The 115,343-nt window shown below is 47.4% G+C and carries 100 protein-coding genes and 3 tRNA genes (2 of these 103 only partly in view); 62 read left to right on the top strand and 41 right to left on the bottom strand.

What is annotated here, in order from left to right:
- The 3 genes in view from HMPREF9194_RS08585 to HMPREF9194_RS08575 are tightly spaced (at most 50 nt apart) and all read left to right on the top strand, a layout consistent with a single transcriptional unit that may run on beyond the window.
- Positions 1-479: the 3' portion of an ABC transporter permease gene (locus HMPREF9194_RS08585; RefSeq protein ID WP_016525979.1), read on the top strand. The gene continues 364 nt to the left of window position 1, outside the view; 479 of the gene's 843 nt are visible here — the last part of the coding sequence; the start codon falls outside the window, past its left edge; its stop codon occupies positions 477-479.
- Between the two features lie 50 nt (positions 480-529).
- The gene (locus HMPREF9194_RS08580) at positions 530-1,504 is read left to right on the top strand and encodes an ABC transporter ATP-binding protein (RefSeq protein ID WP_016525978.1); all 975 of its coding nucleotides are present in this window, start codon (positions 530-532) and stop codon (positions 1,502-1,504) included.
- A gap of 14 nt (positions 1,505-1,518) precedes the next feature.
- Positions 1,519-2,367, top strand: a complete 849-nt coding sequence (locus HMPREF9194_RS08575) for an ABC transporter permease (RefSeq protein WP_016525977.1) — start codon at positions 1,519-1,521, stop codon at positions 2,365-2,367.
- Between the two features lie 192 nt (positions 2,368-2,559).
- Here the strand turns inward: HMPREF9194_RS08575 and iolE are convergent, their stop codons facing one another.
- Positions 2,560-3,459, bottom strand: coding sequence for a myo-inosose-2 dehydratase (gene iolE / locus HMPREF9194_RS08565; RefSeq protein WP_016525976.1), 900 nt, complete (start codon positions 3,457-3,459; stop codon positions 2,560-2,562).
- Positions 3,460-3,907: 448 nt separating this feature from the next.
- Here iolE and HMPREF9194_RS12410 point away from each other — a divergent pair, with 448 nt between their 5' ends.
- The 24 genes from HMPREF9194_RS12410 to HMPREF9194_RS08445 all read left to right on the top strand — a co-directional run bounded on the left by HMPREF9194_RS12410 (position 3,908) and on the right by HMPREF9194_RS08445 (position 33,152).
- The gene (locus HMPREF9194_RS12410) at positions 3,908-5,467 is read left to right on the top strand and encodes a glycerophosphodiester phosphodiesterase family protein (protein WP_016525975.1); all 1,560 of its coding nucleotides are present in this window, start codon (positions 3,908-3,910) and stop codon (positions 5,465-5,467) included.
- Positions 5,468-5,495: 28 nt separating this feature from the next.
- Positions 5,496-6,326: a carbohydrate ABC transporter permease gene (locus HMPREF9194_RS08555; RefSeq protein WP_016525974.1), complete on the top strand. Its 831-nt coding sequence runs from the start codon at positions 5,496-5,498 to the stop codon at positions 6,324-6,326.
- Positions 6,327-6,374: 48 nt separating this feature from the next.
- Positions 6,375-7,619: an extracellular solute-binding protein gene (locus tag HMPREF9194_RS08550; protein ID WP_016525973.1), complete on the top strand. Its 1,245-nt coding sequence runs from the start codon at positions 6,375-6,377 to the stop codon at positions 7,617-7,619.
- A 3-nt stretch (positions 7,620-7,622) separates the two neighbouring features.
- Entirely contained in the window at positions 7,623-8,504 is an 882-nt protein-coding gene (locus HMPREF9194_RS08545) for a carbohydrate ABC transporter permease (protein ID WP_016525972.1), read from the top strand.
- 195 nt (positions 8,505-8,699) lie between these two features.
- A complete protein-coding gene (locus HMPREF9194_RS08540; protein ID WP_211209558.1) occupies positions 8,700-9,926 on the top strand; it encodes an ABC transporter substrate-binding protein in 1,227 nt (408 codons plus the stop codon).
- Positions 9,927-10,036: 110 nt separating this feature from the next.
- Positions 10,037-10,915, top strand: coding sequence for a carbohydrate ABC transporter permease (locus HMPREF9194_RS08535; protein WP_016525970.1), 879 nt, complete (start codon positions 10,037-10,039; stop codon positions 10,913-10,915).
- The gene (locus HMPREF9194_RS08530; protein WP_016525969.1) at positions 10,908-11,750 is read left to right on the top strand and encodes a carbohydrate ABC transporter permease; all 843 of its coding nucleotides are present in this window, start codon (positions 10,908-10,910) and stop codon (positions 11,748-11,750) included. Before HMPREF9194_RS08535 ends, HMPREF9194_RS08530 begins: the two co-directional genes overlap by 8 nt.
- 24 nt (positions 11,751-11,774) lie before the next feature.
- Positions 11,775-13,436 carry a DUF4091 domain-containing protein gene (locus HMPREF9194_RS08525; RefSeq protein ID WP_016525968.1) on the top strand — a complete coding sequence of 554 codons (1,662 nt, stop codon included), beginning with the start codon at positions 11,775-11,777 and terminating at the stop codon, positions 13,434-13,436.
- Positions 13,437-13,443: 7 nt separating this feature from the next.
- On the top strand, positions 13,444-15,339 hold the full coding sequence (locus HMPREF9194_RS11935) for a helix-turn-helix domain-containing protein (RefSeq protein WP_016525967.1): 1,896 nt from the start codon (positions 13,444-13,446) through the stop codon (positions 15,337-15,339).
- 202 nt (positions 15,340-15,541) lie between these two features.
- Positions 15,542-16,339, top strand: coding sequence for a 5-deoxy-glucuronate isomerase (locus HMPREF9194_RS08515; RefSeq protein WP_016525966.1), 798 nt, complete (start codon positions 15,542-15,544; stop codon positions 16,337-16,339).
- Between the two features lie 22 nt (positions 16,340-16,361).
- The gene (gene iolD / locus HMPREF9194_RS08510; protein WP_016525965.1) at positions 16,362-18,284 is read left to right on the top strand and encodes a 3D-(3,5/4)-trihydroxycyclohexane-1,2-dione acylhydrolase (decyclizing); all 1,923 of its coding nucleotides are present in this window, start codon (positions 16,362-16,364) and stop codon (positions 18,282-18,284) included.
- 36 nt (positions 18,285-18,320) lie between these two features.
- Complete coding sequence (gene iolG, locus HMPREF9194_RS08505) at positions 18,321-19,334, top strand: inositol 2-dehydrogenase (RefSeq protein WP_016525964.1); 1,014 nt, start codon at positions 18,321-18,323, stop codon at positions 19,332-19,334.
- A 131-nt stretch (positions 19,335-19,465) separates the two neighbouring features.
- Complete coding sequence (locus tag HMPREF9194_RS08500; protein ID WP_016525963.1) at positions 19,466-20,410, top strand: sugar ABC transporter substrate-binding protein; 945 nt, start codon at positions 19,466-19,468, stop codon at positions 20,408-20,410.
- Between the two features lie 128 nt (positions 20,411-20,538).
- Positions 20,539-22,059 carry a sugar ABC transporter ATP-binding protein gene (locus HMPREF9194_RS08495; RefSeq protein ID WP_016525962.1) on the top strand — a complete coding sequence of 507 codons (1,521 nt, stop codon included), beginning with the start codon at positions 20,539-20,541 and terminating at the stop codon, positions 22,057-22,059.
- A 15-nt stretch (positions 22,060-22,074) separates the two neighbouring features.
- On the top strand, positions 22,075-23,079 hold the full coding sequence (locus tag HMPREF9194_RS08490) for an ABC transporter permease (RefSeq protein ID WP_016525961.1): 1,005 nt from the start codon (positions 22,075-22,077) through the stop codon (positions 23,077-23,079).
- Positions 23,080-23,119: 40 nt separating this feature from the next.
- On the top strand, positions 23,120-24,133 hold the full coding sequence (locus HMPREF9194_RS08485; RefSeq protein ID WP_016525960.1) for a Gfo/Idh/MocA family protein: 1,014 nt from the start codon (positions 23,120-23,122) through the stop codon (positions 24,131-24,133).
- A gap of 35 nt (positions 24,134-24,168) precedes the next feature.
- A complete protein-coding gene (locus tag HMPREF9194_RS08480; protein WP_016525959.1) occupies positions 24,169-25,170 on the top strand; it encodes an endonuclease/exonuclease/phosphatase family protein in 1,002 nt (333 codons plus the stop codon).
- A 78-nt stretch (positions 25,171-25,248) separates the two neighbouring features.
- Positions 25,249-26,784, top strand: a complete 1,536-nt coding sequence (locus HMPREF9194_RS08475) for a sugar ABC transporter ATP-binding protein (protein ID WP_016525958.1) — start codon at positions 25,249-25,251, stop codon at positions 26,782-26,784.
- On the top strand, positions 26,777-27,742 hold the full coding sequence (locus tag HMPREF9194_RS08470) for an ABC transporter permease (protein ID WP_016525957.1): 966 nt from the start codon (positions 26,777-26,779) through the stop codon (positions 27,740-27,742). Before HMPREF9194_RS08475 ends, HMPREF9194_RS08470 begins: the two co-directional genes overlap by 8 nt.
- A gap of 128 nt (positions 27,743-27,870) precedes the next feature.
- Positions 27,871-28,752, top strand: a complete 882-nt coding sequence (locus HMPREF9194_RS08465; RefSeq protein ID WP_016525956.1) for an SH3 domain-containing protein — start codon at positions 27,871-27,873, stop codon at positions 28,750-28,752.
- A 174-nt stretch (positions 28,753-28,926) separates the two neighbouring features.
- Positions 28,927-30,132, top strand: a complete 1,206-nt coding sequence (locus tag HMPREF9194_RS08460; RefSeq protein ID WP_016525955.1) for an ATP-binding protein — start codon at positions 28,927-28,929, stop codon at positions 30,130-30,132.
- A gap of 27 nt (positions 30,133-30,159) precedes the next feature.
- Complete coding sequence (locus HMPREF9194_RS08455) at positions 30,160-31,008, top strand: hypothetical protein (protein ID WP_016525954.1); 849 nt, start codon at positions 30,160-30,162, stop codon at positions 31,006-31,008.
- A gap of 52 nt (positions 31,009-31,060) precedes the next feature.
- A complete protein-coding gene (locus tag HMPREF9194_RS08450) occupies positions 31,061-31,888 on the top strand; it encodes a hypothetical protein (RefSeq protein ID WP_016525953.1) in 828 nt (275 codons plus the stop codon).
- Between the two features lie 334 nt (positions 31,889-32,222).
- The gene (locus tag HMPREF9194_RS08445; protein ID WP_016525951.1) at positions 32,223-33,152 is read left to right on the top strand and encodes a sugar ABC transporter substrate-binding protein; all 930 of its coding nucleotides are present in this window, start codon (positions 32,223-32,225) and stop codon (positions 33,150-33,152) included.
- Between the two features lie 12 nt (positions 33,153-33,164).
- Here the strand turns inward: HMPREF9194_RS08445 and HMPREF9194_RS08440 are convergent, their stop codons facing one another.
- On the bottom strand, positions 33,165-33,935 hold the full coding sequence (locus HMPREF9194_RS08440) for a DeoR/GlpR family DNA-binding transcription regulator (protein ID WP_016525950.1): 771 nt from the start codon (positions 33,933-33,935) through the stop codon (positions 33,165-33,167).
- A gap of 239 nt (positions 33,936-34,174) precedes the next feature.
- Between HMPREF9194_RS08440 and HMPREF9194_RS08435 the strand changes: the two genes are divergently transcribed.
- From HMPREF9194_RS08435 to HMPREF9194_RS08410, 6 genes are read left to right on the top strand one after another with little or no spacing between them, the layout of a single operon-like run.
- Entirely contained in the window at positions 34,175-35,203 is a 1,029-nt protein-coding gene (locus HMPREF9194_RS08435) for a type II glyceraldehyde-3-phosphate dehydrogenase (protein WP_016525949.1), read from the top strand.
- A gap of 13 nt (positions 35,204-35,216) precedes the next feature.
- Positions 35,217-36,479, top strand: coding sequence for a phosphoglycerate kinase (locus HMPREF9194_RS08430; RefSeq protein WP_016525948.1), 1,263 nt, complete (start codon positions 35,217-35,219; stop codon positions 36,477-36,479).
- Between the two features lie 3 nt (positions 36,480-36,482).
- Positions 36,483-37,727: a nickel-dependent malate racemase, LarAH6 family gene (gene larAH6, locus HMPREF9194_RS08425; RefSeq protein ID WP_016525947.1), complete on the top strand. Its 1,245-nt coding sequence runs from the start codon at positions 36,483-36,485 to the stop codon at positions 37,725-37,727.
- Between the two features lie 8 nt (positions 37,728-37,735).
- On the top strand, positions 37,736-38,917 hold the full coding sequence (locus HMPREF9194_RS08420) for an NAD(P)-dependent malic enzyme (RefSeq protein WP_016525946.1): 1,182 nt from the start codon (positions 37,736-37,738) through the stop codon (positions 38,915-38,917).
- A gap of 11 nt (positions 38,918-38,928) precedes the next feature.
- Complete coding sequence (locus HMPREF9194_RS08415) at positions 38,929-39,768, top strand: transketolase (protein ID WP_016525945.1); 840 nt, start codon at positions 38,929-38,931, stop codon at positions 39,766-39,768.
- A gap of 36 nt (positions 39,769-39,804) precedes the next feature.
- On the top strand, positions 39,805-40,764 hold the full coding sequence (locus tag HMPREF9194_RS08410; RefSeq protein ID WP_016525944.1) for a transketolase family protein: 960 nt from the start codon (positions 39,805-39,807) through the stop codon (positions 40,762-40,764).
- Positions 40,765-40,841: 77 nt separating this feature from the next.
- Here HMPREF9194_RS08410 and HMPREF9194_RS08405 read toward each other — a convergent pair whose 3' ends face one another.
- The 6 genes from HMPREF9194_RS08405 to HMPREF9194_RS08380 form a co-directional block, all read right to left on the bottom strand.
- Positions 40,842-42,938, bottom strand: a complete 2,097-nt coding sequence (locus tag HMPREF9194_RS08405; protein ID WP_016525943.1) for a hypothetical protein — start codon at positions 42,936-42,938, stop codon at positions 40,842-40,844.
- Between the two features lie 9 nt (positions 42,939-42,947).
- Positions 42,948-43,754, bottom strand: coding sequence for a carbohydrate ABC transporter permease (locus tag HMPREF9194_RS08400; RefSeq protein WP_016525942.1), 807 nt, complete (start codon positions 43,752-43,754; stop codon positions 42,948-42,950).
- The gene (locus HMPREF9194_RS08395) at positions 43,751-44,620 is read right to left on the bottom strand and encodes a carbohydrate ABC transporter permease (protein WP_016525941.1); all 870 of its coding nucleotides are present in this window, start codon (positions 44,618-44,620) and stop codon (positions 43,751-43,753) included. The genes HMPREF9194_RS08400 and HMPREF9194_RS08395 overlap by 4 nt, the downstream gene beginning before the upstream one ends.
- A gap of 81 nt (positions 44,621-44,701) precedes the next feature.
- On the bottom strand, positions 44,702-45,979 hold the full coding sequence (locus HMPREF9194_RS08390) for an ABC transporter substrate-binding protein (protein ID WP_016525940.1): 1,278 nt from the start codon (positions 45,977-45,979) through the stop codon (positions 44,702-44,704).
- Positions 45,980-46,054: 75 nt separating this feature from the next.
- Positions 46,055-47,056 carry a LacI family DNA-binding transcriptional regulator gene (locus HMPREF9194_RS08385; protein ID WP_016525939.1) on the bottom strand — a complete coding sequence of 334 codons (1,002 nt, stop codon included), beginning with the start codon at positions 47,054-47,056 and terminating at the stop codon, positions 46,055-46,057.
- A 178-nt stretch (positions 47,057-47,234) separates the two neighbouring features.
- Positions 47,235-47,307 (bottom strand) — tRNA-Asn (locus HMPREF9194_RS08380).
- A 114-nt stretch (positions 47,308-47,421) separates the two neighbouring features.
- Here HMPREF9194_RS08380 and HMPREF9194_RS08375 point away from each other — a divergent pair.
- Both HMPREF9194_RS08375 and adhE read left to right on the top strand, forming a co-directional pair.
- Entirely contained in the window at positions 47,422-48,387 is a 966-nt protein-coding gene (locus HMPREF9194_RS08375; RefSeq protein WP_016525938.1) for a sugar phosphate isomerase/epimerase family protein, read from the top strand.
- A 160-nt stretch (positions 48,388-48,547) separates the two neighbouring features.
- Positions 48,548-51,187, top strand: coding sequence for a bifunctional acetaldehyde-CoA/alcohol dehydrogenase (gene adhE / locus HMPREF9194_RS08370; RefSeq protein WP_016525937.1), 2,640 nt, complete (start codon positions 48,548-48,550; stop codon positions 51,185-51,187).
- Between the two features lie 19 nt (positions 51,188-51,206).
- Here the strand turns inward: adhE and HMPREF9194_RS08365 are convergent, their stop codons facing one another.
- From HMPREF9194_RS08365 to ndk, 4 genes are all read right to left on the bottom strand, one after another.
- Positions 51,207-51,449: a helix-turn-helix domain-containing protein gene (locus tag HMPREF9194_RS08365; protein WP_016525936.1), complete on the bottom strand. Its 243-nt coding sequence runs from the start codon at positions 51,447-51,449 to the stop codon at positions 51,207-51,209.
- Between the two features lie 70 nt (positions 51,450-51,519).
- On the bottom strand, positions 51,520-52,875 hold the full coding sequence (ffh, locus tag HMPREF9194_RS08360; protein WP_016525935.1) for a signal recognition particle protein: 1,356 nt from the start codon (positions 52,873-52,875) through the stop codon (positions 51,520-51,522).
- A 3-nt stretch (positions 52,876-52,878) separates the two neighbouring features.
- The gene (locus tag HMPREF9194_RS08355; RefSeq protein ID WP_016525934.1) at positions 52,879-53,925 is read right to left on the bottom strand and encodes an NAD(P)H-dependent glycerol-3-phosphate dehydrogenase; all 1,047 of its coding nucleotides are present in this window, start codon (positions 53,923-53,925) and stop codon (positions 52,879-52,881) included.
- 2 nt (positions 53,926-53,927) lie between these two features.
- Positions 53,928-54,377: a nucleoside-diphosphate kinase gene (gene ndk, locus HMPREF9194_RS08350; protein WP_016525933.1), complete on the bottom strand. Its 450-nt coding sequence runs from the start codon at positions 54,375-54,377 to the stop codon at positions 53,928-53,930.
- 144 nt (positions 54,378-54,521) lie between these two features.
- Between ndk and HMPREF9194_RS08345 the strand changes: the two genes are divergently transcribed.
- Positions 54,522-55,217, top strand: coding sequence for a DUF3298 and DUF4163 domain-containing protein (locus HMPREF9194_RS08345; RefSeq protein ID WP_016525932.1), 696 nt, complete (start codon positions 54,522-54,524; stop codon positions 55,215-55,217).
- A gap of 125 nt (positions 55,218-55,342) precedes the next feature.
- Positions 55,343-55,861, top strand: coding sequence for a nitroreductase family protein (locus HMPREF9194_RS08340; protein WP_016525931.1), 519 nt, complete (start codon positions 55,343-55,345; stop codon positions 55,859-55,861).
- Positions 55,862-56,082: 221 nt separating this feature from the next.
- Here the strand turns inward: HMPREF9194_RS08340 and HMPREF9194_RS08335 are convergent, their stop codons facing one another.
- The 3 genes from HMPREF9194_RS08335 to lon all read right to left on the bottom strand — a co-directional run bounded on the left by HMPREF9194_RS08335 (position 56,083) and on the right by lon (position 60,981).
- On the bottom strand, positions 56,083-56,844 hold the full coding sequence (locus HMPREF9194_RS08335) for a pseudouridine synthase (protein WP_016525930.1): 762 nt from the start codon (positions 56,842-56,844) through the stop codon (positions 56,083-56,085).
- Positions 56,845-56,905: 61 nt separating this feature from the next.
- Entirely contained in the window at positions 56,906-58,264 is a 1,359-nt protein-coding gene (locus HMPREF9194_RS08330) for a citrate/2-methylcitrate synthase (RefSeq protein WP_016525929.1), read from the bottom strand.
- A 155-nt stretch (positions 58,265-58,419) separates the two neighbouring features.
- On the bottom strand, positions 58,420-60,981 hold the full coding sequence (lon, locus tag HMPREF9194_RS08325) for an endopeptidase La (RefSeq protein ID WP_016525928.1): 2,562 nt from the start codon (positions 60,979-60,981) through the stop codon (positions 58,420-58,422).
- Between the two features lie 246 nt (positions 60,982-61,227).
- On the opposite strand from lon, the gene HMPREF9194_RS08320 reads away from it, so the two are divergent.
- The 7 genes from HMPREF9194_RS08320 (at position 61,228) to HMPREF9194_RS08290 (ending at position 67,057) form a co-directional block, all read left to right on the top strand.
- Entirely contained in the window at positions 61,228-62,187 is a 960-nt protein-coding gene (locus HMPREF9194_RS08320) for an ATP-binding cassette domain-containing protein (protein WP_016525927.1), read from the top strand.
- Complete coding sequence (locus HMPREF9194_RS08315; protein WP_016525926.1) at positions 62,184-62,894, top strand: ABC transporter permease subunit; 711 nt, start codon at positions 62,184-62,186, stop codon at positions 62,892-62,894. The genes HMPREF9194_RS08320 and HMPREF9194_RS08315 overlap by 4 nt, the downstream gene beginning before the upstream one ends.
- Positions 62,894-64,966: a GldG family protein gene (locus HMPREF9194_RS08310; protein ID WP_016525925.1), complete on the top strand. Its 2,073-nt coding sequence runs from the start codon at positions 62,894-62,896 to the stop codon at positions 64,964-64,966. Before HMPREF9194_RS08315 ends, HMPREF9194_RS08310 begins: the two co-directional genes overlap by 1 nt.
- Positions 64,963-65,502 carry a DUF4340 domain-containing protein gene (locus tag HMPREF9194_RS08305; protein WP_016525924.1) on the top strand — a complete coding sequence of 180 codons (540 nt, stop codon included), beginning with the start codon at positions 64,963-64,965 and terminating at the stop codon, positions 65,500-65,502. Before HMPREF9194_RS08310 ends, HMPREF9194_RS08305 begins: the two co-directional genes overlap by 4 nt.
- 28 nt (positions 65,503-65,530) lie before the next feature.
- A complete protein-coding gene (locus tag HMPREF9194_RS08300; protein ID WP_016525923.1) occupies positions 65,531-66,229 on the top strand; it encodes a Bax inhibitor-1/YccA family protein in 699 nt (232 codons plus the stop codon).
- 230 nt (positions 66,230-66,459) lie between these two features.
- A complete protein-coding gene (locus tag HMPREF9194_RS08295) occupies positions 66,460-66,732 on the top strand; it encodes a hypothetical protein (RefSeq protein WP_040846837.1) in 273 nt (90 codons plus the stop codon).
- Positions 66,701-67,057, top strand: coding sequence for a helix-turn-helix domain-containing protein (locus HMPREF9194_RS08290; RefSeq protein WP_016525921.1), 357 nt, complete (start codon positions 66,701-66,703; stop codon positions 67,055-67,057). Before HMPREF9194_RS08295 ends, HMPREF9194_RS08290 begins: the two co-directional genes overlap by 32 nt.
- Here the strand turns inward: HMPREF9194_RS08290 and HMPREF9194_RS08285 are convergent.
- The gene (locus HMPREF9194_RS08285) at positions 67,050-67,892 is read right to left on the bottom strand and encodes a mechanosensitive ion channel family protein (protein ID WP_016525920.1); all 843 of its coding nucleotides are present in this window, start codon (positions 67,890-67,892) and stop codon (positions 67,050-67,052) included. The two genes, HMPREF9194_RS08290 and HMPREF9194_RS08285, sit on opposite strands and share 8 nt — an antisense overlap.
- A 123-nt stretch (positions 67,893-68,015) precedes the next feature.
- Here HMPREF9194_RS08285 and rpmB point away from each other — a divergent pair, with 123 nt between their 5' ends.
- A complete protein-coding gene (gene rpmB, locus HMPREF9194_RS08280) occupies positions 68,016-68,207 on the top strand; it encodes a 50S ribosomal protein L28 (RefSeq protein WP_016525919.1) in 192 nt (63 codons plus the stop codon).
- Between the two features lie 217 nt (positions 68,208-68,424).
- Here rpmB and HMPREF9194_RS08275 read toward each other — a convergent pair whose 3' ends face one another.
- The 10 genes from HMPREF9194_RS08275 to HMPREF9194_RS12125 form a co-directional block, all read right to left on the bottom strand.
- Entirely contained in the window at positions 68,425-68,871 is a 447-nt protein-coding gene (locus HMPREF9194_RS08275) for a Fur family transcriptional regulator (RefSeq protein WP_016525918.1), read from the bottom strand.
- A 61-nt stretch (positions 68,872-68,932) separates the two neighbouring features.
- Entirely contained in the window at positions 68,933-69,847 is a 915-nt protein-coding gene (locus HMPREF9194_RS08270) for an MBL fold metallo-hydrolase (RefSeq protein WP_016525917.1), read from the bottom strand.
- Positions 69,848-69,856: 9 nt separating this feature from the next.
- Positions 69,857-70,351: a deoxycytidylate deaminase gene (locus HMPREF9194_RS08265; protein ID WP_016525916.1), complete on the bottom strand. Its 495-nt coding sequence runs from the start codon at positions 70,349-70,351 to the stop codon at positions 69,857-69,859.
- Between the two features lie 20 nt (positions 70,352-70,371).
- Complete coding sequence (uvrB, locus tag HMPREF9194_RS08260; protein ID WP_016525915.1) at positions 70,372-72,360, bottom strand: excinuclease ABC subunit UvrB; 1,989 nt, start codon at positions 72,358-72,360, stop codon at positions 70,372-70,374.
- On the bottom strand, positions 72,360-73,643 hold the full coding sequence (locus tag HMPREF9194_RS08255) for a S1C family serine protease (protein WP_016525914.1): 1,284 nt from the start codon (positions 73,641-73,643) through the stop codon (positions 72,360-72,362). The genes uvrB and HMPREF9194_RS08255 overlap by 1 nt, the downstream gene beginning before the upstream one ends.
- A gap of 39 nt (positions 73,644-73,682) precedes the next feature.
- On the bottom strand, positions 73,683-74,168 hold the full coding sequence (locus tag HMPREF9194_RS08250; protein WP_016525913.1) for an arginine repressor: 486 nt from the start codon (positions 74,166-74,168) through the stop codon (positions 73,683-73,685).
- A gap of 123 nt (positions 74,169-74,291) precedes the next feature.
- On the bottom strand, positions 74,292-75,191 hold the full coding sequence (locus tag HMPREF9194_RS08245; RefSeq protein ID WP_016525912.1) for a CobW family GTP-binding protein: 900 nt from the start codon (positions 75,189-75,191) through the stop codon (positions 74,292-74,294).
- An 82-nt stretch (positions 75,192-75,273) separates the two neighbouring features.
- Positions 75,274-76,329 (bottom strand): NAD(P)-dependent alcohol dehydrogenase, encoded by a 1,056-nt coding sequence (locus HMPREF9194_RS08240; protein WP_016525911.1) that lies wholly within the window; start codon positions 76,327-76,329, stop codon positions 75,274-75,276.
- 191 nt (positions 76,330-76,520) lie between these two features.
- Positions 76,521-78,551 carry a DUF4139 domain-containing protein gene (locus HMPREF9194_RS08235; protein ID WP_425425517.1) on the bottom strand — a complete coding sequence of 677 codons (2,031 nt, stop codon included), beginning with the start codon at positions 78,549-78,551 and terminating at the stop codon, positions 76,521-76,523.
- A gap of 541 nt (positions 78,552-79,092) precedes the next feature.
- Positions 79,093-79,401: a helix-turn-helix domain-containing protein gene (locus HMPREF9194_RS12125; RefSeq protein WP_084663109.1), complete on the bottom strand. Its 309-nt coding sequence runs from the start codon at positions 79,399-79,401 to the stop codon at positions 79,093-79,095.
- Between the two features lie 112 nt (positions 79,402-79,513).
- On the opposite strand from HMPREF9194_RS12125, the gene HMPREF9194_RS08230 reads away from it, so the two are divergent.
- The 5 genes from HMPREF9194_RS08230 (at position 79,514) to HMPREF9194_RS08210 (ending at position 83,508) form a co-directional block, all read left to right on the top strand.
- A complete protein-coding gene (locus HMPREF9194_RS08230) occupies positions 79,514-80,602 on the top strand; it encodes a hypothetical protein (protein ID WP_016525909.1) in 1,089 nt (362 codons plus the stop codon).
- Positions 80,603-80,630: 28 nt separating this feature from the next.
- Positions 80,631-80,885 carry a TM2 domain-containing protein gene (locus HMPREF9194_RS08225; RefSeq protein WP_016525908.1) on the top strand — a complete coding sequence of 85 codons (255 nt, stop codon included), beginning with the start codon at positions 80,631-80,633 and terminating at the stop codon, positions 80,883-80,885.
- A gap of 322 nt (positions 80,886-81,207) precedes the next feature.
- A complete protein-coding gene (gene gltX, locus HMPREF9194_RS08220; protein ID WP_016525907.1) occupies positions 81,208-82,830 on the top strand; it encodes a glutamate--tRNA ligase in 1,623 nt (540 codons plus the stop codon).
- 121 nt (positions 82,831-82,951) lie between these two features.
- A complete protein-coding gene (locus tag HMPREF9194_RS08215) occupies positions 82,952-83,194 on the top strand; it encodes an AbrB/MazE/SpoVT family DNA-binding domain-containing protein (protein ID WP_016525906.1) in 243 nt (80 codons plus the stop codon).
- The gene (locus HMPREF9194_RS08210) at positions 83,182-83,508 is read left to right on the top strand and encodes a type II toxin-antitoxin system PemK/MazF family toxin (RefSeq protein WP_016525905.1); all 327 of its coding nucleotides are present in this window, start codon (positions 83,182-83,184) and stop codon (positions 83,506-83,508) included. Before HMPREF9194_RS08215 ends, HMPREF9194_RS08210 begins: the two co-directional genes overlap by 13 nt.
- A gap of 59 nt (positions 83,509-83,567) precedes the next feature.
- On the opposite strand, the gene HMPREF9194_RS08205 is transcribed toward HMPREF9194_RS08210, so the two are convergent.
- Positions 83,568-84,455, bottom strand: a complete 888-nt coding sequence (locus tag HMPREF9194_RS08205) for a DUF4349 domain-containing protein (RefSeq protein WP_016525904.1) — start codon at positions 84,453-84,455, stop codon at positions 83,568-83,570.
- 145 nt (positions 84,456-84,600) lie between these two features.
- Between HMPREF9194_RS08205 and HMPREF9194_RS08200 the strand changes: the two genes are divergently transcribed.
- Entirely contained in the window at positions 84,601-85,497 is an 897-nt protein-coding gene (locus HMPREF9194_RS08200; RefSeq protein WP_016525903.1) for a riboflavin kinase, read from the top strand.
- Positions 85,498-85,499: 2 nt separating this feature from the next.
- Here HMPREF9194_RS08200 and HMPREF9194_RS08195 read toward each other — a convergent pair whose 3' ends face one another.
- From HMPREF9194_RS08195 to HMPREF9194_RS08160, 8 genes are all read right to left on the bottom strand, one after another.
- Positions 85,500-86,291, bottom strand: a complete 792-nt coding sequence (locus tag HMPREF9194_RS08195) for a class II aldolase/adducin family protein (RefSeq protein WP_016525902.1) — start codon at positions 86,289-86,291, stop codon at positions 85,500-85,502.
- A 29-nt stretch (positions 86,292-86,320) separates the two neighbouring features.
- Positions 86,321-88,024: a ribulokinase gene (locus HMPREF9194_RS08190; RefSeq protein WP_016525901.1), complete on the bottom strand. Its 1,704-nt coding sequence runs from the start codon at positions 88,022-88,024 to the stop codon at positions 86,321-86,323.
- Between the two features lie 101 nt (positions 88,025-88,125).
- Complete coding sequence (locus HMPREF9194_RS08185) at positions 88,126-88,929, bottom strand: ABC transporter ATP-binding protein (protein WP_016525900.1); 804 nt, start codon at positions 88,927-88,929, stop codon at positions 88,126-88,128.
- The gene (locus HMPREF9194_RS08180) at positions 88,926-89,951 is read right to left on the bottom strand and encodes a FecCD family ABC transporter permease (protein WP_016525899.1); all 1,026 of its coding nucleotides are present in this window, start codon (positions 89,949-89,951) and stop codon (positions 88,926-88,928) included. The genes HMPREF9194_RS08185 and HMPREF9194_RS08180 overlap by 4 nt, the downstream gene beginning before the upstream one ends.
- A complete protein-coding gene (locus HMPREF9194_RS08175; RefSeq protein WP_016525898.1) occupies positions 89,948-91,063 on the bottom strand; it encodes an ABC transporter substrate-binding protein in 1,116 nt (371 codons plus the stop codon). Before HMPREF9194_RS08175 ends, HMPREF9194_RS08180 begins: the two co-directional genes overlap by 4 nt.
- Positions 91,064-91,128: 65 nt before the next feature.
- A complete protein-coding gene (locus tag HMPREF9194_RS08170; protein ID WP_016525897.1) occupies positions 91,129-92,343 on the bottom strand; it encodes a nitrogenase component 1 in 1,215 nt (404 codons plus the stop codon).
- Positions 92,340-93,596 carry a nitrogenase component 1 gene (locus HMPREF9194_RS08165; RefSeq protein WP_016525896.1) on the bottom strand — a complete coding sequence of 419 codons (1,257 nt, stop codon included), beginning with the start codon at positions 93,594-93,596 and terminating at the stop codon, positions 92,340-92,342. Before HMPREF9194_RS08165 ends, HMPREF9194_RS08170 begins: the two co-directional genes overlap by 4 nt.
- Positions 93,586-94,425, bottom strand: a complete 840-nt coding sequence (locus HMPREF9194_RS08160; protein ID WP_281166980.1) for a nucleotide-binding protein — start codon at positions 94,423-94,425, stop codon at positions 93,586-93,588. Before HMPREF9194_RS08160 ends, HMPREF9194_RS08165 begins: the two co-directional genes overlap by 11 nt.
- A 59-nt stretch (positions 94,426-94,484) precedes the next feature.
- Here HMPREF9194_RS08160 and HMPREF9194_RS08155 point away from each other — a divergent pair, with 59 nt between their 5' ends.
- On the top strand, positions 94,485-95,837 hold the full coding sequence (locus HMPREF9194_RS08155) for a glycine--tRNA ligase (RefSeq protein ID WP_016525894.1): 1,353 nt from the start codon (positions 94,485-94,487) through the stop codon (positions 95,835-95,837).
- A 10-nt stretch (positions 95,838-95,847) separates the two neighbouring features.
- Positions 95,848-96,669 (top strand): aldo/keto reductase, encoded by an 822-nt coding sequence (locus HMPREF9194_RS08150; RefSeq protein ID WP_016525893.1) that lies wholly within the window; start codon positions 95,848-95,850, stop codon positions 96,667-96,669.
- 73 nt (positions 96,670-96,742) lie between these two features.
- Here the strand turns inward: HMPREF9194_RS08150 and HMPREF9194_RS08145 are convergent, their stop codons facing one another.
- Complete coding sequence (locus tag HMPREF9194_RS08145) at positions 96,743-98,308, bottom strand: hypothetical protein (protein ID WP_016525892.1); 1,566 nt, start codon at positions 98,306-98,308, stop codon at positions 96,743-96,745.
- Between the two features lie 236 nt (positions 98,309-98,544).
- Here HMPREF9194_RS08145 and flcA point away from each other — a divergent pair, with 236 nt between their 5' ends.
- Both flcA and HMPREF9194_RS08135 read left to right on the top strand, forming a co-directional pair.
- Positions 98,545-101,625: a periplasmic flagellar collar protein FlcA gene (gene flcA, locus HMPREF9194_RS08140; RefSeq protein WP_016525891.1), complete on the top strand. Its 3,081-nt coding sequence runs from the start codon at positions 98,545-98,547 to the stop codon at positions 101,623-101,625.
- A gap of 3 nt (positions 101,626-101,628) precedes the next feature.
- Positions 101,629-102,255, top strand: a complete 627-nt coding sequence (locus tag HMPREF9194_RS08135) for a diacylglycerol/polyprenol kinase family protein (RefSeq protein WP_016525890.1) — start codon at positions 101,629-101,631, stop codon at positions 102,253-102,255.
- A gap of 1 nt (position 102,256) precedes the next feature.
- Here the strand turns inward: HMPREF9194_RS08135 and HMPREF9194_RS08130 are convergent, their stop codons facing one another.
- Positions 102,257-103,084, bottom strand: coding sequence for a hypothetical protein (locus tag HMPREF9194_RS08130; protein WP_016525889.1), 828 nt, complete (start codon positions 103,082-103,084; stop codon positions 102,257-102,259).
- 120 nt (positions 103,085-103,204) lie between these two features.
- On the opposite strand from HMPREF9194_RS08130, the gene HMPREF9194_RS08125 reads away from it, so the two are divergent.
- Positions 103,205-103,912 (top strand): DUF2259 domain-containing protein, encoded by a 708-nt coding sequence (locus HMPREF9194_RS08125; RefSeq protein ID WP_016525888.1) that lies wholly within the window; start codon positions 103,205-103,207, stop codon positions 103,910-103,912.
- An 87-nt stretch (positions 103,913-103,999) separates the two neighbouring features.
- Entirely contained in the window at positions 104,000-105,217 is a 1,218-nt protein-coding gene (locus HMPREF9194_RS08120; protein WP_016525887.1) for a lipoprotein TP_1001-related protein, read from the top strand.
- 85 nt (positions 105,218-105,302) lie between these two features.
- Here the strand turns inward: HMPREF9194_RS08120 and asnS are convergent, their stop codons facing one another.
- The 3 genes from asnS to rsgA all read right to left on the bottom strand — a co-directional run bounded on the left by asnS (position 105,303) and on the right by rsgA (position 110,274).
- Positions 105,303-106,751 carry an asparagine--tRNA ligase gene (asnS, locus tag HMPREF9194_RS08115; protein WP_016525886.1) on the bottom strand — a complete coding sequence of 483 codons (1,449 nt, stop codon included), beginning with the start codon at positions 106,749-106,751 and terminating at the stop codon, positions 105,303-105,305.
- A gap of 79 nt (positions 106,752-106,830) precedes the next feature.
- The gene (locus tag HMPREF9194_RS08110; protein WP_016525885.1) at positions 106,831-109,311 is read right to left on the bottom strand and encodes an endonuclease MutS2; all 2,481 of its coding nucleotides are present in this window, start codon (positions 109,309-109,311) and stop codon (positions 106,831-106,833) included.
- Positions 109,312-110,274 (bottom strand): ribosome small subunit-dependent GTPase A, encoded by a 963-nt coding sequence (gene rsgA / locus HMPREF9194_RS08105; protein WP_040846830.1) that lies wholly within the window; start codon positions 110,272-110,274, stop codon positions 109,312-109,314. It lies immediately after the preceding gene.
- A 94-nt stretch (positions 110,275-110,368) separates the two neighbouring features.
- Here rsgA and HMPREF9194_RS08100 point away from each other — a divergent pair, with 94 nt between their 5' ends.
- From HMPREF9194_RS08100 to HMPREF9194_RS08090, 3 genes are all read left to right on the top strand, one after another.
- Positions 110,369-110,773 (top strand): hemerythrin domain-containing protein, encoded by a 405-nt coding sequence (locus tag HMPREF9194_RS08100; protein WP_016525883.1) that lies wholly within the window; start codon positions 110,369-110,371, stop codon positions 110,771-110,773.
- 105 nt (positions 110,774-110,878) lie between these two features.
- A tRNA-Gln gene (locus HMPREF9194_RS08095) sits at positions 110,879-110,949 on the top strand.
- A 47-nt stretch (positions 110,950-110,996) separates the two neighbouring features.
- Positions 110,997-111,068 (top strand) — tRNA-Glu (locus HMPREF9194_RS08090).
- Positions 111,069-111,079: 11 nt separating this feature from the next.
- On the opposite strand, the gene HMPREF9194_RS08085 is transcribed toward HMPREF9194_RS08090, so the two are convergent.
- A complete protein-coding gene (locus HMPREF9194_RS08085; protein WP_016525882.1) occupies positions 111,080-113,467 on the bottom strand; it encodes a heavy metal translocating P-type ATPase in 2,388 nt (795 codons plus the stop codon).
- A gap of 136 nt (positions 113,468-113,603) precedes the next feature.
- Here HMPREF9194_RS08085 and HMPREF9194_RS08080 point away from each other — a divergent pair, with 136 nt between their 5' ends.
- Entirely contained in the window at positions 113,604-115,301 is a 1,698-nt protein-coding gene (locus HMPREF9194_RS08080; protein ID WP_016525881.1) for a DUF5312 family protein, read from the top strand.
- Positions 115,298-115,343, top strand: partial view of a purine nucleoside phosphorylase YfiH/LACC1 family protein gene (locus HMPREF9194_RS08075; protein ID WP_016525880.1) — the 5' end (the start) only. It continues 749 nt past the right edge of the window; only the first 46 of its 795 coding nucleotides appear in the window; it begins with the start codon at positions 115,298-115,300; its stop codon lies off the right edge, out of view. Before HMPREF9194_RS08080 ends, HMPREF9194_RS08075 begins: the two co-directional genes overlap by 4 nt.

Raw genomic sequence — 115,343 nt, 5'->3', positions numbered from 1 at the left:
TCCCCAAATTGGGAATTTATACATCCATAGGTATTTTGTTTTATAAATATAATTTGATGGGCACCCTTGCCGGCGTCGTCATCATTCACATGATCAATTCGATGATGTTTATGGTGTGGCTTCCCGCAAGTGCGTTCCGTTCCGTACACCGCCAGCAGGAAGAAGCTGCGCGCGATGTGGGTGCCGGTCCCTTGCGCACCTTTTTTTCGGTAACGCTTCCGATGGCTATGCCCGGCATCGCCGTCGCGACGTTGTATACTTTTTTGGGTTCCATGGAAGAAGCCCAGGGAACCATGCTCGTCGGCTTGGGGCGCATAAAAACCATGCCGGTCGAAATGTACGGTGTTATTCTCGATTACCCGGGACAAGCCGGAGCCGTTTTTGCGCTCATACTGATTGTTCCGTCTTTGGTGCTTATATTGGCAATGAGAAAATATATCGGACCTGCCGCTATTGCCGGCGGTTTTAAAATGAAATAAAAACGCGTTTTCAAAGTTGTCTTTAAAATGTTTACAATGCGAGGAAAAAGATGAATGAAAATAAAGAAAATCGGCCGGTAAAGCTTGAAATCCGGAATATGTCGAAGCTGTATAAAAACGGCGACGGGGTACAAAACATAAACTTGAGTATTTATGAGGGCGAAATCGTAACCATGCTCGGACCTTCCGGCTGCGGTAAAAGTACCATTTTGCGTACGATCGGCGGCTTTTTGGATGTAACTTCGGGCGATATTTTAATCGACAATAAATCGATTGTTGCGCTGCCGCCGGAAAAACGGCCGACGGCTATGGTCTTTCAAAGCTATAACTTGTGGACGCACATGACCATTTACGAAAATCTTGCCTTCGGCCTTAAGCTGCGTAAAATTCCGAAAGCGACGATTAAAACCGAAATCGAAAAATATTTGGAACTTGTATCCATGAGCGGCTGCGAAAAAAAATATCCGGGGCAGCTTTCCGGCGGCCAGCAACAGCGCATTGCGATTGCGCGTTCTTTGATGCTCAAGCCCGAAGTGCTTTTGCTCGACGAGCCTTTTTCGGCCCTTGATGCGAAAATCCGCCAGCAAATGCGCGAAGAGCTCAAAAAGATTCAATCGGAACTGGGCATTACGGTTGTGTTTGTTACGCACGACCAGGAAGAAGCGATGGGAATTTCACACCGCATCGTCGTTATGAATAAGGGCGTGTTCGAACAAATCGGTACCCCCACCGAAATTTACGACAAGCCCGCTTCGCGCTACGTTGCTTCGTTTATCGGCGATATGAACTTTTTGAATCACAACGGAAAAATTATCGCCGCCCGCCCGGAAGATATTACGATAAGCGAAAAAGCTTCGGATTTTTCCGGTACAATCCGCACGATTATGGTACTCGGCCACTACGAAGAAGTAACCGTGCAATGCGGAAATTCGATTGTGCGCTGTTTTGCGACGCGCGAACAGGCAAAAAATCTGGCGCCCGGACAACAGGTTCACTTGGGCTTAAACCGATATCACGAGTTTTAAAAAGGGGCGCGGTTATGAATAAAACGATTAAACAACGCTTGGTTGCATACGGTTTGGTGATGCCCGCGTTTTTAACGGTTATGGCGGTCGTTGCCCTTCCGATTATCGCTGCGGTACAAAAAAGTTTTACGCACCCGAAAACCGGAGAATTCACGTTTGAAAATTACCTGTTCTTTTTTACGACAAAACGCGAATTGACCAATTTGGGCTTTACCTTGTTCGTCGTTGTTATGACGGTGGTTATCGCGATTACGGTTGCCTATCTTTTGGCTCTGTTTTTGCGCTTTGTCGATTCGCCCTTTTCGCGCGCAATCGGCAGTTTGTATTTGCTTCCGCGATTCGTTCCCGGCCTTGTCGCCGTGTATGCGATGATTACGATTATCCGCGATTCCGGTCTTATAAACCGCATTTCGAACGTGTTCGGCGCGGACATTAAGCTCGGGCTTATGTACCATGCGGGCGGCATGATTCTTATGAACCTGTGGTTTAACATTCCCTTTGCCGCTCTTATGATTACCGCGGGTTTGAGCGCCGTTCCCGATTCGATAATCGAAAGCGCGCGCGACGTCGGTGCAAGTAAAATCCGCGTGTTCTTTTCGATGATTTTGCCCCTGTCGCTTAAAGACATTGTCGTTGCCGGAACCTTTGTGTTTATGTCAAATGTCGGCGCTTTTACGACGCCGTATTTGATGGGCGGCAACTTTCCGAAAATGCTCGGCATTTCGCTGTTCGATCAATTCAATAAGTATTTGCGCTACGAACGCGCGGCCGCACTTTCGGTCATTATGTTTTTGCTGTGTTCCGTGTCGGCAGGCGTGTACATTTATACGAACTTAAAAGAAAAGGCGTGGGAAAAGAATTAGCCGGAAAAGCAAAAGGGCATCCGGTTTGCCTTTTCCGCGGCAAACCGGACTTTGACGAGGCTGTCCAAAAACTTCAGTTTTTGGACAGTTTCCTTAATTGTAGATGCGATGTTTTCACTCGCTGTATTATCGCGAGTGAAAACTCGGCGACATATCGAAAAAAAACGCTAAAAGCGGTTTTTTCGATATGTCCTATATCTTTGCGTGTTCTTTTATAAAGGCGCGCGCCATTTTGGCGTATTTGAACGGATTCGCTTTTGCCGGATCCTGTTCGGCTTCCACCAAAATCCAACCTTCGTATTTGTTGTCGGCAAGCAGCTTGAATACCGTGTCGAAATCTATGCAGCCGTCGCCGGGAACGGTAAACGCGCCGTTTTTAACTGCGGTTAAAAAACTCCAGCCGTTGTCTTTTACCTGCTTGAGGACTTTCGGCCGAACGTCTTTTAAGTGTACGTGTCCGACGCGTCCTATGTGTTTTTTCAAAATGGCTGCCGGGTCTTCGCCTGCAAAAGTGAAGTGTCCCGTATCGTAGCACAGGTACACATAACGCGGGTCGGTTTGTTCCATCATGCGTTCCGTTTCGGTAAGGCTTTGCACAACCGTTCCCATATGGTGGTGATAGCACAGCTTAAAGCCCTTGTCCGTCGCAACCTTTCCCAGTTCGTTTAATCCCGTCGTAAAGGTTTTCCACTCCTCATCGTTCATCACGTGCTTTTTGTTTTGCAAAACGGGAACATCCATCTTACCCTGTATGCTGTAGCTTTGTTCGCTCACGTTTATGCGGTTTGCTTTTACCGCGCTTAAAAAATCCAATTCTTTTTTAAAAGAAGCGACATTTTCTTTCAGCGGTTTGGTCAGCAAAAAAGAACTGTACCAGCGGCTTGCAATGCGCATACCGCGCAAGTCGAGCGCTTCTTTTAAAACCGCCGGATCCGACGGATACTTGTTGCCGATTTCGCAGCCCGTAAAACCCGCCAAAGCCATTTCGCTTATAATTTGCTCAAAGGTATTTTCTTTGCCCAATTCCGGCATATCGTCATTGCACCAGCCGATCGGCGCAATACCCAAAAAAACCGCATCCTTTTTAAACATACTTCCTCCTAAAAAACTTTTGAAGCAAGTGTCAACTTGCGAAAAAGTTTTTTCGCGCTTTCGCAAACGAGAGTTGAGAAAGCGCAATAGATAACGAGTTTGCAACGCAAACTCGGCATAAAAAGTGCCGGCGCCATTTCAGACGGCGCTTTTTATCGCTCCTCCTAAAAAACTTTTGAAGCAAGTATAGAGCCTCGCGGCTCTGTTCTGTAAAGAACCGATTTACGCGCCCGCTCGCGCAGGCAGCGAATCAACTTGCGAAAAAGTTTTTCTTATTTACCACATCATAGAGCATAACGATAAAATTTGCAAGAAAATTCATAAGTGCACATATAATTACTCAAAATATAACCGATTTTTGAAAAACTCTTTAAAATATTTGACAGCGCCGAATTCTCATGTTATAGTTGAACAATATCGTTGAAGGATTTTCTAAAGGAAGAATGCTATGTCCGAAAAATTGATTTTATTGACGGCCCACAGCGGCTGTGAAAATACGGTACCGAATTCCGCCGAATATATACAAAAGGCGCTCGATCTGCCCTGCGACATTATCGAAATCGATGTGCGCAAAAGTGCGGACGGATTTTATCTTTCGCACGATGCGCCGCACGGAAAGTCCGCCGTAATGCTCGATGAAGCGCTCGAATTCTTGGGTAAAAAGCCTTCCGTCTGCGTCAACTTCGATTTAAAAGAAGATATTGTATGCTCGCTTGCCGAATATTTGGAACAAAAGAATTTTATGTACCGCGCGTTTTTCAGCGGTTCGGTTTCGCAGGAAAGTTTTTGCGCGCTTAAAAACGGCAAAGGTCGCGTCCTGTTCAATATAGACGGCGCTTCTTTAAAGTCCGGCGCCGATTCTTTTTTGCGCGATTTAAAACAAAAAATGCCTGGTTTAAAGGCGCTCAATTTATATTATAAAGACGCTTCGAAAGACCTTGTCGACGCTTGCCATACACAGGGGCTGAAGGTTTTTGTATGGACGGTTGACGGCGCAAACGACGTAAAACGTATGATCGATTTCGGCGTTGACGGCATAACGGCAAACCGCGTCATTCAAGCATCGGAATGTCTGTTGAGTGCGCGATCAAAGAAATTTGAAGGACTGTACGATATCGTGTGCATCGGTCCCGTGTCAAAAGACATTATGATCGACCACTTGGGCAACGAAGACCGTCTGCTCGGCGGCGCGATAATTCAATCGGGCTATGCCGCGTACGGTGCGGGTTTTAAAACGGCCGTGTGCACCAAATGCAACGATACGGACAGTTCAACGCTTGCCGAATTGGATAAGGCGCCCATGGACGTGTACCGTTTTTTCAGCGCCGATACGACTTCAATCCGCAATACCTATTTTACGGCGGACAAAGAACAGCGCACGTGCGATTTGATCAGCGAATCCGATCCCTTTTATGCCTGCGATATCTTAAAAGTTCCGGCGCGCATTTATCATTTTGCAGGTTTAACCACCGACGATTTTGACGATACGCTTTTTGTCGCCGCACTCGGCCACGGTAAAATCGCCGTCGATGCCCAGTGCCTGCTCCGGCGCCCGACAACCTCCGGCTCCATGGATTATGCCGATTGGAAAAATAAACGCACGTATTTATCCTATATAGATTATTTTAAAACCGACGCAAAAGAGGGCGAAATCCTGACCGGCTTATCCGATACGCGCAAGGCCGCCGCGCAGCTGTGCGATTGGGGCGCAAAAGAAGTACTCATTACGCACAATACCGAGGTTATCGTGCGCACGCGCGATTTTTTGTACAGCTGCCCGATAAAGGCGCGTTCCCTTGCCGGCCGCACCGGGCGGGGCGACACCTGCTTTGCGACCTATATCGCCGAGCGCAACACTTCTTCCATACCCGAAGCTTTACTGTTTGCAACCGCGCTCGTATCGCTTAAGATGGAAACAAAGGGCCCCTTCCGGGGAACGCGCGCCGATGTCCGCAAGTATATAGAAAACTTTTATACGGACGAGGACGTACGCTCCGTTTCCGTGTAAAAACGCGTTTTGGGAATAGGATGTTTTTATGAAATATAAAATAAGGCCTCTTAAAGCGTTGTTTCTTGCGATTGTGTTGCTTTGGACTTTGTTTCCCATCTATTGGATGCTGTCGCTTTCCATCCGCAGCAATGCCGAATTAACGGCAAAGCTTTCCATTCTGCCTCACTCTTTTACTTTCAGCCATTTTGTTTCGTTGTTCAAATTTAAGCATATAGGTAATTCGATCGTAAACAGTTTGCAGGTTGCTTTGGTTTCGCTTGCGATTGCGGTATGTGCCGGTGTTCCCTGCGCGTATATATTTTCGCGCGCACGTTTTGCTTTTCGTTTGAAAAAGACGGGGATTTTGTGGGTGCTTTTGCTCAGAGTTTTGCCGCCGATCGCTTTTGCCATTCCGCTGTACGTTATGATGAACCGTATCGGCTTGCTGGGGACGAAAATTCCCATAGTCTTATCGCATATACTTTTAAACATTCCTTTTATTATTTGGTACTTGGTAAGCTTTTTTGCGAACCAGCCGAAAGAATTGGAGGAAAGTGCGAAAATCGACGGTGCGGGAGAATGGACGGTTTTTTTGAAAATCATTTTACCGCTTATTCTTCCCGGCCTTGCAGCCGTACTGATTTTAACCTTTATGACTTCATGGAACGAATATCTGTACGGCGTTATTTTCGTACAAAAATCGGATCACTATACCGTCCCCCTTATATTGGCGACGTTAAACAGTGAACAGGAACTGGCGCAATGGGGAAACATAGCCGCAGGCGGCGTGCTTTCGGTTATTCCGGTGTCGCTTTTTGTGCTTTTTGCTCAAACGTATCTTATAAAAGGTTTGGCCGGCGGCGCCGTAAAAGGTTAAGCCTTACCGAACCGACAAACTTTTTTAATATATTTTTAGGAGGAGAAAATGAAAAAAGTAAAAATCGCTGCGGCCCTTGCGGTCTTTGTTGCCGGGATTGTATGTTTTTCGGGATGCAAGGGAAAGAATGAAAGCTCGGTATCTTCTACGGGAAAAATCGTTTTAACCGTTGCCGCGCGCGGCGGTACGCATACCGATGTTATCGAAGCCGTAAAGGGCGATTTCGAACAAAAAAATAATTGTACGGTAAACGTACTTGCTTTCAGCGCGGACGACTTAAAACAGCACGCCGCTTTGGATTCCATCAACACAAAAGGCGTATACGATTTGGTGATGATCGACGATCCGGTTATGCCCGAATTTACGGAAAACGGCGTTTTGCAGAATTTAACCGCAATGGGCTATAAAGACGATACGGACTTTGTGGAAAAATCTTTGGCTTTGGGAAAAAGCCCGTATGCGACAGGCGATACCTATGCGCTGCCTTTTACGGGAAACGTTCAGCTTTTCTTTTACAATGATTCCGTTTTAAAAGATGCGGGAATGCCGCTGCCGTCGTCGTGGGAAGATGTGCTGAAAACCGCAAAAAAAATAAAATCGGCGGGAAAAGCCGGTTATGTAATCCGCGGCCAGCAGGGAAATCCCATTGTATCCGATTTTTTGCCGGTTTTATGGGCTTACGGAGGCGATGTATTTGATGAAAACTGGAACGTTGTCGTAGATTCGCCCGAAGCAAAAAAAGCTTTAAAAATGTACTGTGATTTGTTTGCCGCCGGTGCCAATTATGAAAAGAACGATATTGTCGCTTCCGTTGCGAACGGTAATGCGGGTATGGCTTTGGGCTGGCCTTCGTGGTTTATTTCTTCGTCAAACGCTCAAGCTTCCTATGCCGCAATTCCCGATCGCGTATCCTCGTCTTCGGAAAAACACGCAACAGGTATGATCGGCAACTGGATGATGGGTATTACCGCAAACAGTACTCATAAAGAAACGGCTTTAAAACTTTTAACTTATTTAACAAGTGCGGAAGTGCAAAAGTCCGCAGTTGATAAGGGCGGCGTTCCTACACGTACAAGCGTTTTTACCGATTCCGCAATAACCGCAAAATATCCGTATTTCAGCGTTATTTACGAAGGCACCAATAATTCGGTCGTACGCCCGCGCACACCGAAATGGTCGTCCGTTGAAAATGCATTCGGCATAGAACTTTCGAATGTCGTTTCCGCAGGAAAGAGCATCGACGACGGTTTGGCTGCCGCAAAAAAAGCTATAGAAGAAATAATGGCAAAATAATATATGATAAAGACAAACAAATCTTTTATATATTCCATGATATTGCCTTCGGCGGTGCTGTTGACGGTACTCAGTATTTTTCCGCTGTTTTTTACGATAAAAAACAGCTTTACCGATTATTATCTGTTGTCGAAAACACGCTCGTCTTTTATAGGAGTGCGTAATTACGTCAATATTTTTAAAGACGCGTATTTTCAAAAATCGCTTTGGAATACCGTTAAGTTTACCGTACTTGCCGTCATCGCCGAAACGCTTTTCGGGCTTGTGCTGGCGCTTTTTGTAAACAGTTTGCGAAAAGGTCAGCACTTAGTCCGTACGCTTTTGCTGCTTCCCATGCTTGTGCCTACCGTTACGGCGGCCCTCATATGGCAGACGATGTTTTCAAATAACAACGGAATTATCAATCAGATGCTCGAGTTTGTCAAAATGTCTCCGGTAAACTGGCTTATGGATGTAAAGACGGCGTTTAATGCGATTCTTATTATAGATATTTGGCAGTATACGCCGCTTTCTTTTTTGCTCATTTATGCCGAACTGCAAACCGTTCCGCAGTCGCAGTATGAAGCCGCCGATATAGACGGGGCTTCATATTGGAATAAATTAATTCATATTATTCTTCCCGATATTTCAACGGGCATAGGTATGGTCGTTTTGCTGCGTACGATAGATACATTCAGATTGTTCGATAAAATCAATATCTTAACGCGGGGCGGGCCGGCAAATTCAACCGCAACAATCAGCCAGTATATTTATCAGTACGGTACAAAGAATTTGCAGATAGGTTATTCGGGCGCCGCTTCCGTTATAATGACCGCAGCGGTGCTTATTTTGGCAAGCACATATCTGATAAAAAGATTCAAAACGGACATAAAAGCGGTCGGATAAATTTTTAATAATTAACATTTTTTTAACTTTATAAATTATCTGAAAATCGAAAAAAATGATAATTTACAAATTCGAAAACGCGGATTAAAATCCTTTCATGACGTGTTCGAACATTACGTATCATTAACACATTGAAAAGGAGCGTGTACAATGAAAAAAACTTTATTAGCGGCTTTGTTATGTATATCAGTCGCAATGGCGTCATTTGCGTCGGGATCTTCCGACAGCGGTGCAAAACGGTCGGACGGGAAAAAACAATCGCTTTTGCTGTGGCTGCCTCCGCTTTCATCCGGTAAGTCGCTGGATATGCAATTTTGGACCGAGACCCTTAAACCTTGGGCGGATGCAAACAACTGTAACCTGACGATTGAAATTACTCCTTGGGGCGGATATGAAGAAAAATATCTTACCGGTTTTGCAGCCGGAGAAGGCCCCGATGTCGGCTACATGTATCTTGAAATATTTAACGATTTTATCGAAATGGGAACTTTGGCCGACATTGCTCCCTATTTTACACAAAAAGAAAAAGATAATTATATTTATTGGAAACAGGGAAATATGAAAGGCGCGCAATATGCATTGCCCTTTGTTGTCGGTAATCCTCGTGTTCCGTTTTTTAATACGGATATTCTCAAAAAAGCCGGTTGGAACACGCTGCCGCAAACATGGGACGAGCTGATTCAATGTGCGCTGGATGTAAAAAAACTTAATCTTCCCGGTGTTATGCCTATCGCTATGGAATGGGCGGATTCTTCCATCGGCGCTTTGAATAATATTTTTTATCCGTATTTGTGGCAGGCGGGCGGCGAAATTTACAATAAAGAAGGCAATAGAGTTGCGTTAATGGATAACGATGCGGCGGTCAGAGTTGCACAGTTCTTGCATGATTTACGTTTTAAATACGATGTACTTCCCAAAGAAAGTCTTTCGCTTAACACCAGTTCCGTGAGAACCTTGTTCACACAGGGAAAGATTGCGATTGCGAGTATGGATGCCAAATCTGCAAATGCTTTAAGACAATCCGGAGTAAACTGGACGTATCTTCCCAGTTTTAAGGATAAAACAAAAGCGATTTGGGTAGCTTCCGATGCGCTCATAATGAGTAAAGCGTGTAAGAATAAAGAATTGGCGGCTTCTCTTATGAAATTTATTACAAGCAAAGAAACGATGACGCTGTTCCACACACAAATTGCCGCATTCCCGGCTATTACGCGTGATGAAGGTTATAATGCCGATCCCGCTTTTAAAAGCTTGTTTGATAATGAAAGTAAATATTTCCGTACCCTTCCTGTTGCCGAAGGCGCTTTTAAAGTTATGGACAATCTCTTTAAGAATTTGCAGCTTATGATGCTCGGAGATATCAGTCCCGAAAAAGCCATATCAAATACGGTTGATTACAGTAAAAGCGTTATATCAAAGTAACTGTTAAAAAGTTGTAAGACGGGGCTGTCTTAAAAGCTTGTTTTAATAGAAGCTGCCCGACTATCGGGATTTTCGGGCAGCCCCGATTTTATTGTGTAAGGAAATACGGAATGAAAAAAAACACCGGATCGGATTTGGGATTTTGTCTGCTGTATATACTGCCCAGTTTTATATTACTGATGACTTTTTCGATTATTCCGATTTTAATGAATATTTTTTTAAGTTTTACGTCATATAACGTTATACAAAGGCCGCAGCCGGTTTGGTTTGATAACTATCTGCGTATGCTTAAGGATCCGTACATCGGCGCTTCATTTAAAAATACCGTTTTATTTACGCTTATTATTGTTCCCTGTCAAACGGTTATTTCCTTATTGCTTGCGGCTATCATTGCTGCAAATTTTAAAAAGACTTTCGGCAACTTTGTGCGCAGTGCGCTGTTTATTCCCGTTATCGCTTCATCGGTTCTTGTCGGTACGCTTTGGTCGTTGTTGCTTTCTTCGTACGGTCCGATAAACGAATTGCTGAAAATATTCGGATTGCCGGCCGTAAACTGGTTCGGTGGAAAGATTTCAAGCATTATCGGCATCAGTGCGGCAACAGTTTGGAAGCATATCGGTTATTTTCTTGTTATTTTTTACGCGGGAATCCTCGATATACCTGCGAGTTTGTATGAAGCCGCAAAGGTTGACGGAGCCAATCCGATACAGACTTTCTTTAATATTACGCTGCCCGGTTTATCGAAAATCACCTATTTGATTATTACGCTCGGTACAATATGGTCGTTTCAGATTTTCGATATGGTGTATACAATGACCGGCGGCGGGCCGGGATTATCTACCGTAACACTTGTATTGACGATCTATAATACGGCTTTTAAAGAATACAATATGGGATATGCAAGTGCAATCGCGTTGTTGATGTTTATATTGGTTGTAGTAATTCAAGCTGTGCAAAAAAAACTTTTAGCGGGCGGTAAAGATGAGTGATACAAATATAAAAACAAAAACAAAAATAAAAACGTATATTTTTAACTCCATTTTCGGAATAATACTTTTTGTGTTTTCCGTCTCGGCAATTTTTCCTTTTGCCTATATGATTTTGGTTTCATTTACGCAAAAAACGATGCTTAATTTTGATTTTAATGTACGCGAATTCAATCTGAGCAATTACGACTTGGTTTTTAAAAATTTTAATATCATCGTTAATTTACGCAACAGTTTTATTGTTACCGGTTGCGCCTGTTTTTTTAATGCACTTATCAGTTCTATGGCCGCATATGTGTTTGCAAAAAAGCAATTCAAAGGCCGTGATACGCTTTTTGCCCTATACATTGCGACCTTGATGATACCCGGACAGGTTACGCTGGTGCCCGTATTTCTTATTATGAAGTCCTTAGGATTATTAAATACCTACCCCGCATTGATTTTTCCTATCGTTAATGCGTTCGGCGTTTTTTTAGTAAGACAATTTATGCTAAGTATCCCGAACGATTTATTGGAAGCAGCCAGAATCGACGGTTGTTCCGAGCATAGAATCTTTTTTTTGTTGGTGCTGCCGCTGATAACAACCGTATTGGTTTCATTAACGATCTTTACCTTTATATCGAGCTGGAATGATTTTTTGTGGCCGCTGGTTATTGCGTCGAAACCGCATATGAAAACATTAACCTTGGCCATTGCGGCGTTAAAAGGCAGTTACACAACCAATTACGGTTTGGTTATGGCAGGTTCGACATTGGCATTTTTACCCCCGTTTATTTTATATCTTATATTGCAGAAGCGATTTGTCGAAGGGATTGCATTAAGCGGAATTAAAGCGTAAACTTGCCGAAAGAAGAGGAGAGATATGAGCGCATTTGAGTTTTTTTTAGCTTCTTCGCTTGAAAAAGTTTTTGCCGACTCGAGGCCGAAACCTTTGTACGATTATACTTTTAACGGGTTAATCGGCGATCGCATTGCGTTTCAATTGGTGTACTCCGTACACGGAAATCACGGAAGATCTCCTCTTCCGGAATTCGACGTTACGGTATCGGGTATTGATGTTCCTGTTCGTTTACGGGATGTCATATCGGTGCCTTCCCACTATCCGGTGACGGATAAGCGGGATAAAAACTATTTGCGAACAGCCCCCGGTTTGTATCCCGACCTGCTCGTTCCGTCTTCCGGGAAAATAAAACCCGTTTCCGATCAGTTCGGGAGCGTGTGGATCGACGTGGATTTATCTTCCGCAAAGGCCGGAAATTATCGGCTTTGTGTTGCCGTTCGTTCAGAGAGCAATACGTCTCTATCGAAAGAATTATATGCGGATCTTGAAGTAATAGACTGCGAGCTGCCCGGGCAAAAACTTATTCATACCGAATGGTTCCACACGGATTGTCTTGCCGACTTTTATGCAGTGCCGGTTTTTTCCGAAGCTCACTGGAAAATAATAGGCAATTTTATACACGCCGCGGCACACGATTGCGGAATCAATATGCTTTTAACGCCTATATTTACACCGCCTTTGGATACCGCCGTCGGCGGGGAACGAACAACGGTACAATTGGTATCCGTTACAAAGACCAAGGGCGTTTATTCATTTAATTTTACTTTATTGGAACGCTGGTGCAGGTTGTGCAAAAAAGAAGGAATTACCTATCTTGAAATTGCACACTTTTTTACGCAATGGGGTGCGGAATCGACGCCTAAAATAATGGCAAACGTGGACGGTGTTGAAACAAAACTGTTCGGCTGGCACACGGCTGCCGACTCGGCTGCATATAAAAAATTCTTAACCGCTTTTATTCCCGAACTTATACGGGTATTGCATGACGAAGGCTTCGATAAAAAACATATAATATTTCATGTATCGGATGAACCGCATGAACAGCATCTGCGTTCATATCTTAAAGCAAAAAAAATTATAATACCCCTGCTCAAGGGCTATACGGTTATGGATGCGCTTTCAAGCTATGATTTTTATAAAAAAGGAGTGGTTTCGCATCCGATTCCTTCAAATGATCATATTCAACCTTTTATAGATCACAAAGTTAAAGACTTGTGGGTGTATTATTGTGTTTCGCAAAGCGTTGACGTACCTAACAGATTTTTTTCCATGCCGAGTTCGCGGAACAGAATAATGGGCGTATTGTTGTATCTGTATAATATAAAAGGCTTTTTACATTGGGGTTTTAATTTTTACAATACGCAGTTTTCAAAAAAACACATTAACCCTTTTATTACTACCGATTGCGGTTTTGCCTTTCCTTCCGGCGATGCGTTTTTAGTGTATCCCGCACCGGACGGCAGCGCATATGCTTCGATCAGAAATGAAGTACAAATGGAAGCTTTTGCGGATTTGCGCGCGCTGCAAAAAGCGGAATCTCTTGCAGGGCGTTCAAAGGTATGCGACATAATTCATGAAGGACTCGATTATCCGATAACTTTTACCAAATATCCTTTGGAAAGCGAATATTTAACGCAATTACGTTATAAAATCAATACATGTATACGCTCATATACGGAATGAAGGGCGAATGCTTATACGAATCCCGAAAACAAGTCGGCAGTGGATAAAATCGATAATGCTCGTTGCGGCACTTGTTCTTTTCTTTTGTTCACTGGTGTCGGCTTTTATTTTATTTTCGTTAAAAGATACTTTACTTGCAAATGCGGTAAATACGGCGGAATTTACGAAGAGTACGATAGATACCGTTTTGTTGGAAATACAAAAATATGTTTTTGCCTTGGATTTACATCCGGTTAATATCCGTATGAAAAAAATTAAAAATACAAAAGAGAGATATTCTGAAGAATTGTATACGTTTACCAATCAATTGCAGGATTATAAAAATATCCATTCTGCGATAGGTAGTATTTATATTTGTTATCCGTACGCGAATTTGATTATCGGGAATTTAGGCTGTTTCCCCGTACAATCATATTGCATGTTGGAAAACGATTTTTTTGTGATGCATATTGATGAAAAGGCTTTTGTTGCGCAAAGCAACAGCGGTTTTATTGCAGTCGCCGCCGACGACAAATCGCAATTATATTATGTAAAATTATTATATTATCAAGGAGAAAAAACCGGTTATATCGTAATAAAATTACGTACGAATGAATTATTAAAAAATATAACTCAAAGCATATCTTCCGATGTAAACTATAAAGCATACGGTATTTTATTCGATAATCAATTAGTCGATTATACCGGTTCGGAGCACATAATACATGCGTTTGCCGACGGAAATTTTTTGCTTCGGAAACCTTTTTCCGATATTTTTATTGTATCGTCTTCCTTCTCTCCGAATCTTCGATATGTGTCCTTTTATTCATATAACGATATTTTCAGGCCGCTGTATGTACTTTTGAGTATATGCATAATATCGTTTTCGGTAATATGTCTTGCAGCTTTATCCCTTTCGTATTTTATCAGTCTTAAAAATCTAAAGCCGCTGAATCTTTTGTTAAAACAAATCGGCATAGATCCGCTTGCGGAAGAAGATACGATAAAAGCAATATCGCAAAAGATCAATAACTTAATGAATGAAAAAAATATACAAATGGCAAAATTGCAATCGCGACAGGATACCTTAAACGGTTTGTTTTTAGCACGCCTTATAGAAAAACCGTGTTCAAGCGAAGCGGAAGCTTTTTTGCTGGCGAGACAATACGATATTATGTTTGAGTTTCCTTTTTTTGTCGTATGTGTAATGGCGCTGAACGAAGGCGACCGGGCACAGTATGATAAAGAATTAATACGTTTTTTTAAAGAATATGACTATGAAGCGGCAGTCATTTGTAAGAATAATGCATATGTTATCCTATTAAACAGCGAACAATTTAAAACTTCTTCTTTTTTTTATACAATCATAAAGAAAGCCGCCGATATTTTTCCTAAAGACATACAATTTGCAGCCGGAATCGGTTTGTGTTATGATACGCTGAAAGATATTCCTGCAAGTTATAAAGAGGCGCTGGAGGCTTTGAATAATTCTTTACAGGTTTGCACCGACAATGTTTTTTGTTATAACCGAACCGAAACGGACAATGATCGATACGACGATTTTCAAAAGACTTTATCGGCACTTAAAAAGAACGAAACGGCGGGAATGCTTTTGGCGCAAAAGGCGAAAGAAATAATCGAACGGGATTTTAAAGATCCGCTGTTCGGGACATATCGTATTGCGGAAGAGTTGGGTATCAGTAACTCTTATCTTTCTACCGTGTTTAAAAATACCTATGCTATAGGTACCGTGCAATACATTACGCAGTTGCGCATAAGCGAGGCAAAGCAGTTGCTTTTTACAACGGATTCCGATGTAAAGGAAATAGCTTTGGCTGTCGGATTTTCAAGCGATATTTCGTTTATCAGAGTTTTCAAAAAATATGAATCGACTACGCCCGGAACTCTGCGAAAAAAGAAATAAATCCACAGTGCAGGTAAACTCTTTGTTCTTTTGTGGATAAGTTTTAGTATTTGTTGCCTGTGCATTAAAAATATTTATTGACATCGTTGTAAAGTCATGGTAGTTTGTATGTATCATAATAGTTATAAATTCAATTCGGCGAGACGGTAAATGGTGTGCGTTTTGCCGCTTTTTATGCGTATGCCGATATGCGGGAGGTTTTGTGTATATACAAAAAAATGCCGTAAAAGGATACAATTCTTATATCGATTCAAAAAAAGACGATTGCGGAACGATGATGGATGTGGGGCTTTTGATTTTGGATGCGGGAGAAAGCTTTGTTTTCCCCGGTACGGAATCGGAAGCGCTTTTTTTGCTGTTTTGCGGGAAAGTGCGCTTTAAATGGAACGGAATCGAGCGCGACTGCAGCCGCAAAAACGAATTTGAAGAAGACGGATGGTGCCTGCACGTATGCGCCGGAACCGAAGTTACGATTACCGCGCTCGCTCACAGCGAACTGTATGTGCAAAAAACGATAAATGAACGCAGCTTTGAATCGAGGCTCTATGCGCCTTCGGATGTGATTGTTCAGCATGCGGGAAACAAGGGCGAATTGATGGGCTGTATGCGGCGCGAAATAAAAACGTTTTTCGACTACGACAACGCGCCGTATTCGAACATGGTGCTCGGCGAAGTGCTGAATTTTCCCGGAAAGTGGTCGTCGTATCCGCCGCACCATCATCCCCAGCCGGAAGTGTATTTTCACCGCTTCGATAAACCGCAGGGCTTCGGCGTAAGTTTTGCAGGCGGAGAAATCTTCAAGTCGGCACACAACGGGCTCACCGTTATTACGAGCGGCTTCCATTCTCAGGGCGCGGCTCCCGGCTACGCGATGTGTTATGTATGGGGTATCCGGCATTTGGACGGCGATCCGTGGAAAAAAACGCGTATCGACGATAAAGAGCATGCATGGCTTTGGGAAAGCGATGCAAACGATCATATTTTTAAAGAACGACAATAAAGAGCAATAAAAGGAAGAAAAAATGGAAACGGTACGTTTGACGACGGCCCAAGCGCTGGTCAGGTTTTTGGAAAATCAGTATATACGCTGGGACGATAATGAACAGCCCTTTGTAAAAGGCGTTTTTTTGCTGCCCGGACACGGGAACGTTGTTGGTTTGGGTCAGGCATTGACTCAGGAAGCAAAGCGCCTTGAAGTGTATCAGGGTAAAAACGAGCAGGGGCAGGCCCATGTCGCGGTAGCCTTTGCAAAGCAACGCAAGCGCAAGCAGATTTTTGCCGTAACTTCTTCGGTCGGGCCGGGGGCAGCAAATATGATAACGGCCGCGGCGACGGCAACGGCGAACAATATTCCCGTTTTGCTTTTGCCCGGCGACGTCTATGCATGCCGCCAGCCGGATCCGGTTTTGCAGCAAATCGAGCAAACTCACGATTTGTCGCTTTCGACGAACGATGCGTTCCGCCCCGTGTGCAAATACTGGGACCGCATTGTGCGACCGGAACAGCTTATGTCCGCCATGCTCAACGCAATGCGCGTACTGACCGACCCTGCCGATACGGGGGCGGTGTGCATTGCTCTTCCGCAGGATACGGAGGGAGAAGCCTACGATTATCCGGTTTCGTTTTTTGAAAAACGCGTGCATTATCTTGCCCGCCGGCCTGCCGAAAAAGAGGCGTTGCAAAGGGCGGCCGATCTTATTAAAAAGGCAAAACGCCCCATGCTTATCTGCGGCGGCGGCGTACGCTATTCGGAAGCTCATGCCGAATTCGCTTCGTTTGCAAAAACATTCGGCATTCCCTTCGGCGAAACCCAAGCGGGTAAAAGCGCCGTCGTGTGGACAGATTTTTACAATTTGGGCGGTATCGGCGTTACGGGAACCGCGTGCGCAAACGAAATCGCCAAAACGGCCGACCTTGTAATCGGCGTGGGAACGCGCTATACCGATTTTACAACCTCGTCGAAATGGCTGTTTAACGAAAAAGCGCGTTTTATAAACATTACCGTATCTCCTTTCCAAGCGGCCAAGCTCGACGCCGTGCAGCTTATCGCCGACGCGAAAACCGCTCTTAAAGACTTAAAAAAACTGTTAAAGGGCTATAAAGCGAATTACGACGCCGACATTAAAAAGGCGAAAGACGCTTGGATAAAAGAACTTGAGCGTTTGGATTCGCTGCGCTTCGATTCGGACTATGTGCCGAATATAAACGATGCGAATGCGTCGTCGGCCGCCCGCTTTGCAAAGGACGTCGGCACGAGTTTAACGCAAACCCGCGCGCTCGGCCTTATCAATATGCTGACCGAAAAAAACGCCGTGGTTATCGGTTCCGCCGGAAGTCTTCCCGGCTGTATGCAGCGCATGTGGCGGCCGCGCGCAGTCGATACGTACAATATGGAATACGGTTATTCGTGCATGGGCTATGAAGTGTCGGGCGCTTTGGGTATTAAATTTGCCGAACCGGATAAAGAAGTGTATTCGATGGTCGGCGACGGAAGCTTTGTGATGCTGCATTCGGAATTGCTGACCGCAGTGCAGGAACATAAAAAAATTCACCTCTGCCTTTTCGACAACGCAAGCTTCGGCTGCATAAACAATTTGCAGACGGGGCAGGGAAACGAAACCCTGTGTACCGAACTGCGCTACCGCTCTTCGGACGGCAAACTGCGCGGCAAATTTTTGAATGTCGACTATGCCGCCATTGCCCGCGGTTACGGGGCGCGCGCATGGACGATACGTACCGAAGAAGAACTGAAAAAAGCTTTTGCGGAAGCGAAAAAAGTAAAAGACGTTCCGGTTCTCTTCGATATAAAAGTGCTTCCCAAATCGATGACTGACGGCTACGGTTCGTGGTGGCGTGTCGGATTTGCCGAAGTGTCCGATCGCAAAGCGAACAGGGATGCGTGCAAAGATCAGCTTGAACATATAAAAACCGCCCGTAAATATTAAAGCGGGCATTAATCGGAAAGTTTTTTGGAGGTATGGATGAAAAAACAATTAAAAATCGGCGTTATCGGAGCGGGCCGTATCGGAAAGCTGCACGCTTTCAATTTGGCGACGCGCGTTCCGGGCGCAAAGCTCACCGCCGTGTCCGATGTGGATAAAAAAAGCGCGGAAAAACTTGCCGCCGAATTGGGAATTCCGGCCGTTTACAGCGATTATAAAAAGCTGTTGGCGGATCCGGAAGTTGAAGCCGTATTTATCTGTTCGTCGACCGATACACATTCAAAGATTTCGGCGGCGGCGGCAAAAGCCGGCAAGCACATCTTTTGCGAAAAACCCATAGACCACAATATCGCAAAAATTAAATCCGTGCTCGACGCCGTTAAAGAAAGCGGAATAAAGTATCAAGTCGGTTTTAACCGCCGCTTCGACCGCAACTTCCGCCGCGTAAAAGAAGCCGTTAAAGCGGGTGAAGTGGGACAAGTGCGCATTATAAAAATCACCTCGCGCGACCCCGCGCCGCCTCCCGTCGAATACATAAAAGTTTCCGGCGGCATCTACGCCGATATGACGATCCACGACTTCGATATGATGCGCTATCTTTCCGGCAGCGAAGTTGTTGAAGTGAGCGCAGCCGGCACCTGTTTGGTCGATCCGGCTATCGGAAAGGCGGGCGATGTGGACACCTGCGTTATTACGCTGCGTTTTGCAAACGGCTGCCTGGGCGTTATCGATAACTGCCGCCAGTCGTCGTACGGCTACGATCAGCGCGTCGAAGTATTCGGCTCAAAAGGACAAATTATCGCCGACAACGAAACGGCAAACAATACCGTCGTGTACACCGATAAGGGCGTAAACCGCGAAAAACCGCTGCACTTTTTCCTGGAACGCTATAACGACGCCTATATTGCCGAAGCGAAGGAATTCGTCGAGGCTTGTTTGAAAAACACCGACACGCCCGTCGGCGCCTTCGACGGATTGCAGCCCGTTCTTATCGCTCTTGCCGCACAAAAATCGAGCGATAAAGGCGGCACACCCGTAAAGGTAGGAAAGTAAAAACGTAAGAAGGGAAGCGGCGGTAAGCGTCGCCGCCTCCCTTGCTGGATTGTTCTGCGTTATATTCGTCTTCGCAATTTCGGCGGAAACGAGTTGACGATAAAAACCGTTTCAAATTTAGGAGGAAATGAATGAAAAAACGTGTTATTACGGCATGTGCGGTATTTATTTTTGCCGCTTCGGTTTTTGCCGCAGGAGGAAAAGAATCGTCCGGGAAAAAAATTAAAATAGGTTATTGTATAAACAACTTCAACGATACTTTCCAAACCTATATTGTCGATGCGATTAAAGCATATTTAGCCGACAAACCCGAAGTTGAATTCCTTACTGCCGACGGACAGGAAGACGTTATTATTCAACAGGATCAAGTCAATTCGCTTATTACGAAAGGTGTTAATGCATTGATTGTCGTTCCCGTTGATACAAGCGCGATGGCACCGATTACGCGCGCTGCTGCCAACGCGGGGATCCCTCTGTGCTATGTAAATCGTAATCCCTATCCCGACGGGAAACTTCCGCCGAATGTATATTATGTCGGTTCTCAGGAAATTACCGCCGGTGAAATGCAAATAGAATATATCGGCAAAAAGATGAACGGGAAAGGCGGCGTTGCGATTTTACAGGGTATTTTAAGCAACGAAGGAGCATTGAAGCGCACGGAAGGAAATGAAAAAATTATTGCGCAAAAATTCCCCAACATAAAAATTCTTGCAAAAGAAACGGGTAAATGGCAGCGCGACCAAGGGATGGCTATTACCGAAAATTGGTTGACCGCTTACGGAAAATCTTTAAATGCGATTCTTTCCAATAACGACGAAATGGCGTTGGGAGCGGTACGCGTTCTTAAAGAAGTCGGCCGTACAGATGTATTGGTTATCGGTATTGACGGAATTCCCGATGCCCGTGCGGCAATCAAAGCCGGCGATTTAGCGGGATCCGTTTTGCAGGATTCAAAGGGGCAGGGCGAAGGTTCGATAACGACGGTATTAAAAGCGCTGAAAGGTGAAAAACCCGAAAGCGTTACGTGGATTCCTTTTAAATTGATTACCCCTGAAAACGTAAAAGAATTCGATTAATTGATAAAGTAAATATAACGGGGAGTTTCGATTAAACCGTGAAACTTCCCGTTTTCCCGTACCAGCGGGTTGGTTATAATTTTTTTTGCATAAAATTCAATCGAATACCGAACGTGGAGGAAACGAATATGAATACCGCCGATCCTTTACTGGAAGTAAAAAATATTACAAAAGTATTTCCCGGTGTTATAGCGTTGGAAGATGTCGGCATGGAAGTCCGCAGAGGCGAGGTTCATGCACTCATAGGCGAAAACGGAGCGGGAAAGTCAACCCTTATGAAATGCATTATCGGAATGTACAGACCGACAAAAGGCGAGATTTTTTTTGAAGGTAAAAAACGCGATATAGGTACGACAAAGCAAGCTTTGGATTTGGGAATTTCGATGATTCATCAGGAATTATCTCCTGTTTTGCATCGTCCTATAATGGAAAATATATGGCTGGGACGCGAACCGCTGAATAAATTCGGCTTTGTGGATCATAAAAAAATGTATGAAGATACGCTTGAATTGCTTTTATCGATCGACATGCAAGATGATCCTAAAACCTTAATGCGCGATTTAACCGTAGCAAAAATTCAAATGGTGGAAATCCTAAAAGCCGTATCGTATGATGCAAAGCTTATCATTATGGATGAACCGACTTCTTCTCTTACAAATCATGAAGTTGAAGATTTGTTTCAAGTTATCAGACGCTTAAAATCTCAAAACCGTTCGATTATCTATATTTCGCATAAAATGGACGAAATCTTTGAAATAGCCGACAGGGTTACGATCTTTAGGGACGGTAAGTATATAAAAACTGCGGATACATCCGGTATTTCGATGGATGAAATTATAAACCTTATGGTCGGCCGCGATGTTTCCGGTTTATTTCAAAAGCAAACGACCGAACCGGGACAGGTAATTTTGGAAGTTCAAAACCTTTCTTCCGGCAAAAAGTTTAAAGACGTATCGTTTACGCTTAAAAAAGGCGAAATACTGGGATTTGCCGGTTTGGTCGGTGCCGGGCGAACTGAAGTGGTTGAAACTTTGTTCGGTGTGCGGCCTAAAACAAGCGGAAGAATTCTGTTGAACGGCGAAGAAGTCCGTATCGGTAATGCCAGAGATGCAATCGGCCACAAAATGGCTTTGCTTACCGAAGAGAGGCGCGAAACCGGCATTTTTCCCGTTTTGTCCGTCGATTATAATATGGTCGTCGCCAATATGAAAAAGTATTTGCGCAAAAGCGGTTTTTTAAACTTTAAAATGGTTAAAGAAGATTGCGATAAATACGTGCGCGATATTAATATTAAAACGCCGAGTTTGAGTCAGCAAATACAGTTTTTAAGCGGCGGCAATCAACAAAAGGTATTGGTAGCGCGCTGGCTTTTAACATCGCCGGATATTCTTTTTATGGACGAGCCGACACGCGGTATCGATGTCGGAGCAAAAACGGAAATTTATAAATTGATTGAAAAACTTGCTCAAAGCGGTAAAAGTATCATTATGGTGTCTTCGGAGCTGCCCGAAATTATCGGGTTAAGCGACCGTATTGTCGTATTTCATGAAGGTTCCGTTACCGCAATCCTTGAACGTTCGGACGGGTTCACTCAGGAAAATATTATGACCTATGCGACCGGAGCTCAAAAACAGGAATCGGTTGCCTGATAAATGGAGGAAATTATGGCAGATCTGATAAAAAGAAGCGGGCAATCGTTTTCGTTTCGCGCAATGCTGAAAAAATACGGTATATTGTTCGTATTGCTTTTAATGGTTATTGTTATAAGTATTTTTAAACCGGAATTTTTAACGAGCCGCAATATATTCAATATTTTAAATCAAACCGCTATTTTCGGCATAATGGCCATAGGCTTGACCTTTGTTATTATTTCACGGGGAATAGACTTATCGGTCGGTTCGATTTTAGCCTTTGCCGCCGTTGTTGCGGCAAGTGTATCGCAGCTTCCCGATTCTGTCGGGAAAATGTTCCCCGATCTTCCTATGCTGCCGTTCCCTGTTGCATTTTTTTCCGCTCTTATTTTGGGCGGTTTGTGCGGTGCAGTCAGCGGATTTTTAATCGCTAAATTTCAAATACATGCCTTTATTGCGACCTTGGGCATGATGACGGTTGCGCGCGGGTTTGCGCTGATTTTCAGTTCGGGTAAACCGATCAGCAATATAAATCCGTTTTTTAATGTTATCGGCGGACGCCTTTGGGGAGTTATTCCCGTTCCCGTTGTCATTTATGCGGCGGTTATCGCCGTATCGGCGGTAATCTTAAACTATACGCGTTTCGGAAAAAGTGTTTTTGCAATCGGCTCGAACAGCACTGCGGCGGAAATTTCCGGTATAAACGTTAAGCGCAATTACGTTATAATTTATATGATTTCCGGTCTTTTGGCAGGGCTCGCTTCGATTGTATTTTTGGGGCGTACGGGCAGCGCCCATCCGGGGGCTGCAACCGGTTACGAATTGACCGCCATTGCCGCAACTACAATCGGAGGAACCAGCCAAACCGGCGGTATCGGAACGATTTGGGGTGCCGTTGCCGGCGCTCTTATTTTGGGCGTTATCAAAAACGGCATGACTTTATTGGGCGTTCACGCATATTGGCAGCAAGTTGTCGAGGGTGTCATCATTGTCGCGGCCGTTGTTTTCGATATGCGTAAAAATGCGCGTAAAGCATAAGACAGCGCTTTTTCTTAATCTTTTAGTGTGGAGGGATGGCATGAAGAAAATCCGTATCGGTTCCGTCGGATTGGGACGGTTGGGGCTTCAGCATGCAAAAAATATCGCATCGAAAATCTCCGGTGCCGAATTAACCGCATTGTGCGATGTGGATGAAAAAAAGTTAAAAGAAACGGCCGAAGCACTGCGTGTTTCTCATACGTTTACGCGATTTGAAGATATGGCGCGTTGCTCCGACTTGGATGCGATTGTCATTGTGTCTTCATCGGCCTTTCATCCCGAGCACATAGAAATAGCGCTTGATAACGGTAAGCATGTTTTTTCGGAAAAGCCCTTGGGCATAAATATCGAAGGCTGCAAACGGGCGGAAAAAGCCGTTGAACGCCATCCTGATAAGGTATGCATGATAGGTTTTATGCGCCGCTTTGATCCTTCGTACCTGTATGTAAAAGAAAAAATCGATAACGGAGAAATCGGCCGGCCGATTTTAGTGCGTTGTTACAGTCAGGATCCCGAAAAATGCATCGACGGCGCAATCGCCTTTGCTCCCGACAGCGGCGGACAGTTTTTGGATATGGCGGTGCATGACATAGATTTGGCGCGTTGGTTTACGAAAAGCGAACCGGTAAGTGCATGGGCAATAGGCGGCTGCTATGCACACCCCGAATTTGCACAATACAGGGACGGCGATAACGTCGGTTGTCTTTTAAAATTTCAAAACGATACCATGTGCTTTTTGTTCGCCGGACGTACCGCTCCGCACGGATATAATGTCGAAACCGAGATTATCGGTACGAAAGGAATTCTGCGGGTTGCGTCGGTGCCGCAAAAAAATCTTGTCGAAATTTTGGATAACGGCGGTGTGCGGCGCGAATGCAGTCAAAACTTTTTGGAACGTTTTGAAAACGCCTATGTGCGCGAATTGGAAGAATTCGTTTCCTGTATTGTCGAACATAAAAAGCCTTCCGTAACGGTTTACGACGGAACGCGTACTCTTGAAATTGCCGAAGGCTGCCGCAATTCTTTCCAATCGGGTGAATTATATCGTTTTTGAATGTACGATACTGAAATATTTTAGGAGATGTGCCGATGTCGGAATATGCAACCTGTAGCGACCATAATACTTCAATTCCGCCCTTGGATGAAGTTATAATCCGTAATCAAACATCACAAACAGTCCTTTCCGGAGATACGCTTCGGGCTGCGGTTTTCAACATCGAAAGAGGCTTCGGCTTGGAGCCGCTTTTAATCTATTTAAAAGAACATCCGCTTTTAAAAACGGCGGATGTCATCCTTGCCAACGAACTTGACTGGGGCATGAAGCGCACGAAAAACCGGAATATCGCCGCCTTAATCGCCGAAGCGACGAATCTCAATTATGCGTACGGTATCGAGTTTGTCGCATTGGACGGTGAAAAATCGGGAAACAAAGAGGCCTTGCACGGCAATGCGGTCTTTTCGTGCTTTCCGATTTTAAAAGCCGGTTTGCTCCGCCTTCCGCGCGTGTTCGATTGGCGCGAAAGCGATCAGCCGCGCCTCGGCGGCAGGAACGCCGTTTTTGCCGTTGTCGAATTCGCCGGCAGGCAAATCGGCCTTTCGAGCGTTCACCTTGAAAACCGTACGGTGCCTTCGGGCCGCCTCACACAAATGGAATGTTTTTTAAACGGCGTAAACGATTTTTTCGGTTCCATGCCGGTTATTCTCGGCGGCGACATGAATACGAACTGCATGAACGGCGCGGATAACGCCGAAGCGCTTATGCTTGCGCAAAATCAAAGCGAACAGCGGCGCCGCATAAAAGAGGTCGAGTCGATAGAGCCGCTTTTACACTATGCGCAGGAACGCGGCTTCGATTATAAAGGCTGTAATCTCATCGATAAAACGACGCGCCGCAAACCGATTAAAGGCGAAAAAGATTTGCTTCTTAATTTGGATTGGTTTTTTATGCGCGGCTTTACCGCTTCGAATCCGCAGGTGGTCACCACCGTTTTTGACGAAAAAGCTCTGGGGCCGCTTTCGCGCTATGCCGAATGGCAGGGAACGCAAATCTCGGATCACGATGCGGTCGTCGCCGATTTTCAATTGGCGTAAAAGACTAAAAATCGTAATTGTTTTATTTTCGTCTTTGTATTACACTGGGGCTGTAGTATCATATAAAGTGAGTGGCGTATGGAAAAAAGCAAGCATCCGCTTTTGCAGATGAAAAACATATCGAAGTCGTTCGGCGGCGTGAACGTTTTGCACAACGTATCTTTCAGTGCGCAAAAAGGCGAACTGCATGCGCTTGTCGGTGAAAACGGGGCGGGAAAATCCACGCTTATGAAAATCCTCATGGGCGTGCATACCGCCGATACGGGCGAAATTCTTTTGGACGGAAAAGAGATTCAAATTAAAAATCCCGCGCACGCTTTGTCGGCGGGCATTTCCATGATTCATCAGGAACTGAATCCCGTATTCGATATGAACGTTGCCGAAAATATTTTTCTCGGCAGAGAACCGACAAAGTACGCCATTCCTTTTCCGCGCATTGCGGATAAAAAACTCATGCACGAAAAAGCGTCGCGCATTTTACAGGATATGAATACGGGCATCGATTCGCACGAATTGATGCGGAATTTAACCGTAGCGCAAATTCAGCTGGTCGAAATCATCAAAGCGATAACTTTTAACGCCGGCATTATTATTATGGATGAACCGACTTCGGCCATAACGAGCGCCGAAGCGGATATTTTGTTTAAGCAAATCGATTCGCTCAAAAAAGCCGGCACGGCGATTATTTATATTTCGCACAAGATGGATGAAATATTCCGTTTGGCCGACACAATCACCGTTTTGCGCGACGGCAAGCTCATTTGTTCGGATGTGGCGAGCGCATTTGACGAAAACTCGCTGATTACGGCTATGGTCGGCCGCGAAATTTCGGACATTTATCCTAAAGAAGCGTGCGAAAAGCGGAACATCGCTTTAAGCGTGTGCAACCTTACCGTCGGCAAAAAGGTAAAAAATGTCGGCTTCGATTTGTATCAGGGAGAAGTACTCGGCATTGCCGGTTTGGTCGGCGCGGGCCGAAGCGAAACCGTTGAAGCCGTGTTCGGCATGAGAAAGCGTTCTGCCGGCGAAATCCGTGTCGGCTCACAGATTGCCGATATCCGTTCTCCTTCGGATGCGCTTTCGCATAAAATCGCGCTGATTACGGAAGACAGAAAATTAACCGGCCTCAATTTAAAATTTTCGGTAAAAGAAAATATCAGCATCGTGTCGCTTAAAAAATTGTTTAAAAAAGGCATTATTTCGTCCCGACTCGAACGCAAAACCGCCTTGGATACGATTAAAAAACTGAAAATAAAAACGCATTCGGAGAATATGCTTACCTCGTCGTTGAGCGGCGGCAATCAGCAAAAAATCGTTGTGGGAAAATGGCTTTTAAATGATCCGGACATTATTATTTTGGACGAACCGACGCGCGGAATCGATGTCGGGGCGAAACACGATATGTATGTGATTATTTCGGAATTGGCAAAAGAAGGGAAGGCTGTTTTGGTTATTTCGTCGGAATTGCCCGAAATAATGGGAATAAGCGACCGGATTATCGTTATGAACGGCGGGTGCATTACCGGCGAGCTTAAGCGACCGGAATTTTCTCAGGAAAAAATCATGTATTTGGCTGCAAAAAAAGGAAATGTACAGGGGAGTTCAAATGAATAAAAAATGGTCTTCCGGTTTAACACGGAACATGAGGGAATTCGGTATTATAATCGCTTTTATTATAATTTTGGTCGCGTTGATGATTATTTCGCCGTCGGCCTTTGCTTCTCCGCGCAACTTGGTCGGCATTGTGCGCCAAGCCGCAATCAACGGTATTTTAGCTTGCGGTATGATGTTCGTTATTATTTCGAACGGCATCGATTTGTCGGTAGGTTCGACCGTCGCCCTTGCCGGTGTTATGGCGGCGCATTTTGCTCATCCGGATTCGTATCCGCTCATCTTTCCCGTTGTGCTTGCCGTCGTTATCGGTACTGCCGTCGGAATGATAAACGGTTTGGGAGTCGCTTACGGGAATATTCCGCCTTTTATTATTACGCTTGCGACGATGACTGCCGTGCGCGGAACCGCGTTAATCGCAAGCGGCGGTTCTCCCGTTTACGGCCTTTCGGATTCGTTTAAAAATATTTCATCCGGCACAATCGGCAACACGATTATTCCCGTCCTTGCCGTATACTTTATATGCGTGCTGTGTTTAAGCGGCTTTATTCTTACGAAAACGGTTTTCGGGCGCAGAATATATGCCATCGGCGGCAACGAAAGCGCGGCCGCGGTTTCCGGCATAAACGTAAAGCGCATGCGGCTCATCATCTATTCGATTTCAGGCGCCCTTGCGGGCTTTGCGGGTCTTTTGCTTGCGTCGCGCACGTATCAGGGTTCTCCTACCGCGGGACAAAGCTACGAACTGGACGCGATCGCCGCCGTCATTATCGGCGGAATCAGTATGTCCGGGGGAAGCGGCAAATGGTACGGAACGCTCATCGGCGCCCTGCTTTTAGCCGTCCTTGCAAACGGCCTCGACATTTTGAACGTGTCGTCCAATTATCAAATGATTATAAAGGGCTGCATTATTACGCTTGCCGTCTTAGTCGATATCAATTCGAAAAAGAAACAGGCATAAGGCTTGCGTCGCAACGCAAAACGGCAGTTTACGGAGAAATATAAGGGTATCAAATGATACTTTAATGAAAGTGGAATCATATAATAGAGAACTGATAAGGAATCCGTTTAATCACAGGGAGAAATAAGATGAAACAAATATTTTTTTATTGTATGTTTATATGTTCCGCATTTTTATATGCACAGGAAAGTTTGGAAAAAATTTTAAAAGACAATATTGTTATGCCGATAGAGTATTGCCGGGTTTTGAAAGCAGGCAATAGGGATGAAATATTAAAAATTAATCCGAAAATCAGCGAATATACGCCATACGATTTTGCATTTGAGAGGGATTCTGCATGGTATGAAAGAGGTACCTATAGATTGTTAGAATTAACGGTTTTCAAAGAGGAGAAAACAGAGTTAAGGTTTGGATCAAATATGGTCTTAGAGGTTATACAAATAAAGGATTCAAATAATTTTTTAGTTAAACAAACAGATTATTCAAAAAGAGTGTTCGAAAAATCTATTCCGCGAATTATTGATCTTGCAAAATTGGCAAGCGAAGAGCCTTTTTTTATTACGTTTCAACGAGACGGTGATTATTTACGCATAAGTTCAAAACAAAAAGATTATTATCAGGAGTATTTTTTTGCAACGGAATATACTTACGACCAAATATGTTCATTGATTTTTTACGATATTGTAGACCCCTCCCTCGTTACTTGGCCCCGCCACGCCGACGGTTCTTGCGACTACGAAACGGTGGTGCGGCTGCAATCCGGTAAAGGTTACCGCGCTTCCGACAATCTGCGCCTGCGCTCAAGCGGCAGTAAGGCAGGCAAGCACGTCGTAACAATCGGCAAGGGTACGCAGGTAAAAGTGCTGAGCATAGGTGCCGAACAAACCTTAGACGGTATTATAAGCAACTGGGTGCAAGTGGAAGTGCAGGCAGGCGCAAAAGACAGGGACGGGAAAGCTATAGCTGCGGGGACAACGGGCTGGCTCTTTGGCGGGTACTTGACAGAATGATATTTCGATTATAAACGAAACCATATATACATTTCTTTATTTTATCGACTATAATCGAAGTATCGCTTGATTTTTGTGTTTGTTTCGACTATAATCGAAGTATGTAAAATCGGATAAGTAATGTAGAAGCTGTCGTCCGAAAGGTCGCGCTTTTATGTTGTTGGAGGTTCTTTTATGGATCGTATTATCAGACCGAAGTACATAACGCAGATTGTGCAATTTGTCGACAAGCCGGTTATTAAAGTGTTGACCGGTATGAGGCGGGTCGGAAAGTCCACGCTTTTAACGATAATAAAAGACGAAGTTTTAAAAAACATACCCGACAAAAATAAAATACACCTCAATTTCGAGTCGGCCGAACTTTTCGATATAACTACCGCAAAGGCTTTGCGCGCTTATTTGCAGCCTATAATTCAAAAAACAAAAAAGAAACTATATTTTTTCTTCGACGAAATACAAATGGTTACCGGTTGGGAAAAAGTCGTCAACAGTCTCAGCGTGGACACAAATTGCGACATTTACATAACGGGATCGAACTCAACGCTTATTTCGGGTGATCTTGCAACACTGCTTTCGGGGCGGTATACGGCGTTTGAAATTTATCCGTTTACCTTCGGCGAATTTGTGCAGGTTTTTAAAAATAAAAAAATATCCGAAGAAGCGCTGTTCGATAAATTCCTGCAGATCGGCGGAATGCCTTTTTTGCGCTATTTCGATTTGGACGCTTCTCCCTGTTTTAAATATTTAAACGATGTGTATAATACCGTATTGGTTAAAGACGTTTTGCAGTACAACAATATTCGGGATGTCGACGGTTTTAACCGCATTTTATCGTATGTGCTTGAGAACATCGGGCACACCTTTTCGGCAAACGGCATTAAAAATTATTTTAAAAACGAAAAACGGAATATTTCAATCGATACGATTTTAAATTATTTGGAATATTGCAAAAACGCTTTTATCATTAAAAAAGTTCCGCGCTATGATATGGCGGGCAAAAAAATCCTCAAAGTGGACGAAAAATATTACGTAACCGATCACGGATTCCGGCAGGCGCAGGGATTTTCCAATACAAAGGATATCGAGCGGACGCTGGAAAATATCGTGTTTATCGAACTTTCGTCGAGGGGTTACGAAGTAAAAATCGGAAAATTGAAAGACAGGGAAATCGATTTTATCGCGCAAAAAAACGACCGGATTTTTTATTATCAGGTCGCCTATATGTTGACCGATGAAAAAACGCGAGAGCGGGAATTCGGGGTGTATAAATCGATTGAAGATAATTTTCCGAAATACGTGCTGTCCATGGATCGCGTCGATTTCGGCAGGGACGGAGTCATTCACAAAAACATCGTCGATTTTTTATCGGAGACGGTATAGAGAAAAGGGGATGCGGAAAGGAAGGTTATGAAAAAGAAGTTTTTATCAATAATTATTCTTTTCTTGTTATTTTTTATTGAAGCACAATCTTATAAAAAAGAAATTCAAGAATTGATGCATAGCGGCGAAACGCTGGAATATACGAGGCCTTTAAAAGTTAATAATCAATTTTCAAACTATTATTTTGCTTATTTTACTAGCAGACATTGGGATTATACTTATAAAAGAAAAGGAATTACTTGTCCGATAGTAGTGAGAGAAAATAATAAATTTAAGATTGTAAACTCGATCTATCCTGATAAATACTTTTCAGAAGTGGAAGAGCTTACAATAAAAAATGAAAAAATAATTAATACAGCGTTTTTTTATAATTATGAAAATTCAAACTTTTATAAACAGTTTAATTCATATAAATTAGATGATTGTTTGATTTTTATAGTAGATATCGATAATGATGGAAATGAAGAAATTCTAAACTTCGGGCAGGCAGAAATAAACTCATCCAGCGGATTCGTGATAAGAAAATATATAGATAATAAATGGAAACGCGTATTTTCTGAGCCTTTTTTCGGTTTTTATGATTGGAATCCATCTATATTAACAGGGGAGCCAAATAATGAATCCATGTTTGATGATGAATGGTTCACCCCCAAGCCTTTCCCCTACGATTTTGTAGAATATAAGGGAAAAGTTGGTCTTAGAATCATCAGCTATGATCGACCGAAAGACTGGCCGACGCATTATCATGCTCAATTTTGGGCGTATGATGAAGAAACGCAAAAATACGAAATGCTGGAAGAAATTTGGGAAGCGGAAGAATACACGCCGCCTGAGGGACTAATTTTTGTACCTCCTATAAAGAGTTTCTCCGATTAATGAAATCAACAAATCAAGGATATGTTGTGATGGTATCTAAGGGAAAAAAAACATGAAAAAAAAATTATTATTATTTATTCACTGCATAATAATGTTAGCATTATTTTCAGAAGAACCATTGAATAACGATATTTCATTTCTTAAGAAGATTTCCATTTCCGACTCAAAATATTCATTTTATATTAAAGAAGAGAAAAACCATTATTACATAATAAAAAAATATAATAATATTAGTATAAAAACAACAACTACTAATCATTTTTCTTTCTCTATTTACAAGCAATTAATTGATGATGAGACTGTTTTCAATTACTTAGATCATGATGAACCACTTTTTCTAAAAAAAACCATTTTTTTTTCAAATTATTTGAATTCGAATTTACAAAAACAGTTAGAAAAATCCAGACTTCGTAATACATCCGCTTTTATTTTTGATATTAATAATGATAATGAAGATGAAGTCATTTACTTTGGTTATCCGTATACGAGTTCTAATCCTAGTGGATTGAGTATATATAAGTATATCAATAATGAGTGGAAAGAAATCTTTAATGAATGTTATTTCGGTTGGGATGATTTCTATTCAGATAAAAACTACTCAGTAGAAGAATGGTACAATCCCAAGCCCTTTCCTTACGATTTCGTAGAATATAAAGGAAAGATTGGTCTAAGAATTATTTGTTATGATCGACCGAAAGACTGGCCGACGCATTATCATGCTCAGTTTTGGGCGTATGACGAAGAAACGCAAAAATACGAAATGTTGGAAGAAATCCGGGAAGCGAAAGAATACACGCCGCCCGACGGACTGATTTTTGCAGGGGCAAAAGAAGATTTATTTACGGCAAAAATATCATCGCAGGGAGAAAATTGCAAATGAAAAGGATGAAAATGCGCGGATTTAAAATAAAACTTTTTACAATCGTTTTTATATTTTTTGCGATTCCTCTTTTTGCAACGGACATTCGTCAGGTACATTATGTATACATGAATTGACAGATGAATATATTTTGAACTGGAGAAATCCGGGCGGCAATACAAACCATCCCTATTTGGTTCAACTTTTCTATGTCTCTTCGGATATTTAGATGAATAATATGATACATCTTGCTGTTGCTGTTGCAATACGAAATAATAATGTATATTATAATAAAAGCATGATGAAAAGCCCCACCGAAAGGCTGCGGCTTTTTATACATTTATCAGGAGGTTGTATGAAAAAAAGAGGAATTGCTGCGGCTTTTTGTCTCGCGCTCGCTTTACTTTTGCTGAGCGGCTGTCAAAAAAAGAAGGCTGCGGCCGACGGGTATGCGCTGTTTATGACGCATATGTCGAACGCTTTTACGATTGAATTGTCCGACGCGGTTAAAGAAGAAGCCGCGCGTCAAAACGTAACACTGACCGTAAACGACGCGGGGCAGGATGTTGCAAAACAAATCAGTCAAATCGAAACGACGATTAACAGAGGCGTTAAGGGCATCGTTATAGAACCCGTTTCGGTCGACGGAATTATGCCTGCGGTCGATGCCGCAAAAAAAGCCGGCGTAACCGTCGTTATCGTCAACCAGCAAATAGCCGACCCGTCCGCGGCCGACTGCTATGTGGGCGTTTCGAACGAAGACGGCGGCGAAATGGAAATGAACCTTGCGGTTAAGGACATTAACGGAAAGGGAAACATCGCCCTGCTTTTAGGCCCGATGGGTTCGGATGCGCAAATCGGCCGCTCGGCGGGTTATAAAAAAGCGCTTGCTTCCTATCCCGACATAAAAGTCGTGTTCGAAAGTTCCGCCGAATGGGACACCGCACGCGCATTGTCGATGGTTGAAAACTGGCTCCAAGCCGGAAAAGGCATCAGCGCGATTGTGTCGCAAAACGACGGTATGGCCATGGGCGCTTTAAAAGCCGTGCAGGATGCCGGATTGCAGGATAAAATTTTCGTTTACGGATTGGATGCGACTCCCGATGCGCTCGCTTCCGTAAAAGAAGGCGGTTTGCGCGCGACGGTATCGCAAAGTACGGCCGCTCAAGGACGCGAAGCTTTAAAAGCCTGTGTCGAAATTGCGAACGGCAAACAGCTTCCTGCCGAAATTCTGGTCGACTTTACGCTGATTACTTCCGAAAATATTTTGGACTTTGTAAAATAATTTTGCAAACGTTTATACGGCTTTTGTACCTTCGTACAAAAGCCGTATATTGTTGCGCTCGATAACGCGCAGATACTCTTCGCCCGGCTTCTTATCCGTAATCACCGCGTATAAATCTTCAAAATGAAAAAACGAAATCGTGGATGAGAAATCGAACTTCGATTGGTCGGCCATCAAAATAATCTTTTTGCTGCACTGCATAACCTTGCGTTTTATTTCGGCTTCAAAATACGTTGTGTTTGTAAGACCGTGTTCAATGGAAACGCCGGTAGCCGCAATGAACACCTTGTTTATGCTGATTTTCGATAAAGCTTCAACGGTCGAAATTCCCACATACGAAGAAGTCGATTGATTGTACATACCGCCGAGCGCAATCACTTTTAACGACGGATACTTGGACGCTTCGTACATTGCCGTTAAACTGTGCGTTACGACAATAACGTTGTTTTTTTGCGCAATGCCGGGCAAAATATACGGCGTCGTGGAACCGGAATCCAAAAAGATCGAATCGCCGTCTTCAACAAAATCGGAGGCCATACGGCCGATCATCATTTTGGCTTCTTTGTTTTTTGCCGCCCGTATCGACATGGGCAGGGGAGCCGCTTCGTGCAAAGACGAAACGCCGCCGTACACTTTTTTTATTTGCCCGCGCGAGATCAATTCATTCAAATCTCTGCGGATCGTATTTATCGAAACACCGAAGCGTTCGGCCAAATCTTCCAAAGAAACCGTGCCCTTGTTAAGCACATATTCTTCAAGCGAATTCAATCGTTCCAAGCGCATAGCACATCCGTCCGTCAAGTAGTTTTGCCGAATGCCGGTTTTATCCGTCCGTTCGCAAACCGCCGCATTCTTTTATATTATATAACAGTTATATAATAACATCAGTATTTTGAGTTGTAAAGGTTCTTGTCGGAAAAGTGTTTTATTAATAAAAATATTGCAAAAATTTAACCAGTATGTTATAATAAATTGATAAATAATTATTCAGACTGACTGTTTTTTAGTAAAGGAGTGATAAAATGGAAAAAAAGATTAAAGTAGGTGTTGCCGGTTACGGTACTATCGGGCAGCGTTTGGCCGACGGTGTGCATTTGCAAAAGGATATGGAATTGGTCGGGGTTGCCGATTTGGCGCCCACGCTGTCCATCAGAGCGTTAAAAGAACGCGGAATGCCGTACGACCTTTATTTGGTGGACGGGGCCGACAAAAGCCGTTTCGATGCGCTTTCCATTCCCGTAAAAGGTACTTTTAAAGATTTAATCGGCAAGGTTGACATTATGCTCGATTCCGCACCCGGCGGCGTCGGCATTAAAAATAAAGAATTGTACGATAAAGCGGGCATAAAAGCCGTTTTCCAGGGCGGTGAAAAGAATTCGGTTGCCGACGTCTTTTTTCACGGTTATGCAAACTATAAGCTCGGAGTCGGCAAGCGCTACTTAAAGTTGACCAGCTGCAATACGACCGGCCTTATCCGCGCCGTCGATTGCCTTGACCGGGCATACGGCATAGAACGGGTCGCCATTACGATTATCCGGCGCGTAGCCGATCCGGGCGACTATCACCGGGGGTTAACGAACGCGTTGCAAATCGATAAAGCGCCTTCGCACCAAGCGGTCGACTTGATGACCATTATGCCGCACATTCAGGCGACGGGTATTTTGGTTCATACGCCCGTTACGCACGGCCACATCATTACGGTTGTCGCGACAGGAAAGAAAAAGATAACCAAAGAACAGGCGCTCGAAGCATTCCGCAAGCACCCGCGCATCCGCGTCGTTTCGATCGATGAAGGATTTTTAGGCAACGCGTCGCTGTTCAAATATGCGCGCGACTTGGGCAACCCGCGCGGCGATATGTATGAAATCGGTTTGTGGGAAGACAGCATTGTGGAAAGCGGCAACGATATTATGTTTGCAATCAATATTCCGCAGGAAAGCGTTACGATTCCCGAAACGATGGATGCGATCCGTGCCGCATGCAAAATGCAGGAAGACGGTGCAAAAGGCACGGCCCAAACGAACAAGTATTTGCGCATCGGCCGCAAATAAAACGGGAGAACATATGCGCTTCGGTATACATACGCTTGATGATTTTGACTTAAAAGGCAAAACCGTTTTATGCCGCATGGACATGAATCAGCCCGTCGACAAAGAAACGGGTACTTTAAAAAGCACTGCGCGCATAGAAGCGTGCATTCCCACTCTTAAAGAATTGTCCGAAAAGGGCGCAAAAACGGTTGTGCTGATTCATCAAGGCAGCGACATCGAATATAAGAATTTTTATACGGCGGAACCGCACGCACAGGTATTAAGAGATTTATCGGGGCTCCCGATCGATTTTATTCCCGATGTGTGCGGGCCGGCCGCTTTGGAAAAAATCCGCGCCCTTAAAGCCGGAAGCATTTTACTTTTGGACAATGTGCGTTTTTTGTCGGAAGAGCAAACGCTTTTTGAATTAAAACTGTGTTTAACCCATGAGCAGCAGGCGCAAACCCTGCTTGTGCGCAAATTGGCGCCGCTTGCCGATATCTACGTGTGCGATGCCTTTGCGGCGGCACACCGCGACCAGCCGTCTTTGTGCGGCTTCGAGCAAGTGCTGCCTTCGGCGATGGGACGCTTATTCGAAAAAGAATACTGCGTTATTTCCGAATTGCTGCAAAGTCCCGAAAAACCCTGTACCTTCGTATTGGGCGGAGCGAAGATTGCCGACGCGTTTTTAATGATGGAAAGCGTGCTTGAAAAAAAAGTGCCCGACCGCATATTGACCGGCGGCTTGGTTGCCAACATTATGCTTGCCGCCCGCGGAGATTCAATCGGTAAGGCGAGTATGGACTTTATCGAAAAATCGAACTACGGCGAATTCATACCGAAGGCGGCCGCCTTGTACAAAAAATATCGGGACTTTTTTGTGCTGCCTGTCGATGCGGCTTATACGGAAAACGGCAAACGCAAAGAAAGCGCGGCAGGTTCCATTCCCGACTCGGCGGCGATTACCGATATCGGCGCAAAGACCGCCGAATTGTACCAAAAAATCATACGCGAATCGAAAACGGTATTCGTAAACGGGCCGATGGGCGTGTTTGAAGAAAGCGAAACCGAAAAAGGCACAAAGGCCGTGTGGGACGCCCTCGGGGACACAAAGGCTTTTACCGTTGTCGGCGGCGGCGACAGCATTACCGCTACGACAAAATACGGCAAAACGGACGATATTTCGTATATCTGTACGGGCGGCGGCGCTTTAATACGGTTTTTAACGGGCGAAGAACTGCCGGTTGTCAAAGCGCTTCGCGAAGCGGCGGTAAAGTTCCCCGCATCCGCAAGGTGAATTATGAAAATTGAATTGGGTTTCGGCGATACAACGCAGATTCTGAACATTCCGGATGAAAACCTTTCGGAAGTGTTGGTACCGAATAATATCGAACATAGGATGAGCGCCGATGAAGCCGTAAAAAACGCGCTGGAACATCCTATTGCTTCCGCCCGTCTGCGCGACATTGTAAAGCCGGGCGAAAAAATCGCAATCATTACGAGCGATATAACCCGTCCCATGCCGACCTATGCCGTTATGCCTTTTTTACTCGACGAATTGTCGAGCGCGGGCGTAAGCGATAAAAACATAACGCTTGTGTTCGCGCTGGGAAGTCACCGCAAGCACAGCGATGCGGAAAAAATCAAACTTGCGGGCGAAGAAACGTTCCGGCGCATCGCGTGCGTCGACGGCGACACGGCCGATTGCGTTCATTTGGGAGTTACTTCGCGCGGAACGCCCGTCGATATTGTGCGCTGCGTTGCCGAAGCCGACCGTCGCATTTGTTTGGGCAACATAGAGTATCACTATTTTGCCGGCTATTCCGGCGGCGCAAAGGCGATTATGCCCGGCGTATCTACGCGCGATGCGATTCAGTCAAACCACCGCATGATGATCGAAAAAGAAGCGTGCGCCGGCAACTTGGACACCAATCCCCTCCGACAGGACATAGAAGAAGCGGCCCGCATGTGCGGCATCGACTTTATATTGAACGTTGTACTCGACGAACATAAAAAAATAATATATGCTGTAGCCGGCGATTCGGTAAAAGCGCATCGGCAGGGCTGCCGCTTTTTGGATACCCTGTACGGAAAGCGCATAAAACAAAAGGCCGACATCGTCGTTGTGTCGCAGGGCGGCGCGCCCAAAGACTTGAATTTGTACCAAACGCAAAAGGCTTTGGACAACGCAAAACATGCGGTAAAAGACGGCGGAATTATCGTGCTCGTCGGTTCATGCAAAGAAGGCTTGGGTGAAAAAGTTTTTGAAGAATGGATGACCGGTGCCGAAAAAAGCGCCGACCTTATTGCACGCATAAAAAAAGAATTCAGGCTGGGAGGCCACAAGGCTGCCGCCATCGCCCTCGTGCTTGAATATGCGGATATCTATTTGGTGTCCGACATGGAAGATGCGTTTGTAAAAAAATTGTTTTTTACGCCGTTCAAAACGGTGCAGGACGCCTTTAACGCGGCGCTCGAAAAAAAAGGAAAAAACGCTTCCGTATTGGTTATGCCTTACGGCGGCTCGACATTACCGAAATTATAGGAGGAATTATGGATTACGCACAGGAATCATTGCGCCGCCACGCACAGTGGAAGGGAAAGATTGAAATTACGGTAAAAGTTCCGGTCGGGACAAAAGAAGATTTGTCTTTGGCATATACGCCGGGAGTCGCTCAGCCTTGTTTGGAAATTCAAAAAGACGTAAACAAAAGCTACGATTTGACTCTTCGCCACAATTTGTGCCTCGTTGTAACCGACGGCACGGCCGTTTTGGGATTGGGTGATATCGGCCCCGAAGCCGGAATGCCCGTTATGGAAGGAAAGTGCGTTTTGTTTAAAGCTTTCGGCGGAGTGGACGCTTTTCCCTTATGCATAAAGAGCAAAGACGTCGACGAAATCGTCAATACGATTTATTTGATATCCGGCAGTTTCGGCGGCGTAAACTTGGAAGATATTGCGGCTCCGCGCTGTTTTGAAATCGAACGCAAATTAAAAGAAAAGTGCGACATCCCCATCTTCCACGACGACCAGCACGGCACCGCGGTCGTTACGCTTGCGGGTCTTTTAAACGCGATTAAGCTCGTCGGCAAAAAGAAAGAAAATGTGCGCATCGTTATAAACGGAGCCGGAGCCGCCGCCATATCGATAACAAAGTTGCTCCTTTCCTGCGGTTTTCCCAACGTTATTTTGTGCGACCGCCGCGGCGCCATTTACGAAGGACGCACCGACGGCATGAACTGGATAAAAGACGAAATGGCGAAAATCACCAATAAAGAAAAAAAGCACGGAACGCTTGCCGACGTTCTTGTCGGCGCCGACGTGTTTATCGGAGTCAGCGCTCCGGGCACTCTTACGGTAGACATGGTAAAAACGATGAATAAGGACGCGATCGTGTTTGCATGTGCGAACCCCGTTCCCGAAATTTTCCCCGACGATGCCAAAAAAGGCGGAGCCGCCGTCGTTGCAACCGGCCGCAGCGATTTCCCGAATCAAATCAACAACGTACTGGCCTTCCCCGGAATATTCCGCGGAACCTTCGACGTGCGCGCAAGCGACATCAACGACGAAATGAAAATTGCGGCCTCCTATGCTTTGGCTTCGCTCATTTCCGACAAAGAATTGAATCCCGACTATATTATTGCGGCGGCTTTCGATAAGCGCGTTGCCGATACCGTTGCTGCCGCCGTACGCGAAGCGGCTAAAAAAAGCGGTGTGGCGCGGATTAAAAATTGAGGAATTTCGGTATGCTTGATAAAAAACAAACGGAAAAACTGAAAAAATTCGCTTTGCAGATCCGCATAGGCGCAATAGAAGAATTTAAAGCGCGCGGCTTCGGCCATGTCGGCGGTTCGCTGAGCATCGCCGACGTGCTTGCGGTTTTGTACGGACAGGTTATGAATGTCGATCCTGCACAGCCGGCAAAGCCCGACCGGGATAAATTGGTGTGCTCGAAAGGGCATGCGGGGCCTGCCGTCTATGCCGCACTCGCTTTAAAAGGCTTTTTCCCGTACGAGGACTTGAAAACGCTCAATCAGCCTAAAACGAATTTGCCGAGCCACTGCGACCGCAAAAAAACCCCCGGCGTCGATATGACAACGGGCTCGTTGGGGCAGGGCACTTCTCTTGCAGCCGGCATGGCGCTCGGCGACAAGCTGAAGGGCCGCAAAAACAGAGTGTTTTTAATTGTCGGCGACGGCGAAAGCAACGAAGGTCAAGTATGGGAAGCGGCAATGTTCACCGCCGCAAAAAAACTTACCAATTTGGTATGGCTTATCGACTACAACAAAAAGCAGCTCGACGGCTTTACCGACGATGTGTTTCCGAATCCCGACTTGCTTGCAAAATTCAAAGCTTTCGGTTTTGATGCGGTGCAGATAAACGGCCACGATATCGGAGCCTTGTACGATGCGCTTACAAAAAAAGCGGGCGACAAACCGATAGCCGTTATTTTGGATACGGTTAAGGGCAAGGGAATAAAAGAAGCCGAAGAAGCCGCATCGAATCACAGCATGACGATGAACGCCGAAACGTACGACCGCTGGCTTGCGCAGCTGCACGATGAATTGGCTGCTTTTGCCGATTGACGAAGCATTGAATCAGATATTTTTACGGAGCAATATATGAACATTGTATATAACGGAGAACAGGACAGAGCGTTTAAAGATGTGCTGAGTAAGCTGATTCCGCATTTGGCCGAAGAAGATAAGGACGTCATTTATCTTGACGCCGATTTGATGAATACGATCGGAACGGCAAAGTGGGCGGCCGAACATCCGGAACGCGCGGTAAACTGCGGCATTGCCGAAGCCAATATGGCCGGCGTCGCATCGGGTTTATCGGCCGCAGGCTTTAAGCCGATTATGCATACTTTCGGGCCTTTTGCATCGCGCCGCTGTTTCGATCAAATCTTTTTGTCGGGCGCTTATGCCGGTAATTCGGTAACCGTTATCGGCACCGATCCGGGCGTATGCGCAACCTTTAACGGCGGCACTCACATGCCCTTTGAAGATATGGCGCTGTACCGGAGCATTCCCGGCAGTATGGTTTTCGACATTACGGACGCTTCCATGCTCGAAAGCGTGGTTGAACAGTGCAAAGACATTCACGGTATCAAGTACCTGCGCGTGGGAAGAAAAACATCCCCGAAAGTGTACGCCGATAAGCAAAAATTCCCGCTGGGAAAGGGCATCGTGCTTCGCGAAGGAACGGACATTACCCTCGTTTCCTGCGGTATAATGACCGCAAAGGCGCTGCAGGCTGCCGATATGCTTGCAAAGGAAAACATCTCGGCTGCCGTTATCGATATGTTTACGGTAAAGCCCCTCGATGCGGATTTGCTGGTTTCTTATGCGAAAAAGACGGGTGCCGTGCTTACCGCCGAAAACCACAACAAAATAGGCGGCTTGTACAGTGCCTGTGCGGATGCGCTTTCCAACAAGTGTCCCGTTCCGGTCGGCTATGTTGCGGTCGAAGACGAATTCGGCGAAGTAGGCCCGCAGGATTATTTGGAAGAACGCTTCGGCCTTACGTCGGCGCACATTGTGCAAACGGCGCGCGAAACCCTCAAGCGAAAAAAATAAAGCGGTAAAAGCACCGCAAAAATTAAAAGCCGCAAAGACAAGCTTTGCGGCTTTTTTTGACTTTACAAGCCGGCGAATTAAGATAGCCCCTTTTCGGGGAATTCCGCTTTTATGCTTAAATACGCGCCGAGCGTTAAAACGGGAACCCATGCAATGCATACGTCAAAAAAACCTTTTTGCCGATCGGCGCGGTCAAAGTAATCCCATGCCGTGTGGTTTATCTGTTCGGGCTGCCAGCCGGTAAATTCGGGCCCCTTTCCCAAAGGCGTTTTTTCGCATGAAATAAGTTGACGGCAGGCATTCATCATAAGGCGTGCGCTTGCATCGTAGAATGTACCGTCCGTTTCGCCTAAAATCTTTGCCAGCCGGAAAAAATCCCGCGCGATGTACATGCCGTAAAAATCGAGATGATGGTGCGCCGTTGAAACCGCTGTCATTCCGGCGGTTAGAAATTTCGCTTTTCCCAAAGGACTTGAAGGCAAAAAAGGAACGTCATAAAACCACGTCCATGTAAGTATAAAATGTGCGGCTTTTCGGGCGTTTTGCACATATTCTTTTTTGCCCGTATATTCGTATAAATCGAGGCTCATGCGCAAAAGGATAACCGCCGATTCTTTATCGCAGGCGTCGGCATCCAGCGTATCGCCGTAAAAATCGGCGTTTTCAATCAACGAACCGTAATATACGGCAGCCCGCGCAATCGCTTTGTCGATCGGCTCTTTCTCCGCCGAATCGCAATAGGGTACAAGCGCTATGAGCAGACACACAATATACGCACCGTTCGTTCCGTCTTTATTTACGACTTTTCCGCTTGCGGTCCACCACCGTCCGAAGCTGCCGTTTTTTAACTGACATTTGAGATAAAAAAAAGCGACGCGTTTTGCAAGCAGTATAAAATCTTCGCGTTTAACACCGCGCTTTAAAAGGCTTTCATACAACCGAAGATAGGCGAGCATCGCTTCCCCGTTGCAGCGGGCGTTTACCGAAGTGCCGTACGTTTTGTCTTCGGCAATACCCAAATAGCCGCCCCATTCGCCCGTTTTTAAATTGCGGTTGTCCCTGAAAATACCCGACATCGGCGGATTTTCCGCTTGTAAAAAAAAGGTGCCGATTTTTTCGGCTAAAGCGGGATTTCCGCTTTCCGAAAAAACAAAGGCGGCTTCTATGCTTTTTATTAAAAAGGAAGCTCCCGTAAATTCGTACACATCCTGAATGTCGCCGTTTCCCTTTCCCATTTTTATATACGCTTCGCACGGCCCCTTCTTTTCCGATAAAAAAAGCAAGTGCCGCTTTTTTAATTCAAACCACAAGGGCCAATCGAAAAAAGTTGCGGTTTTTTGTGCGAAAAATTTCTTCCGTGCGTATCCGGTATAAATTTGAATAAAGGCGCAATATGCATCGAAAACTTTGTTGTAATCGATGAAGCAATCGTCGTGTTTTGTGCCTGCCGTTTTTAACTCGGCGGTATTTGCGCCGGCTGTTTCGGCTTCGAAGTCGGCAAAATATATGAACCGGCTGCGTTTTATAACATAGGGCTTTTTTTCGGAACATTCGGGAATTTCCTCATAGCATTTTTCCCGCGCGGGAAAAACGGTTCGGGTTTTACCCTGATACGAAAAAGGAGCTTCCCGGCCGGGAAAATAAAAAGCGTATACGGCCTGTTTGCCTTTTATAAAAGAACTTACGAGGGCGCTTTTATATTTAAATTGTTTTAAAGGTTTATCCAGGCAGCACATGATAACCCGATTTTTTTCGGCAAGCACCGTACAGCCGGGAAGCGGCGTGCGGTCTTCATACAATACGAATTTTTGTTCAATACCGCCTTTAAAAAAACGTCCCGCCCCTTTTTCGTTTTTTTTAAAAAGCACCGAAGGAATAAAAAGTTCCGGCTCTTCGGCGGGAAAAGAAATAAAGCTCGATATATTCTTTTTGCCGCCCGAAGTAAAGATCCACGTATCGTCTATTTTAAAATAAGCGTCGCCGATGCGGTTTACGGCGGTTGATTGTACGCAGCCGGGAAAAAAAGTTTGAGCCGTATTGCCGCATAGCGCCGTTCCGGTACTTTTCCCCGCATACCCGGGAGAAGCGACGATATTTTTAATGTCGAATTTTTTTTTGCCGTCGGCATATACGCGTAAAGTTCCGGTTCCGGATTCCGTAATTTTAATTTCCATAGGATGCGTTCATCCTTTTATACCGGTTGTAACAAGTCCGGCGATTATCTGCTTGCGGAAAATCGCATAGAAGATAAACTGCGGAACGGAAGCAATAAAGGCTCCCGCCATAATCAGAGCATATTCGGTGCCGTGCGTTCCCTGAAAATTTGCGATTCCGACCGTTACCGGATATTTTACCGTTTCACTTATGACAATCAGCGGCCATAAAAAATCATTCCATGCGTTTATAAAGGCTATGATTAAAGTCGTTACGATTGCGGATTTCCCCAGCGGAACCATAATGAAAGTGAATATTTTAAAACGGTTTGCGCCGTCTATAAACGCCGCCTCTTCAAGGGCGGCCGGCACTCCTTCATAAAATTGTTTGATAATAAAAATTCCTACGGGAAAAACCAAACGGGGAAGCACGACGGCTGAAAGCGTATTTAAAAGGCCGTAGCCGTTAAACTGCAAATACAGCGGAATAATCAATACTTGGAAAGGAATCATCATGCTTGCCATAATACACCAAAACAGTATATTGCGGCCCTTAAAATGAATCCGTGCCAGAGCGTAGGCAATCGGTAAATCAAGCACAACCGTTCCGACCATCGTAAAAAACGATATAAGAAAAGAGTTTTTAAGCCAGGCAAAAATCTCGGTTGCAGAAAAAGCCTTTATATAATTGGCAAGCGTTAAACTTCCGCGCAACAAAGATTCGCCGCTTATAATTTGATTTTCCGTTTTCAAAGACGTCAGCACAAGCCAAAAAAGCGGAAAAAACCATGCAAGTAAAACGGCCGCCATAAGAAAAGTCAATATGTGTTTTTTCATACATCTTCCTTTGACAACAGCTTGTACTGTACTATCGAGATAATCATAATGATAAAAAATAAAACGTAGGCCATGGCGGACGAATAACCCATTTTAAAATATTTAAAACCGGTTTCATAAATATACTGTACCAATACGCGCGTTGAACCGTAGGGGCCGCCGCCGGTCATAACGTATACTTGTCCGAAAATATTAAACGATGCGATTATTTGCAAAATTAAGCACAAAACGGTTGTGGGACGTATGAGCGGTATGGTGATTTTAAAAATCGTTTGTCCGTAAGAGGCTCCGTCTATGCGTGCGGCTTCATAAATGTCCCACGAAATTTGTTTGATGCCGGCGGAAAAAAGTACCATATTAAACCCCGCCGTCCACCACAGGGTAGCTATGATTATTGACCACATTGCCGTATCCGACGATGTAAGCCAATTGACGGGTGTTTTGCCGAAAGAAATGATAATTCTGTTAAATAGTCCGTAGCTGCGCTGAAAAAGCCACGCCCATAAGGTGGCAATAACGGTTATTGAAAGAATATAGGGCAAAAAGAATACGTTCTCGGCCGTACCTTTAAGCGCCGAATGCGAGGTTACAAATAAAGCCATTAAAAAGCCGATGACGAGCAAAAGCGGAGTCGAAACAAGAACAAAAAATATGGTATGCCATAAGGACGTATAAAAAGTTTTGTCCGAAAACATCCGTATATAGTTATCGAATCCGATCCATTGGCGGCTTGATAAAATATCCCAGCGGAAAAAGCTGATAAAAAAACCGAATACGATCGGGAATACAAGAAAAATGATAAATGCCGCTACAAAGGGCAGGCAAAAAAGCACTCCGTCTCTGGTATCCGAATTTCCGGGTATCACTGTTGTCTCCAAAAAAGGCTGTCCAAAAGGCCGCAGCGTTTCGGACAGCCCGTCGAGCAAAGATTATACGAATCCGATTTCTCAGTACGTAGCCAATATTTCCGTTACTTTTTTATCCATTGCCTGAATCGCGTCGTTTGCGCTTTGGTTGTTCGCAACTGCGTATTCAAGCAAATCGGACAAATTGCCGTATACTTCTTCCCATGCGGGTGTATTCGGCGCGGGAATAACCGAGTCGGCGGCCGTTACGTAGCCGGGTCGGTACGGCATAGCCTTGAATTCCGGCTTATTGCGTACGGAAATCCGGGTGGGAATATGGCCTGCTTTTGCCCACATTTCTCCGTGTTCGGTCATCCACAAAATAAAGGTGAGCGCCGCTTTAACCTTTACGGGATCCATTTTCTTTTGTACGGGAATCGCCAAGGTGTGCGAACCTGCCCATGCGCCGGGTTTTCCCCAAAGAGCGGGGAAGGGAACCGCTTCAAAGTTAAGGCCTTTTTGCTGTTCAAATCCGCCGGTTGCCCACACGCCGTTGATATGGAAGGCGGCTTTGCCCGCTTTAAAATCGGCAACGGAAGAATCGTAATCATAGGCTTTGGGTACTACGCCGTATTTGTTTGCCAAATCGATTATATCCTGCACGACCTTTTTTCCCTGTGCGGTATTGAAAGCCGGTTTATTGCTTGCAACATCAATAACTTTTCCGCCGCCCTGTCCCATGCCGGAAATAAACATTCTGGTTAAGGTGTAGGCTTTGTATACCGCGGTAGTATTATCCAGCGCGATTCCGACTGCTCCGGTCGTATCCTGCACTTTTTTGGCGGCGGCTACCAGTTCGTCATAGGTTTGCGGAATTTTCGTAACGCCGGCTTTTGCGAGCAGGTCTTTGTTGCAGTACATAATCAGCGGGTGAACGTCCAAGGGCAGCGAATATTGTTTGCCGTTGAATTTGCATGCGTCGATTGCGGCTTTTACAAAGTCGTTTATCGGAGCGTTCATTTCTTTTAAGGCTTCATCGAGCGGATATAAAACGCCGCTTTTAACGTAGGGAAGCATACTGTCGCGGTGCAAAACCACTATATCGGGCGCGTTTTTGCTCGTTAAAGCGGTCGTAAGTTTCGTATAATAGTCCGTGAATTTAGCGGTATCGCTTTTTAAAGTTATATCGCTGTGCGTCCTGTTAAATTCGGCAACCATCGCGTCGAAAAATTCACCGTCTCCGCCGGTAAATAACGACCAAAAGGTAATTTCAACCGGCCCGTCTTTTGCCATTTCCTTTGTTCCCCCCGCAAACAATACGCTGACGGCGAGAACGAGTGCCGACAGCATTGCCGCCGACTTTTTCAAATGTTTTTTCATGCCTTCCTCCTGATAAATTTTTTATACCGCAATGCGGTTTTTAATTGTAAAAGCGATACTTTTACAACAGGCATCCTATTCATTCAGGGTCGACTCCCTGAACATCATACGGGTTTTTAAATATATTGTTTTATACGGCCGGTCTTTATTTTGCATGTGTGCTATCAATTCCAAAACCGCCTTTTCGCCCAAGCGGTTTTTCGGAACTTCAAGCGTGCTCAGCGCCGGAGTTAAAAATTGCGCGATTTGCAGATTATCGCAGCCGGCAACTTCAACGTCTTCGGGAACCCGTATCTTTTGCTCGTTTAAAGCGCGCAAAACGCCGGCGGCGACGAGATCGTTAAAACATATAACCGCCGTAAAAGAGGTGCCTTTTTTTACGGCTTTGCAAACAGCCTTGTAGCCGTCCTTAATATGACCGCCGCTTTTTATTATATAGGAGCGCTTAACCGGAATTTTATGCTTTATACACGCGCATACGTAACCGTACAGGCGGTCAAAGGTATTGCTGACTTGCGCGGGTCCGGTTATATACAGTATGTGTCGGTGTCCCTTTTTTATAAATCGCTCCGTTAAAACATATGTCGTACGCTCATCATCGAATATAATCGAATGCTCCTCCAAACCGAGTACCTTTCTGCCGGCGAAAAGGTAGGGATGCGGGAATTTTTCGTACAAGGCGGTAACCTGCTCGTCGTTGTATACGGGCATACTGATTAAGCCGTCAACTTGACGGGCTTGCAGGATTTTAAGGGCGGTGCACTCGTTTTCGGGGCTCTCTTCCGTATTCATCAGCAAAATGTGGTAACCGTGCTTTTTTGCGGTTTCTTCTATGCCTAAAATTATTTCGGCAAAAAAGGGATTTGAGGAATCCGCCGAAATAACGCCGATTGTTTTTGTTTCTTTGCGGCGCATACTGCCTGCAATATAGTTCGGAATATATTCCAGCTCTTCTGCGGCTTTTTTTATAATTTGAGTCGTTTTGGTGCTGATGTTTTTATCTCCCCGCAATACACGCGATACGGTATTCACCGAAAATCCCGTTTTTTGCGCTACCGAAGACAATGTTGTTCCCATAGGTTAACGTTAACCCGAATTTCGGACTTTGTCAAGCAAATTTTTACCGGAATTTTTACGAAACAAACTCAAAAAACACCATAGAACCAAAAAAGAACGCGGGCATAAAAAAAGCCGTCTCAGGGTCGCATTGGAACGATGTTAAGACAGCCTTTTCGATTTATAAAAAGTTTTATAGCTCCCCCGCGCAGGCTTGAACTGCGGACCCACAGATTAACAGTCTGTTGCTCTACCGGCTGAGCTACAGGGGAAAGTAAAAATACTCTACACTAAAAGGCCGATTGTGTCAATAGGCGATTGACAATTGTGAACAAGACGGATAATAATCCACCTGTCGAGTTTGCTTGAAGCAAAAAGGAGGCGGTATGGAACTCGCATTGGCAAGCGATTTCGGGATCTACGAATTATCGCCCGAATCGATGGACTGTCAACTGAAGAAACTGGCGGACGCCGGCTTTTCGCACGTTCACTGGTGCCATGATTGGGATTTTGAATATTTGTACTCGAAATGGGAAATTATACAAATTAAAGAGCTGCTTGAAAAATATCATCTGAAAGCCAAGGGCGTCCACGCATCCGAAGGAAATACGCGTTTTAGGATTATCGACGGTCAGCACCGTTTTTTAAATCGGCACCGATTACGCGATTCAAGAAAAGACATCACTTCTCCCTATGAATACAACCGCTTGTCGGGCATAGAGCTGGTTTTAAACCGAGTCGATTTGGCGCACGCGATCGGCGCGGAAGAAATCGTTTTGCACATGGTGCTTCCCTATGAAGATTTTGAAGCGGACGGCGCCTTTAAAGAACTGTATTGGAAGCAGGCTTTTAAATCCTTCGATGAAATGGAATCCTATTGCAGGGCAAAAAGAGTACGGATTGCGATTGAAAACATTATGTGTACTCCGAAGGAATATCAGTTTGAACAATTTGACCGGTTGTTCGACCGCTATTCTCCCGAATACATGGGAATATGCTTTGATTCCGGGCATTCGATTTTGGCATGCACGGACTGTAAACATGAATTCCTTGAAAGATATTACAGCAGATTGGTTGCCGTTCATTTGCATGACAATAAGTCCGTCGATATGTCGCTTTCGACCGATCGGGACGGCTCAATCCAGCAGTCGGACAGGCACATGCTTCCCTTTACGGGAGTTACCGATTGGGAACGTGTGTGCGAATTGATCGCCGCTTCTCCCTATAAACTTCCGTTAATACTGGAACTGATTATTCCGCATAAAACCCTTGAAGAAGAAACGGAAGGATTGAGAAAGGCTAAGGAAGCCGGAGAAAAATTAACGCGGATGGTGCTTGCTCACCGCCGCTGATCTTTTCCCTTTTGTCGATGCGGGCGGAATTATGCCGCGGTTTTTTTGCTTTTCTATAAAAATTTATAAAAAAATCCTTTTTCTCTTGACATCTTTTTCATAAGAATATATAAATATATATCGATATATAAATAGCTATATATCGGATCAGGAGGCTCAGATGATCGTAAAGACGACGGAAGATTTGTCCGCACTTATTGAGCGCGTTGTGGCGGCTCAAAAGAAATTTGCGGAATTCAGCCAAGATCAGGTTGATTTGATTTTCAGACATGCGGCGCAGGCTGCAAACGAAAACCGTATCGCATTGGCGAAGATGGCGGCCGAAGAAAGCGGCATGGGAATTTTTGAAGACAAGGTGATAAAAAACCACTTTGCCGCCGAATATATTTTCAATAAATATCTGCACGAGCGTACATGCGGCGTTATCGAGCACGACCCCGAAGCGGGCGTTTTGAAAATCGCCGAGCCGTTGGGCGTTATTGCCGGTATCGTTCCGACGACGAATCCCACGTCAACCGCTATTTTTAAAAGTTTGATTACGCTTAAAACGCGCAACGGAATTATCTTTTCTCCGCACCCGCGCGCCAAAAAGAGCACGATTGCCGCCGCAAAAATCATACGCGATATTGCGGTTTCCATCGGCGCTCCGGAGGATATTATCGGCTGGATAGACGAGCCGACGGTTGAGCTTTCGGCCGCCCTCATGCGTCACCCGAAAATTTCTTTGATTTTGGCAACGGGCGGGCCGGGCATGGTTCATGCCGCTTATTCTTCGGGAACTCCCGCGATCGGCGTCGGCTCGGGCAATACGCCGGCCGTTATCGACGAAAGCGCGCACATAAAAACGGCGGTCAGTTCCATTTTGCTGAGTAAAACCTTCGACAATGGCATGATTTGCGCGAGCGAACAATCGGTCATCGTCGTGGATTCGGTATATAAAAACGTTAAAGAAGAATTCTTAAAGCGCGGCGCGTACATTTTGAATTCCGCTGAAAAAACGAAGGTCGGCAATGTGATTATAAAAGACGGAAAGGTGAATCCCGCCATTGTGGGACAAAGCGCGCATACGATTGCCGAAATAGCGGGGGTAAAGGTTCCGGCCGACACAAAGGTGCTTATAGGCGAGGGGGCAAAGATTGAACGTGACGAGCCCTTTGCTCACGAAAAACTGTCGCCGGTTTTGGGCATGTTTAAGGCAAAAGATTTTGAAGACGCGTGCGACAAAGCGCAAAAGCAAATCGCTTTGGAAGGTATGGGGCATACGGCCGTTTTGTATACCGACCCGCAAAATCAAGACAGAATTGATATATACGGAAGCAAGATGACGACCGGGCGCGTGCTGGTAAATATGCCCGCGTCGCAGGGCGCCATCGGCGATATTTACAACTTCCGCCTCGAACCGTCTTTAACCCTCGGCTGCGGAAGCTGGGGCGGAAATGCCATCAGTGAAAACGTGGGGGTAAAACATCTTATGAATATTAAAACCGTTGCCGAACGCCGTGAAAACATGCTGTGGTTCCAAGTACCGCGCAAAATCTATTTTAAGCAAAATGCGGTAAGCGAAGGGCTGCGCGATTTAAGCGACAAAAAGCGCGCCTTTATCGTTACCGATAAATATCTGCATGAGTGCGGTATGGTAAATCAGCTGACGAGAACGCTGGATGCGATGCACATCGAGCACGAGATTTTTTCCGACGTTAAGCCCGACCCCGATTTGAGTACGATTTATAAGGGCGTAGACTTGATAAACTCGTTTAAGCCCGACATCATCATAGCTTTCGGCGGCGGAAGCCCGATGGATGCCGCAAAAATCATGCGCATGCTCTACGAGCAGCCGATGGTAAAATTCGGCGAATTGGCACTGCGTTTTATGGATATCAGAAAGCGCGTGTTTAAATTTCCCAAATTGGGAACCAAGGCCGTGCTGGTTGCCATACCTACGACAAGCGGCACCGGATCGGAAGTAACGCCCTTTGCGATCGTTACCGACGACAAAACCGGCATAAAGTACCCCATTGCCGATTACGAACTGACGCCCGATATGGCGATTATAGATCCGGACTTTGTTATGGGCTTACCGAAAGCGCTTACCGCGTATTCGGGGATCGACGCAATTGTTCATAACTTGGAAGCCTTTGTGTCCGTGCTTGCAACCGATTTTACGAACGGCCTTGCGCTTGAATCGCTGCGCCTGCTCTTTAAGTATTTGCCGGCGGCCTACACCGAGGGTGCGAAAAACCCGAAGGCGCGCGAAAAGGTGCACTATGCGGCAACTCTTGCCGGCATGGCCTTTGCAAACGCGTTCCTCGGCGTGTGCCATTCCATGGCGCACAAAATAGGCGCGCAGCATCATACGGCGCACGGTTTGGCGAACGCGCTGCTTATCAACGAAGTTATACGGTACAATGCGACCGAAGCGCCGCGCAAACAGGCGATCTTTCCGCAATACAAGTATCCGGTTGCGCTTGAGCGCTATGCGCGTGTTGCCGACCATTTAAAATTCGGCGGAAAAACCGACGAAGAAAAGATGGAAAAGCTCATCGAAAAAATCGAGGAAATAAAACGCATATGCGAGATTCCCGCGGATTTCCGCGCAACGGGAATTCCGGAAAAGGATTTTCTTGAACATGTGGACGACATGTCGGAAAAAGCGTTCGACGATCAGTGTACGACCGCGAACCCGCGCTATCCGCTCGTAAGCGAAATTCGGGAACTGTACTTAAAGTGCTATTACGGAAAGGATTACAAGCCGTCGAATCCCGAACTTGCAAGATCGGTCGGCATAAAATTGACGCGATAAAATCGGCGCACCGATCCGTTCAGCTTAAAGGAAGATCTTTTGCTTTTTCGCCGGCAGGTTTATTCGCGAATAAACCTGCCGGCTCTATGTTTAAAACGCGGCACACTTTTTCGATAAAACCTATCGACACGTTGCAGCTCATCGTTTCCACATGAGCTATAAAACTGGACGATACGCCGCATAATTCGGCAAGCGTGTTTTGCGTGAGGCCCGCATCTTTTCGATGTTTTTTTAAATTATACGCCAAAAGCTCTTGTACCATAATTACTTGTGCATAAATGCACCGCTTTTATAATAACATGTTTATTGAATAAAGTAAAGTTTTTTTGCCGTTAGAAATTTCCGCCGGAAAAGTGCTGCATCATTTTCGCCTGCATGCCCTTGTTTTTAGTCATCTTTTTCATCATGAGCCGCGTTTTTTCAAACTGCTTTATGAGCCGGTTTACTTCGGCGACCGAGGTGCCCGAACCGCGTGCAATGCGTTTGCGCCGCGACGGCCCGATAATCAAATGGTTTGCGCGCTCTTTTTTCGTCATCGAGCGGATTATGGCTTCCTGTATTTTAAGGCCGCCGGTATCGATATCCTGCTCGCGGATTTGTCCTGCAAGGCCGGGCATCATGTCCAAAAGCGATTCGATGGGCCCCATTTTTTTTACTTGCTGAAGCTGTTCGAGCATATCTTCGAGCGTAAACTCGTTTGAGGCGAGCTTTTTTTGCATGCGCTCGGCGGTTTGCAAGTCGATCGTTTCTTGAGCCTTTTCGACCAAAGAAACGACGTCGCCCATGCCGAGTATGCGCCCGGCAATCCGCTCGGGATGAAAAACTTCAAAGTCTTCGATTTTTTCGCCCGTGCCGATAAATAAAATGGGTTTGCCGGTTACGCTTTTGAGCGACAGGGCCGCGCCGCCGCGCGCATCCGAATCGAATTTGGTTAAAATAACGCCGGTTAAATTGAGCTTTTCGTCGAAGATTTTTGCGATATCGACGGCGTTTTGTCCGGTCATCGAATCGGCAACGAGCAGCACTTCATCCGGAGCGGCGGCTTTTTTAATGTCGGCGATTTCGTCCATCATCGCATCGTCAATCTGCATGCGTCCCGCGGTATCGATGATGACGGTATCAAAGCCGTTTTTCGCCGCAAAGGTTTTTGCATTTTTTGCGATGCGCACGGAATCTTTTGCCGTGCCCGGAAGCGGAATGTCCTCTTTGTAAACGGGGACGGAAGCCTTTTCGGCGGTGATGCACAACTGCTGGACGGCGGCCGGCCGCACAAGGTCGCAGGCGGCTAAAAGCGGATTGCGGCCTTCTTTTTTTAAGCGGGCGGCAAGCTTTACGGCCGAAGTCGTTTTACCGGAACCTTGAAGTCCCAAAAACAGGATCACCGATTGCGTGTCGGGGCCTTTTAAGTGCAAATCGGTTTTGGCATCTCCGAGCAGGGCGGTAATTTTATCGTGAACGATTTTTATAAATTGTTGGCCGGGATCCACCGCCCGCAGTACCTTTTCGCCCTTTGCTTCTTCAATCGTACTGTTTACAAAGCGGCGTACGACGCGCAAATTGACGTCGGCTTCGAGCAGGGCCATCTTTATCGATTCAACGGTTTCTTCGATATTTTTTTCGGTGATGACGGATTTTCCGCTTATGCTGCGGATAATGCCGCCGAAGGTATCGGTTAATTTTTCGAGCATCGGTTACCTCAGTAATTCTATAAGGAAGTCAAGGGGTTTTATTTCTTTATTCAATATGCGATACAAACCGTTACATATGGGCAGGCGGATATTTAAGCGCCGGCTTATTTCCTGCACGTATTTGCACGCGACGGCGCCTTCGGGAAGGTAGCCGATTTCGTTTATGCGCGCGATAAGGTTTTCCAAATCGGCGAATGGTTCCAAAATATTTTTAAGTATAATGTCTCGCCCGAAGCGGCGGTTGCGGCCGTAGTGCGAGCGGCAGGTTACTTCCAAGTCGCCGACCCCGGCGATCGACGTAAAGGTTTCGGCGTGGGTTGCGCCCATGGCAAAGCCGAGCGTTTGTATTTCGTTTAAGCCCGCGGCAAGAAGAAGCGATTCGGTGTTGTCGCCGAACAGACTCGATTGTTCGGCAATCGCGTCAAGGCAGCCGAATACGACGGCGATAATATTTTTTGCCGCTGCGCAAATCTGCACGCCGACAACATCCAAACTTGAAAAAACCATAAGACCGGGAACTTTAAGCAATTCTCTGAACCGAATGGAATTCTTGGGGTTTTCGCTCGCCGCGATAAGACCGGTCAATTTACCGGCAGCAACTTCTTCGGCATGGCTCGGCCCGGATATGTACACGAGATTTTTGTGGTAGGCAAAGGGCAAAACCGTTTCCAATACTTCGAGAATCAACTTTGCGCCGCCGTCGGTCGGAATAAAACCTTTTGTCAAAACGCCGATGCACGTCGAGCCGTTGACTATTGAAGGAAGATCGACAATCTGCGTAACCGTGCGCGCCAAATAAAGGGAAGGGGAAGCTAAAATCAAAAAATCTTTGTCGGATGCGGCTTGCTTTATATCGGACGTCGCTTTGAGTTTGCGCGACAGTTCAAAGTCCTTTAAATACCGCTCGTTTTTATGAACGGTATTTATGCCGTTTACGACATCTTCTTCGAGCGCCCATAATTCAACCTCATGGCCGCCTGCTGCCAGAATGTGGGCGAGGGCGGTTCCCCAAGCGCCGGCTCCGATAACGCCGATTGTCTTTGCAGCCATGCTTATATCCACTTATGCGCGTGTTCGTCCTGCCACGGGATTATTTCTTCCGGTTTAAAAAACAGGGAGGTTTCGCGCTCGCCGCTTTTCGGGCTGTCGGAAGCATGAATGATGTTTAAATCCGTGTGGATACAGTAATCGCCCCTGATGGTGCCCGGCAGCGCTTCGGCGGGATTTGTCGCGCCGACAAGTTTCCGCATAAGAGCAACGCAGTTGTCGCCTTCCCACACCATTGCAAGAACGGGAGCCGATGTAACATAGGTAACGAGATCCTTAAAAAAAGACTTTTTAATGTGCTCCGCGTAGTGCTGCTGGGCCAATTCCGGCGTTATTTTCATAAGTTTTACAGCCGTTAAATTAAGGCCCTTACGTTCAATTCGGTTTATGATTTCGCCGACAATACGCCGGTTCATTGCGCCCGGCTTTAACATTACAAAACAGCGTTCCGTCATTTTTTTTCCTCTAATTTCCATATAATTTCCATTATATTATAACCGTTTATACGGCATTGGGCAAGCGAAAACTGAAGATAAAGCGCATTGCCTAATTTGCAAAAAATCGGTATTATATAGGTACCATCATCTTAGGAGTTTACAATGAATAAATTATTTTCAGCATGCGCCGCCGTATGTTTGTCGGCGCTGTTCTTTTCCTGCGTTACGACACAGGGCAGCAAGGTTCTCAATGTAAAAGTCGTTCCGGAAGAAAAAAAGACCGAGCGCTTTTATTCTTCGATCGAAGTTCCGAGTTTTCCCGCACATCCGGCCTTGAATGCGCTTATACAAAAAATCAAAAATGAACGCTTTGCCGAATTCGACCTCGATTCTACCGAAAGCCATCGGATGGGCTCGAAAATGCCCCACTCTTTTTCGATGACGTGGGAAGCTGCCGAACTTTCGGATTCGCTCATCAGCATAAAAATCGAAACGTACCAGTATACGGGCGGAGCGAACGGCATAAATTATATTGACGTCGTCAACTGGCTCCCCGCCGAAAACAAACAGTTGTTCCCGGCCGATTTACCGGCGTATTTCGGGTTAAAATATACGCAGGAACAATGGCTCAACCTGCTTTCCCGCACGACGCGCGAAATTCTGGAAAATAAAATCAACAAAAAAAAGGACGCTTCTTTGTCCGAATTCATCACGGAAGGAACCAAACCCGTTGCCGACAATTTTAAAAACATAACGGTGTCGGGAAGCAAAATCACCGTGTGGTTCGACAAGTACCAGGCGGCTCCCGGCTCGGAAGGCATTCTTTCCGCAACGTTTAATCCCAAAGACGCGCGCTGAAGCGGACGTTTCCAAGTTTAAAGCCGGCACCGATTATTCCGCTTGTTAAGCGTAATCGGTGCTTTTTTTTCAAAAAACTTTTTCGACAGCTCAAGCTGTCTGCAAAAGTTTTTTAGGAGGAGCATATGGATTTTTTTGAAGCCGCGGAAAAACGGTTCAGTTTTCGCGGAACGTATGCCGATAAAAACGTTCCCGAAAAAGATATCCGCAGGATTTTGGACGCGGGCATACGCGCACCTTCAGGATGCAACGGGCAGACCACATCGTTTATTGTCATAACCGATAAGCACACGATCGAAAAGATTGCGGCGGTTATCGACAAACCCTGCGTGCATACAGCGCCCGTCATTATCGCGGTTTTGACCGAAAAAGTCGAAGTAATTCCGGGAAGGTCTTTCGAAATTGAAGATTACGGCGCTGCCGTGGAAAACATTCTTTTGGCGGCAACCGCGCTCGGATACGCATCGTTATGGCTTGACGGTTATACGCAAAGCGGAACGAATTCAGCCCGGCTCGCCGAGATTTTAGGCGTGCCGGCGAAACTGACCGTGCGCACGATACTCCCCGTCGGAGTTCCTTCCGAACAGGGAACGCAGCGTGAACGCAAAAGCTATGACGAGCGGGTACGGCGCGAACACTATTGAACGCCGTAGAACGCCGTTTATAAAAATAATGTAATTATTTTTATAAACCGTGTAACCTTTTTCTTATAGGGGCGTTTATTTTGTGTATTGCATGAGCTAACAAACAGCAATAAGCAGTAAGTACCGTTCGGAGGAACGCCAACAGCCTTCGAACAGGGTTTTCTGCATCCTCCTCTCCTTTTGCCCCTCCGTGAAAGTTTTTCGCGGAGGGGTTTTTTTGCTTACGCCTTTCCCAATTCTTTAAATAAGGTATTGCGTTCTTCTTCGGTCAGTTCGCGCCAACTTCCTTCTTCGAGCGCCGGATCCAACTGTAAGCTGCCGATTGAAAGGCGTTTCAAAAAAACGACCTTATTCCCGAGGGCGGCAAACATTCTTTTTACCTGATGGTATTTTCCTTCAAAAATCGTAAGCGTACAGGACGCATCTTTTTCGCCGAGCCATACAAGGCGGGCGCTTTGAGCCCTAAAGGCTGGCTCGCTTCCTTCAGGCGGCACGTCGATTCCCCGTTCAAAAGAACGTACATAGTCTTCCCTGTCGGCGGCCTCGTCGCGCAGCAAAACAAAGTAGGTTTTGGGAATGCGGCGCTTGGGCGAAATAATACGGTGCGTTACGTCGCCGTCGGTGGTGCAAAACACCAAACCTTCGGTATCCGCGTCAAGCCGGCCGGCAATGTGCAGCTCGCCGCCTAAAAACCGGCGATTCAGTTCTTTCGGTAAAAGCGAAAAAACCGACCGATAGGCGCCGTCGCGCGAAGAGCATAGGGTACCCTGCGGTTTGTTTATCATAAGATAGATGTGGGTTTTAACGCTTATTTTTTGACCTTCGACGCTTACGATGTCTTTTTCAGGATCGACGGCGGTATCGGGACGCGTACAAACGCTGCCGTTTACCTGCACTTTTAAAGCGCGCAGCAGTTTTTTTACGCCGCTTCGCGTGCCGAAGCCGTGGCGCGCAAGCAGTTTATCAAGACGCAGCGTAGACATAGATCCCTTCAGTCCGTCAAACCGTAAGCTGCCGATCCGTAATCGGTCAATCCGAAGTCCGTCAATTGCGGCGCGCCATAGGTATGTAGCTGCGCTCGCTCATAACGTTTTGATACGCCGGGCGGTATATGCGGCCGCCGGACACGACTTCTTCTATGCGGTGCGCCGACCATCCGGCAATACGGCTGACGGCAAAGATGGGCGTAAACAGTTCGCGGGGAATATTCAGCATGGAATACACAAAGCCCGAATAAAAGTCCACATTCGCGCAGATTTGCTTATCGCCGCCTTTTTCTTCTTCCAAAATTTTCGGAGCAAGCTTTTCGATGAGCCGGTACAAGCCGTATTCGTCCATGCAGCCCTTTTCGCGCGCAAGCTCTTCGGCTTTTTTGCTCAACAAAACCGCGCGCGGATCGGAAACGGTGTAGACGGCATGCCCCATACCGTAGACAAGGCCGCTGCCGTCTCCCGCCTTTTTTTGAATAATTTTGTGCAAGTATGCGGCGACTTCTTTTTCGGACGACCAGTCTTTAATGCGCTTTTTTATTTCGTCCATCATTTCCATAACTTTGCAGTTTGCGCCGCCGTGACGCCTTCCTTTCAGCGAACCGACCGCGGAGGCGACGGCCGAATAGGTGTCGGTATCGGCGGACGAAACGACGTGAATGCTCAAAGACGAGTTGTTTCCGCCTCCGTGTTCGGCGTGAAGAATCAGCGACAAATCCAAAAGCTCGGCTTCGAGTTTTGTGTATTCTTTTGACGGCCGGATAAGGCGTAAAAGATTTTCGCACGTCGATAATTCGGGCCGCGGATTGTGGATGTACATGCTTTTTCCGTCGTAGTAATGGCGTTTTGCCTGATACGCATAGGCGGCAAAGGTGGAAAAGCGCGCAATCAATTCGATGCACTGACGCAAATTGTTCGATGCGCTTCTGTCTTCCGCATTTTCATCGTAGGAATAAGAAGCAAGCACGCAGCGCGCAAGCTTATTCATAATATCGCCCGACGGGGCTTTCATAATCATGTCTTCGGCAAAGGTATCGGGCAAAGAACGGTTTGTTCCCAAAAGCAAACGGAATTCGTCCAGTTCCTTGCGCTCGGGCAATTCGCCGAACAGCAAAAGGTATACGGTTTGTTCAAAAGCGAACTCGTCGCAGCGTTCGGCGTCTTCGACCAAATCTTTAATATCGTAACCGCGGTAAATCAACTTTCCGGGAATGGCGGTCTTTTTCCCGTCAATCATTTCGTAACCGACAACATCGCCGACACGGGTAAGGCCGACAAGCACGCCGCGCCCGTCCGCATAGCGCAGTCCGCGCTTTACGTCGTATTTTTGATACAAATCCTGATCGATAACGCTGCGGGACTCGGCCAAAGCGGCAAGCCGCCGGAAAAAAGCCTGCTCGAAAACATCCGTCATGTTCACCCTCGCTGAAAAACGATTATACCCAAGAACAACGGGTTTTGCAAGGATACGAAAAAACTAAGCGGAGAAAATAAGCGGATAGATAAAGGGAAAAGGTCAATAAAAGTATAATTGAGTTTACAAACTTTTAAGACAGACCTTTTCAACCTTCAATTAAAACTTAAATCGAGTACTTCTTCAATATGCGTTACCGGATGAAAGGCAATGCCTTTTTTTACGTGTTCGGGAATATCGTCCAAATCGCGTACGTTTTGCTTGGGGATAATAACGTGCTTTATGCCGTTCCGGCGCGCCGCAACCGTTTTTTCCTTTAAGCCGCCGATCGGAAGCACTTGCCCCGTCAGCGAAAGCTCGCCGGTCATCGCAAGGTTTTTACGTATCGTTTTTCCTTTTAAAAGCGACAAAAGCACGACGACCATCGTAATGCCGGCCGAAGGTCCGTCTTTGGGCGTCGCGCCTTCGGGAATATGCATGTGGATCGTGTTCTTTTTAAAGTATTCGACGTCTTTTATGTTGTGCTTTTCGGCATACGCACGTACCCAGCTCATCGCGATGGCGGCCGATTCTTTCATAACGTCGCCCATTTGTCCGGTTAAATTGAAGCCTTCTTTTCCGGGAATGCTCAGCGCTTCCAAAAGCAGCGTGTCGCCGCCCATACTCGTCCACGCAAGCCCGATTGCCGTTCCGGGACGGTCGGCCTTTTTGCGGTTGTCCTCGTCGGTAAAAACCGGCTTGCCCAAATATTTTTCTATAAGCGTTTTGTCCGGTGTAAGCGGTTTTGCCAGCAGCTTATTCAATTCCTTTTGCGCTTCTTTTTCTTCGTCGCCGATAAGACGCTTAAGTTCTTTTTGCTTTTTAACCTTGCGCCCCGTATCGGGAACGTCCTTCGTTTCTTCCTTTGTTTTTTCGGCAGCCCGACGCTGTTCTTCGAGCCGCTTTTCCAAATCTTTTTGCGAAGCGTCTTTCAAAGCGTACACTTCGTCCATGAGCGAAGAAATCGCCGGTTCGGAAAGCAGTTCCGACACATATTTGCGGTGAATTTTATCCAGATTTTTTTCAAAATTACGTACTCCGGCTTCGCGCGCGTAGGAGTTTGCGATAAAAAGCAAATCGCTTTTTGAATAATGCACTTGATTTTTGGATAAACCGTTTTTCGCAAGACTTTTGGGAACCAAAAAGTCCTTTGCGATTTCGACCTTTTCCTGATCGATGTAGCCTGAAAGATGGATAATTTCGGCGCGGTCGCGCAAGGGTTCGGGAATTCCGTCCAAAGAGTTTGCCGTAAGCATAAACAAAATGTCCGAAATATCGAAGGGAATATCCAAATAATGATCGCGGAAGGCAACGTTTTGTTCCGGGTCGAGCACTTCCAAAAGCGCGCTCGACGGATCGCCCTGATAACTCGACCCCATTTTATCCACTTCGTCGATAACGAACACGGGCGCCTTCGTTTTAACGATTTTCAAACCCTGAATGATTTTTCCGGGCATGGCTCCGACATACGTGCGCCGGTGCCCTTTTATTTCGGCTTCGTCGCGCATACCGCCGACCGAAAAGCGGAAAAACGGCTTGTTCATCGCGCGCGCAATGGAACGGCAGACGCTGGTTTTTCCGACACCGGGCGGGCCTACCAAAAGCAGGATGGAGCCCTTGCTGTCGTTTTTTAATTTACGCACGGCCAAATATTCTATAATGCGTTTTTTAACGTCTTCAAGCCCGTAGTGATCCTCATCCAAAACCGCGCGCGCCTTAGTCATACTGTAGTTTTCGGGCACGGGTTCGTCCCACGGCAAATTGACAATCGTATCCAAGTAATTGCGCGTTACGATATATTCGCTCGAGTTGGGATCCATAAGCGAAAACTTTTCCAGCTCGCCGTTTACCGCTTCGGCGATTTCACCCGTAAAATTAAACTTTTCGATTTTTTCCTGAAATTTTTGGTACTCGGAACTTTTCGCATCGCCGGCCATTCCCAGCTCGTCTTTTATCGATTTTAATTCTTCGCGCAAAAAATATTCACGCTGATTTTTTTCGATGCGTTCGTTCAATTCGCTTTGAATCTTTTTTTGAATGCGCAGCAGTTCCTGCTCTTTTTTTATAAAAACCAAAACGGCTTCCATACGCTCGCGCACGTTTTGCATTTCGAGCACTTTTTGCTGATCGTCTTTTTCGATATTCAAAATGGAAGCGATAAAATCCGCTATCTTTCCCGGATGATCGATGTTCACCATATTAAGGCGCATTTCTTCGGAAAAAAGCGGATTGTTTTCGGAGATTTCCTTCATTTCGCTTATCAATGCGCGGGTCAGCGCCTTTACTTCAAACGTATCGTCTTCGTAATCATCGAGATATTCGGCAATAACGGCCATGGGATTTTTTTGATTGATCGCCTTTCGAATGCGGAAGCGCTTGATGGTCGAAATAAAAACGTTTACGCCGCCATCGGGCAAGTTGATTTTTTTTATAATGCGTGCCGCCGTTCCTACGCGGTGCAAATCCGAAACGGAAGGATTTTCGGCATCGTTTTTAAGCATGACGATTCCGATAAGTCCGTCTTCGGCGTAGGCGCTTTCGATAACCTTCGTATCTTCGGCCGAATTGATCATAAGCGGCGTAAAAATACCGGGAAAAATCGGGCGCCCCGAAAGCGGAATGATGCGCAGTTTGTTCGAAAGCGTTTGGTCCGCCGGCACAATGGTTTGATCTGCCATATTGAAAAACTCCTGTGAGGAATAAAGCTCTATATATAGAATATCTACATTTTTCGCCGAAAAGGCAAGCGCAGGGAAAAAGAAATACGCAACGGACAATGCGGCTCTTTACGAAAACGCAAAGAATTGTTACTTTTATAGAATACGATTATTTAGATATACAAACGTAAAATGAAAATGTAAAAGCGGGAAGCCGCCGGTCAACACTGCAAGCGGTTTCTGCCTTTCCTTTTTTTGGAGGATTTCATGATTGAACTGGCGCATGTATCCCGTTCATTCGGTTCTTTTAAAGCGGTAGACGACATCGGCTTTTCAATCCGTACCGGTGAAATCGTCGGGCTTTTGGGGCCGAACGGTGCGGGAAAAACGACTACGATGCGTATGATTACCGGCTTTCTCGATGCCGACGCGGGAACCGTTGCGATCGACGGGCGCGATATCCGCACGGACGAAATCGGCGCAAAGCGGAAAATCGGCTATATGCCCGAATCCGCACCGCTTTACGAGGATATGATTGTCGAAGATTATTTGAATTACATCGCGGCGATGCAAAACGTTCCGGCAAAGGAACGGGTGCCGTTTTTGTGTGAAGCATGCGGACTTTCCGAAGTAATGCATAAAAACATCGGTGAGCTTTCGCGCGGTTTCCGCCAAAGGGTAGGCTTGGCGCATGCGCTTATGAACGATCCTGAAATACTGATTCTCGACGAACCGACAAGCGGTTTGGACCCGAACCAAATCGGAGAAGTGCGCCGCCTCATAAAAGAATTGGGAAAAACGAGAACCGTCATTATTTCAACCCATATTTTAGGCGAAGTTGAAATGCTGTGCGACCGCGTGATTATTATTTCGCACGGCAAAATCGTTGCCGACAGTCCCACAACGGAGCTGCGCAGCCGCTATACGGCAGGCGCGGACATTTGCGTTGTCGTCGGCGGCGCATCGCAAAAGGCTTTGGTGGGCGCGCTTGAAAAACTGCCCGGCGCCGAAAAAGTTTCCGCCTTCGACGTACCCTATGCGGATATGGGATTTTCGAGCGGCGCTTCCGTGTGCGGTGCGCGCCTTTCGGTTAAAAGCGGCGAAGAACTTCGCCCCGCCGTTGCGAACTTGGCGGCCGAAAAGGGCTGGCAGCTGTACGAGCTTTCGCTGGAGCGCAACAGCCTTGAGGACGTATTCCGCACATTGACTACAGGAGGCGAAGCATGAATACGAAAGCGGTTATTGTAAAACGCGAACTGGGCGCCTATTTTACCGGAGCCGTCGGTTATATCGTTATCGGCCTGTTTTTGCTGATTTCGGGCTTTTTGTTTTTTAACGTATTCTTTTTGGAAAACCGCGCCGAACTGCGCCGTTTTTTTTCGACGCTGCCCGTTTTGTTCGCCTTTTTTATTCCGGCGGTAACGATGCGTCTTTTCGCTGAAGAGCGTAAAAGCGGCAGTTTGGAAACGCTCATGACGCTTCCCGTTTCTTCCGTCGATGTCGTTATGGGAAAGTTTTGGGCATCGCTCGCTTTTACCTCCGTTATGATTGCACCGACGCTCGTCTATGCGCTTACGGCTTCTCTTTTCGGTTCGCTTGACGCGGCCCCTGTCGTTTGCGGTTATCTGGGCGCCGTTTTTTTGGCGGCCGCCTTTTGTTCCGTCGGACTTTTCGCTTCGGCGTCGACCAAAAATCAAATAGTCGCCTTTTTTATCGGTTGGGCGCTGTGCATACTGCTTGCGTTAATCGATCAATTTTTGCTTTTTTTGCCGGCACGTCTTGCAAACTTTTTGGGCTATCTGTCGGCGGGAAGCCACTTTACGTCCGTGTCGCGCGGCATTGTCGACAGCCGCGACCTCGTTTATTTTGTGTCGCTGACGGCCGTCTTTTTAACGCTGACCGTTAAAACAATCGATTCCCGGAGGGCCGCATAATGAAAGCGTTTATACAATGGCTTAAAGGAAAGCAAAGCGATTTTTTGCTGTTTATTATTGCGTTGGTATTGCTGAATTTGGTGAGCGCGCGCTCTTTTTTCCGTTTGGATTTTACGTCGCCCAAATCGTATTCGCTGTCGCAGGCAAGCAGGCAGCTGGTGCGTACGCTTGAGCAGCCGCTTTCGGTAAAGGTCTTTTTTTCGTCGAACCTTCCTTCCCCGTACAACAGTACGGCGCAGTACATACGCGATTTATTGAGCGAATATGCGGGCGCTGCAAACAAAAACTTTTCGTGGGAAAGCTTCAATATGGACGATCCGGAAAATCAAGCTATGGCGCGCGACTACCGGCTCAATCAAGTTCAAATTCAGGAAGTAAAAGACAATGAAGTCGGTTTTAAAAACGTATGGATGGGTATTGCGTTGACCTACGCCGACCGCATAGAAACCCTGGACGGCATAACCTCTTCGGACGGGCTGGAATACAAGCTTACGATGAAGATGGCGCACATGATAAACGCGGTGAGCGCCCTTGCCGGTCTTAAAGGCAAGGCCGAATTGACGCTGTACTTGAGTTCCGAATTGGCCGATTTTAACATTCAGGGTTTTTCGTCGATTGAAGATTCGGTCGGCGCGGCTTTTAAAGCGGTCAACGAAAAGAACATGAACCGCATGGAATATCGCACGGTGCATCCCGCTAAAGACGAAGTTGAAAAAATCGGTACGCAGTACGGCTTGCCGCTTTTGCGTTGGACAAACAATAAAGACGGTTCGACCGGCAGCGCGCTTATCGGCCTTGTGCTTAGCTACGGCGATTCGTTCCGCATTATTCCCTTGGAAATGCAGTCGCTGTTCGGAACCTATATTATCGGCGGCTTGGATGACTTGGAGCAAAACCTTTCGGACAATTTAAGTTCCCTCGTTTCGCGCTCCGAAACAATCGGCTATACGGCGGGACACGGCGAACTGAGCTTGCAGGATTCGCAATCGGGAGCCGCAAATTTCGCTTCAAGCGCTTCGGATATGTACGTGTTTAAAGAGATCCGTACCGCCGAAGAAGCGATTCCTTCGAACATATCTACGCTGATTATAAACGGCCCGACGGAACGCTTTACCGACGAAGAACTGTATAAAATCGATCAGTTCGTTATGAAAGGCGGACGGCTTGCCGTTTTTATCGATCCGTACAAAGAAGAGCAAAACGAAATGGCGATGTATTACGGTATGCCGCCTTCTTACGTTAAAAACGAAACGGGTTTGGAAAAGCTTTTAAACGCCTACGGAATCGAAACGGCCGAAGGCTACGTTATGGATACCCAATGCTATACGTCGAATCAAGCCGGAAGCGGAAAGGTGAACTTTTATTACGCGCCGCTTATACATCAAAGCGGGTTGGCAAAAAAACAGCCGATAACCGCCAATCTTTCGTACGTATTGTTTTTGCAAAGCGGCGCCCTTTCGTTTACGGACGGCGTTCAAAACGATAAAGAAATCGACGCGAAAGTGCTTGCAAAAACGAGCGCAAAAAGCTGGATACAAACCGACATAAGCGTATTGTCGCCTTCGTATATTTTTCCGCCCGCTCAGGATAAGATGAGCGAACACAATCTTGCCGTTTTGGCCGAAGGTTCGTTCCGAAGCGCATTCGATTCTTCCGTTTCGGGCGGTTCACATGCGGAACAGGCGAACCGGAACGGGACTTTGAGCGCCGATGCGTACATTGCAAAGAGCGTGCAAAAAACGCGCATCTTTGCCGCCGGAACGTCCAAAATAACGAGCGGCGCTTTGATAATCGATACGGCCGGTTCTCAGCCCGTGGCTATGTTCGTCCGCAATGCGATCGACTATTTGACGGGCAACGAAGATTTGTGTTTTATGAGGACGAAGGGGCTTTCGCTCAGCGTGCTGAACAATGCGACCGCGTCTTCGGCGGCTTTTGCAAAAATCGTAAATCAGTATGTACTGCCGCTTTTGGTCGTTGCGGCAGGCTTTACAGGCCGGCTGCTCAGAAACCGCCGACGGCGAAAGATAAAAGAACGCTATGAGGCAAGCGCAAAGGATGAAACAAAATGAAAACACGTAAAATAATTTTGCTGTCGGCGATCGGCGTTTTGGCCGCGGTATACGCGCTGCAGCTTATCTATCAGGGTAAAAATAAGGTCCGCGACGATGTGTTAAAGCGTAAAGCCGACACAATACAGGTTGCTTATAAAAACGGTACGGGGTATACTTTGCGTAAAGACGCGGACACATGGCGTTTGGACGGCGGCGGCGAAGCCGATTCTTATGCCGCAGGCCGCATAAGCGACGCCGTGCAGACGGTAAAGATTTTGGGAAAAGTTTCCGCCGGAACCGACGCGCAGCGCTTCGGTCTCGACGATCAAACGGCGCTGACCGTAAGCGCGTCCGAAAACGGTTCCGTCATACGGACAATCCGCATCGGAAAGGCTGCCGGCACGGCCATGCAAACCTATATTTTGCTGGACGATTCCCAAGAAGTGCTGCTTGCTTCCGGGGATTTGAACGGCATATTCGGCAAAACCGAAGAAGAGTTGGCTGCAAAGAAAGCGGAGCCGAATGAATCGGGCGAAAATAGTGTAACGCGATAAAATCTTATTTCGGAAGGAAGGAAAGTTTATGGAACAAAACGTTCAAACAATCAGCTTAAAACAAGCGAACGAAAGCGTGCGCCGCAAATTCATGAACGGCGTGTACGGATGGATGATGCTTGCCCTCGCCGTAAGCGGCATTGCGGCATTTGTAACGGCGAATACTTCGCTCGTGCGCGTCATATACGGCAACCCGATTATACCGCTTGCCTTGGTTGTCGTGGAACTTATTCTTGTCGGCGTGCTGTCGCTGAGAATCCGCAGCATGAGTTTCGGTGCCGCAGTCGGAACATTTATCGCATATTCGCTTGTAAACGGTTTAACGCTTGCGTCGATATTTTTGGTTTACGCTTCGTCTTCCATCGCACAAGTGTTTTTTGTAAGCGCTTTAATGTTCGGCGGCATGAGCTTATACGGCATGAAAACCAAAAGCGATTTGCGTTCGGCCGGCCGCTATCTTTTTATGGCGCTTGTCGGCATTATCATCGCTTCTCTTGTCAACGTGTTTTTGCGTTCAAGCGGACTTGACTGGCTTATTTCGATTATCGCCGTCGTCGTGTTCACCGGCCTTACCGCGTACGACACGCAAAAACTGATGACGATTTCCGTGTATTCCGACGGAAGCGACAGTTTCAAAAAAGTAGCCGTTATCGGCGCCTTGCAGCTCTATCTCGATTTTATCAACATCTTTTTGTCCCTGCTCCGCCTCTTCGGCAAACGCCGCTGATAAAGTCCCTTTTGTTTTAAGCGCCGATTGATTCCGTCATCCGTCCGGTTATCCGCCGGATGGCGGGACCGTCGACGCAGCATAAAGTATTTGCAACGTATCCTTCCCTGCGAATATTTTAAAGATTGGACAGAAGCATATCAAAAATTACGATTAATCGGCCGGTCTGAATTTGAAGATTACAAAGGATGCCCTTGACGGATACTATCATATATGATAGTATCTGTGTTATGGAGAAGAAGTACAGTGTTGTACTTACAGCCAAAACAAAAAAGATGATAAGAAAAATGCCTGTGGAAATACAGGATGTTTTTACGCTGTTAGTTGAAGATATAAAACAAAACGGCGCAATTTTGAAAAATTGGCGAAACTTTTCCGCTCTCGGCAAAAATAAATATCATTGCCATTTAAAATATAACTGGGTGGCTTGTTGGATATGGGAAAAAGGAACCTTTATAGTGGAGATCTATTATGCAGGTAGTCGCGAAAACGCCCCCTATTGATGTTAAAATTGACGGCAAAGGAATCGAAGCTTTTATAAAAATTATTAAGCGCACTATTCCCGGCGTACAAATTATCGATGATGACATTCCGCAGGATATCGATGATTGGGATTATTACACGGAAATGAAAGCGCGCCTTACCCCTGCGAAAATACTTAAAATACGCCGCGAAAACGCGGGGCTAACGCAGGCGGCGCTTGCCGAAAAATGCGGTATAGCTTCTGCGAATATAGCGCTTATGGAAACCGGTAAAAGGAATATCGGCGTGCGGAGCGCTAAAAAAATAGCCCAAGCGCTCGAATGCCGCCCCGGAGATTTTATTTAATATCGTCTTCCATCTGTACGACCAGTTGATTGAACGGAATTTCTATGCCTTCTTTTTTCAATCGCTCGTCTATATCGATAAAGAGTGAATTGCGCGCGCTGCCGTAATCCTGAACGGAAGTCCATGCAAACAGCGCACAGGAAATACCCGAAGAATCAAAAGCCGTCCATAAAATTGAAGGTGCAGGGTCGGCGACGACAAAGCGATTCTTTTTTGCGGTGTCGATGAGTATCGTTTCGGCTCGCCGCAAATCGGTGTCGTAGGAAACCGACAGTTCCGTTTTTATTCTGCGAAACGGGAAGTGTGAATAATTGATGAGGTTTGCTTTGATTATCGTTTCGTTCGGAACGCGTACATATTGGCTGTCGAAGGTTTTTAAGGCGACCGAAAGCAAATTGATCGACTGCACGGTACCGATAATGTCCTCAATCTCGATAGTGTCGCCGATTTTAAAAGCGCGTTCCGTTATGACGAACAAACCCGAAATAACGTTCGATACCGATGTTTGCGCCGCAAAACCTATGGCGATACCGGCGATTCCGGCCGCACCGAGCAAACCGCTTACGTCTATGCCGAGCCGATGAAAAACGGTTAAAACGATGGTAACGAATGCACTGTAATCGATCGCCTTTTTAATTATGTGCTGCGTTTGCATCGACATCTTTTTAAAAAGAAATTTTTTTGAAAGCGCTTTAAGAATTTTAAAAAAAATGTAGATCAGTGCGAGCGTGCCTATAAACTGCAAAACGCCGAGCAGTTTCTCGGACGTCAATTCGATTTTAATGCCGCTGATTGAAGAAAGCAGCGCTTCTAAAGAAGTCGATAAATTGTTCATAAGCCGAAGTGTAGCACAGCGGCGCAAAAATTAAAAGTCTTGCATTGACTTTATTTTTTTCTTTCGTTATAATTAACACTCACAGTTTATAATTTGAAGAGTTTGGAAAACAGGTGGTTTTTTATGTCCAGAAGATGCGATATTTGCGGCAAAGGCTCTATGAGCGGAAACAAAGTGAGTAAATCATACAACCATGTGCGCCGCACGTGGAGACCGAATATTGTGGAAGTTAAAACCGAAATCGACGGTACAACCACAACTTTAAAACTTTGCACGCGCTGCCTCAGAAGCGGCTACATTACGAAAAAAGTATAATCATCGGTCGCATATTAAATTAAGGAATCTGTCCGAAAACTTCGGTTTTCGGACAGCCAAAAAAAGCGTTCGCAGCCTTTTCGGCAGGGCGCTTTTTTTTATTCGTGCGGAGGGTTTAATACCCCGGCGCTCTGCGCCGTAATAAAGGGTATCAAACCCGACTGCAACCACCTTATGAGAACAACAACCCCGATGCTCTGCGTCGGGGTTGTTGATTTTAAACGCGGGAACAATGTGCGCACAGTCCCCACATATACATTTCGATTTTTTGCGGAACGAAATGTTCGGGCAACGCCTTTAGCGCCGACTCTTTTGTTTTTTCCGTATCTTTTGAAAAGATGTCATATACGTTTCCGCATTTTGTGCATTTAAAATGCCAGTGGTCGCTTATGTCGGCATCGTAGCGCAGTTCGTCATTTTCGATCGCAATACTGCGTACCAAATGCTTTTTTTCGAGCAATTTCAGCGTGTTGTATACCGTCGTTTTGGACAGCGTCGGAATGGACGGCGCCAAGGCGAGGTATAAGGCGTCCGCGGTCGGGTGAATGTCGTTTTCAGCCAAATAGCGGTATACGGCAAGTCTTTGTATGGAAGGACGGATGCCGTTTTTACTTAACAGCTGCACGGTATCGATAGTTTTTACTTCGGGTGTTATTGTATTCATTTCAATTATGATATTACATCGGAAAACCGAGTATGTCAAGCGGAAATAAAAATGTATGCTTTCAGCAATATAGTGTAAGGCCGTCGAAGGCGGGCTCGATGCGCATGTCTTTGCGGTCAATATGCAAGTCGGCGCGATATTTTTTTATTTTGCGGATAATATCGCGGTGCGAATGCTCGTGGCATATGTGAGTGAACCACGTGTTTTTTGCGCCGATCTTTTTTGCGTACTCGAGGCTTTGCGAAAAACTCAAATGCGTAGGATGCGGCCTTTCACGGAGCGAATCGATGACCAAGTGTTCCGCACCGCGTATAAGGTTCAAGGATTCTTCGCCGATAAAGCTGCAATCGGTTATGTACGCAAAAAAGGCACCGCTTTTGTTCGGATTGTCGGAAGCGGTATCGCGTATTTTCCAGCCGCAGGTTTTGAGCGTGCCGTGCAAAAGCGGAACGCTTACGATTTTAAGACTGCCGATGCGAAGCGGATTATCGTCGGTAAAGCTTTCGGCGTCGAGCAGGTTCAGCATGGGCTTGTCGCCCGCGCCGGACTTCGGCAAAAAAATATAACTGAAACGTTCCCGTATGTCGCAAAGGGTATTTTTGTTTGAATATACCGGTAGGCTTTTGCGCTGATTTTCCGCTGCGGACGCGGTTTCCCCGTTATGCGCCGTTTCGGCTTGCATGTTGCGGCTGTGCGCGGGGTAGGAAAAAATGCGCAAATCGTCTATACCGTGCAAATGGTCGGCATGGCTGTGCGTCATCAAAACCGCGTCGACCTTATCCAACTTTGCGTTCAAAGCCTGCATTCTGAATTCGGGGCCGGTGTCTATAACGATTGACGTTCCGTCGTTCGCCCTTACGAAGACGCTCGCTCTCATACGCTTGTCTTTTGTGTCGGGCGAGCGGCACACCTTGCATGTGCAGGCTATAACGGGAATACCGTGGCTGGTTCCCGTTCCCGCAAGATATATTTTCATCTTTTTTGCCTATTGATTGTCGTATTTTTCGACGCTTTCATCCACATATTCGAGCGGTATGCCGGCCGTTTTGAACATTTGTTCGCTTTCTTCGCCCGCATGATATTTTTTTTCGCATACGATGCGCTTTATGCCGCAGTTTATGAGCATCATCGCGCAGGTTCTGCACGGGGTCATTTTACAGTAAACGGTCGCTCCGTCTATCGAAACGCCTCGGCGCGCCGCCTGGCAAATGGCGTTTTGTTCGGCGTGAACCGTGCGCACACAGTGCATGGTAACCGTTCCGTCTTCGTGCAGCATTTTTTTCATTTCGTGGCCGACATCGTCGCAGTGGGGCAATCCCGCAGGAGAACCTACGTAGCCGGTCGCCAAAATCTGATGATCTTTTGCGATGACGCAGCCGGATTTACCGCGGTCGCAGGTGGCGCGTTTTGCGATGGCACGGCACACTTCCATAAAATATTCGTCCCAGCTGGGGCGCTTTTCTTTTTGCATTCCGTTCATATTGCAACTCCCGTTTGTTATCAGGCAAATTGACGTTTTATTTCTTCGATTTCATCGCGGATAACGGCGGCTTCTTCGAACTCAAGCCGTTCGGCATGTTCGGCCATTTGTTTTTCCATAGCTTTTAAAAGCTTTTTGCGCTGGCCGGGAATGAACATGTTTGTCGCGGCTTTTATAACCGAAAGTTCGGTGTGTACGATTTCCTTTTTTTCTTCGTTTTGGCGCACCAAAATGTCGCCGACGGCTTTTGCAACGGTTTTCGGCGTTATGCCGTGTTCTTTGTTGTACGCTTCCTGAATGGAGCGGCGCCGCTTCGTTTCGTCCAAAGCTTCTTTCATCGCGTCGCTTACGCGGTCGGCATACATAACGACCATGCCGCTGCTGTTGCGCGCCGCCCGTCCGATAATCTGCACCAAACTGGTTGCCGAACGCAAAAAGCCGATTTTGTCGGCATCCAAAATCGCGATAAACGAAACTTCCGGCAAATCGATTCCTTCGCGCAGCAAATTGATGCCGACAAGCACGTCGAATTCGCCGGCGCGCAGCGCTTTAAGTATTTCGACGCGTTCGATCGTTTCGACTTCGGAGTGTATGTATTTTACTTTCAGGCGCAGTTCATCCAAATATTCGGTTAAATCTTCGGCCATTTTTTTGGTAAGCGTCAAAATAAGGGAACGCTCGTTGTTCGCAATGCGCCGCTTTACCTCTTTGTAAATGTCCTGCATTTGCCCTTCGCTCGGCCTGACTTCGACAATCGGGTCCAAAAGGCCGGTGGGCCTGATAAGCTGCTCGACGACGCGGCTGCTGCGCTTGATTTCTTCTTCGCGCGGAGTGGCGGATACGAAAAGCGTTTGGTTTAATTTTTTTTCGAATTCGGCAAATTTGAGCGGGCGATTGTCCAGCGCGCTCGGCAAGCGGAAGCCGAAGTTTATGAGGTTTGTTTTGCGGCTGCGGTCGCCTTCGTACATCGCTCCGATTTGCGACAGCGTAACGTGCGACTCGTCTATCATGCACAAAAAATCGTCGGGAAAATAATGCAAAAGCGTTGCGGGCGGCTGACCGCGCTCCCTTCCCGTAATGGGGCCGGAATAGTTTTCGATTCCGGGGCAATAGCCCATTTCGGCAAGCATTTCCAAATCGTAGGTGGTGCGCGTTTTTAAGCGTTCGGCTTCGAGCGTTTTTCCCTGCGAACGCAAAAATTCGACCTGTGTTTCCAATTCGGCTTTGATGCGGTCTTGAGCCGACAAGAGCATTTCCGGCGGCACGACAAAGTGCTTGGCGGGGTAGAGCATAAGCTCGTCCATATCTTCGCGGATTTCGCCGCTTATCGGATCGAAGCGCTTGATTTTGGAAACTTCTTCCCAGTCCAATTCTATGCGGTAGGCTTCGTGCATGTATGCGGGAAATATTTCCAACACGTCGCCGCGGATGCGGAAATTGCCGCGCTCGAATACCGCGTCGTTCCGGTCGTACTGCAGCGATACGAGTTTGCGCGCAAAGGTTTCGGGAGTTAAGCGTTCGCCTTTTTCGATGTGAATGCTCATTTCGCGGTAGATTTCGGGCATGCCCAAGCCGTAAATGCACGAAACGGTCGCCACGACGATAACGTCGCGCCGTTCTACGAGCGAATAAGTTGCGCTCAAACGCATGCGGTCTATTTCGTCGTTTATCGACGCGTCTTTTTCGATGTATAAATCGCGGGCGGGCACGTAGGCTTCCGGCTGGTAATAGTCGTAGTACGACACAAAATATTCGACCGCGTTATGCGGAAAAAATCCTTTGAATTCGCGGTACAGCTGAGCCGACAGGGTTTTGTTGTGGCTGATGATGAGGGTCGGGCGTTGCACGCGTTCGATGATTTTCGCCATTGTAAAGGTTTTGCCCGAACCGGTAACGCCTTTGAGCGTTTGAAAGCGCTCTCCGTTCAAAAAGCCCTGAGAAAGCTTTTCGATTGCCTGCGGCTGATCGCCTGAAGGTTCGAACGGAGATTCGACTTTAAAAGGCCGCACTATTGCGCCTCGCTTAAGGTGACGATTACGTTTTCGCTTTTTTTGCCGCGCTGAATGGTTACCGTTATCTTGTCGCCGGGTTTTTTACTTTCCAAAAGCGAATAATAATCGGCATAACCCGCTACGGCCGTTCCGTTTATTGCGGTAATCACATCGCCGCCGATGTAGAATACGACACGGTTCCTGCGGCCGCTTGCGTACTGCACCGCTTCGGTTCCGCCGCGCAAACCCGCTTTTTCGGCGTTGCCGCCCTTTGTCAATTCGGATATCAAAAGTCCCGAAGAAACCGAAAGCTTTGCATACGAGGCTATAGCCGGCGTAAGCTGTACAAGCACGGCGCCCGGATCAAGCACGCCGCGGCGCACCTTTCCGTATTGAATCAAATCGGACACAACCCGTTTTGCCGTGTTGACCGGAACGGCAAACCCGATGCCGGCGGAGCTTCCCGATGTGGAATAAATCATCGTGTTTATGCCGATCATGCGTCCCTGCGTGTCCAAAAGCGGCCCGCCGGAGTTTCCCGGATTTATCGCCGTATCGGTTTGAATCATATCGCGTATGATGTTGCCGGACGAAGACTGAATGGGGCGTCCCAAACCGGACACGATGCCGGTTGTCATTGTCCGCTCCAAACCGAAGGGGTTGCCGATCGCGATGAGTTTTTGCCCGACCTTCAGCGAATCGGAATTGCCGAACGCGATTGTTTTTAATTCGGTGCCGCGGTTCGGTTCGAATTTTAAAACGGCGATGTCGCTCGCACTGTCCTGGCCGACAACGGTTCCTTCGTGCTGGCTGCCGTCGGAAAGCGAAATGTAAATTTTGTATGCGTTTTCGATTACGTGCACGTTCGTAACGACATAGCCGCGCTTGTCGATGATGGAGCCGGATCCCGAACCGCCGTCCTGCGGAACCGGTTCCAAAAACCAGTTAACCGCCATAACCTGCGTGTTTATGTTTACGACGGCTTCGTTGCAGCGGTCGTAGACGGAAATATTTTGTACTTCGTCCTGCGTGTACGATGAAGTTTTATCGGCAATTAAAACGCCCGCGCTTTGTTCCGATGTTTGAAGTACAAAGGAATTTTCGTCTTCGGGGTTTGAAAGGCTTTGGTATGCCGAACCGTCGGCGGAAACGTTTTCCGCTCCGTTTTTTTTGCCTGAAATACCGGCGGTTAAATCGGGCAGCGCTTTGCCCGAAAAAAACAAAGCCGAGCCGATTAAAACACAGGCGCATGCCGTTAAAAACGCTGCAAAGAAAATATGGCGTTTGGTATACAGTTTCATACGTAAAGTATAGTAAAAAAAACGATAAATATCCAGCGCTTATGTGCGCACCTTATTCCGTTCCGGCAATTCGGGAATTTTTTCTTTTAAGTTTTGCAAAAAACGCTCGCCGCTTACGTTTTCTTCGAGGCACACGAAGATACAGTTATCGCCGGCAAGCGTACCCAAAACGCCTTCTACGGCAAGGCAGTCCAGCGCTTCGGCAACCGTATTCGAATGTCCCGAATGCGTTTTGATAACGACCGTATTGCCCGAATATCTGATTGACGTATAACCGCGCAAAAAGTCCTGACTGTATAAATGTTCCGTGCGCGTTTCGTCTTCGGGCGGCAGCGTGTAAATATAGCCTTTTTCACCGTCGGGGATTTTTCCCACTTTTAGTAACTTCAAATCGCGCGACAGCGTCGCCTGCGTTACTTCAAATCCTTCGTTTTGCAAAAGTTCGAGCAGGACGGTTTGCGATTCTATTTGCCGCGTTTTTATAAGATGTTTGACGGCTTCAAGCCGTGTCGAACGCTTTTTCACGGTTATCCTCGATTACATATTTATACACTCATAATGCATAAAGCTTTTTCTTTTGTCAAGGATAAAATATGCGGAAAATACAATCGACCGACATGGCAGCGCAGCCCAAGATAAATGCCGTGCTCAACTTTTTACGAAGAGGGTGTGTAAGGCGTTTTTGTCCAAGTCTTTACCGATGACGGTCATTTTCGCTTGAGCCATGGGAGTGCAGGTTTCTATGTTGTAGCGCTTGTCCACGATGTCGAATTTGGCCCATTGGCCGTTTATGGGAACAAAGCCTTTTACGCGGTATATGCGCCCGAAGCGGTCCGAAATCAGCACCGAAAGGTTGCCGATGAGCTCGTCAATCGAATCCATATTGATGCCGGTAAAACCGATTGTTTCCAAGTCGGGCGTATCGGAAAGATTTGCCTGTGTGCGCGCGTTTTTGCCGGCAAACGCATTTTTATGTATGTCCAGTAAATCGCTCCACCATTGCGCGTCGGCGGTGTCGTATGTTACAATGCGCGCATCGGGGTTTATCGCCGAAAGCGTTTTGACGGCCTTTTCCGTATCGGCCGCGCTCGAGTTTTCGGTTTTGGAAAGCACGATGTACGAAGCGTTTTTTATTTGGTCGGCGTAAAATTCGCCGAATGTTTTCAGGTATGAATCGACACAGTTTATATCGACGACGGTAACCGGTTTTAAAAGCCGGATGCGTTCATATTCTATTTTAAGCAGATTGGTAATGACGGAACTCAGGAGGCCGACTCCCGTCGGTTCGACGATCAAATAATCGGGATCCGCGCTGTTTGCGATGGTCAGTACGGACATCGCAAAATCCGATTTCAGCGAACAGCAAATACAGCCTTCCGTCAGTTCCCATACTTTTAAACGGTTTTGTTCCAAAAGGTTTCCGTCAATGCCCTGTTCGCCGTATTCGTTTTCCATAACGGCAAACTCTCTGCCCGATTTTTCCGCAAGTTTTTGAATAAAGGTTGTTTTGCCGGCGCCCAAAAAGCCCGATACGATCAGTATGTTCATATGTTGTAAGGAATTGAAGCGGGGAGCGGGACGAAAACGACCGTCCGGTATTTTTGTCCCGTGCTCTCCCTGCTTTGTATTTTTAGATAATAACGACCGGTTTAATCAAATCGGCGGGTTTATCTTTCATTAACATAAGCGCGTCTTCAACGTGTTTGAAGCCCTTGAATTTGTGCGTAATCAGTTTTGAAAGATCTAGTTTGCCGACCGAAACCAGGCTGCTCAATTTTTCCATCCGCAGTCTTCCGCCGGGCATCAGGCCGCCGTTAATCTGCTTGTGTCCCATACCGACACCCCATTCGACGCGCGGAATCTTGATGTAGGTACCTTCACCGAGATAGTTTACGTTGCCGATTTTTCCGCCCGCTTTTAAGCATTTTACGGCTTCGTCGAAGGTATCGACCGTACCGCCGGCGATAATGACTTTGTCGACGCCTTTGCCGTGCGTTAAGTCCAAAACCTGCTTGTCGATCGGGCCGTTTTTGTAGTTGATGATATCGGTCGCGCCGTAGAATTTTGCGGCTTCGACACAAGCGGGGCGGCTTCCGACCGCGTACAGTTTGGATGCACCGCGCAAGTTCGCACCGGCAACCGACATAAGTCCGACCGGTCCGATTCCGATAACCAATACGGAATCTCCGTACTGAACGTCGGCAAGTTCCGCTCCGTGGAATCCGGTGGGAACCATGTCCGACAACATCGGCGCATATTGGATTTCTACGCCGGCGGGTATGTGGGCGAGGTTTCCGTCCGCGTCGTTTACGTGGAAGAATTCGCCGAACACGCCGTCTTTGAAGTTCGAAAACTTCCAGCCTGCAAGCATGCCGCCGGAGTGCATCGAATAGCCGGCCTGAGCTTCAAGCGAGTTCCAGTCGGGAGTAATAGCGGGAACCAAAACCTTGTCTCCGGGCTTAAAATCCTTAACCAGCGTACCGACTTCTACGACTTCGCCGCAGCCTTCGTGGCCCAAAATCATGTTGTGCCGATCTCCGATTGCGCCTTCCCATACCGTGTGCACGTCGGACGTACACGGGCTGAGCGCCAGCGGCTTACAAATCGCGTCCATCGGACCGCATTTGGGTGTCTCTTTTTCGATCCAGCCGGTTTGGCCGATCTTGAGCATCGCAAATCCTTTCATACTAAAGCCTCCTTACGTATCTTTCAGTATACCGATAATATTATATCGTAAAAGCGTTCCTTTGGCAATACTTTATGCGAATTTATACGAGAAAAATATATCCGAATATTTTTTATCTATAAATTATTTACGGAAAAATCATGCTGCGCGAATGATCCACGCACAGCTCCGGCGCCCGGAATTGCGGTTCCCTATTCCGTCTTAATGTTCCGCACAAACCGTATAAAGTCCTCCTGCGCTTTGTTTGCTTTGTCGGCGGCTGCGGCGAGCTTTGTTTTTGACGCGTCCAGTTCGTTTTCAAGTTTTAAAAGCTTTGCCAAAAACTCTTTGCCTTCCGCGCTTTCGGTGCCGAGCGCTTCAAGATTTTTGCGCACGCGCTCCTGTTCTCTAACGAGTTCCGTTTGCCGGTTTTGCAAATCGGCGAGTACTTTTTGCGAAGCGAGAACTTTTTCTCTTTCTTTTATAATCGCTTCAAAGGCTTTTTTTACTTTTTCGGGCATTTCGGCATTCGTCGTATAAGCAACAAAGGATTCGGAACTCATATCGAGGATTTTCCGTGTTTCGCCGTACGTTCTGCTTTCTTCGATCTTCAACTCCGCGGTGCTTGCACCCGCGGTTTTCAGCTTAAAGCGGTATTTGCTTGCCGTCGTTTCTTCAAGGGCGGCCTTTGTCGCAAGGTCGAAGCCGCCTTTTTTTGCGTGTTCGATAATAAGCGTGCGCTCTTTTTTGTCGGTGTTTTTGACGCTGTATGTCGACGTTTGAATTTGCCGGTACGAAACGCTCAGAATGCCGCCCGCGATTTTTACGCTTTCAATATTCCGCAATACGCTTTCGGACTTTGTGCCGCTCACTTCGATGTCGTCGCCGTAGGCAATAAGGCGCTTTTCGTTTTCGCCCAAAAATTCCAAAAGAGCGTCTCCCGCGTATTCGCCGCCGTCAAACACGGTTACGGGGCCCGCGGGCAGTTTTAAGCCCGACGTGTTTTCGATGCGTATACAGAATTTCGGATGTACGCTTACACCGTACGGAATCGAAGAAAACGAAGAAAACACGGAAAACTTTTCGGCGGGCAGCGTCGAAAGTGTCAGCGGCATCATCATGCTTTTTTGCCGCCCGAGGCTTACGGGCTCTGCACTCGTAAAAGCGAACATTTGTCCCGCCGTACTTCCGGCCGGGTTCGGGCCTGCAAAATATGAAGGAACTTCTCCTTCAATGCCGGCCGTTTCTTCGGACTCTTCATTGTAATCGCCGTAAAAGGAAGAGGCTTCTTTGAGCATCATTTTGCGGCTTGAAAACGCTTGCGGTGCCGCCGCTTTTTCATACTGAACGTCCGTGTTTGCGGTTCCGGAAGCAAAGGTTTCCGCCCGGGCGCTTTGCGCAATCGCAAGCGGAAGTTCGGGGCGGTATGTGTAATACGGTGCGTACAGGTTTTGCCTAAAACCGACCGGGCGCCCCGTTGTAAGCGTCAGCTTAACATCGTTCCAATCCGAATCGGTCGAATTGTCGACGATTGCCCACGCTTGAAAAAGCGCTTTGTTTTTTCCCATGTCCAAGCGGTAGCTTGCCTTCCATACGGGCGCTTCCATAACATAAGAGATTTTTACGTTCCTGCTGCCCTGTGCGCCGATACGGATGCCGAGTTTACTCCGGTTTTTTGCCGATGCGTCGAGCATGAGATCAAGCGCCGTGTTTAAATCCTCGTTCCGTTTTTCGTCGACGAATTTAAAAGTTTGAATGTCCGAAAAGGGAATGACGTGTATGCCGTCATTTGCGGCGAGCGAAAGGGAAAAGCCGTCGCCGTTTTCGCGCGAAAGATTTTTATCGGCGCTTATGATTTTGCCGGTGATCTTATGCGGTGCAAAAACTTCGAGTTCGGCGCCTTTTTGCGATTTTAAAAGATCGTACAGCGTCGGCGCGGCCGAAGGATTTACTTTCAGGCTTTCCAGCGTTTTGCGCAGCGTATCTTCGCTTTGGTACTCTACGCTTACGGTTTTCGCCGCCGGATCGGTTACGACGAGGGATTTTAAAACATCGTTGATTTGTGCGGCCGTAAAAAGAAATTCGGCGTTGCCCGAACCGGAAAGCCTTCCTTCGTGTTCGTAACAGGCGACGCCCGAAGAATACAGCGTTACTTTTTTAAGCGGAAGGTCTTTTTCACCGAAGCTTTCCGAAGCTTGCTCACGCACTGCCTGCGCGCTGAGTACCGATGCTCCGCCGCTCATCGCCGTGCTGACAACCGCCGCGAAAAGCGCCGATATAACCGCAAAACGTATTTTTTTCATATTATTCCCCCGACTTATTTTTCCGATACGGCGGAAGCCCGGTTAAAAGTCCGCCTTATTCAGTATAGCAGTCGGACGCAAAAAAAGAAAGGAGCGGATGATAGAACGGATGAAAAAAGCGGAAAAGCCGAAAGTAACAAAAAAAATTTTATATTTTGCCTAGTTGGAAGAATTTAACAAAACGACACACCTCTATTCACGATAAAATCATAAGTAACGATTCTGTTGTAAGGCGAATGAGTGAAACTTATTATCTATCGGTGGAGAACAGGTAGAGACAAAAATACATCATTCCACAGTAAACAACGATACCTGCGCGCTTGTTGCATTTTATTATGATAGTCGGAACCGCTGTTATTTTGATGAAATCTCTATTTCGTTTATCCGTCTTCGTAAGCGTAACCAAATAATTTTTATTTGAAATGGCACTAATATAACATAATAACTGTTAGGTGTGGACGGCTGCAGACTACTTGTATTTCTACAAAATTGAATCTAAAAAATCTGCGAGTTTCTTCTGTTGGTCTCTTGTAAGACGATGCCAACGTTTAAGTATATCGATCTGTTCTTTTGTTAATTGTTCTGAAAAACATTCATCTTCAAGAAAAAATTGAGATAATGTAATCCCATAAGCACTACAAATATGCTCCAAAGATGAAATTGAGGGTATCAAATTCTTTCTGTACCACGATGAAATTGTTGACTGTGTAAGTTCTGCTCTTTCTGCAAGTTCGTATTCAGTCCAACCTCTTTCAAGTCGCATTTTAGTTATTCTTTTAAGTATATCCATAAAAATATATTACGAGTATACGTTATTTATACTTCAAATTTTCGTTGACTTTTAATAGGATAAGTCGTATAATTAAAAACGTATATTCGAATTATTTTATGGAGAAATAACTATGGGTATAGGTTTTGATGTTTTTAAGGCTAATATAGGTTGGAATCTTGCTGACAGTGTGATGGGGTCAATCTCAAATGCAGTAGAAAAAAATGCAGCTGAACAAGAAGCAAAAGCTCAAGCTGCAAAAATGGAACAAGATAAAAATGATATGTTAAAAACTCTTATCTTTATGGTTGGTAATAACATGTCACTGGACAGAAATGGTAAAAAATCTATTGCTGCTGTCCTCTCCACCATATATGATGAGAATATTTCTCTTTTTTCTATAGAGGAAAAAATTGATTCAGCCTATGCAGAAATAAAGACCGAAAGTCCGAAACAGTTTTTTTCAACTATAGCAGCAATCAACTCAGATAGAGAGCAGGTTTGTGCAATGTATCTTGTTACAATGTTTTTGTATATGGAATTGAGCGATGAAAGCATAGCTCTTCCTGCCCATGCATATAACCTTTCTTTGATAAAGCGTTTTTTTGCAATCAGCCGGACGGAACTTGCAAAATGTTATGCTGCTCTCGGAGAGAAACTCGGAAAAGATATAGATGACATTGCGGACATATTTGAAGAATTGACTTCGGAAGAGTCAATGAAGAAAATTGAAGCAGAGAATCCTACTCTTGTTTATGAAGAAACTGAGAAATATCTGCCTTCGTCAAACCCCAAAGGAGATATTGAAACAATTTATCATACATCGATTCACGAAGTGAACGGAGATGAAGAATTTAAGAAAAGATTCTTTTTGGCAGATAGTAATCCAAAAAAAATTTTTGCGGCTGTAAGTGCATATGCAAAAAATTGTAAAGGTGAAGAAATTATCGCAATGTACGATGATTCGTCGTTTCTCAATGGTAAAGTAGGTTTTTTGCTTTCAAATAAAAAATTATATATTTGCAATAGTTTTCAAAATCCGCAGGAAATTGAGTTAAGTTCAGTTAATGTAATATCTGCGCCACCTAAATCACTCAATCCATTCATAAAAGTAAATGATATTCAAATTAATACATCAATGCTTAATAAAAAAAAGACTGAGGTTATCTGTAATTTTTTGCAGAAAGCAATCCCGATTGCAATGCAAATAGAAGTGAAATAATTATACTGGCAAAAAAAGGAAGGATAAAATGATTATTACAGACGATAACGATGATTTAAAATCAGCAAAGAAGAAATCAACGGCAATTTTACTGTGCTTAATTTTTTTCGGAGCTTTTGGTTTACATAGGTTTTATGTTGGCAAAATAAAAACAGGTGGATTGATTCTTTTATTGAGTATAGCATCAGCTGGAGCGGTTGGTGTAATTTGGGGATTGTATGATTTGTTTACCCTTATTTTTACTGATAAGTTCACCGATGCTGATGGACTTCCGCTACGTTAATTTTAATAAGAAAACAATATCATACAAGATAGGATTGTAGGAGTAGAGTTTATAACATCGTATGGTGATAAAAGTGATTCTTGACTCATTTACATTGATGAAAGTCTTGCTTATGATGAAGATGATGAGGAAATTTTAGACAATAATTTTATAAATAATTATAATTATGGCAGAGAGGTTCTGTTTTATCAAGAAGATGATGATGCGTGATAACAAGATATATGTTTTGATATTGCAAAAAAACTTGATATTCCTATAAATCGGATTGACTAAAAACATAACGCCTTGCAAAAGCATATGAAAAATACTACAATACTCGATTATGGAAGTTAAGGTTCGTTATGCCCCGTCGCCGACGGGAATGCAGCACATAGGCGGTGTGAGAACCGCCCTTTTTAATTATCTTTTTGCCCGCTCGAAAGGCGGCAAATTCGTTTTGCGTATTGAAGACACCGACCGTACCCGCTACGGCGAAGAGTACGTTAAAAACCTCTACGATACCCTTGAATGGCTCGGAATCGACTGGGACGAGGGCGGGAGCAAGGGCGGCCCCTGCGGTCCGTATGTGCAGTCCGAACGCTTCGATTTATATAAAAAATATGCCGAAGAATTGGTAAAAAAAGGCGAAGCCTACTATTGTTTTTGCGACGAAGACAGACTGAACCGCATTCGCGCCATTCAAACAAAAAACAAAATGCCTCCCGGCTACGACCGCAATTGCCGCCACTTAACCGACGAAGAAGTGCAAGCGAATTTGGCAGCCGGCAAACCCTACGTTATCCGCTTAAAAGTTCCGCTTGAGGGCGTTACCCGTTTTCACGATGCGCTTTTGGGCGACATCGAATGGAAAAACGAAGACATCAGTCCCGATCCGGTATTGCTTAAAACCGACGGGTTTCCCACCTATCATTTGGCGAATATTGTCGACGATCATTTTATGAACATAACGCACGTTATGCGCGCTCAGGAATGGATTCCGTCGACGCCGCTTCACGTGCAAATGTACCGCGCCTTCGGCTGGGAGCCGCCGCAGTTTTGCCATTTGCCGATGGTAAACGGTGCCGACGGACAAAAGCTTTCCAAACGGCACGGTGCGACCAGTGTAAACGAATTCCGCGCACGCGGCTATATTCCCGAAGCGCTGGTTAATTACGTTGCCATGCTCGGCTGCTCCTACGAAGAAGGCCGCGATATTTTTCCGCTTAAAGATTTGGAAAAGCTGTTTAAAATGGAGCACTTGAATAAGGCCGGTGCGGTGTTCGATTATAAAAAATTGGAATGGTTTAACGGTCAATACATGCGCATGATGAGCGACGAAGAACTTTTTAAGCGCGTACTTCCGTTTATTACCGGAACCGGCGATGCGGCAATTCCCATTCAAGCTTCCGAAGAATTTCCCGCGCCGAAAGTCGGTCCCGAATATTCCGGGCTTGTGTTAGCCGATGACGGCACGCTCCATGTTGCGCAAAAAGAAATCGATGCGGGCGCTGACGCTTTAAGCGATGCGGATATAAGAAAAAAACTGATGGAAGTAATACCCCTTATAAAAGAGCGGCTGCATTTTTTAACCGAAGCTGCGGAGATGGTCGGTTTTTTGTTTAAAAAGATTGAAGCGCCGAATATCGACGATATAATCCCCAAACGCTTGGATGCCGCGCAAACGAAGGCGGTGCTTACCGAAGCGCTGAACTTTATCCGCGAACTGGATGAGCGCACGCGTACTGCAAAAAATGAACCGAATGAAGCCGCTTTCGACCACGAAGCGCAGGAAAATCTTGCGCGCTCCTATGCCGAAAAGCTCGGCGTAAAACTCGGCGATTTTATGATGCCCATCCGCATGGCGGTAACCGGCTCAAAGGTATCGCCGCCGCTTATCGGCTCCATTTTGATTTTAGGCGCCGATAAAGCGTGCACGCGCGTGCAAAACGCCCTGAAAAAATTTTAGCGGGAATTCCCTATTTCCCCTTGCCGTTTAATATGCGGAACAGTCATATAAAATTCAATTTGACTTTTTGCCGTTATTACAATATAATTACGGTATAGATCTTGTTTACGGAGGAGAATGTATGCTGGTGTCGGTTGTGACTATCGGTAATTCGCGCGGAATACGTTTTCCGAAGGTTGTGCTCGACCGTTTTTCCGTTAAAAATCAAATGGATATGGAAATCACCGATAAGGCAATTGTGCTTACTCCCGTGTCTGAGGAACCGCGGAAGGGCTGGGCGCAGGCGTTTGCCGATATGCACAAAAATCAGGATGATGTTTTGGAAGCGTTTCCCGACTCCGAGGCGTTTGAATGGGAATGGTAAGTCAGTACGAAGTGTATCTGGTTAACCTTGACCCGACAATTGCGCATGAAATTTACAAAACTCGTCCGTGCCTTATTATTTCTCCCGATGAAATGAACGCTGCAATACGCACGGTAATTATTGCGCCGATGACGACAAAATCGCATGCTTATCCTACGCGGGTTCCTGTGCAATTTGCCGGAAAAAAAGCTTGGATTGTTTTGGACCAAATAAGAACGGTTGATATCGTACGGCTTATAAAAAAGCTGGGTAAGATAAAAAGTACGCAAATAGCAAAAGTTAAAAGTATTATAAAAGAAATGCTTGTGGATTGATATTTGCAAAAATGCCGGTTGAGCGAATCGACGGACAACCGGCACGGTTTTAAAATTCCCTATTTCCCCTTGCCGTTTAATAGGCGGAACAGCTTCTTTAAAAGCCCGATTTTGCCGAACAGCAGCCAGTACAAGAGGGCGGCGATTCCGACAAGGGGCGCTCCGCAGATTATAATATAAAGCAGGACGGTAAGAAGGCCGGCGAAAAAATCGACAATATTCGACGCGAAGCGCCTGAATGCTTCGCCCATATCGGGCCATTCAAAACCGCCCGAAGAAGTCGCTCTGAAGGGCAGGTGATAGCTTATTTCGATTCGGGAATAGTCGATTTGCGAAGACAGCCGCTTCATTTTTCCTTCCATCGATTCGATGTCGCCGATGACGGAATTCAATTCATGCTCGATTTTCAGCATGTCTTCCATATTTTTTGCCTGCGAAAGATAGGTTTGCAGGCGGCTGCGCATAAGTTTGCGCGTTTCGAGGCGCGTTTGCAAATCGTAGTACCGCTCCGAAACGTCTTCGGCCGAAACGCTTTTCGATTCCAGCGTGCCGATGCTTCCGGCGGACTCCATTGCCTGTTCAAAACGCGCACTCGGAATGCGGACCGCCGCACTTCCGCTGTTTTCGTTGTTAAAGGACGATTCGACATAGCCGCCGTAAAGGGCGCACCATTTTGCAACGGCGATTTCGGTTTGCGCAATATCGCTCACTTTAAAATACAGGCTGCCGGTCTTTATCAATTTGCGCTCGCTTTGAGCCGTGTCCGCGGGAACTTGTTCTTCGTAGTTGTCGGCGCTCATTTTCATTTCCGCCGCGACGCGGGCGGAGCCGGCTTCATAGGCATCTTCGTACAAGGCGCTTTTTCCGCCGCAAGAAATAAAAACGGCGGCGGCGAGCAAAACCGCGGTTAAAGCTGCGGCGGTAAAAAACGGTTTGGTGTTCGGCATGGAGTTCTCCTTATTATAATTGTATGCGAATCGATTACGGCCAAGTATAACTGAAAAAGAGTTGATTGTACAATAAGTGAAGGACGGTGCGGTGAAAGCATTGATATAATTGCTCCGTTTCCGTTATGATGAACGGTAAACCGAAATGAAACACCTATATCAAATTGAAAAAACGGATAACGCATGTGTCGCGTTCGGGCGCTTTGACGGAATGCATAAGGGGCATCGGAGTCTCGTGCAAACGCTTGTGCGGGAGGCGAAAAAAAGAGGCCTGCCTTCCGTCCTTGTAAGCTTTGTGCCGAGCGAAGGGACTTTTGTCTATACGACCGAAGAAGAAAAGGCGCTGCTGCTGAAAAACTGCGGTCTTGACGTGTTGATTTCCTGCAACGAAAAAGAAAAGTCCGATCCGGCCGCTCTTATAAAAAAAACGGGAGCGTCCTGTATTGTGTGCGGCAAGTGTGCGGAAGACGAACATGAACAATGCGAGCCGCTGAATGCGCAGCCGGCCATCCGAAAAGCGGCGCAAGAGCTCGGCATTCCGATTGTGATGTGCGAAGAAGTTTGCGAAAACGGCGAAGCGATTTCCATGCCGATGCTGGATGCGGCCTTTGAACGGGGCGACTTCGATGCTTTTTCGCGTTTGTGCGGCCGACCGTATATGATGGTCGGTGAAGTGTTGCACGGTAAAGGGCTCGGCAGAACGGTCGGCATGCCCACGGCGAATCTGGGACTTGCGCCGAATAAAAAAAAGCCGCCCGAAGGCGTATACGCAACGCTTACGCGCATCGACGGCGAGGTTTTTAAGGGGCTGACAAATATAGGGCGACGTCCTTCCGTCGATAACGACACGAAAATCAGCACCGAAACTTTATTGCTCGATTTTTCGCGCGATATCTACGGCAAAAAAATAGAACTGTACGTGTGTGCATTTATCCGCAATGTAGTGAAACTGAACGGCCTTGTCGAGGTTCAAAAGCAAGTTCAAAAAGATATCGTCGCCGCGCGAACACTCCTGTCCGCTCGCAGTTTGCCGCCGCTATAATTTCAGCGGTTTTTTGAACCTTGTCCGTAATAAGCGTTTTTCCCGTGCTTTCTGTCGTAATGCTTTTGAATGACGTAGTCGGGAAGGGGAGCGAAGTCGGGATTGACCGTCATGCACACCCAGGCCATTTTGGCGATTTCTTCAAGGACGGCGGCGTTGTACACCGACTTTTCGGCGTCCGTTCCCCACGTAAACGGGCCGTGCCCGCCGAGTAAAATCATTTGGCATTCGGCGGGATTCAGCGCTTCGTCAAAGCAGGCGCCTTTCCCGGTGCAGCCGTGCAGTTTGTGCGGCAAAGCGACGGGGCAGGCGATTGACGGATTTTTAAGCGTTTCGATTATCAATAGGCCGGTTTCTTTTTCGTAGGCTGTCTGTACGGCTTTTTCGGAAAGATAGGGTGTGCAGGGAACCGGCCGAAAGCCGTGGTCGGCATGGGTGGTGCCCAAAAGCGGAATCGAACGGCACGCTTGCGCCCATGAGGTTGCATAGGGCGAATGCGTATGCGTTATGCCGCGGATTGCGCTGTGCGTTTGCAAAAAATAGCGGTACAATTGCGCGTGAGTCGGCGTGTCGGAAGACGGATTCAGCTTTCCGTCCGCAACCTTTCCGTCCAAATCGACAACGACGATGTCTTCGGCTTTTAACCGATCGTAGGGAACTCCCGACGGTTTAATCGCAAAAACCGCTTTATCCGGATCCAGCGCCGAAACGTTGCCCCACGTATAAATCGCCAAATTTCGCGCGGGAATTTCCATGTTCGCCCGCCAAGCCTGCTCTTTTAAGTCGGTGTACATAAGATTTCTCCTCGATTCTACCTGCCGATTTATGCGCCGGATTTTTCGCTTTTGAGCTGCTTTTCGGCAAAGGCGCCCAGCTGCAGATATTTTTTATACAATAAATCGTATACCGCGCTCATTTTCGGATTCGGCACGTACGTGCGATCGGTGCCCGGCGCCAATTTTTTTTGTGCGGCTTCCACGTTCGGATACAAACCCGCCGCCGTTGCGGCGAAAACGGCCGCCCCGATGGAAGGCGACAAGTCGCTTTCGGTTACCTGAATCTTGCGTTTTGTGATATCGGCCAAAATCTGCATGCCGACACTGCTTTTGCGCGCGACACCGCCGACGGCAATGATTTTTTCTATCTTAATGCCGTTTTTTTCGAAGCATTCGATAATTGCGCGTGAGCCGAAAGCGGTCGCTTCCAAAATCATGCGCATAAAAGCGGGCGCATCCGTTCCGAGCCTTATGCCGCTCATCCACGCGGTAAGGTTTTGGTTTGCATGCGGAGTACGCCGTCCGTTGATCCAGTCTAAGGCGACGGGAGAGGTTGCGCAAGGAGAAATGCAGGCGCAGGCTTTTTCCAATTCGGGAAGAATCTTTTTTTCGTAGGCGTCATATTCCGCTTCGGTCGGTTCGTGCCCGAGCAGGGCTTTGCCCGCGCCGTTTTTAAGCGGCCACAGCAATAAGTCGCGGAACCAGCGGTAGTAATCGCCGTAAGATGATTGTCCGGCTTCATAAGCGATTTTGCCGCCGATAACCGAACCGTCAACCTGTCCGCAAATGCCGGGAATGCATTTTTCTTTTGTTTTTGCCGCAGGCCCGATGATGATATCGCAAGTGGAAGTTCCCATGCTTTTGACCATAATCCCTTCGGAAACTCCGCCTCCCACGGCGCCTACGTGGGCATCATAACCGCCGATACAGACAAGAATCCCTTCTTTCAGTCCCAATTCGGCAGCCCATTCTTTTGTAAGCGTTCCCTGAATTTGTTCGGTTGTCCATGTTTTATCGCCCAAATGCGCTGCGATTTTCGCAAGTTTGGGATCGAGCCGTGATAAAAATTCGTTTGAAGGATAGCCGCCCCAGCTTTGGTGCCACATGCATTTATGTCCTGCGGCGCAGCGGCTGCGCTTTATTTTGTCCGGCGCGGCTTTTCCGCACAGTAAAGCGGTCATCCAATCGCAGTGTTCGACCGCGCAAAATGCGGCTTTTTTTACGTTTTTGTTTTTGCGCAGCGTGTGCAGCAGTTTTGACCAAAACCATTCGGAAGAATAGGTTCCGCCCGAAAAGCGCGTATAATCCGTTCCGCCCCAACTTTTGCACAGCGCGTTTATTTCGTCCGCTTCGGCGATTGCCGTGTGATCCTTCCACAAAATGAACATTGCATCCGGATCTTCGGCAAATTCCGGCAGCAAAGCAAGCGGCATACCGTTTTTGTCCGTGAGCGCGGGAGTGGAGCCTGTCGTGTCCATACAGACGGCGCAAATAAGCTCGACGGCTTTTTTGTTTTTCGATTGAGCTTCTTTTACGGCCGTTTTTACGGCTGCGGTAAAACTTTCTATATAATCGAGCGGGTGCTGACGGAAACGGTTTTCTTTCGGGTCGCAGTACAAGCCCTTTTTCCAGCGTTCAAAAAAGCGCACATCGGAGCCTTGCACGCTTCCGTCGGCGGCATCCAATACAACAACCCTCACGGAATCCGAACCGAAGTCGGCTCCCAACACAAAATGCTCGTTTTTATTCATACAACCCTCCGCAGCTTGAATTCGAATTACGTATATACTAAATCATAAGCGGAATAAAAGCAAGAAAGGGCCCGGATAAAAAAACTGCCAGTTTGCGTTTTTCAAACGGCCGCTTTTTGCAGTACGGCAACCGGAATAACGCAGGTGTATACCGATTGCTCTATGTCCACATCGCGTAAGCGCACTTTGACGTTAAAGGCGTCGATAAGGTTTTCTTCGCTGATAATCGAGCGGCTTGTTCCGTATAAGCATTCGCCGTTTTGTTTTAGAATAACCGCGCTGTCCGAAATTTGCAGCGCGTGGTCGGGGTAGTGGGTATTGACGATAACGCTTATATTTTTTGTGCGCGATAAATTTTTTATCGTATCCAAAACGGTCAGTTGATTTTTAAAGTCCAAATTCGATTCGGGCTCGTCCAAAATCAGTATCTTCGGTTCGGCCGCAAGCGCGCGCGCTATGAGCACCATTTGCAGTTCTCCGCCGCTCATTTCGTTGCATAATTTGTTTTGCAAAAAAGCGACGCCGATTTCTTCCATACAGGCAAGGGCCTTTTCGCGGTCTTCTTCCGTCGGCTGGCGGAAAAATCCCAAATGCGCCGAACGGCCGAACATAACCATTTCGAGCGCATTGTACGAAAAAGTCGATTGTTTTGCCTGCGGAACGTATGCGATATTGCTCCAAAAATCCTTAACGGAATATTCCCGTATGTCTTTTCCGTCGAGCAGCGTTCTGCCCTTGTTCCATTTGAGCAAGCCCATAACGCATTTTAAAAGCGTCGTTTTTCCGACCCCGTTCGGTCCGAGGACGGACAGCACTTCACCCTGATTCAATGTAAAGCCGATATCGTCTATGATATACCGTTTGGGATTGTATGAAAAATATCCGTGTTCAACTTGAAGAATCATGTGCGTATTCCTCCCGTCTTTTTTAAGAGAAAGATAAACAGCGGCGCGCCCAAGGCGGCCGTTAAAATCGAAACCGGAATTTCCGAGCTGATAAGGCTTCTTGCCGCGGTGTCGATTAAAATCATCAATACGGCGCCCAAGCCGATGCTTGCGGGAACGACATAGCTGTTGTTGTTTCCGAACAGCATTCTGGCAATATGCGGCACCAATAAGCCGACCCAGCCGACTTGTCCGCACATCGAAACCGCCGAAGCGGTAATAAGCGTCGAGGCGAACATGGTAATGAGCCGCACGGCTTTTACGTTTACGCCCAAAGAACGCGCTTCGTCTTCGCTGAAGCTTAAAATGTTCAGGCGCCAGCGCACGCTCCAGAGCAAAATCATGCCGATCGCTATAAAGGGCAGGCCGATTACGAGCGTGCCGTATTTTGCACTTGCCATGCTTCCCATGAGCCAAAAGGTGATTGCCGGCAATACTTCTTCGGTATCGGCAAGGTATTTTGCCAAGGAAACGGCTGCCTGAAACAGCGATGAAACGGCCATACCGGCCAAAATAATCATAATGATGCCGCTTTTTACGCCGTTTTTGCCGTTTGAATTACCGATGACGTAGGTTAAAAAAAGCGCGGCGATTCCCATCACCAATGCGAACAGCTGAACGAATAAGGCGTTCAGCGAAAAAAGCAGGGCAACAACCGCGCCGAACGAGGCGCCGGAAGCCACTCCCAAGGTATCGGGAGTGGCCAGCGGGTTGGAAAAAAGCGCTTGAAAGGACGCGCCCGCAATCGAAAGACCCGCTCCGACAAAGGCCGCAAGCAAGATACGCGGCAGCCTTATTTTAAACACAACCGAATACAGTTTCGGTTCGCTTATCATGCTGTCGCGGAAGTTGACGAGCACCGAAATCATTTTGCGCAAAGGCACATGGTACCGGCCGATGTTCAAGCACAGTAGAGCCGTCAGTATAAAGAGAACGGTCAGTATCAATAATCCGAGATAAAATTTTCGGCGCTCGTTTGTCATTTGTATTTACCGGCTTCCCGTGAAGGATTGTAAATCGTACGGATATCTTCATCGTCGATGTTCAGCTGATAAAATTTTTCGTAGAATTTTTTCGTTTCCGCATTCATGTCCAAATCTTTAAAAATTTCCGGCTGGTTGTGTTTTGCAAGCCATTGGAGTACCAGGGGAACTTCCGATGCGGGCGGGAACCAGCGGTACATACCCAGCGGAAATTTGTACACTTTTTTATTTTTTACCGCTTTTATTTGGCTCCAATCGTGGCCGGCAACTTTGTTTTCGATTAAGTCTTCGGGCATGCGCGGACTGAAGTTCGTAATATAGATAATATCCGGATCCCACTGTATAATCTGTTCCATGTTTACCGGGGCGACACCGCTTAAATCCTGAGCGACGTTCACCGCGCCCGTTGAAGTAAGCCAGTATTGACCGAAAAAGTTGCTGCCCGAAACGGTAAGCGCGCTGTCGTTGTAGTTGAATAAAATCATTGCGCGGGGCTTATCTTTTTCTTCGACCTTTGCCAAACGGGATTGAATGTCGTTGTACACTTGGCGGCCGTATTCGCCGATGCCGGCCGCTTTGTCTTCTTTGTCGAGCGTTTGTCCCAAAAGCTCAATCCATTTTTCGAACGTTACAATACAATCGTAGTTGAATTTACGCGCGCTGAATCCGACCGTACGGATGCCCGCGTCGCGCAATTGCTTGCTCAGTTCGGGACCCGCGCCGTGGAATACGACGTCCGGTTCCAAACTCAGCAGCGCTTCGATGTTCAAATCATTGCCGTTTGTAAATTCGGTCGAAAGGGTCGTTATGCGCGGAAAGGTTTTTTCGAGCAAAGAGCCGCGCGCCGCGGTCATGGATCCGGGCGGAATCCCGATCAGGCGGTCCGCCGAACCGTCAAATACGCACAGTACCGAAGGCAGCGGCAAAAGCTGATGGATAACGATTTTGTTTATTTTGTTCGGAATTTCAGCCGTTTCGCCGTTATGGTCGATGACCGTTCTGAAAGCCGGTTCGGCTTTTGCATTTTGTTTGCCCTTGCACGAAACGCTTACGCACAAAATTGCGGCGATTACCGCAACGGTCGAAGCCGTCAGTATAATCGATTTTTTCATACTTACTCCTCATTCATCATATTTTTTGAAAAATTGTAACGGTATATGCTCGAATCGGGCGGATTCTATTGCAGCGCCCGGTTCACTTGTTCGCCTACCGTTTGTAAAAACGCATTACCTCCTTCGCCTATAAAATACGGTGCGTCTTTTCTATGGAATTTGCTCGAAACGCCGAAATGCGGCACTTCGATAAAAGCCTTTTGTTCGCTCTTTTTTAAAAGATTTTTAAAAAACGGGTCTCCGATAACCGCTTTAAATTCCGCTTTGTTTATGTGCGCTTTTATTTCCGATTCGTCGCGTAAAGCCGTATCGCCTGTTTGCGCCGCTTCTTTGCGAAAGCCGAATATTGTGCCGACGCATATACCGTCGATTCCGTACCGGCGCTTGAGGGCGCAGCGCAGCGAATTGCAAAAAATCTGTTCGCCGAGGCACAGTACGCTCGCCGGTTCGCTTTCCGTCCGTCCGGTTTCCGCGCCCCACACGCAATTTTCCTTTCGGCTGCAAACGTCTTCGAGTTTTTGCACAAAAAGAGCGCATTCGGCTTCACCGATCGGATAGCCTGCAATGTAGGGCATGCCGCTTTTTTTATACAGGTAGTCGGCAATCGAAAGGCCCGCTTGCGATACGGCGATATTTGCCTGCGCGCGGCTCAGCATTTTTACGTTTTGCGCCGTCAGCTTTTCCGTTGCGCAAAAATTCACGGTAAAGCCGGCTTGAGTCAAAAGTCTTTTTAAACTTTCGATATTTTCGCTGCGCACAAAGTCTATCGGGTTTGCGCCGATTATGTTTACGCGTTTTTCCGATGCGGGTGAGCCGCCGTTTTTTTCGCCGTCAAAGTCGGCAAATTTATCGATTAGTTCCTTCCATGCCGAAAAAATGCCCTTGTCGTAATAGGCGGTTCCCGTCGTTTCGATCCCGATTGCGGGAAGGCCCGATTCGGCTTCCAGTTCTTTGGCAAGGCCTTTTAAGTCGGTGCCGATAAGCATGGGAACGGGCGTTCCGATGAGCGCGAGCAGTTCGGGTTTAAGACTTTTTGCGGCGGCAATCACCTTGTCGATTAAAACCTTGTCGTTGCCCAAAACGGCGTCTATTTCGCGCAAGCCGGAGCAAAAAATATTGCGTTCCGAATTATACCAGCGCGGCTCGTCGTAGCCGGTATAATTGCCCGTGCAGCCGGCCGCATCGTGCATGGCGGTAAGCGCGTTAAAATCGAACATAACCGAAGCCGCCCCCGAATAATCGGGCGAAAAGGGCGGAAGCCAAATACTCAAGTTTTTCATATGACCAGTCCGTACTCCTTTATCATGCGTTCCAAATCGGCTTTTTCGTCGAGGGCGCTTACCATCATATCCATAAGCCGGCGAACTCCGTCGTAGCCGAAAAGCCCGTCGTCGTTTACCCAATTCACAACGTATTCCGAAGCGGAAATATAGCCCGATTGGAATCCGAGCGCCAAACTGTCCGGCATACGTTTATCGAACTTTAAAATGTCCGGATGCTGGGGCTGCAGGATTTCGATCTCCGGGTGGGCCGAAGTTACGTCGGCGTAAGCCTGCTTATCCAAAGCGATGCACTGTTCGGCAAAAATCCGCACAACGTTGAATCCGAAGTTCAGTAAAACCTTGCTTAATGCAAACGGCGTTTTCGTACACGAATCGTCAACGATAACGGGCATCGAACCGATTTTTTCTTTTGCGCGTTTTACCGCTTGCAGGGCTTTTTCTTTGTACGGGGCAAAGTCAAACGGAATTTCGGTAATGCCGAAAAAAGCCGCAATTCTTTTATATTGATTTTCGATTTCGTCCATGTCGTACGTAACGAATTCCTGCAGATACGGAATTTGAGCCTTTTTTTTCATATTTTCGCACGCGAGCTTTCCCGCAGGCGAAATCAAAAGGTTCAGCTTACTTTGTTCCATTTTCTTGTAATCGTTAAAATCTTTTGTTTCGCTTATGTGAATGACGCGCTCGATTCCGATGCTTTTAAAAAACGCGTACAGTTCGCAGGTTTTTTCGAGGTCCGCAAAACAGCCGACCAAATTGACGGTATTGAGTTTGTGCGGATTGTATTCGAGCAAGCTGTACATTGCATCGAGCGCGGTTATTATCGGCGGACGTTTGCCGTCGAGCGAAATGGGGTTCATGTGCGCAAAAACGAAACGGACGTCGGGGTGCGCGATTTCCAATTCATCGACAATCGCCTGATGGTTTGTGCCCAAAAGGTCGTCTATGCAGCTTACGACAATCATAAGAACTTTAGGCTTTGTGTCCAAAGCGCCGAGCAATTCGCCGCACGCCTGCACAATCAAATCGTCATAGCCGTTGACGATGTCGCTTTGGTCTACGTACAAATACGACAACCGCTCTTTTACATGCTGCTGGTAGGCCCCCAAAGCGCCGTGGCGTCCGCAAGCGGCGGGGCACACAAAAAGCTGATGCGATTCGGGAAGCTGCATACAGATTCTGACCAAACCCCAGCCGCCCGTTGCGGGCGAAGTATAGTGCAGCGTATTTTCAAAATGATTACAGCACATCTTCGGTAACCTTCAAAACAACGGCGCTTAAATCGTCGTATTCTTTTCCCATAACCGAATCGGGAAAGGCTTCGGCAACGGTTTTTCCCAGTTTTTCGGCATCCTGAACCGTAGGACTTCGCGGCATTGTTTTTAAAATAACCGTGTTCATTTCTTTTGCCGCGCGCTGCACGATATCGTCTTCATTTTCTATATTGCGCTTGTTTAAAATAAGACCCGCGCATCGTGCGTATCCCCTGCTCGAAAAATTCTGTATTGCGCGCAAAATATTGTCCGCCGCATACAGCGACATCATTTCGCCCGAGGTTACGATAAGCACGTCGCGCGCATAACCTTCGCGTATGGGCATCGCAAAACCGCCGCATACGACGTCGCCCAAAACGTCGTACAAAACGATATCGGGCTTGTACGTTTCGTACGCGCCCAACTCTTCGAGCGTATCGAAGGCCGTAATAATACCGCGACCCGCACAGCCGATGCCCGGCGTGGGGCCGCCGGATTCCACGCACAGCACGCCGTTAAAACCTTTAAACACGATGTCGTCAAGCGTAATGTTTTTACGCTCTTTTAACAGATCCAGCACGGTGGGAATCTTTTTCCCGCCCATGAGGTTGCGTGTCGAATCGGCTTTGGGGTCGCAGCCGATTTGCATAATCTTATACCCTTTTTTGCTTAACGCAGCCGACAGATTTGAAACCGTAGTTGATTTTCCGATGCCGCCTTTTCCGTATACTGCGATCTTCCGCACATTCATGCTCCTGAAAATTAGTTGTATATAACTTTTTCGCAACAATATAACGCATTGAACGGTCTGTGTCAACAATGCCATACTGTACATGCACGCGTTGTCTGTGGTATACTCGATTTCAAACCTTTACAGGAGTTTTTATGGAAGATCATGCGATTTCGATGGAAAAGATAGTCAGTTTGTGCAAACGGCGCGGCTTTGTGTTTCAGTCGTCCGAGATTTACGGCGGACAAGCCGGCGCATGGGATTACGGGCCCTTGGGTGTCGAGCTGAAAAAAAATATACAAAATGCGTGGTGGAAAGAAATGACCCAGCTGCACGACAATATCGTCGGGCTCGACGCGGCGATTCTTATGCACCCGCGCGTGTGGGAAGCGTCCGGCCACGTGGCGAACTTTTCCGATCCGCTGGTCGACTGCAAAAAATGCAAAATGCGCTACCGCGCCGACACTATGGATCAAAAAGCGCTCGCCGAAAAAAAATGCCCGGCTTGCGGCGGCGAATTAACCGAACCGCGCGAATTCAACCTGATGTTTAAAACGCACATCGGGCCTGCCGAAGATACGGCGAGCATCGTATACCTGCGCCCCGAAACCGCCCAAGGTATTTACGTCAACTATAAAAATATCATTCAGTCGAATCGCATGAAAATTCCGTTCGGCATCGCCCAAGTCGGCAAAGCATTCCGCAACGAAATCGTAACCAAAAACTTTATCTTCCGCACCTGCGAATTCGAGCAGATGGAAATGCAGTTTTTCGTAAAGCCCGGCGACGACGATAAATTCTTTGAATATTGGCGGAATCAACGGTGGGAATTTTATAAAAAATACGGCGTGCGCACGGAAAAACTGCGCTGGTACCATCACGAAAAACTCGCCCACTACGCAAAAGACGCGTATGACATTGAATACGAGTTTCCGATGGGCTTTCAGGAATTGGAAGGCGTTCATAACCGAACCGATTTCGACTTAAAGCGCCATACCGAATTTTCGGGCAAGGATATGCAGTACATCGATCAGGATAACGGCAACGAACGTTACATTCCCTATATTATCGAAACGTCGGCCGGCCTTACGCGCAACGTGTTGATGTTTTTGTGCGATTCGTACGAAGAAGAAAAAGTTGCCGACAAGGGTAACGACGACGATTGGAGAACCGTCCTGCACTTTCATCCGAAAATTGCGCCGATTACCGTTGCCGTTTTGCCGCTTATGAAAAAAGACGGTTTGGCCGAAATCGCTCAGGAAATTCGCGACGAATTAAAAGAAGATTTCGTTACCGACTACGATCAAGCCGGCGCCATCGGCAAACGCTATCGCCGTCAGGATGAAGCCGGAACGCCCTTTTGCGTTACGGTCGATTACGACACCAAAGAAGACAACAGCGTAACGCTGCGTTTCCGCGATTCGATGGAACAAGTGCGCGTGCCCCGCGCCGCTTTGGCCGATCGCCTGCGTACGGAAATAAAAAACTATTCGCGCAAAGGGCGCTGACCGGTTCGTTATGGAATTCATTCGTTTGGGAAAAACGGATCTTATGGTAAGCCGCTCCGCGCTGGACACGGACGCGCTGTTTTCCGCCGTGCAAAGCGGAGAATCTTCGCCCGAAGATTTTGCGGACTTTATGCATGTTGCCTACGAAAACGGCATCAATTTTTTTTCGGTGAGCGCGATGCACGGCTTTGCGGCCGGCACGGGACAGTCCAATGCCGCCGAACCGCCTGAAGCTTTTTCAAAACTGAGCGCTTTGCTTAATGAAATCCGAAAAAGCGTTAAACTTGCGTTTATAAGTGAGGCGGCAACGGGGCCGGAACTGGAAAACGACGTCCGGCGCGCCCTTGATTTTTGGCGCATCGATTATTTCGACTTGTGCCGCATACGCGATCCGGGCTTTGTTCCTTCGGCCGGAAGCGGCTTGTGCGAAAGTTTAAAAAAACTGCACGAAAACGGTACGATTCTTCACACCGGTTTTGTGTCGGACAACTGTGCGCGCATAAAAGAAGCCGTTGCAGGCGGTTTATACGAAGCCGTGCAATTCCCGTATAATTTTTTGGCGGGCGAACAGGAAGTTTTGTGTGCCGATTTTTGCGCCGAACACGACATCGGCTTTATTGCCGAAAAACCGCTTGCGCGCGGCCTTATAAAAAACGTTCCGCTCGCTTTCGGCTTTTTCCGCCGCAGCGAAAACGCCGTTCCTTTATGGAGAATCAAAACAAAAGAAGAACTGCAGCGCATTGTGTACTTCGAAAAAAATCCGCCCGTTATAGATGAACAGTTTTTAAAAGACCTCGACGAAGAAAAAAAACGTTTATCGGAAGCCGGATAAAAAACAAGCCCGAAGCGGCGTGCTCCGGGCTCGTTTTTTTAATTAAGCGCAGTTGTGCTGCGCCGCTTTGTGTTTAGTTTTTCTTTGCGGCGCCTGATTTTGCGCCGGCAGCTGCCGGTGCTTTAGCGGGGGCGCCCTTTCCTTTAGGGACTCCCAGCGGAATAAACACTTGCGCGGTGAAGTTCCTGATGTCCGTTAATTGACCGTTTAACTCTACATCGAGCCGGACGCCGCCTGCAAATTCAAAGGTGAGTCCGACAACATGGGTTTCCGAGAAAACAGGCTCGCGTACCTCTATTGTTCTTGCACCCGTTTTAGAGGCTTGTTCGGCGTATTGAATATTCGTTCTGAACAGTGCTGCAGGCGTTACGCCGAGTACAAAACCGCATATCCACTTATCGGGCTTTATCGTAATGCCCATAGGCACCGAAACACTCGACAGTAATTGGTGTGCGCTCTTCCATTGTTTGGGAACAGCGTTATCTTCGGGAGAGGGACCCCCAACTCTTTTTTGAAGCCATGCCTCGGGATCTTTTATATTACCGTTTGCATCGAATTCTGTGTTGAGAGCGCCGTTGTATCCGAGCCGTACCTCCGGCCGGATTTTAAAAACAATGCTTTCGGCAGGGTGAAAGTTAAACAAACGTCCGCCTTCCACCGCAATACCGCCGCCCGTTGCCAGTTTATAGGTTGATTTTACATTATCAAGCCCCGCAATACCCGTAACTTTTTGTTCATAGCTTTGTCCCGCGATACCGAAATTAAAGTCGCCGCCTAAAAGCCAGCGGTCTTCGCTGCTGTCCTGCACGGGAAGGCTTACGAGGTACGATGCGCCCAGCTTGGTATATGCTCCCATATCGGTAATTTTTCTTTCTTGTTTGGAAACGACAGTGGTTTTATACGACCCGTTTCTTTCGGTTATATGGCTGTTTAAAAAAACACGTGCGCCGTGTTCTATCTCACCCGTTTTGAACGCGACCGGCACGCCAATTTCAAAATTATGTTCGCTTTCGGGAAGAACAAGCGCCGGATTTACAATGTTGGCGGGGTTGGGGTTAAAATTCCACAGTTCGGTAACACCGGGGGTGGCACCGCCTTTTGTTTGTGTTTTCATAAAATGGTCGGGAGTTAAATTACTGAAATCGCTGTACAGGAAAAACTGACCGCCGACTACGATATTATTGGCTCCGCCCACCTTGGTTAAAAACTGCAGATTTGTTGTATATTTTTGAAAAAAGAACAAGCCTAAGGGCGTGGTTGTAATCGTTGCACCGCCTACCGTTTGTTTGGTGCTTCCTGCACGAGCAAAAGTTCCTTCCGCTCCCCAGTCGCCGAACACGGACCAGGGGCGTTCTTCCGACGGGCGGTAGTAGCCGAACATAACGTTACGTATAGCGGGAACAGCGTTAAGCCTTTCTTTCCGCGGGTTGCCTAAACCGCCGTACAAAAACTGCTGACCGTAGGTTCCGAAATCCGGATTTACCGTAAATTGCTTATCGAATTCGTTTTCGAACAAGCCGGCCGTTTTGTCGCTCAGCAGCGATGATGCGGGTCCCGTATAACCGGTTGCCTGCGCAAAAGATACAACCGCTGCGGTTAACAGCGCCGCGGTAACCAAAAGTTTTTTTGACAATTTCATTACACATCTCCTTTGTTAAAATGAAACTAACAACTCCGTAAATCGTATATCCATATCTATAATTTGTCAAGATTTATCGCGGCATGCAGGGATTGGTCATGCAGGGGACGGTATGATTGTATTGCGCAATAAAGAGCGTACACAAAAACGCCGATAATATCAAAGGCGGAAAACGGTCGAGTTGTCGGATCCGCCCCTTGTTATTATCACGCGTTGTGGAGTAAAATTACACAAAGATGCCCGGAATAAATCAGCTGAAGCAATTCGATAACGACATACTCCCTATAGGCGATGAGCCGGAGATACGGCGCAAAAACGGCACAACCATGCCCGAATTTGCCGTGCCCGAAAATCTTCCCGAAGGCGACGATTCTCTCGACTTTGAATTCGGCCTTCCGCAGCGCGAAGAAGAAGCCGGCGAAAATGCTTCGGGGGACGAAGGTGCATCCGATGCCGCCCGAGACAAGACCGAATCGGATGCCGGCGAAATTCGGGAAGAAAGCGCTACGCTGCCGGAACAGCCGCCCATCCCTTCCATGGAAGATCTGGATCCCGATATCGCGGCCTTTTTGGCCGGAACCGCTCCGAGTCCCGCTCCTTCTTCACGGCAAAAATCCGGTGAACCGGCATCTTCGGCCGTTGCCGCCGATGCCGGCGGCGAAGAGGTACTTCCGGCGGCGGACACCGCGTTGTCAAGCGGCTTCGACCTTGACGATCTTGGCGATCTCGACAATCTGGACGACCTCGATATGGATTCGTCCTTTCTTTCGTCTTCCGCGCCCGCTTCAAAACCGCAAGATACGGACTTTGCGCCTGCCGACTTGACGGCGCAAACGGAATCGCCCGCCGAGTCTGCAAAACCCGCCGATCTTACGCCGCAGGATAAATCGTCCGACGAGGCCGAACCGGCAAACGATTCTTCCGCTTCCGATGAAGGCTTCAATTTAAATGCCGACTTGCCCGCCGAACTGAACGAGGGCTTTAACTTAAACGCCGATTTGCCTGATGAATTAAACGAAGACCTTTCTCATGAAAGCGATTTGTCGGGCACCGATTTTGCATCGGCCGCAAAAGATTTCGACTTGGACGAAGATATCGATTTCGACGGTCGGGAAGCGGACGATTTGCCGGCCGTTTCCGATTCGGATGCGCCCGAAGAAAGCGGTCCCGGTTTCGGAGCCGACGATACCGATTTGGACAGCTTTGAGATCCCCGGTTTTTCGGATACGGCCGCACCTACTTCTTCCACTCAGATTTTCGGCGCCGCAAAGAAAAAGGGCTCGCAAACCGAAGAGGATTTCGACCGCACGTATTTGAGCGAACAGGAATATAAACGGTTCCGCGAAAATCTGCATACATATCCGCTGAACGTGCGCATCGCCGTCGAGCAGCTTATTGCAAAGAACGAGTTTACCGATGCGGCCGTAATGGAAGTTTTGTTCAAAGTTATAAAGAAGGTTTCCGCGCGTCAGCTTGCTTCGCATTTGGAAAAAATGCTCGATATTTCAATCAGCGTTCCTTTGAACTTCGAACGGAGAACGGCCGAGCAATACGCACTCTATAAAACGTCGCTGGAATATCAGCTGAAAAACCGGATTATCCCCATTGCGATAGCCGCGCTCGTTTTGGGCGGTTTTCTTTACATATTCGGGTATTTTTTCTATACGTTTATGTACCGCCCCTTAAAAGCCGAATCGCTGTATCGGGCGGGTTACAATCTTATCGCGCAGGAACTGTACGCCCAATCGGAAACGAATTTCAACAAAGCGCTTACCTATAAAGTAAAAAAGAAATGGTTTTTCAAGTATGCGCGCGCGTACCGCGAAAAGCGCCAATATGAGCGGGCCGCGGTTATGTATGAGCAGTTGGTTAAGCGCTTTAAATTCGATAAAGAAGGCGCGCTTGAATACGCGCATATGGAAGCCGACGATTTGGCCGATTACGAGCGCGCAGCCGTGATTGTCCGGCGTTTTATATTGGATTATCATATAAACGATAAAGACGCAATGCTGTATTTAGGCGATATTTATCTTGATTGGGCGGGTACGGACGGAAGCGATGTTGAAAAAGCCGAACGATTCGAGCAGGCGCGCTTGCAGTATTCGACGCTTATGAGCCTGTACGGATCGAACGATATGTATTTATCGCGCATGCTCCGCTATTTTATCCGTACCGACAATTTGCGCGAGGTTTTGCCGCTTAAAACGTATTTTACATCGACAAAGAAAACCGCATTGAAAGCGCAGGATTTAATCGATTTGGGCGGCTATCTTTTGGAAAAACAATACGGCTATCTTCCGCCTGCGGACGAATACCTTCGCGGCTACATCGATAACGTAAAAAGAATTCTTGAACGGGGCATAAAGGCCGACCCGACTATTCCCGAAGGTCATTACAATTTGGGCCGCTACTTTGTGCGCACGGGCGATACCGAGCAGGCAAAAACGGCTTTAATCAACGCGCTTGCGATGTTCGACGCCGCTAAAAAACAAAGCCGTGAGCGCACTTTAAAACACATCGACACCTACCGCCTGCTCGGCGAACGCTACATTGCCGAACAGGAATATTTGCTCGCCGAAAAGCAATACGCCGAAGGCATCAGTTTGTTCGAACAGCGAAGAGAATATACGGGTCTTACAAGCGATAAAAACGTCGGTAAACTGTATGCCGACATGGCCGACATCGACTATTTTATTTCGGGCGACATTCAGACGGCGTTCCGCAATTACAAGTCCGCAGTCGAAAACGGATACGACACGCCTTCGGTGCGCTACCGTATCGGCTTTGTGCAATACACCGACGGAAAGTATGCCGAAGCGCTCGGCTCTTTTATAAAGACCGCTTCGGAAGATGCTTCGAACCGCAATTTGCTCTTGGCTTTGGGGAACGTTCTTTCGATACGCGGCGATCAGGCGGCTGCCCGCGGCTATTACGAGCGGCTCATCCGCATTTTGGATTCCGACCGGGAACGCTTCGACATTTTGTTCCCGCAAGTGAGAGAAGATCAGTACGCGCTCGTCGATTTGTATTTAAAGGCTTCGAATAATTTGGGTGTAACGCTTTCGCGTCTTGCCGCTCAAACCGGCAGCAGTTCGCTGCAAGCGCAAGCCATCGCGCAATTCGCCGAATCCGTGCGCGCATGGGACGCGCTCACGCGCAATCAAAAAACGATGGTTCGGCTTGAAGGCAGCAATTTGGCCGCGCAAAACATTAAATATATTACGTACCCGCAGCGCTCTTTTGAGCCGGCAATTTACGCCGCGATTCCTCCGGTTTTATACGGCGAAACCGGTCTTAAACAATATTCTTTGGAGTAACATATGCCGAAATTCGACGGCGGCGAAAACGGCGTTTTGGCGCGCAAATATACGAATTATAAAATTAAAGAACTGGTCAGAAAATCCATTCACTTGTGCGCGGCACTCGTTCCTTTTCTTTTGTCGGTTGCCCGCGTTCCCGTTTTATGCGCATTGGGCGCCGTGCTGATTTTTTACTGCGTCGCCGAATTTTTGCGTATGAAGGGCATTTCGGTTTTTATCGTATCGGCGATAACCGAAACCGCTTCGCGCAAGCGCGACGAAAACCGCTTTGTGCTCGGCCCCGTGTCTTTGGCGCTCGGCGTGCTTATAACGGCGCTTTTGTTCCGGCCGGATGCGGCTGCCGTCGGTATTTACGCGCTTGCCTTCGGCGACGGTTTGGCAAGCCTTGCCGGAAAATTGTTCGGCATAACGGTTATTCCGCACACGGCGGGGAAAACGGTTGTCGGGAGCCTCACGTGTTTTACCGCAATTTTTTTATCGGCATGGGCGGTGTGTAAGCATACCTTTGCCGCCCTCGTCATTGCTTTTTGCGGCATGTGTATAGAACTTTTGCCGCTGAAAGATTTTGACAATTTGATTATACCGATTGCGCTTGCCGCCGTCGCTCAGTTTTTATTCGGCATATGATTTATTTCCACATATAATAACGGTGCATGTTTTTTAAAAAGCGCACGCTTCCCGCGCCGAGCAGGAGGGCGCCGGGAAGCAGCAGCGCGAAATTCGTACAGCGCGAAAGCAGCATATAGCCGCAGCATACGGCAAAAAAATCGACGGCGGCTTTTTTGTAGTCGTTCGATTCCGTACTTTTTGCCGACAACAGAAAAATCAAAAACGTACACAGCGTAAAGGCGGCTCTGATTGCGTCGAACAAGCCTTTAAAGCCGTAACTTACGGTTACGTAGTTTTCGAACACCGTCGTATTCAACGGCATGATGATCGAAAACATAAACGATATGATGAGCACAAAGCCCAAATACTTGTCCGATTCGCGCGATTCCGCACCTGCGGCAAAGGCGCCCTGTACGATAATCGTCAGCAGTATTTCGATTTGGCCGAAAAAGGATACTTGCCCGATCAGGCGCAGAAAACCCGAATAGCCGGCCGTCAAACCGAAAAGCGGAAGACACAGCTTAAACGATTCGCATAACACGCCGATAAGAAACGCGGAAAAAAACAGCACTTCAAGGCTTTGGGTTTTTTCAAAATTAAAATAGACGGCAAAACCCGCGGCGGGTACAAACAGCGAAAACAGCACCAAAGAAAAAAAAGCCGCGATGTAATTCGGCGTTAAAAACAAACGGAAAAAGCCGCTCGTTTCGGGCAGTGAAAATAAAGATTGTATGGCCGGAATCTTTTTGATAAAGGCGTACAAAAAAGCGGCGGCAAAAACGGCTGCGCATACGGCGCTTGCAATCGAAAAGACCAAAAGCAGTTTGTTCCGTGTATTCAGTGTCATGAGCTAAGCATAGCGGTATAACAAATTTATGTAAAGCCGTTTATTTAAAAAACCGATAATATGAACGTGAACTTTGCAAAATTCATCATTCATACGGGAGCGAGAAAAAGAGGGGATACTATGGCAAAACGGATTACAATAACGGCTGTGTTTTTAAGCTTTTGCGTATTGCTTGCCGCAGGCGACGCCGCAGCCTTTGTCGATTTGGGCTTTTCGAAAGACGGGCGCATCTATATGTTCGCCCAACACGGCAGCATCGACAAAACGTGGCGCGGTTTTGCCGAAATCTACAGTGTCGATATCGAAAAAAACGATTATATGGACGGCGGCTGCTTTAAAATTGCGCCTTCCGTAAAAACCGAAGGAGTCAACGGCAGCGCGCTGTACGAACGCCTTCTTGAACAAAATGCCGCTTACATAAAAAAACTTTCTCCCGTTCCCGCCGATTTGGCGCACACGCTCTACGTAAAGGCCAAGGCCAAAGAGCCGCTTGAACAAATCGTCTTTACCGACTTTGAAGGATCGTCGAAGGACAATCCCGTAACGTTTTCCGTTCGTCTCATTCCGTGGTTTTCGGGAAAAACCGCTTCGTCAAAATCTTCGTTTTTTATCAGCGTGGAACGCACGGATAAAAACGGCAAAGCGCTTTCAAAACAGGTTGCCGGAAATCCCGACATAAAGCGTACCGGCGTAACCGACTATACCGTCGAAAAAATCATGCGCTCAAGCGACGGGAAAAACCTCATCTTTGTCATCGAAAAAAGAATGACCGGCGATGCGGGGCTTTCCGTGCGCTATATGGTCGAAGCTTTGAAGATCGCCGACTGACGTTTTTTCCGTATTTTTCGATAAAAACCGCATAAAAAACACCGGCTGCGCCTCTAATATATACGAAGTATACAAGGAGGACAGCCTATGTCGAATAAAAATCGTTTAAACCGTTTTTGCAAAGTACCGTTTTCTCTTGCAGCCGGCCTTTTGCTGAGCGCCGTATCTTTGGCATCGGTCGCCGCGTCCTGCCGCTTTGAAGACGGCCGTTTTACCGTGCTGACGGGAAGTTATACGCCGCCCGTGCTCGAATCGTTTACGCTCACCGGCGAAAGCTCGGCCGTGCTGTGTTTTTCGCGGAAGGTGGAATTCACCCTGCTCGAATACGCGCGCGCCGTTCCGGGCGAAGAGAATCAAGTGCAATTCCGCGCCGTGCACTTCGGCGATGCATTGAACACAGCGGCCGACAGCACCGATTCTCCGGCCGACGGTGCCGAGGTTTCCGCTTCCGATTCGGCCGATCCCGAAAAAGCGTATTACCGTTTAATCTTTCCCGAACCTGCCCGTATCGGTTCGGAATATCTTTTGCGCGGCGCCGTAAAAGATACGGGGAAAAACACGCTTGAGTTCAGCTTAGCCTTTATCGGCTACAATGAACGCGTGAGCGCCGCAGTCTTTTCCGAAGCGGGCCCCGTCCACTCCCTTTCGTCAAAAAATCCCGAAAAAGCAAAGGCCGAATTTATCGAGCTGTATATTTTGGAAGACGGCAACATAGGCGGTATGGTTATTCAAAGCGCTCACGACGGCGAGCTTGCCGACTTTGTGCTGCCGGCCGCCGAAGTAAAGGCGGGCGACTACCTTACCGTGCACTTGCGCGTTCTCGGCGAAAAAGCCGTCAGCGAAACGGGGACCGACCTTGCCCTTTCCTCGACGGTCTATTCTTGGCCGGAAAGTTGCGACATATGGAACGAAAAGGCGGACAACACAAAGACGCGATTGGGTACCGACGATGTGCTTTTACTGCGCGAACGGCAAGGCGGAAAGCTTGTCGATGCGCTCTTGTACAGTCCTTCCGATAAAAGCGCATGGTCGAAAGACCTTATGAACGCGTACGCGCGCGAAGCCTTTGAAAGCGGCATTTGGCTCGGCGGAACGCTTCCTTCCTGCGCACTGCGAAGCGACGGCGTAACGGCCGTGCGCACCTTAAGCCGCTTGAACGTGCGGCAAATTGCCGCGCGCTTTGCACAAGGAGAGCGAGCTCCCTTTGCCGTTTCGAGCGACGACTGGAAAGTGCTGAGCGGCAAAAACGGCGAAAAAGCGAGCCCCGGCCGCCCAAACGTATTCGCACCTGCAACCGGTAAATGAGATTATATCCGCAGCGAATCGCTAAAAGCCGCAGTTTGTAGCGGTAACCGTGAAAACCGTCAAAGAATTGTGAAAAATTCTTGCGTTAAAATTCCGCCGACTTGGGGGTGCGGGGGAAAGGAATGACGTCGCGCAGGTTTGCCATGCCGGTTACATAGCGCAAAAGACGTTCAAAGCCCAAGCCGAATCCCGAATGAACGACGGTTCCGTATCGGCGCAAGTCCAAGTACCACCGATAGTCTTCGGGATTTAAGCTCAATTCCTTTATGCGCGACAACAGCGCGTCGTAGTTTTCTTCACGCTGCGAGCCGCCGATAATTTCGCCGATGCCGGGAACCAGCACGTCGACCGCGCGCACGGTTTTGCCGTCGGCATTCAATTTCATATAAAAGGCTTTGATGTCTTTCGGGTAATCGTACACCATAACCGGTTTGTTGAACAGCTGTTCGGTTAAAAAGCGCTCGTGTTCGGTTTGCAAATCGCAGCCCCAAAACGCTTTAAACTCGAAGCGGTCGTTGTTTTTTTCAAGCTCTTTAACGGCATCGGTATAGCTTATGCGCTTAAAGTCCGACGAAGCAACTTTTGTAAGTGTGTCGATAAGTCCTTTTTGAATGCGCTCGTTGAAAAACGCCATATCTTCGGTACACTTGGTAAGCGCCCAATTAAGCAAATATTTTATAAAATCTTCCGCCAAGTCCATGTCGTCGTCGAGGTCGAAAAAGGCCATTTCCGGCTCTATCATCCAAAATTCGGCCAAGTGGCGCGGCGTGTTCGAGTTTTCCGCACGGAAAGTGGGGCCGAAAGTGTAGACGCGCGAAAGGGCGGTTGCCCACGCTTCGGCTTCCAGTTGACCGGACACCGTTAAGTTTGCGCTTTTGCCGAAAAAATCCTTGGTGTAATCGACGAGTTCGGCGGCTTTTTCGGCCTTCATGCCCTTTGCGCCGGCGATGATGCCGTTTTCGGCAATCTTTTTTAAATCGAGCGTGGTTACTTGGAACATTTCGCCCGCGCCTTCGGCATCGCTTGCCGTGATAATCGGCGTGTGTACGTAATTAAAACCGCGCTCTTGAAAAAACGTGTGAACGGCGAAAGCCATTTGGTTGCGCATGCGCCCCACCGCGCCGAACGCGTTGGTGCGCGGCCTCAAGTGGGCGATTTCGCGCAGGAATTCAAAACTGTGGCCTTTTTTTTGTAAGGGGTAGGTTTCCGCACTCGCTTCTCCGAGCACGTCTATGCGCTCGAGCGCAACTTCAACCGCCTGCCCCGAAGCGGGGGAGGGGATGAGTTTTCCCGAAGCGTGAACCGAAGCTCCGGTCGTTATTTTTTTCAGTTCATTTTCTATGAGAGCCGAATCGGTTTGCGCCGCTTTTTCTCTGTCGAAGGTCAACTGAATCGACGCAAAGCACGAACCGTCGTTCACTTCGATAAAGCACAGATTTTTCGAATCGCGCTTGGTACGCACCCAGCCGTATATGTCTACGGTTCTTCCGTCCGGTTTTGAAACAAGGATATCTTTAATCAATGTATGCTGCATAGCATAGTCATATCATCTTTTGCGCTTTTCTTCAAGACGACTGCGACAGGCGGTTGAGCGGTGTATACGAGGCTGTGTATCAGCCCAAGCGCACGTAAGTTTTGCCGGTGCCGCCGTCTTCGGGCGGGGCAAAGTAAAAGTCCTGCACGCAGCCGTACGAAGACAGCAGACGGTGTACGCCCTCCTGCAAAATGCCGTCGCCCTTGCCGTGTATGACGGAAAACTCGTGCAAGCCCTGCAGCGTGCATAAGTCGATTTGCCGCTCAAGCGCTTTGAGTGCGTCTTCCAAATGCATGCCCAAGAGGCGCAGTTCGTAGACGGCCCGGTCGGCCTGAGCGGACGCGGCGCCGGATGTGCCTTCCATTTCGACCGAAAACGAGGGGGCGGCGGGCGCTGTGCGCGCGCTTTTGAGCGGACTCGGTGCGGGGGCGAGGTCGGCTTCTTTGCAGTTTATTTTCATTGAACCGGTTTGCACGATCCAGCCGCCTTTTTTCGCTTTGCCGACAATCATGCCGCGTATTTTTGACGGACCGGCGAACACGTCGGCACCGACGAAAAAGGCGTTTGCCGCCGCGCCGTTTTGTGCGGCGTTTTGCCCTGTCGAACCGTGCCGGTTGCGCGCATCTTCAAGCGCGTTTTTGACTTCTTGCGTATTTTTGCGTTCGGCGTCCAAACTTTCTTCGAGGCCTTCGATAAAGCGCTTTACCTCTCGGGTTTTTTCGCGCGTCAATTCGCCTTCGCGCAAACTGCGCACAAGGTTTTCGAGCATTTTGCGGTTTTCCGATACAAAGCGTTCGTTTTTTGTTAAAGCGCTTTCGCGCAGTTCTATGTCTTTTTCATGCAGGCGGAGTTCCCGTGCCGCAAGCCTGTGTTCTTTTTCGGCAAGCGCGCGTTCTTTACGGCGGAATGCTTCTTCGGCGCGTTCGGCTTCGGCGTATTTTGCACTCAAGCCCTTTATGAGAACGGAAATATCCGTTTGGCGGTTTTCCAAATACGCCGATGCCTCTTCGATGATTTTGTGCGGGAGGCCGCTTTTTTGCGCAATGCTTAAAGCGCGGCTTTCGCCCGGAACCCCCATGAGCACGCGGTAGGTCGGGCGCAGGGTTTGTTCGTTGAATTCGACCGAAGCGTTCATGCAGCGCTCGTGCGTGTACCCGTAATTTTTAAGCAAACCCTGATGGGTCGTTACGAGTACAAAGGCGTTTTTGCGGATAAGTTCGTCGAGCACGGCCATCGCGACGGCTCCTCCTTCCTGCGGGTCGGTGCCGCTTCCCAATTCATCCAACACAATCAGGCTCCCGTCGTCCGCGCTTTCGATCATTTCGCCGATGTTTTTCATATGCGCGCTGAATGTCGATAATGATTGGTCGATGTTTTGCTCGTCGCCGATGTCGGCAAAGAAGGAGGTAAAAAACGGCAGCCGTGTTCCCTGTTCGGCCGGGACGGGAAGGCCGCTTTGGTTTAACAGGGCGAACAGGGCGATTGTTTTTACGGTAACGGTTTTCCCGCCGGTATTGGCTCCGGTTATGATAAGCACGCGTACCTGAGGCCGGAATTCCACATCGACGGGAACGGCCTTGTCTTTTAAAAGCGGGTGGCGCGCGCCCCTTATGCAAAGCGGATGCTCTTCGTCGACGTTTTCGGCAAAGACGCAGCGGTTTTCGGCGCCCCATAAGGCTGCCGCGCGGCTCAAGTCCAATTCGGCCATGCCTTCCGAAGCTTTTTCAAAATCTCCTGCAAACGCGTGCAGCTCGTCGCTCAGAGAAGTTAAAATGCGCCTGATTTCCTGTTCGAGCCGGAATTCTTCGCGGATGAGATCGTTGTTTTTTTGAACGACGTCGTAGGGTTCTATGTACAGCGTTTGTCCCGTTTGCGACAGCTCGTGCACAATGCCTTTTATTTTTCCGCGGTAGTCTGCTTTGAGTGCCAGCACTTGCCTTCCGCCGCGTAAAACGGGCAGGGTGGATTGCAGCGCGTTTTGGAACCGCTCGCCGCTCGTATAACTTTTTATCAAATGATCGATGCTTTTGCGTATCGATTGAATCGAAGATTTTACTTCCTGCAATTCGCTTATGTTGCGCAGTGCGCCGGACGAATCTATAATGCGGAATATTTTTGCGGACGCTTCTTTTAAATCGGGAAGATTTTGTGCCGCCTCGCGTAAAGTGTGGATGCCGGCAAAAAGTCCGGTTTGCGTATCTTCAAGCTGCGCACCTGCGCTCTCCGATGAATCCGAATCGAAAAAGCGCTTTACGCCTAAGGCCGAGCGGCAAAACAAACCGAGCGCATGGATGTCTTCAAGCGATAAAACCGTATGCGGCGTTTTGAGCCGGATTAAAATATTTTTAACCGGCGGCCATGAAGCGAAAAAGGAAGCTTGTCCCGCGGCGATAAGCTTGCTCCATTCTTCCGCAAGCGCTTTTGCCTTATCCGCTTTGTTTTTATCGGTAAAGGGGATACGTTCGGCAAAGCGTTCTTTGCCCTCTTCGCTTATGCAATGCGAGGCGGCGCTTTCACATATGCGCAGATAATCGAGCCGGTCGAGCGTTTTTGCGTTCATTCAGTCTGCCCAGCTTCCCGTCAGCAGTTCTTTGCGTATGCGCAGCCAGCTTTCGTAGCGCTCTTCGCTTATAACGCCCGCGTGAACGGCTTCGAGTATTTTGCAGCCGCTTTCGCTTATGTGGCTGCACGACATGCCGAAACTGCATTTTCCTATAAGCGGGCGCATTTCGCGGAAATACAGGGCGAGGTTTTCCGGTTCTATATCGTGAAGGACAAAACGGCGCACGCCCGGCGTATCGATAAGGGACGTATACACGTTTTGCCTTCCGCCCGTCAGCGAGTTTTTTATATGCACGCGTAAAAGAACGCCTTTTGTCGTTGTGTGCGTGCCGCGCCCGTATTTTTCGGACAGTCCGCCGGTTTTAAGCGCATATGAAGCGTCAAGGGCGTTTATCAAGCTCGATTTGCCTACGCCCGACTGTCCGATTAAAACGCATTGCTTTTCTTCGATCAGTTCGGCAAGTTCGACCAAGCCTTCGCCCGTGCGCGCGGAAACCGTTACGACGCGGTAGGAAAGTCCTTCCCAATCGGAAAGGCGCATGTGCAAGTCCGGCGATTCGGCAGAAGGCAAGTCCCATTTGTTGCATACGATAACCGCTTCTATGCCGGCTTGCTCGGCTTGGGCAAGGGCGCGGTCTATAAAACGCGGACGGAAGGGCGGTTCGTCGGGCGTTGTGACGCAGAGGAGTAAATCCACGTTCGCGGCTAAAAGCTGCGGCGCGCGGCCTTTAACGTTCCATCTCATAAAGCCGTTTTTGCGCGGAACCAAAGCCGATATTCTGCCCGTATCGCGGTTCAATTCGTCCTCTTCTATTTCGAGCACGTCGCCCGGACACAGCGGGTTGTAAAATCCCTCTTCGGTTTTGAGTTTTTTTCCTTTAATCGAGCAGCGGCGCAGGATGCCGTCTTCGCAGTTTACGTCGAACGAATTATTCGAGCCGCTTATCAAAATTCCGCGCATAGGCAAAGTGTGTATGATAATGTGCCGCTTTGTCAAGGCTTGACAGCGGCGTTCTCTGTTCATAGAATATCCCATTCGACAAAACGGAGATTATATGCAACTGAATTTTTATACATCAAAACACGCTGTCATCGAACAGCTTTTAAACGCAATAGAGGGAACCGTTTCCCCGGGAATTTCGGAAAAAAACGCAGGCATTGTTTTTACCGTGCTGACAAAGCTTGCTTCGGCGGTAAGATCGCACCTTGCTTCGGAGGATACGTATCTGTACCCCGATTTGCTCAAAAGCGCCGTGCCTGCAACTCGTAAAACGGCCGAAACGTATCGCGATCAGATGACGGCGATTACGCAAAGGTTTGAGGATTTTATACGCGATTTTAATTCAACGAAGGCTATCCTCACACAAAAAGATGCTTTTGTGCAGGAATTTAAAGCCGTCGATTCGGCGCTTCGCACACGGATGGCAAAAGAGGAAAAAGAGCTGTATAAATTGATTTGACTTTCCGCTGCGCTTAAAGCCGTGTAATCGGGCAGTTATGCATCGGTAAAAATTCCCCTCTTGACACGGCGGCGTTTTTTTTGCTATGTTTAATTCAACGTGTATTCCCCGATTGTGTAATGGTAGCACGGCAGATTCTGGTTCTGCTTGTGGGGGTTCGAGTCCTCCTTGGGGAACTTAAAGCCGGCCCGTCAGGTCGGCTTTTTTTACACACACCGCACAGGGTCCCTTCGTCTATCGGTTAGGACGAAAGATTCTCAATCTTTAAAGACGGGTTCGATTCCCGTAGGGACCGTTTCCCCTTCTTTACAATTTTTTCGTGCGGAGTCTCAGCGCGTTTGTTACGACAAATACCGAACTGAGCGACATGGCGAAACTTCCGACCATGGGCGACAAAAGCAAGCCGTATGCCGGATACAGTAAGCCTGCGGCAAGGGGAATGCCGATGCTGTTGTAAAAAAAGGCCCAAAACAGATTTTGTTTGATAGTGCGTATCGTCATGCGGCTGAGTTTTACGGCCCTTGCCGCGTCGCGCAAGTCTCCCTTTACCAATACGATGTCGCCCGACTCGACGGCGATGTCGCTGCCGTTTCCGATTGCCGCTCCCACGTCGGCCTGTACGAGGGCGGGCGCATCGTTTATGCCGTCGCCGGTCATCATAACTTTTCGTCCTTCGTTTTGCAAACGTTCTATAACGCGGGCTTTGTCCTGCGGCAAAACTTCGGCAATCACTTCGTCGGCTTGAATAAGATTTCCCGTGTACTCGGCTGCCGCCTTATTGTCGCCGGTTAAAAGGATGACGTGCAAACCCTGCTTTTTCATAAGAGCGACGGCTTCCGCGCTGTGCGCTTTAAGCCTGTCCGTAACGGTAATTAAGGCTAAAAGCCGCGCATCGGCGGCAAGGTAGACGAGGGCGGCTCCTTCCGAAGAAGCCTTTTGCGCTTCTTTTTCAAAAATGCCGCAATCTATGCCGTTTTCTTCCATAAATAAACGGTTGCCCGCCAGCACTTTTACCGGCTCGGCGGATTTTTCCTTGGATTTCGCGGTTACGCCTGACTTTACCGCAGGCTGTGCGTCGAACTTTATGTCGGACTTTACGGATGCGCTGATGCCTTTACCCGCGATGTTTTCGAATGAGTCGATTTCAAAACGTGCGGCGGGTTCTTCCGCATTGCCGGAATGTAGAGCCGCTGCCGCGTCGGTTACGGCTTTTGCAAGCGGGTGCGAAGAAGCGTTTTCCACGGCGGCCGCGAGGGCAAGCGCATCTTCACGCCGTATGCCTTCGGCGCAAAAAACGTCGCGCACGCTCGGCTTGCCTTCGGTAACGGTGCCCGTTTTATCGAGTACAACCGTATCGACATGCTTTGCCGTTTCGAGCGCTTCGCCCGACCGTATCAGAATGCCGTTTGCCGCGCCGAGTCCGGTTCCCGTCATAACGGCCGCAGGCGTTGCAAGGCCGAGCGCGCAGGGACAGGCGATAACGAGTACCGACGTGCATACGCGCAAAATAAAGGACGCATCGGCTCCGGCTATCGCCCACAGTATGCCGGCTGCAAGCGCGATACCGATAACGGTCGGCACAAAAATGCCGGCGACCTTATCGGCTGTTTTGGAAATGGGCGCTTTTTTGCCCTGCGCTTCTTCGACAAATTTGATGATTTTTGCCAAAACCGTATCGCCGCCCGTTTTCGTAACCTGCATGTATAAAACGCCACTGCCGTTCATCGTGCCGCCCGTAACCGAAGAACCTTCGGTTTTTTCGACGGGCAAACTTTCGCCCGTAAGCATCGATTCGTCGACGCCGCTCAAACCTTTAAGCACTTTTCCGTCGAGCGGTATGCGTTGGCCGGCTTTTACGAGCAGAATGTCGCCCGGCCGTATGTCGTGCGCGTCGGTTTCTTCCGTGCGTTCGCCGGCCGCGCCGAAGTTTAAAACTTTTACCGCAGTGTCGGGTGCCAAAGCCATAAGCGCCTTGATTGCGCTTTTCGTTTTTTCTTTGCTGCGCTGTTCCAAATATTTTCCCGTCATAACGAAAACGAGCACGACCGCCGACGCTTCAAAATACAAACCGTGCACAAGGTCGGCGTTGAGCGGAATTAAAAAAGTTAAAACCAAACTGTAGATAAAAGCGGCTGCGCTGCCGAGTGCGACCAAGGTATCCATATTCGGATTTAAATGGATTAAGGATTTAAAACCGCGCAGATAAAAATCCCTGCCGAGAAAAAGGATCGGCACGGCGCACAGTAAATTCAGCAAAGCGAAGTTGGAAGGGTAGTGGTGCATGTCGAAAATCGCGGGAAGCGGCAAACGGAGCATGTGTCCCATAGACGCGTACATAAGCAACATGCCGAAAACCCACGAAAGCGCGAGCGACAGCCGCTTTGCAAAAAAATCGCCGCCTTCGCCTTGCGCGCGGTTTTGCACTCCGTTTTGTGTACCCCTTTGGGAGAGCGCTTTTTGTTCGTCCGACTCTTCCTGCCTGCAGCCGAAGCCCGCTTTTTGTACTTTCGCAATAATCATGCCGTCGTTTACCTTCGAAGCATCGAAGACAATCCGCATTTTATTCGTCGTCAAATTGACATCGCTTTCGAATACGCCGTCGATTTTGCGTGTTACGCGTTCGACCGCCGCAGAGCAGGCCGCGCACGACATTCCGTCTATAATAAATTCTTTTTGTATCTTTCGTGAATTCATACAAACCTCGCTTTTCGGGTGCGGGCATTTTTTGTGCCTGTCCGCCCTATAAATATAATTGCTAACTTTCGTCCCGTCAACCGACCTCGTGCGCGAAACATTGACTGAAATGGATATTATGGAGTAAACTGTGTTTATGAATGATGACCGCAATTCTTTTGACCGGCTGGTAGCCGGTCTGTCGCCGGATGAGCGGGGATTGCTGCTCAAAAAACTCAAAGCGAATATCGAACCGGAAAAAGAATCGTTGGAATTCGAAGTTCCCGAAGATTCGTCGAGCATCGTCGATTTAAAAAAAGAATTGAAAAACGAGCCGCTTTTGCTGCGCGTGTGGATTTATATCAGAGGTTTGTTTTCGCCGTCGGGCATCGAAGGCGCTTACAGCGATTACCGTATCGGCTGTGTGCTTAAAAAAATCAACAACGCGTACCCCAATGTCATAGATGCCCGCTATTTAACTTTGGAAAACACGTTTTACGATCATTTGGTAAAACTGCAGGAAGCCGCGCTTTTTTTTAACGACGGCATAAAAGTGTACGACCGGGACGAAGGCGGTTTTTGCATCCTTTTAACCGAACTTGTGATGCCCGATTTTGCCGAGCGCATGGAAAACGAAGTGAGTCCGTATTCGCTTTCTTCTTCTGCCGAAGCAACGCCCGAATTGCGTACCTCGCTGCTGCGCAAAATGGAGCAAATCCTTGCCGACATGGGCGCCGCCGAAAAAGAAAAACTGCAGGATTGCTTTTCGTCACTCGAATGGCTTAAACAATTTGCGGCGCTGCCCTTTGCGCATTTTATGTCGCTGTTCAGAAACGTTCCCGGACGGGGAATGTGCTGTTCGCTTAAAGCCGCTCAAAACGAAATAGAGCGCTTTGCGCGTGTTTTGTGCAACGCGAAAAAAATCGTTCCGGAAGTGCTGGAAGCTTTGTACATGTTTGCGTCGGAAGACAAAATGAACGAGGGGGAAAAGGTCGATATCGAAGGCGGCTTGGCGGAATTTTTACGCAAAAGCATGCAGCACACGACGCTTATAAAATACGTTATCCGTTCGGTGCCGTTCCGATCGCTCGGAGTTGTCGCGCTCGACTCGGCACTGTGGGTGCCCGAATACAAAGAGGCTTCGGACAATTGGCTTTTGCTGTGCAAAAATCAATGGCGCAAAGTATTCGACGAAGAATGGACGCGCTGGATCCGCGAGCGCAAAATCAAAAAAACGAAAGAAAATGTTGCCGCCTTATTCGGTATGAGCGATTACCCTGCCGTGCCGAACCGGCCGTGGGAAAAACTTCCGTTCCCTGCGGATTTTAAGCGCGGCTTTTCGCTCGGTTTTTTGTCCGCTTTTTTTTCGGTTATGTATCCCGACCTGCGCCCCGTTTTGGAAAAGGTTGCGGTGAACGGTAAATTCATCTTGCCCGAAAACCGCATTGAATTTACGGACACGTACAACGAAATGAACCAGCTTGCGGACTTGCTTGCCGCCTTTAACGAAAAACTCTGCCCGACCGGATTTTACGGGCAAGAGTTCGCTTCGGTAAGCGATGTGCAAAATATTCCCGAGCGGGAAAAAGTCAAAAATCTGACGCGCTCGATAGAATCGGAAATCAATTTATTTGTTGCGACTTTCAGCACGTGCTGCCGCTCTTTTAAACAGCTTTTTGACGGCATGCTCGTAGACATACGGAGCATAAAGTACGACGGGCTTTCAAATCTCGCCTCTTTAACCGATGCGAACGATATGCCGCTGCGGCCCAAACTTGCCGAAGTTTCCGACAAGCTGAATGCCGCTTTCATTCTTTTGACGGAAGTTGAAAGTCTGGAACTGGAGCTTGCATGAGTTCTCCCGTTGCGGCCCTAACGCTTTTAGCCTGCGGTTCCA

This window comes from Treponema maltophilum ATCC 51939 (assembly GCF_000413055.1).
Classification (GTDB): domain Bacteria; phylum Spirochaetota; class Spirochaetia; order Treponematales; family Treponemataceae; genus Treponema_C; species Treponema_C maltophilum.
This window is presented reverse-complemented; position numbering and strand designations above follow the sequence as displayed.

Coding starts and splice junctions, on each gene's coding strand:
- HMPREF9194_RS08270 (WP_016525917.1), bottom strand. CDS start 69,847: ATGAAAATATATCTTGCGGGAACGGGAACCAGCCACGGTATTCCCGTT.
- HMPREF9194_RS08550 (WP_016525973.1), top strand. CDS start 6,375: ATGAAAAAAGTAAAAATCGCTGCGGCCCTTGCGGTCTTTGTTGCCGGG.
- HMPREF9194_RS08385 (WP_016525939.1), bottom strand. CDS start 47,056: ATGGGAACAACATTGTCTTCGGTAGCGCAAAAAACGGGATTTTCGGTG.
- HMPREF9194_RS11935 (WP_016525967.1), top strand. CDS start 13,444: ATGCTTATACGAATCCCGAAAACAAGTCGGCAGTGGATAAAATCGATA.
- HMPREF9194_RS08245 (WP_016525912.1), bottom strand. CDS start 75,191: ATGAACATACTGATCGTATCGGGCTTTTTGGGCGCCGGCAAAACAACC.
- HMPREF9194_RS08155 (WP_016525894.1), top strand. CDS start 94,485: ATGGAAGATCATGCGATTTCGATGGAAAAGATAGTCAGTTTGTGCAAA.
- HMPREF9194_RS08170 (WP_016525897.1), bottom strand. CDS start 92,343: ATGAAAAACTTGAGTATTTGGCTTCCGCCCTTTTCGCCCGATTATTCG.
- HMPREF9194_RS08400 (WP_016525942.1), bottom strand. CDS start 43,754: ATGAAAAAACACATATTGACTTTTCTTATGGCGGCCGTTTTACTTGCA.
- iolD (WP_016525965.1), top strand. CDS start 16,362: ATGGAAACGGTACGTTTGACGACGGCCCAAGCGCTGGTCAGGTTTTTG.
- HMPREF9194_RS08375 (WP_016525938.1), top strand. CDS start 47,422: ATGGAACTCGCATTGGCAAGCGATTTCGGGATCTACGAATTATCGCCC.
- HMPREF9194_RS08525 (WP_016525968.1), top strand. CDS start 11,775: ATGAGCGCATTTGAGTTTTTTTTAGCTTCTTCGCTTGAAAAAGTTTTT.
- HMPREF9194_RS08340 (WP_016525931.1), top strand. CDS start 55,343: ATGGATTTTTTTGAAGCCGCGGAAAAACGGTTCAGTTTTCGCGGAACG.
- HMPREF9194_RS08125 (WP_016525888.1), top strand. CDS start 103,205: ATGGCAAAACGGATTACAATAACGGCTGTGTTTTTAAGCTTTTGCGTA.
- HMPREF9194_RS08475 (WP_016525958.1), top strand. CDS start 25,249: ATGGAAAAAAGCAAGCATCCGCTTTTGCAGATGAAAAACATATCGAAG.
- HMPREF9194_RS08545 (WP_016525972.1), top strand. CDS start 7,623: ATGATAAAGACAAACAAATCTTTTATATATTCCATGATATTGCCTTCG.
- HMPREF9194_RS08235 (WP_425425517.1), bottom strand. CDS start 78,551: ATGAGCGGCGGAGCATCGGTACTCAGCGCGCAGGCAGTGCGTGAGCAA.
- ffh (WP_016525935.1), bottom strand. CDS start 52,875: ATGCTCGAAAAATTAACCGATACCTTCGGCGGCATTATCCGCAGCATA.
- HMPREF9194_RS08215 (WP_016525906.1), top strand. CDS start 82,952: ATGCTGGTGTCGGTTGTGACTATCGGTAATTCGCGCGGAATACGTTTT.
- HMPREF9194_RS08575 (WP_016525977.1), top strand. CDS start 1,519: ATGAATAAAACGATTAAACAACGCTTGGTTGCATACGGTTTGGTGATG.
- HMPREF9194_RS08415 (WP_016525945.1), top strand. CDS start 38,929: ATGCTTGATAAAAAACAAACGGAAAAACTGAAAAAATTCGCTTTGCAG.
- gltX (WP_016525907.1), top strand. CDS start 81,208: ATGGAAGTTAAGGTTCGTTATGCCCCGTCGCCGACGGGAATGCAGCAC.
- HMPREF9194_RS08160 (WP_281166980.1), bottom strand. CDS start 94,425: ATGGCATTGTTGACACAGACCGTTCAATGCGTTATATTGTTGCGAAAA.
- HMPREF9194_RS08500 (WP_016525963.1), top strand. CDS start 19,466: ATGAAAAAACGTGTTATTACGGCATGTGCGGTATTTATTTTTGCCGCT.
- HMPREF9194_RS08165 (WP_016525896.1), bottom strand. CDS start 93,596: ATGTGCTGTAATCATTTTGAAAATACGCTGCACTATACTTCGCCCGCA.
- HMPREF9194_RS08330 (WP_016525929.1), bottom strand. CDS start 58,264: ATGACGGATGTTTTCGAGCAGGCTTTTTTCCGGCGGCTTGCCGCTTTG.
- HMPREF9194_RS08240 (WP_016525911.1), bottom strand. CDS start 76,329: ATGAAAGGATTTGCGATGCTCAAGATCGGCCAAACCGGCTGGATCGAA.
- rpmB (WP_016525919.1), top strand. CDS start 68,016: ATGTCCAGAAGATGCGATATTTGCGGCAAAGGCTCTATGAGCGGAAAC.
- HMPREF9194_RS08255 (WP_016525914.1), bottom strand. CDS start 73,643: ATGAAACTGTATACCAAACGCCATATTTTCTTTGCAGCGTTTTTAACG.
- HMPREF9194_RS08315 (WP_016525926.1), top strand. CDS start 62,184: ATGAATACGAAAGCGGTTATTGTAAAACGCGAACTGGGCGCCTATTTT.
- HMPREF9194_RS08465 (WP_016525956.1), top strand. CDS start 27,871: ATGAAACAAATATTTTTTTATTGTATGTTTATATGTTCCGCATTTTTA.
- HMPREF9194_RS08455 (WP_016525954.1), top strand. CDS start 30,160: ATGAAAAAGAAGTTTTTATCAATAATTATTCTTTTCTTGTTATTTTTT.
- HMPREF9194_RS08195 (WP_016525902.1), bottom strand. CDS start 86,291: ATGTACACCGACTTAAAAGAGCAGGCTTGGCGGGCGAACATGGAAATT.
- HMPREF9194_RS08485 (WP_016525960.1), top strand. CDS start 23,120: ATGAAGAAAATCCGTATCGGTTCCGTCGGATTGGGACGGTTGGGGCTT.
- HMPREF9194_RS08540 (WP_211209558.1), top strand. CDS start 8,700: ATGGCGTCATTTGCGTCGGGATCTTCCGACAGCGGTGCAAAACGGTCG.
- HMPREF9194_RS08420 (WP_016525946.1), top strand. CDS start 37,736: ATGGATTACGCACAGGAATCATTGCGCCGCCACGCACAGTGGAAGGGA.
- HMPREF9194_RS08390 (WP_016525940.1), bottom strand. CDS start 45,979: ATGAAAAAACATTTGAAAAAGTCGGCGGCAATGCTGTCGGCACTCGTT.
- HMPREF9194_RS08290 (WP_016525921.1), top strand. CDS start 66,701: ATGCAGGTAGTCGCGAAAACGCCCCCTATTGATGTTAAAATTGACGGC.
- HMPREF9194_RS08285 (WP_016525920.1), bottom strand. CDS start 67,892: ATGAACAATTTATCGACTTCTTTAGAAGCGCTGCTTTCTTCAATCAGC.
- HMPREF9194_RS08120 (WP_016525887.1), top strand. CDS start 104,000: ATGTCGAATAAAAATCGTTTAAACCGTTTTTGCAAAGTACCGTTTTCT.
- HMPREF9194_RS08080 (WP_016525881.1), top strand. CDS start 113,604: ATGAATGATGACCGCAATTCTTTTGACCGGCTGGTAGCCGGTCTGTCG.
- HMPREF9194_RS08225 (WP_016525908.1), top strand. CDS start 80,631: ATGATTATTACAGACGATAACGATGATTTAAAATCAGCAAAGAAGAAA.
- rsgA (WP_040846830.1), bottom strand. CDS start 110,274: ATGCGCGGAATTTTGATAAGCGGCTCGAATAATTCGTTCGACGTAAAC.
- HMPREF9194_RS08440 (WP_016525950.1), bottom strand. CDS start 33,935: ATGCGCTTGGAACGATTGAATTCGCTTGAAGAATATGTGCTTAACAAG.
- HMPREF9194_RS08275 (WP_016525918.1), bottom strand. CDS start 68,871: ATGAATACAATAACACCCGAAGTAAAAACTATCGATACCGTGCAGCTG.
- HMPREF9194_RS08530 (WP_016525969.1), top strand. CDS start 10,908: ATGAGTGATACAAATATAAAAACAAAAACAAAAATAAAAACGTATATT.
- HMPREF9194_RS08085 (WP_016525882.1), bottom strand. CDS start 113,467: ATGAATTCACGAAAGATACAAAAAGAATTTATTATAGACGGAATGTCG.
- HMPREF9194_RS08190 (WP_016525901.1), bottom strand. CDS start 88,024: ATGAATAAAAACGAGCATTTTGTGTTGGGAGCCGACTTCGGTTCGGAT.
- HMPREF9194_RS08310 (WP_016525925.1), top strand. CDS start 62,894: ATGAAAGCGTTTATACAATGGCTTAAAGGAAAGCAAAGCGATTTTTTG.
- iolG (WP_016525964.1), top strand. CDS start 18,321: ATGAAAAAACAATTAAAAATCGGCGTTATCGGAGCGGGCCGTATCGGA.
- HMPREF9194_RS08100 (WP_016525883.1), top strand. CDS start 110,369: ATGCAACTGAATTTTTATACATCAAAACACGCTGTCATCGAACAGCTT.
- larAH6 (WP_016525947.1), top strand. CDS start 36,483: ATGAAAATTGAATTGGGTTTCGGCGATACAACGCAGATTCTGAACATT.
- HMPREF9194_RS08300 (WP_016525923.1), top strand. CDS start 65,531: ATGGAACAAAACGTTCAAACAATCAGCTTAAAACAAGCGAACGAAAGC.
- HMPREF9194_RS08410 (WP_016525944.1), top strand. CDS start 39,805: ATGAACATTGTATATAACGGAGAACAGGACAGAGCGTTTAAAGATGTG.
- HMPREF9194_RS08150 (WP_016525893.1), top strand. CDS start 95,848: ATGGAATTCATTCGTTTGGGAAAAACGGATCTTATGGTAAGCCGCTCC.
- HMPREF9194_RS08145 (WP_016525892.1), bottom strand. CDS start 98,308: ATGAAATTGTCAAAAAAACTTTTGGTTACCGCGGCGCTGTTAACCGCA.
- HMPREF9194_RS08135 (WP_016525890.1), top strand. CDS start 101,629: ATGCCGAAATTCGACGGCGGCGAAAACGGCGTTTTGGCGCGCAAATAT.
- HMPREF9194_RS08365 (WP_016525936.1), bottom strand. CDS start 51,449: ATGGTACAAGAGCTTTTGGCGTATAATTTAAAAAAACATCGAAAAGAT.
- HMPREF9194_RS08230 (WP_016525909.1), top strand. CDS start 79,514: ATGGGTATAGGTTTTGATGTTTTTAAGGCTAATATAGGTTGGAATCTT.
- HMPREF9194_RS08180 (WP_016525899.1), bottom strand. CDS start 89,951: ATGACAAACGAGCGCCGAAAATTTTATCTCGGATTATTGATACTGACC.
- HMPREF9194_RS08335 (WP_016525930.1), bottom strand. CDS start 56,844: ATGTCTACGCTGCGTCTTGATAAACTGCTTGCGCGCCACGGCTTCGGC.
- HMPREF9194_RS08450 (WP_016525953.1), top strand. CDS start 31,061: ATGAAAAAAAAATTATTATTATTTATTCACTGCATAATAATGTTAGCA.
- HMPREF9194_RS08430 (WP_016525948.1), top strand. CDS start 35,217: ATGCGCTTCGGTATACATACGCTTGATGATTTTGACTTAAAAGGCAAA.
- HMPREF9194_RS08305 (WP_016525924.1), top strand. CDS start 64,963: ATGAAAACACGTAAAATAATTTTGCTGTCGGCGATCGGCGTTTTGGCC.
- HMPREF9194_RS08495 (WP_016525962.1), top strand. CDS start 20,539: ATGAATACCGCCGATCCTTTACTGGAAGTAAAAAATATTACAAAAGTA.
- HMPREF9194_RS08355 (WP_016525934.1), bottom strand. CDS start 53,925: ATGGCTGCAAAGACAATCGGCGTTATCGGAGCCGGCGCTTGGGGAACC.
- HMPREF9194_RS08295 (WP_040846837.1), top strand. CDS start 66,460: ATGGAGAAGAAGTACAGTGTTGTACTTACAGCCAAAACAAAAAAGATG.
- HMPREF9194_RS08535 (WP_016525970.1), top strand. CDS start 10,037: ATGAAAAAAAACACCGGATCGGATTTGGGATTTTGTCTGCTGTATATA.
- HMPREF9194_RS08405 (WP_016525943.1), bottom strand. CDS start 42,938: ATGGAAATTAAAATTACGGAATCCGGAACCGGAACTTTACGCGTATAT.
- HMPREF9194_RS08555 (WP_016525974.1), top strand. CDS start 5,496: ATGAAATATAAAATAAGGCCTCTTAAAGCGTTGTTTCTTGCGATTGTG.
- HMPREF9194_RS08320 (WP_016525927.1), top strand. CDS start 61,228: ATGATTGAACTGGCGCATGTATCCCGTTCATTCGGTTCTTTTAAAGCG.
- HMPREF9194_RS08445 (WP_016525951.1), top strand. CDS start 32,223: ATGAAAAAAAGAGGAATTGCTGCGGCTTTTTGTCTCGCGCTCGCTTTA.
- iolE (WP_016525976.1), bottom strand. CDS start 3,459: ATGTTTAAAAAGGATGCGGTTTTTTTGGGTATTGCGCCGATCGGCTGG.
- HMPREF9194_RS08200 (WP_016525903.1), top strand. CDS start 84,601: ATGAAACACCTATATCAAATTGAAAAAACGGATAACGCATGTGTCGCG.
- flcA (WP_016525891.1), top strand. CDS start 98,545: ATGCCCGGAATAAATCAGCTGAAGCAATTCGATAACGACATACTCCCT.
- HMPREF9194_RS08205 (WP_016525904.1), bottom strand. CDS start 84,455: ATGCCGAACACCAAACCGTTTTTTACCGCCGCAGCTTTAACCGCGGTT.
- HMPREF9194_RS08185 (WP_016525900.1), bottom strand. CDS start 88,929: ATGATTCTTCAAGTTGAACACGGATATTTTTCATACAATCCCAAACGG.
- HMPREF9194_RS08175 (WP_016525898.1), bottom strand. CDS start 91,063: ATGAAAAAATCGATTATACTGACGGCTTCGACCGTTGCGGTAATCGCC.
- HMPREF9194_RS08110 (WP_016525885.1), bottom strand. CDS start 109,311: ATGAACGCAAAAACGCTCGACCGGCTCGATTATCTGCGCATATGTGAA.
- HMPREF9194_RS12125 (WP_084663109.1), bottom strand. CDS start 79,401: ATGGATATACTTAAAAGAATAACTAAAATGCGACTTGAAAGAGGTTGG.
- asnS (WP_016525886.1), bottom strand. CDS start 106,751: ATGCAGCATACATTGATTAAAGATATCCTTGTTTCAAAACCGGACGGA.
- HMPREF9194_RS08580 (WP_016525978.1), top strand. CDS start 530: ATGAATGAAAATAAAGAAAATCGGCCGGTAAAGCTTGAAATCCGGAAT.
- adhE (WP_016525937.1), top strand. CDS start 48,548: ATGATCGTAAAGACGACGGAAGATTTGTCCGCACTTATTGAGCGCGTT.
- ndk (WP_016525933.1), bottom strand. CDS start 54,377: ATGACGGAACGCTGTTTTGTAATGTTAAAGCCGGGCGCAATGAACCGG.
- HMPREF9194_RS08130 (WP_016525889.1), bottom strand. CDS start 103,084: ATGACACTGAATACACGGAACAAACTGCTTTTGGTCTTTTCGATTGCA.
- lon (WP_016525928.1), bottom strand. CDS start 60,981: ATGGCAGATCAAACCATTGTGCCGGCGGACCAAACGCTTTCGAACAAA.
- HMPREF9194_RS08435 (WP_016525949.1), top strand. CDS start 34,175: ATGGAAAAAAAGATTAAAGTAGGTGTTGCCGGTTACGGTACTATCGGG.
- HMPREF9194_RS12410 (WP_016525975.1), top strand. CDS start 3,908: ATGTCCGAAAAATTGATTTTATTGACGGCCCACAGCGGCTGTGAAAAT.
- HMPREF9194_RS08480 (WP_016525959.1), top strand. CDS start 24,169: ATGTCGGAATATGCAACCTGTAGCGACCATAATACTTCAATTCCGCCC.
- HMPREF9194_RS08210 (WP_016525905.1), top strand. CDS start 83,182: ATGGGAATGGTAAGTCAGTACGAAGTGTATCTGGTTAACCTTGACCCG.
- HMPREF9194_RS08265 (WP_016525916.1), bottom strand. CDS start 70,351: ATGAACGGAATGCAAAAAGAAAAGCGCCCCAGCTGGGACGAATATTTT.
- HMPREF9194_RS08460 (WP_016525955.1), top strand. CDS start 28,927: ATGGATCGTATTATCAGACCGAAGTACATAACGCAGATTGTGCAATTT.
- HMPREF9194_RS08470 (WP_016525957.1), top strand. CDS start 26,777: ATGAATAAAAAATGGTCTTCCGGTTTAACACGGAACATGAGGGAATTC.
- HMPREF9194_RS08490 (WP_016525961.1), top strand. CDS start 22,075: ATGGCAGATCTGATAAAAAGAAGCGGGCAATCGTTTTCGTTTCGCGCA.
- HMPREF9194_RS08345 (WP_016525932.1), top strand. CDS start 54,522: ATGAATAAATTATTTTCAGCATGCGCCGCCGTATGTTTGTCGGCGCTG.